The following is a 112,270-nucleotide window of genomic DNA, read 5'->3' as shown; positions in this document are numbered from 1 at the left end:
CCTCCTCGTCGTCGTCCGGGTTGAGCAGATCGCTGCCCCCGCCGGTGACCAGGTTCCCACTGACCGGGCGGCGCTCGTAGGAGCCGGTGCCCTGGAACGCGCCGGTGGTGCGACGCGGCGGCCAGGAGGTGTCCTCCTCGACGACGTCGGCGGCCGGTGCCTCAGGCACCCGGGAGATGACCGAGGTGGCACTCAGCGCCAGGTTCGACGATCCGGCGACGGTGGCGGACCCACTTGGCCGAAAGGGCGGAAAGTCCGACGTGTCGTAACGGCGGGATTCACCCTCCTCGAGGGCATTGTCCCGGGACAGCTCCTGGCGCCAGTCGGTCTCACCGTCCCGTCCGGCGCTGTCGCGGTACTGGGGGCCGCGGCGTGCGGCACGCTCGGCGGTGAGCCAGTCGTTGGCCGCGGGAGCCTGGCCGTAGCCGCCTCCACCAGGCAGATCGTCCCGGTCGTCGAAGCCGCGCTGTGCCTCGGAGGCGCCGTAGGCCGGCGCGCTGGCCCGGCGTGGCTGGCTCAGCGGGTCCGGCCACTGCGCGGCCCCGGCCGCACCGTAGGGCGCCCGCCGTGCGTCCCGCGACGTCGAGTCAGCCCAGGTCGGACCGCCCGGCTGGGGTCGCCGGGGATCCGGACGGCCAGGGCTGCCAGGTTCTTGCCACCTCGCGCCGCCGGGTTCCTGCCAGCCCGGGCCGCCGGATTCCTGCCAGCTCGCGCCGCCGGAGTCACGGGAGTCCTGCCAGCCGGGCTCGCGGGAGTCCTGCCAGCTTGGGCTGCCGGATCCGCGGGCGTCCGGACGGGTCGGGCCGCCGGGCTGACGGGGGTCCTGCCAGCCCGGGCTGCCGGGTTCGCGCGCGTCTGGACGGGTCGGGCCGCCGGGCTCGGGCCAGGCGCCGCTGCCCGCGGGCAGCGCGCGTGGCGTGCCGTAGGTGGGGCGGCGAGGCTCCGGCGCGGCCCAGGACGGCCCGGCGGGAAGCTCCCGGGCCGGGTAGGGCTGGCGAGCGGTGTCGGGACGCGGTGAACCGCCGGCGGGAAGTTCGCGTGAGGCGCCGTAGCCGGGACGGCGGGTCTCCCGATCGGCCCACGACGGCTCATCGGAAGGAACCGCACGAGTTTGATCGGACCAGGACGGCGCGCCGGACGGCATGTCTCGCGCCGGGCCCTGGTCGCGGTAGCCCGGGCGGGGTTCCGGATCGGCCCAGGAAGGCACGTCCCGGCCAGGACCCTGGTCCCGGTACGGCCTGCGTCCGTCCTGGTTCCCCCAGGACGACTGGTCGCGACTAGGCCGGCGCTGTTCCTGCTCAGCCCACGGATCGCTGGCCGGGCCCTGGCCGCGGTAGCCGGGGCGAGGTTCCTGCTCCGCCCACGACGGCCCACCGGCGGGAAGCTCCCGTGCCGGATAGCCCTGGCGACCACCGTCGGGCCGGCCGTTCGCCTGGCGGCCGGTGTCGGGCCACGGGGAACCGCTTGTGGGCAGGTCGCGAGAGCCGCCGCTGGTCTGGCGGCTGCTCTCGGGCCACGGCGAGCCGTTCGCAGGGACGTCGCGCGGGGCGCCGTTGGTCTGGCGGCTGCTGTCGGGCCACGGCGAGCCGTTCGCAGGGACATCGCGCGGGGTGCCGTTGGTCTGGCGGCCGGTGTCGGGCCAAGGGGAGCTGCCGGCCGGCAGTTCGCGGGGGCTGCCGTACGACTGGCGGCCCCAGGACGGGCCGCCGGCCGGGAGCTCGCGAGGCGGATCCTGGCGGGGCGGCAGAGGGCCCTGTCGCCAGCCGTCGGTCGGGTACTCCTCGGGCTCCGCGTTCTGGCGGCGGGACTGACGGCTGGGCCGGGGCTCCGGCGCGGCCTGCCACGGCTCGGCGCTCTGCGGGTCCGGTGCCCGGCGACGGCCACCGCCGGCCGGGGGCTCGGCAGCGTCGTCCCGCTGGCGGCGACCGCGGCCCGGCTCGTAGGCGCCCGGGACGCTCGGCGCCGTCGAGCCGCTCCACGGCGTGCTGCCGGTGGTGTCCGGCGAAGGACCGGCGGCGCGGCCCGGCATCGCGCTGTTCGGCCGGATGGCGTCGGGCATGGCGCTGCGTGGGCGGGTGGCGTCAGGCATGGCGCTGCGTGGGCGGGCAGCGCCGGGCATCGCGCTGCGTGGGCGGGTGCTCGGCACGCCGATGCGGGCGTCCGGAACGCCGCTGGCCGGCCAGGCGGCAGCGGAACCGTCGGGAACGCCACTGCTCGGGAGCGGGCCCCCGGGGACGCCTCCGCTCGGCTGCTCGGCTCGGCGGCTGCGGCCGTTGCGGGGAGCGGTGTCCTCCTCGCCGCTCTCCTTCATCGACTCGCGGCGGGCTGCCTCCGCGCGCCACGCCAGGATGCGCGGATCGTCCTCGGCGCGGCTCCACTGGCCGGTGTCCGGGTCGCGGGTCCAGTTGCTGGTGTCCGGCTCCGCCTCCCAGGAAGCGGTGTCCTCGCGCCAGTCGGTGACGTTCGCGTTGTAGCGGTTCGGCCGGCCACGTCGGGGACGGTCCGCCGCGGGGCGCGGGCTTTCCGCGGGACTGCCGGGATAGGGGGCGGGGGCGGCGCTGGTCGGTTCCGCGTACGAAACAGGGGTTGTTGCTTGCCGGGACGTCTCGGCCCGGCGGCTGCGTCGCCCGCCGGCCTGCTCCGGAGCTCTGCCCGTGTCGTCCGGCGAGGACTGGATGTTGCCGGTGTCGGTGTGCCGGGACCAGTTGTCCGACTCCCCGGCGGTCGACCAACCCGTACCCCCGGAAGGGGTGGCGTCGGTCTCCGGCGCACGGCGGCGGCCTCGGCGGGGCGGCTGTTCCGCATAGGCGGAATCACGCCGCCAGGCGGCCCGGTCGTCCTCGCGGACCAGGTGCTGGGCGTCCTCGACCGGGGAAGTCTGCCAACCGGGCGCTTCCGTCCGCTCCCAGCGGGTCATGCCGACGGTGTTCTCACCGGGCGGCTGGTCGGCGGAACCACGGCCCCGGGAGTCGTCGGACCGCTGCCAGGAGGGCGTCGTGGCGGCCGACAGCTGCCAGGACGGCGTGGCCGCCGGGGCGGCGCCGGACCAGGTCTGCTCGACGGGTCGGGTGGCCCGGCCGGGCTCGTCGGACCGTTGCCAGGACGGTTTCTCCGGCTGCTCGCGCCGCTGCCAAGAAGGCTCCTCTGGTTCGCGTCGCTGCCAGGACGGCGTCGAAGTCGAGGGCTGCTGCCAGGAGGGAGTTTGCGTCGAGGGCTGCTGCCAGGAAGGCGTTTGCGTCGAGGACTGCTGCCAGGACGGCGTCTGGGTCGACGACTCCTGCCAAGAGGGCGTCTGAGTCGACTGCTGCTGCCAGGAAGGGGTGGACTGCTGCTGCCAGGACGGCGTCGACGAGTCGGAGTCGGAGTCCGGGGTCGGCCAGGCAGTGCCGGCGATCGCGGGCTTTTCCCTCTCCGGAGTGATGTCCTCGTCGCTCTGCCAGGCCTCGGTGGTCGAGCGCCAGACGTGCGAACCGGTCGACGACCGCCACTCGGTGGTCTGCCGCCAGCGGGCGCCGGTGGCCCGCCACTCGGAAGTCTGAGTACGCCAGCCGACGCCGTCGGCGGGGAACGTGGGGCGGCCCGTGGAGGCGACCTCGGACCACCGGTTCACCGGCTCCACAGCCTGGCTTCCACTGCTGTACGGCTCGACTTCGGCCTGCTGAGCCCATGCGTCAGCGCGGCGCTGCCAGGTCAGCGCCTCGTCGCTCGGCGTCAGGCTGCCGGTGTCGGCGAGCGAGGCCCATCGGGGCTCGGACTCGCTGACCTCCGGCTCCCGGGTGGGCCAAGCCTCCGCAGCGCGCCGATCGCGCGACATGCGGGCGCCATAGTCCCACTCCCGTTGGTCCACGTGAAAAGGGTGACGTGCCCGGGACGGAACCGCAACGCCTCAGTGCGACGGCTTGCTCACGCCCGTCGGTATTTCCCCTGATCTGGAACCTTTTCTGCCTCCACAGCTGGGGACAGTAAAAGTCCTGCTGAGGTACGTGCCACATGCGCTGTCCCCAGAAGTTGTCCACATGGTGTGCACAGGCAGAAGGGAGATGTCCACAGGTTGTCCCGAGACTCGTCCACCGCGGTAGTTGGGCAGGTGGTGGCCCGGTTCGTACAGTGGTCCAGCCCCGAGCCCGCACTTTGATCCGAGGGTTCTTCTGATCTCCGGGCCCGGATCAGCCGAAAGTGTCGTACCCGAGTAGTTCGATCGTGATGGCGGCCATGGCCGACGAAGGGAGTCCGGGGTGTCGATCACCGATGACGCGCGGCCGGAGTCTCGGCCGCCGTCGCAGCCCGGCGGCGGCAAATCCGGCGGCGGTCCGTCCGGGGGTGCCGGTGGCTTCGACAAGGCACCGCCGCAGGACGTCGCGGCGGAGCAGGGCGTGCTCGGCGGCATGCTGCTCTCCAAGGACGCGATCGCCGATGTGGTCGAGATCCTCAAGACGCCGGACTTCTACCGGCCGGTGCACGCCACGATCTACGACACGATCCTCGATCTGTACGGTCGGGGTGAGCCGGCCGACGCCCTGACCGTCGCCGCGGCGCTCGCCGACTCCGGTGATCTGCAGCGCATCGGTGGCGTTCCTTACCTGCACACGCTCATCGAGAGCGTCCCCACCGCGGCCAACGCCTCCTACTACGCCCGGATCGTGTCGGAGCGGGCCATCCTGCGGCGCCTCGTCGAAGCGGGGACGAAAATCGTCCAGCTCGGCTACGGGACGGGCGGCAACGGCGGCCGTGACGTCGACGACATCGTCGACCTGGCCCAGCAGGCCATCTACGACGTGACCGAGAAGCGGGTCAGCGAGGACTTCGCGGCCCTCGGCGACATGCTGCAGCCGACCCTCGACGAGATCGAGGCGGTCGGCGCGTCCGGCGGCGTGATGACCGGTGTGCCGACCGGCTTCGTCGACCTCGACCGCCTGTTGAACGGTCTGCATGCCGGCCAGCTGATCATCGTGGCCGGTCGCCCTGGTCTCGGTAAGTCGACCGTGAGCATGGACTTCGCCCGCAACGCGGCGATCCAGAGCGGGTGCGCCAGCGCCATCTTCTCGCTGGAAATGAGCAAGATCGAGATGGTGATGCGGTTGCTGTCCGCGGAGGCGCGGGTGCCGCTGCACACCCTTCGGTCCGGGCAGCTGTCCGACGACGACTGGACGAAACTGGCCCGCCGGATGGGCGAGATCAGCCAGGCGCCGATCTTCGTCGACGACACGCCCAACATGAACCTGATGGAGATCCGGGCGAAGGCGCGCCGGCTCAAGCAGCGCCACAACCTGCGGCTGCTCGTCATCGACTATCTCCAGCTGATGTCCTCGCCGAAAAAGACGGAGAGCCGGCAGCAGGAGGTCTCCGAGCTGTCCCGTGGTCTGAAACTGCTGGCCAAGGAGATCGAGTGCCCGGTCATCGCGGTCAGCCAGCTGAACCGTGGTCCGGAGCAGCGCACCGATAAGCGGCCCCAGCTCTCCGACCTCCGTGAGTCGGGCTCGATCGAGCAGGACGCCGACGTCGTCATCCTGTTGCACCGTGACGACTACTACGACAAGGAGTCGCCACGCGCCGGCGAGGCCGACTTCATCGTTGCCAAGCACCGTAACGGGCCCACCGACACGGTGACGGTGGCGGCGCAGCTGCACCTGTCGCGCTTCGTCGACATGGCCATCTAGACGCAGAGGGATCGAGGTCCGCTCGGCGCGGTTGTGCCGTGAGTGCCGGTCGCGGCGGTGCCCGGGTCCGCGGTTGTGCTGTGAGCGTCGGTCGTGGCAGCGTCTGAGCCCGCCGGTCGGGTGCCGCGCGCCGAGACCAGGGAGCCAGCCGGCCCGGCGGTGTAGTGGAGCGGCGTTGTGACCCTGCCTTGTGGATCAGGTGACAGCCGTAACTCTGCCGGCTCAGCTGTGCCCTGTGACTGTCCTCCGGCGCGGACGCCGCGTGTTGCCTGAAGGGGGCGGCGGCTCGTAAGGCGATGCCAACAGCACGGAGGACGGCTGGGCCGCTGCGGGCTCGACGATCAGTTCGGCGGCGGTGACGTCGCTGCCGTGCGGCTGAAGCCTTGATTCGGGCTTAGTTGATCAGTCGGCCGTGCGGTGGTGGCGTCATTCCGCCCGCCACACGGCACTGGTGGGCGGCTGAGTGAGCGAGTAGGCCGAAACTGGGGCCTCAGCCGCGCGTTGGCGCTTTCACCGGCCGATCAGCCGGGAAGCGAAGCACCGCGGCGCGGCATCAGCGGCGCGGCATCAGCGGCGCGGCATCAGCGGCGCGGCATCCAGCGGCGCGGCATCCAGCGGCGCGGCATCCAGCGGCGCGGCATCCAGCGGCGCGGCAACCGGCGGCACGGCATCTGGCGGTGCGTGACCGGCCACCCTGTTGGCCTACCCAGACCCCTCAACTCGGAAATCTGAACCTGCCGTCACGCCGGGTCGCGGCGTGGCCGCGGCCCCCGCCCGGCGTGGCAGGCGTCGGTCAGGCCTCGTCTTCGGGCGATCGGTGGTTCGTCACGAGTTTTTCGATTTGCCGGGACGTTCCGGCCGAAGCCTGTTGCACGGTTTCCACGATGACGCGGGCGAGGGTTTCGGCGTTCCATTCCCGGCATGCCTGCTGATTCAGCTGAAGGTCGACCAGCTTTCCATCGGCATCCACCGTTGCGCGCACGACGCCGTCCGGGGACGCGACGCTGACCTGCATGGTCGCCAGGCTGCGTTGTAGTTCGTCCACTCCGGAGCGCAGTTCCTCATATCGGCCGTAGACGTCTTCGAGGTCGTTGCGAAGGGCCTGATTTGCCGCTGGATCTGCTGTTTCAGTCACGGTTGTTCCTCCGTTCGCCGCGACAGGGGGGCGACGTGACAATACCCAAGATCAGCGACGTTGCGTATTCCAGTGACTTCGTAACGCACGCGAAAAGAGAGGCTTATCGAAATAGCTCACTTCAAAGTGACCGAGTGGCTTCGCTTCGTGGTCACCGAGAGTGATCAATGCCACTGGAGGGCTGGCGGCCGAGCTGGATTCAAGTGGAGGCACGCTGCTGAAACAGTCCACAGCAGACGCCAGGGTGATTACCGTCGGTAGAGAGCTCGGCGGAATCAACGGCGCGTGACATCGTGAAGCCGTCCCAATTTGCGGACGGCCGTGGCCCATCAACGGACTGCTTCAGCCCGGCGGGCGCGTTGGGGCCGACGGGAGTGCTCAGGCCGCGTGGCACTCGCGGTACGTGTAGCTGCGGTTGTCCAGCTCGTTGCGCGTACCGATAAAAGACATGCGGCCCTGCGCAAGCCAGGTTGCGCAGGGCCATGCCATGGTCTCGACGAGCCGAAGGCTCAGTCGAACAGGTTGTGAAGGAAGCTGCCCCGGCGGCGGTAGTGGCCGTGGTGCTGCTGACGATAGTGACCGTGGTGGCCGTAGGGACGAGCGCCGTACGGAGCGGCGGCTGCGGGGGGATATGCGTGCGGCTGCGGGGCGCCGTAACCGGGCTGCGGCGGAGGCGGGGGCGGGGGCACGTAACCGCCGCCGTGGGGCTGCTGATGCGGAGCGGGCGGAGGCGGGGCTTGCCCCGCACCGGCGGGCCGGGCGTTCCAACTCTGCTCGGCCGCGAAGAGTTTCTCCAGCTCACCGCGGTCCAGGAAGATTCCGCGGCACTCGGTGCACTGGTCGATCGTGACGCCGCTGCGCTCGTAGACCCGCATCTCGCCGTGACACTTGGGACAGGTCATCTGCATCTCAATGACGGTACAAGGCCGTGTCACTCCGTGGGGCTGATGTAGCTGTGTGATTGCTGAGTGCGGCGACCCAGAGCAGGAACGCGGCCGGGTAGAGCACGTAGCCGAAGCGCGTCGTGGGCATCAGGAGGATCGCGGTGAGCAGGCCGAATCCGCAGAACAGGGCGGCTGCGGCGGCGGTGCGCGGTGGCCGGCGGAGCAGGAGAAGGCCGATCACCGCGGCGGCGGCGACCAGGAGGGCGGTCGCCAGGAAGGGGACGGCCTGCGCGATCAGGTAGCCGGGAAACGGTGACTGGGCCGGGCTGGTGACCAGCCCGTGCCCGAGCGGGAAACGCAGCACGTTCTCGACCAGGGCGTCCGGATCGGCGAGCAACGGCGGAAGCAGGGCCAGCAGGGGCAGGCCGAGGGCCGGTGGCAGGAAACGGCGCCAGTTGCCGGTGGCGATGGCCAGCACGGCGAGGACGGCGAGCACCGGCAGGGCGAAGAGCTTGCAGGCCGCGGCCGCGCCCACCGCGGCGCCCGACCAGCCGAAGCGACCGGTGGCGGCGAGGGCGAGAGCGAGAAGACAGAGAGCGAGTACGGGGATGTCGTCACCCCCGGTGGCCAGGGTCAACGCGGTAACCGGGAGAACCGTGGCGGCCTGGATGGCGCGTACCCGGTGCGGACCGTTGGCCAGGAGGGCGACGGCCACGCCCAGCGCGACCACCGTGGCGATCGCGAACCAGATCCGCGCATCGGTCCACCAGAAGTCGCCGGCGGCGGCCCGCGGCAGACCGAAGATGGCCATGCCGGGCTGGTACGGGCGGTAGCCGAGCAGGCGCTCGTCGAGCGGAAGGGCGGCGATCTCGGCCCGGCCGAGGTACGGGGTGCCGCTGTGCAGGAGCGACTCGCCCATGTGCTCGACGACGACCACTTCCTCCTGGGCGCGGTCGGTGCGGCCCCCGGCCCGCTGGACTGCCTGGATGACGAGCGGGAGCAGGGCCACCGCCGCGTACGTGACCCAGGCGATCGCTTCCCGGGCCCGCGGGCGGCGCAGCATCAGTTGGCCGGCCACCACGAGAGCGGCGATCAGGTAACCCCAGGCGGCCACCGCGCCCCAGGCCCGGTGCGGCAACAGCGTAGACGTCAGCGCGGTGATCAGGGCGAAGAGGGCGGAGAGCGAGTAGAGGCCCAGGTCGGCGGCGAGTCCACCGGCCGCCCGGTCGATGCGTACGAGCAGGCCGCCGGTCTTCGTCACGCGGGCAAGTGTGGCAGAGGCGCAGGCCCGCCGCCGGACGCCCGGCGTACCGGTAGCCGGACCACGGCACCGGCGTCGTGCAGAGCGGCCGCGAGCACGCCTGGCTGTCCGCCGGAGCCGCGCTGCAGCACACCGAGGAAACGCGCCGCCGAGTACGGCCGGGCGAACAACTGCCCCTGCCCGGCGAGACAGCCCAGCTCCCAGAGGGCGCGCCGTTGCGGCTCGCTCTGGACACCCTCGGCGACGACCGTCAGGTGCAGGTTGCGGGCCAGGTCGACGGTCGTACGGATCACCGCGGCGGCTTCGGCGGAGGTCTCCACCGAGGCCACGAACTCGCGGTCGATCTTCAACTGGTGCACCGGGATGCGGGAGAGCACCGAGAGCGACGAGACGCCGGTGCCGAAGTCGTCGATCGCCAACCGGACGCCGGCGTTGCGCAGCTCGGCGAGGGTCCGCTCCACCACGTCGAGCTGGCTGATGGTGAGGGTCTCGGCCAGTTCCAGGACCAGGCGGTTCGGCGGCACGTCGTGCCGGGCGAGGCGGGCCAGGACGGCGCCGGGGAACGTGGCGTCGAGCAGGCTGCGCGGGGAGACGTTGACCGCGACCGGCAGGTCGAACCCGGCCTCACGCCACGACTGCATGGCGATCAGCGACTGCTCCAGCACGGCGTCGGCGAAGGCAGGGAGCTGTCCCGAACGTTCGACTGTCTCGAGGAACTGCACCGGGGTGAGATTGCCCTGCTCAGGGTGGTGCCAGCGGGCGAGGGCCTCGGCGGCGATCACCTCGCCGGAACCCAGGTCGACGATCGGCTGGAAGTCCACAGTGAACTCGTGCTCGGCGACGGCGCGGCGCAGTTCGCCGGTGAGCATCAGCCGTTCCAGGTTGGCGGTGTCGCGGGCGTGTGCGTACACGACGGTCTGCTCGCCGGAGCGTTTCGCCTGGTACATGGCGATGTCGGCGCGGCGCATCAACTCCTCGACACTGCCGGTGCCGGCCGCCAGGGCGATGCCGCCGGCCGCCTCGACGGTGATCTGCATGCCCTCCACCTCGATGCCGGCGTCGAGGGCGGCCAGCATGCCGGTGGCGCGGTGGTTGGCCAGGGCCGGCGTGGGCAGGCCGGTGAGCAGCACCGCGAACTCGTCGCCACCGAGCCGGGCCACCAGGTCACCGGAGGACGCCGAGTTGCGCAGCCGGTCGGCGACCTGGCGCAGCACGTCGTCGCCGGCGGCGTGGCCGAGGGTGTCGTTGACCTCTTTGAAGTGGTTGAGGTCGATCAGGAGCAGGGCGAACATGCCGTCGTGGCCGGCGGCCTGGAAGAGCTGGCCGGCGGTGTCGTAGAGGCGGCGGCGGTTGGCCAGGCCGGTCAGCGGGTCGTGGGTGGCGGCGTGGGCGTTCTCGGCGGCGATCCGGGCGAGCTCGGCGTAGGCCTGGGCGTTGCGGATGGCGGTGCAGATTGCCGAGGCGAAAGTGCGTAGTTTGTACTGCTCGACCTCGGTGAGCCGGACGGTTCCACCGAAACGCAGACGCAGCACGCCGACGCGGATGCTGCCGTCGTGCGCGACAAGGTCAACGGTCGTCTCGTCCCGAGGGCCCGGGTTGACGAGCAGCGGCCCGTCTGAGAGCACCCGCGCCTCGCTGGCTCGGACAGTGCGGCCGTCGCTGGGAAGATCGATGCTCGCTTCGGCGGCGGAGAAGATTTCAGCCGCCCGGGTCGTGGCCGAGTGCAGGACCCGGGTCAGATCTACGGCGTTGAGCTCGTCCGTGGCCTTGGCCAAACGCTGCCATGACTCGCGCTCTTCGCGGGTGCGGATGCTGCGGGACTGCCACAGGTGCATGCAAGCCACAACGAGTGGGGCGACGAGGAGGAGCAGCAGGCTGCGGCCACTGGCCAGAACGCCGATCATCAGGAGGGCCGCGCCGAGCCGGAACAGATATCCGACGGCCTTGATGCCGATGTTGTGCAGGACGGTCCGTTTGAGGCTCGACCCGGTACTCGCCGCCATCACCGGCACGAAGGCCAGGTGATCGACGAGGATCGTGGCGCAAAGCGCGAGGATGGTCGGAATGATCGTCAGCGGCGGATCGCTGAGACTCGGTTGGATGCCCAGAGCGATGAACACCAGGGCGGCAGTGCCGGCCGTCAACGACTCCTTGGCGATGGCAAAGGCGGTTTTCAGTGGCCCGGTCCAGACCAGAAGCCGAAGGATCGTTGTGCCGGTGACGGCACACAGCACCACCCAGGGCGCCGGCAGCAGGACCAAGCTCACCAGAACGGGAATTTCGCCCCAGGTCGAGCTGTCGAGACTGGACCGTAGGCGTACGTAGACCCGCACACGTTTGGCGGCGATCACGAAGAGAGTGAGAGTCACCAGTGCCGCAGGGCTGGGCGCCGGCTGCGGATGCGCTATGCCGAAAGCGATGACGGCCGCAGCCATGCCGACCCCGAAAACGACGACGAGACCGACGAGCAGCCGAAGCCGCTGATCGGTCGCGTCGTCGTTGGTGCGAGTCTCAGTCATTGGATCCTGATCGCCGAGCGCGACGGTTCCGTCGCTCGAACTCAAGGTAATGGATGCGCGACTTTGCGCGCATCTGGGCACTCAGCCCCACTCGGTCTCGCGCATGACCCATCTCCTAACCCGTGCCGAACGCCGGGACTCTCGTGGGTCTGCCGGCGTCGCTGCCCTTGCCTGTCCGTCGCGACAGGAGAGACGTTAAGGCGAAATGGGTGTCTGTTTCCAGTGGATCGTGTCGGTATGCGCAAAATGCGAGAATCGAATTGAATTCAGTTACGCACAGTTTCTATTTGGAAACTCGTTGCGATGGAACTGTGCCTTGAATTCCATTCTCGCCGACCAGACCACGCCCATGAGCAGTGCCGACAGCATGACCAGCGGTTATGGACAAAGTGTGAAGCCAATACGGCGGTGATGCGAACGCGGGGCTCATCAGTCTTCTATAAGCTCCCGGTATGCCCCAGGAATTCCAGCTGACTCATGTCGACGAGGCCGGCGCCGCCCGCATGGTCGACGTGTCCGCCAAGGTGGTGAGCGACCGCCGCGCGGTCGCCGCCGGCCGCGTCCGCACGACCGCTGAGGTGATCGACCTGCTGCGCCGCGACGGCCTGCCGAAGGGTGACGCCCTCGCCGTGGCGCGGCTGGCCGGGATCATGGGTGCGAAGAAGACGCCGGATCTGATTCCGCTGTGTCACCCGATCGGGCTGCACGGCGTCACCGTGGAGTTGGAGCCCACCGACACCACCGTGGAGATCACCGCGACCACCAAGACCGCCGACCGGACGGGCGTCGAGATGGAGGCGCTTACCGCCGTCGCGACGGCCGGGCTCGCCATGATCGACATGATCAAGGCGGTGGACCCGGCGGCGAGCCTGGAAGCGGTCCGGGTGCTGCGCAAGCAGGGCGGGAAGACCGGGGATTGGGTACGCCCGGACGACCGCCCATGAAAGCCAGAGTGATCGTCGCCTCGAACCGCGCCGCCGCCGGGGTGTACGCCGACACGAGCGGCCCCCGCCTCGTCAACGGCCTGCGGGAGCTCGGTTGCGAGGTGGACGAGCCAGTGGTCGTACCGGACGGCCACCCGGTGGCCGAGGCGCTGCGAACCGCCGTCGCCGATGGCATCGACGTGGTGCTGACCAGCGGCGGAACCGGCGTCACCCCGACCGACCGCACCCCGGAGGCCACCCGCGGCCTGCTCGACTTCGAGATCCCGGGCATCGCCGAGGCGATCCGTGCCTACAGCCGGGACCGGGTCCCAGCCGCCGCGCTCTCCCGCGGGCTGGCCGGAGTCGCCGGGCGCACGCTGATCGTCAACCTGCCCGGATCGACCGGCGGGGCGAAGGACGGGCTGGCCGTCCTGGGCCCGTTGTTGGCGCACACCGTCGACCAGATCCGCGGCGGGGATCACTGAAAAGGGTCACTAGGCTGTCCGTTGTGAGCGCTGACGAGAACCTTCCGGTCGACTGGGAGCAGGCGCGCCGCCTGGCCTACGAGGCGGGCCGGGCCGCGGCGACCGGTGCCGAGCAGGTGCCGCTCGCCGAGGCGGACGGCCGTACCCTCGCTGAGCCGCTGCGGACCCTCACCGACCTGCCCGCGTTCCCCACGTCGAGCATCGACGGCTGGGCGGTGCGCGGCACCGGCCCGTGGCGGCCGGTGGGTCGGGTGCTGGCCGGCAGCACGCCGCCGCCGCTGACCGAGGACGGGACCTGCGTCGAGATCGCCACCGGCGCGATGGTGCCGGACGGTTCCACTGCGCTGGTCCGGATCGAGGACTCGACGACCGGCGGGGACGGCCGGGTTTCCGGCGAGCCGCGTCGACTGCCGGACTGGCGTCTGCCCGGCGAGGAGGCGCACCGCGGCGAGGAGCTGTTCCCGGCCGGTACGGCTGTCGACCCCGCAGTCATCGGCGTCGCGGCCACCTGCGGTTACGAGAGTCTGCAGGTCTTCGCGGAGCCGCGGGCCGCGCTGCTGGTCTTCGGCGACGAGTTGCTGACGTCCGGCCCGCCCGGCGCCGGCCGGGTCCGGGACTCCCTCGGCCCGCAGGTGCCCGGCTGGCTGCGGCGGTACGGCGCCACCGTGCAGACCGTGACCGGCCCGGTGAAGGACACCCTGGTCGCCCACCTCGACGCCATCCGCTCCGGACTGGAAGTCGCCGACCTGGTCTGCACCACCGGCGGCACGATGCACGGCCCGGTCGACCATCTGCACCCCGCGCTCGCCGAGCTGGGCGGCGAGTACATCGTGAACACCGTCGCCGTGCGACCCGGCTTCCCGATGCTGCTCGCCCGGGTGCTCGGTCCGGACGGCCGGCCGCGGTTCCTGGCCGGTCTCCCCGGCAACCCGCAGTCCGCGGTGATCGCCCTGGTCACCCTGGTCGCCCCGCTGCTGGCCGGCCTGCGCGGCCGCCCGCTGCCGGAACTGCCCAGGGTGGAAGCGGGCGCAGCAGTTCCGGGCCGCGGCGACTTCACCCACCTCGCTCTGGCCGCCCTCGACTCCACCGGCCGCACAGCGACCCCGGTCGGTCATGTCGGTTCAGCGATGCTGCGCGGGTTGGCCAACTCGCATGGTTTCGTGGTGGTCCGGCCCGGCACCGAGGCCGCGGCCGGCGACCTGGTCCCGTTCCTGCCCCTTCCGCTGACCCCCGGGGAGCGATCATGACAATGAACCTTTCTCAACCTGGCATCGGGCGAGAAGGGTCCGAGCCGATGGTCAGCACCGGGCGCGATCGCCCTCGCCACGTTGAAAAAGGTTCAGTGGCCCGAGCCGAGGTCGTCGACGAGACGCTGGACCTGGCCGCGCACGAGGCCGCCGTCGCCGACAACAAAGCCGGGGCGGTCGTCTCCTTCCAGGGCGTCGTCCGCGACCACGATCACGGCCGGAGCGTGACCCTGCTCGAGTACGAGGGCCATCCCACCGCCGGCGCGATCCTGCGCGAGGTGGCCGAGGAGATCGCCGCCGACCCGGACGTCTATGCGGTCGCGGTCTCGCACCGGATCGGCACCCTGCAGATCGGCGACGTCGCGCTGGTCGCCGCGGTCAGCACCGCGCACCGGGCGGCGGCGTTCGCGGCCTGCGCCCGGCTGGTCGACGAGGCCAAGGCGCGACTGCCGATCTGGAAGCGGCAGGTCTTCCTGGACGGCACCGACGAGTGGGTGAACTGCCCCTAGCCGCCCCGCGGGACCGGGATCGCGGCCGGCCGCCTCACCGGCCGCCGGATCAGGATCGCCGGTGCGCTGCCGTGCCGCCAGGGCAGCGCGTTGACCAGCAGGATCAGCACGAATGCGGTGCCGTTCCACCCGTACGCCCAATGCGGTCCGACGACCAGCAAGAGGTATCCGATCAGGGCGGCCACCGCAAAACCGGCGCCGGCGAAGCGCGCCGACCGGGGTAGCCGCGTGCTGAGCCGGCGCCGCATCGCCGCGTCGGCCAGGATCAGCACGGCCGGGATCAGCCAGACCGTCTCGGCCTGCCCGGTGACCGGTCCGGCCACCGCGCCGGTCAGCGCGACCAGCGTGAACGCGGAGATCTCGTCACCGTCCACGTGCGCGGAGCGGGCGCGGATCAGGCCGACCGCCAGCACCAGCACCCCGAAGGAGAACCAGACCAGCACCGGGGGCGCGGAGAAGCCGTACAGCCGGGCCAGCACCCCGGCCAGGGACTGGTTGTCGGGGGCGCTCAGCGGCGCCATCCGGTCCAGTTCCCACACGACGGTGCCGTACCAGGTCAGCGTCTCGTGGGGGACGACGAGCAGCGCACCGAGCGTCACGGTGGCGGCGGTGGCGAGCGCGGTCAGGGCGGCCCGCAGCTGCCGGGTGATCAGCAGATAGCCGATGAACAGCACCGGCGCCAGGGAGAGCGCGGTGGCGAGGCCGGTGCCGACCCCGGCCCAGGCGCCGGTCGCCCAGCCGCGGCGCAGCCGGCCGAGCGGGGACCGGTCCCGGGGTGGTTGCGAGGCGGTCCGGCTCGGCCACCAGGTGGCCCGGCTGCGGGCCCAGGCGGCTCGGCGCAGCGCCACCAGGTCGGCGACGACCAGGCCGAACAGCAGGAGGTCGGGACGGCCGAGACCGATCGTGGCGCGGACCGGCCCGGCGAGCAGGGCCAGCGAGGCGACGGCGACGACTACCGAGGAACGGCGGTGGCCGTAACGGCGTGCTATCGGACCGGCCAGCACGATCGAGGCGAGCACGAGCGCGGCGACACCGGCGAGGGCGAGCAGCCAGCCGGCCGCTTGCCGCGGCAGGATCGAGAGCGGCGCCAGCAGCAGGGCCAGGACCGGGGAGAACGCGGCGCTGGTTTCAGTTCCGGGGACACGGTACGCGTAGAGCCCGTCACCGCCCAGCCAGCTCCGGATCGCCGCCAACTCGACGGAGAGCGTGCTCAACCCGTACCGATGAATGCACAGAGTGATCAAGCAGAGCGTGCCGAGAATGCCCAGCGTGACCACCGTGGACCGCGTGCGCGCAGCGCGACGCGCATTGTTGACTGCCGGCATGGCGCGACCCCCGTCTCGTCCCCGGGCCCGGCACGGCCTGTCGCACGACCCCGTCCGGCGCCTTGGGGCGAATCGGACGGGAGCGGCGGCAGGTCGTAAGCCGGGCGGAAGCGAGCTTAGAAGGCGCAGACCGACCGCGCGGCCCCTCGTCCGCTTTAACGCAAAGGCCGCTTATAGGTTGTTACCCGGACAAACGGGTTCACCCGGGGAGCTTGCGCGCCGCGGTTGCCGAGACCGCTGCGATCTTGGCTTCGCGCTTGGCGGTACGCACCGCGCGCCGCACCGACCGCTGCGACCGGTCCACCGCGTGGGTGGTGCGATAGCGCAGCCCCGGCCGGCCCTCGGTGTCCGCCGCGGCCAGCAGCAGACCGCCGAGCAGGCCCAGGTTTTTCAGGAAATGGGTCTGCTGGTTGGGCCGATCCTCCTTGGACGCGGACCAGAACGGGTGGCCGGCGATGGTGGTCGGGATCAGGCCGGCTGCCAGCACGGCCGCGGCGGGCCGGGTGAAACGCCCGGTGGCCAGCGCAAACCCGGCCACCACATCGCTCGCCGCCTTGATCCGGATCAGCGTCTCCGGGTCGGTGGGCAGACGTGGGTCGGTCTTCTCCAGCAGCGGTCCTACCTTGTCGGTGACCCGGCGGGCCGCCTCGACGCGCCCCTCACCGGGGCTCATCAGCACGCGGACCCCGCTGATCACGAAGATCGAAGCGAGCATGGCTCGGGCTGCGGTGCGTACGGGCTTCATGAATTTCGTTATACCCGTAACCGCGTGCTCACACCGGCTGCGTTCTGAGGTACCGGCCGAAGTGCGGGACGGTGAACGCCACCGTGCCGCGTTCCCCCGAGTAGATGAGTCCCTTTTTGATCAGCGCGTCCCGGGCCGGGGAGAGGCTGGCCGGCTTGCGGCCGAGCGAGGTCGCGATGTCCGAGGTCGGCACGGCCGCGTCCATGTCGTTGCCCGGATCGCTGGAGAGCGTCGCCATCGCCCGCATGTACTCCCGCTCGGCCGGCGTGGCGCGCTCGAAGCGGGAGCCGAAGAAACCGACCGCCAGCTCGCCTTCGGCCTCGGGTGCGGCGACCGCGACGTCATCAGCGGTGATCGGCGTCTGCGGCGCATGGTCCCAGGTCGCTTTTCCGTACGCCTGGACGAAGTACGGATACCCGCCGGACTTCTCGTAGAGCAGGTCCAGCGCCTCCTGGTCGTAGTCGACGCCCTCCCGCTCGGCCGGCACACCCAGCGCCAGATCGGCCGCATCCCGGTCCAGACGGTCGATCCGCTGATACCGGAAGAGGCGCTCGGAGTAGGACTTGGCGGCGGACAGCACGGCCGGCAGATGCGGCAGCCCGGCGCCCACCACAATCAGCGGAGCCCCCAGCTGCGACAACTCGTGGCACGCCGCGCAGAGCGCCGACACGTCGGTGGCGCTCAGGTCCTGCATCTCGTCGATGAACAGGGCGATGCCGGTGCCCACGTCGGTGGCGAGCGAGGCGGCGTCGGTGAAGAGCTCGACCAGATCGATCTCGATGTCACCGGAGTCGGCGCGGCCGCGGGCCGGTGGCACGTCGATACCGGGCGCCCAGCGATCCCGGATCTTCCCGTTGGTCTCGTTGGCCCGCAGCGCGAACGCCTTGAGCACGCCGAGCACCTCGTCGACCCGGTCCGGGTCGCGATGGTGCGGGGCCAGCTCGCGGATCGCCATGTGCAGCGCGCCGGAGACCGGGCGGCGCAGCGACTGGTCGGGCCGGGCCTCGATCTTGCCGGTGCCCCAGAGCCGGCCGATGGCCGCCGAGCGCAGGGTGTTGAGCAGCACCGTCTTGCCGACGCCACGCAGACCGGTCAGCACCAGGCTGCGCTCCGGGCGGCCGCGCGCCACTCGCTCCAGGACTACGTCGAAAGCGTCCAGCTCACGGCCGCGCCCGGCCAGCTCGGGTGGGCGCTGGCCGGCGCCGGGAGCGTACGGGTTCCGCACCGGATCCATGCCGTAGGACAGTATCGGGCCGTCTAGCGTGGACGCTAGAGTTGCCTCGATTTACCCCTCTACGGCTGTCTAGCCTTTGGGCTAGATCTTGCTAGACGGGCCCATACTCCTTGAGGCAGAGCACGAAATCGACATCGTCGTACTCAGTGTCGTAGTAGTACCAGTTCGTGTAGCCCGTCACCTTCGCGCACTTGCCCACTGCGTCCTTCTCGCCGGTCGTCTTGCCGTCGATGCGCTTGAGCACCTCGAACGTGTTGGCCGCGCAGATCACGATGCGCAGCTTCGGCTCGGCGTTGGTGCCCTCGTTCCGGACACACTGGCCCTTCACCGCGAACCGGGCGTCCTCGCTGGTCTGCGGGCGCGGCGCGTTCGCCGGCACGGTCGAGGGCGCCGCGGCCGGGGTGGTCTTCTCCTCCCGGCCGATCAGGAACCAGGCCGTGGTGGCCAGGCCGCCCCCGACCAGGACACTCAGGAACGCGACGAGGGCGCCCATCGCGAAACCCCGCCGGACCGGTTGCGGCGCCGGCCATGACCGGGCCGGAGCGGCGTACGGCTGCTGGTGCGGAATCTGCGCCGGAGGTGGCGTCCACGGCGGCTCCGGCTGCTCGCGCCACGGATCGGACGGCTCCACATACGGCTCGTCGGGGCTGCCTCCCGGCCACGGCTGACCGGGGTAGGGCCCGTTGTGCGACATCGGGAGTCCCTCCAGAAGCGGAATTCGCTGCCTGCCACGGTAGCGTGCGCTCCAGAACCCGCCCGTGCCGGAATCGCGGGGACGAATCGTACCGGCTGTCGGCAACCCGATCCCGGGCCGGTCCGGTGGGCGTTACGGTCCACGATCGTGTCGACACCAATCGTGATCATGGCGCTGGTCTTCGGGGCGGCGACGGCGGCTTTTCTGCCTCGGGTGGCTTATCGGCTGGCTGTGGCGTACGCGGAACCGGTGCGCAGCGAATGCCATCGGTGTGGCCGCCGTTTCCCAGCGGGAGCGGCCGGCTGGATCCATGTCGGCGCAGCCTGTGCCTGCTTTCCTCCGAGCGCCCCCTTCCCACCGCGAGTCCTTTTCGCTTCGCGTGCCGAGGCTTTCCTTAGCGGCTGGCTCGGCCCGGTGGTCGCGTCGGCGGCTGTTGCCGGGGTGCCGGCGGCGTTGCTCGGGCCGGTCCCGGGCCTTCCGGTGCTGCTGATCGCCGGAGTGCTCGGGGTACTGCTGGCCATGATCGACCTGCGGTGCCTGCGCCTGCCCGATCCGCTGGTCGGCGCACTGGCCCTGGTGGTCGGAGTGCCGCTCGCCCTGATCGAGCCGGCCCGAATCGGTACCGCGGTGGCCGCCGGCGCCGCGGTCGGCATCGTCTACCTGGCGATTGCCCTCCTGCCCGGGCGCGGACTCGGGCTGGGCGACGTGAAGCTGGGTGCGGTGCTGGCGCTGCTGCTCGGCTTCGGTGGATGGGCAGCGGTCGCCGTCGGCTTCGCGGCGGCGCACCTGATCAACGGGGTGGTGGCGGGCTGGCTGCTGGTCACCGGGCGGGCACGCGGCGGGCGTGCCCTGCCCTTCGGGCCGGCGTTGCTGGCCGGCGCCCTGCTCGGAGTGGTGGCGGCCTGAGCCCTTCAGAGCAGCCGGAGCTGGCGGTCCTTGGGGCGGCTCGGTGCGGCCTCGCCCAACCGCTCGAACAGACCGGAGTCGATCACGTCGAGGAACGGCGTCGGGGTCTGCTCGCGCTCGCTGCCGTGCCGGAACCGCTTCGCCGAGTAGCTCACGTACAGCCGGTCCTGGGCGCGGGTCAGGCCGACGAAGAACAGCCGGCGCTCCTCGGCGATGTCATCGTCCGACGGTGCCGAGCCGGGCCAGCGCAGCGGGAGCAGCCCGTCCTCGCAGCCGACCAGGAAGACGACCGGGAACTCCAGGCCCTTCGCGGCGTGCAGGGTCAGCAGGTTGACCGCCTCGGCCCGCGGGTCCAGGGCGTCCACCTCAGCGCCGGTCTCCAGCTGCTGCAGGAACAGCGGCAGGTCCTCGCCGACCCGGTTGGCCAGCGGCATCAGCAGTTCCGCCGAGGACCAGACGTCTTCCGGGGTGAGCTGGCCGCCGTCGAGTGTGGGTGCCGCGTACCTCTGGGCCAGTGTCTGCGCGGCGGCCTTGACCCGGACCGGAAGTGAACCGGCCGGCCCGCCCGCGTGCCGCAGCTCGCGGGCGATGACCTGGACCCCGGCGCGGTCGCGCAGCCGGTTGTGCGAGCGCTTCTGCACCGGAATGCCGGCTCGCGACAGCGCGTCGACGATCGGGCCGGACTGCGTGTCGGTGCGATACAGCACCGCGATGTCCGAAAATGACAAGTTGCCGACGACGGTGGCGCGGGAGTCCACGCGGCCCGAGTCGAGCGACCGGTGAGACAGGCCGCCGACCAGCTCGTCGATCGTGCGCACCACGAAGTCGGCCTCGTCGGCGACACTGCGCGCCGGGTAGCGACCGACCAGCGCGGCCTCCGGATCCAGCCGGGCCGGGTCCAGCCGCCGGCCGCTCACCAGCGACGACGGAGCGATGGCCTGCACCGCGGCGGCCAGGATCGGCGCCGACGACCGGTAGTTGCGGGTCAGCCGGACCAGCCGGGCGTCCACGAAGTCCTGGTTGAAGCGGAGGAAGTACCGCACGTCGGCGCCGCGGAACGAGTAGATCGCCTGGTCCGGGTCGCCGATCGCGCACAGGTTGCCGTCGGCCGGGCTGAGCAGCCGCAGCAGCTCGTACTGGAGCTCGTCGACGTCCTGGTACTCGTCCACGAAGATCCACTGCCAGCGCCTGCGGTACTTCTCGACCAGCGCCGGATCTTCGCGCAGCAGCGTCATCGGCACACTGATCAGGTCGTCCAGATCCACCAGGTCCTGCTGGCGCAGCAGCTTGCGATACGCCGCGTCGTCCTCGCCGGCCTGCTCCCGAGCCTGAGCCTGCTCCTGATCGTCCGCGATCCGCCAGCCGGAACCGAGGCCGGCCGCCTTCGCGTTCTCCTTCAGCACGGTCAGGCCCAGCGAGTGGAACGTGCCGACCGTGATGTCCTCGGCGACGTCACCCAGCAGCGCCTCGAGTCGCTCCTTCAGTTCGGCGGCGGCCCGCCGGGTGAAGGTGATCGCCAGGCACCGCTCCGGGAAGACGCCCAGCTCGGCACAGAGGTACGCGATCCGGTGCGTCAGCGTGCGGGTCTTGCCGGTGCCCGGGCCGGCCACGATGAGCAGCGGCCCGCCCGGCGCGGACGCGGCCACCCGCTGCATCGCGTCGAGCCGGTCGAGCAGGCCGGTGCCGACCTCTTCCATTCCGGCCAGCATCGGCTCGAACGGCTCGTGCGGGCTGGGCGGCGGTGCGAGTGGCGGCGGAGCCGGCTTCTCCTTCGCCGGTTTGGCCTTCGGCTTCGGCTTCTCGTCCTTCGCCGGCGTCCGCGGCTTCTCCGCGATTTCCGTCGGGAGCATGTCGAACAGCGTCTCGACCTGCGGAGCACTCGTCCGATTGCGCAGCTCGCCCGGGTCGAAGAGGGTGATCACGCCGTACTCGCCGTCGTAGCCCGGCACCCGGCGCACATCGCCGCGCCGGAGGCGGGTGATCGCCTCGCGCAGCTCCTCGCCACCGGCCTTGCCGATCTCCTCGACCGGGATCTTGCGCAGGATGTCCAGCTCCGCGCCGAGCGTGGCGACCAGGTGGTTGAGCTGCGACTCGACGGTCTTCGACTTCGGGCCGACCCCGTGGATCTCGCCGAGGATCTCGTGCAGCTGGATCAGGTGCTCGACGTGGGTGTCCTTGTGGAAACCGAGCGGGCGGTCGGCGAGGTCCTCGACCCGGCTGAGCACGCCGACGGTGAGCGGCCGGCCGCACTCGGGGCAGCGACCGTTCGCGGCGCGTGTCTTCGAAGGCTCCCAGTTGACGCCGCAGGCGCGGTGGCCGTCAGCGTGGTACTTGCCCTCTTCCGGGAAGAACTCCAGCGTGCCGGCCAGGCCGACGCCGTCCTTGACCGCGAAGTAGTCCGGGGTGCCGGTGAAGAGGGTGGCCTCGCGGGCCAGGGCGGCCGGTGAGTGCGCGTCGGAGTTCGACACCAGGCGGTACCGGTCGAGGCTGGAGACCCGCCAGTTCATCTCCGGGTCCGAGGAGAGGCCGGTCTCCACAGCCGTGACGTGCTCGGCCAGGTCGGCGTAGCAGTCGGCGATCGCGTCGAAGCCGGACTTCGAGCCGAGCGCGGAGAACCACGGCGTCCAGATGTGCGCCGGGATCAGATAGCCGCCGGCCTCCAGGGTGATCTCGAGCAGGTTCCGCGAGTCCAGGCCGAGGATCGGGCGGCCGTCGGCGGTCAGGTTGCCGATCCGGCCCAGTGCGGTGTTGATCTTTTCGACCGAGGTGAAGTCCGGTGCGTACAGCAGGTGGTGCACCTTGCGGGTGCGATCGTCCCGCTTGTAGATCGTCGAGATCTCCACGCTGAGCATGAACCGGGCCGGGTCGGTGCCGCGCAGCGAACCGGGCAGGCGCTTCGTCACCGGCTTCTCATCGGCCAGCCGGAACAGGCCCGGCTCGGCGGGCTCGAGACTCTCCTTGAGGTGCTCGAACCACGCCGGATGCGTGAAGTCGCCGGTGCCGAGCAACGCGATTCCCTTGCGCCGCGCCCACCAGGCCAGGTTGGGCAGCGTCAGATCACGGCTGCAGGCCCGCGAATAACGCGAGTGAATGTGGAGGTCCGCGACATATGCATCAGCGGTCACTCCCACGCCCCGCATCCTGTCACGGCCGTCGGTGCCACCACGAATCGCCACGCTCAAACACACTTACCGATCTTGATGGGTTACGCCGTACGCAATTCGATGACCGTGACCTGCGGGGGTGCGCCGACCCGGACCGGTGGACCCCAGAACCCCGCGCCGTTGGTCACGTACACCGGCACGCCGTCCACCTCTCCGAAGCCGGAGACTACCGGTTGCTGCAACTTCACGAGGAAGTTGAACGGCACCATCTGACCGCCGTGGGTGTGACCGGAGATCTGCAGGTCGACACCGAAAGGTGCGGCCTCTTTCGCCGCCACCGGCTGGTGCGCCATCAGGACGACCGGGCGGCTCGGATCCCGGTCACCCAGGGCGCGGGCGAAGTCGGGGGCGTCGCCGTGTTCCTCGCCGTTCAGATCGTTCACCCCGGCGAGGTCCAGGCCCTCGATCTCCAGCCGCTCGTTGCGCAGCGGACGCAGCCCGAGCCGGGCGACCTCGTCGATCCACTGCTCGTGGCCCGAGTAGTACTCGTGGTTGCCGGTCACGAAGAAAGCCCCGCGCCGCGACTCGATGCCGGCCAGCGGGGCGGCGAACTCGCCCAGCTCCGCAACGCTGCCGTCGACCAGGTCGCCCACGACGCAGACCAGATCGGCGTCCACCGAGTTGATCACCTGGACGATCCGCCGGGCATGGTTGACGCCGGTCAGCGGGCCGATGTGAATGTCGGAGACGACCGCGAGCCGGGTGCCGTCCATCGCTCGGGGGAGTTTGGCCAGCGGGATCTGCACCCGGTCGATCTGGGGAGCGCCGGTTGCGGTCTTCACGCCGTACCCGGTCACGCTCGCCGCCGTGAGACCGGCGAAGATGGCCGTGCCGCGGGCCAGGAGCAGCCGTCGGTTGATGCCTTCGTCGGTCTTGGCGTCGCCTGGTTCAGCCTCCGCGATGGATCGGCTGGTCCCATCAGCGTCGCTGATGTCTGAGGCCGGACCGACCGGCACGGCTTCGTTCAGCCTGGCTTTGCTCAGCCCGGCTTCGCTCGTCCCGGCCGGGGCGGCGCTGCTTGCGGCGGTCGCTGGCTGCGCTTCCTTGGGGGTACGCCCACGGTTGGCCCACAGCAGGACCGCGGCGAGTCGTGGCAGTTCCAGGACCGCGAGCGTCACCAGCAGGTAGAACATGACCGCGATCCACAGGTAGCCGGGCCACGAGAGCCACTGGAAATGGCCGTTGCGGACGCCGATCAGAGTCACCGGCACCGACAGAGCGAAAAGCACGATCAACGCCGTGCCGACGCGGCGTCCCCACCCGGGCCGCAGGGGGTCGCGGACCAGCCGCTTCCACAGGTACAAATGGATCAGACCGATGATCAGCAGGACCACCGCGACGAAGCCCAACGAAAACCCTCCCCCAACGGCCGCTCCGGCCGCGCGTGTAACAGCTTGCCGGAAACCAGTGTCCCCGACTCACCGCAGGTGCCTCTCAGGCCTGTCTCAGCTTTGCTCAACTGCTCGGGGACTGCGTCCGGGCCGACGTTTCTGCCACCCTGTCCGGGTGAATCAGAAACCGCCCGACCCGGAGCCCGGAGCGCTCGAATCGGCGGACGGGCGACCGGACCGGCCGGCAACCGCGGAGCGCAGGCTGAACCGGCGGCAGGCATCGGAGGCCGTCAGCGATCACGGATGGCGGCTCGTCCTCGGCACGCTCCGAACGGCGGTGCCCGTCGACTCGCTGCGCCGGGCCGCCGAGGTCGCGGCGGCCGCCGTCGAGGCTTGCGGCAGCGACGCCGATGACCACCTACACGTGGACCTCCGCCCCAACCGGGTGATGCTCACCCTGCAGACCCGCACCATCGCCACCCTGACCGCCCGCGACGTCGCCCAGGCCCACCAAATCTCCGCGGCGCTGCACAACGCTGCCACCCATAACCTGGACCCGGCCCGCCAGATGTCCGCGGCGCCGCACGAAGCTGACATCCCCAACCCGGCCCCGGCCGACCGGATGTCCGCGGCGCTGCACGACGCTGCCGATCCTGACCTCGACCTGGGGCAGCTGCAGATCCTCGATATCGCCATCGACGCCTTGGACATCGCCGCGATCCGCCCGTTCTGGAAGGCCGTCCTCGCCTACGTCGACAAGCCGGGCGGCGATGGCACGATCATCGACCCGCTCGGGCTCTCGCCGGTGGTCTGGTTCCAGCAGATGGATGCGCCGCGGCCGCAGCGGAACCGCATCCACTTCGACATCGCCGTCCCGCATGACGTGGCCGAGGCCCGGGTCGAGGCCGCCCTGGCAGCCGGCGGGCGTCTGGTCTCGGCCGATCGTGCGCCGGCCTTCTGGGTACTCGCCGACGCCGAGGGCAACGAGGCCTGCGTGACAACCTGGGAGGGCCGCGGCGACTGATCCCAAACCGGCCAGGCGGGCCTCATCCCGACTACCGCCCTCACCTGACCGGGCCACCAGCCTGACCGGGCCACCGCGCTGGCCGCAGGGCCACCGCCCTGGCCGACGGGCCACCGCCCTGGCCGGGCCACCGCCCTGGCCGGGCCACCGGCCCGACCGGGCCACCACCGGCCTCACCTGGCCGCCCGGCCTACCCGGCCTCACCCCGGCCACCGGCCTGCGATGTAGCGCGCGATGAGAGCAGCATGCGACAGCGGGCTCGAGGTATCCGCCAGGTCCCCGTTGGTGGTGTAGTCCAGCAGCACCAGATCGCCACCGGCCATCTCCCGCAGCCGTTCCACCAGCTCTTGAGCTCGGTGTTCCAGCATCCACCGGTACGCCGGCAGATAGATCTGCTGCCGTGCCTCCTGATACCCGAGCAGGGCCTCACCGAGCAGCCCGGCGCGATGCCCTCGCACCGGACCGAACCGCCGGACCGTGCGCTTCAGCCCCGTCATGCTCGTCACCGCGAGCTTCGACGGATCGACGTCGGCTTGCTCGAACACCTTGAGCGCCTGCCAGATGCCCTCAACAGATGCACTGACGGCACCCGCGCTCAGCGGCACCGGAATGCCACCGTGCGGATAGAACGGGCTCAGCCGCACCCATGGCTCCGGCCCCCGGGAGGTCACGTCGACGATCGTGGCCTCTGGGTACGCAGCGCGGACAGACTCCGGCTTCCGGCGGCGGCTGGCGACGTGAACGGGCATGCCAGCATGCTGCCGGAGGGGTACGACAAATCAGCCGCCCGCGAACGGCGGCAGGATGTCCACGGTCGCGCCGCCCGGCAGAGCTGCCTGACGGTCGTGGCAGGTCAGGCCGTCGACCAGAAAGCTGGCCGCCTTGAGCACCAGCCCGAGCCGCTCACCATGCCGTTCGACCAGCACCTGGGTGAGTTCGTCGAGGGACCCGGCAGCAACAGACTCCGACGAGGTCCCGCCGGCGGCCGCGCGGGCACCCGCGAAGTAGCGCACGGTGAGCACGGTCAGCCTCCGATGGCGGACATGGGACGGGCGGGCTGCAGGAACGACGGGTCATCAATGCCGTGACCGGCGCGCTTGCCCCACATGGCGACTCGCCAGGCCTCGGCGATCTCACCGTCCGGCGCACCGTCGCGCAGCAACTTGCGCAAGTCGCTCTCCTCGGTCGCGAACAGGCAGTTGCGGACCTGACCGTCGGCGGTAAGCCGGGTGCGGTCGCAATCGCCGCAGAACGGACGCGTCACACTCGCGATCACGCCGACCCGGGCCGGCTCCCCCGCCGCATCGATGTGTCCGGGAACCAGCCAGGTCTCAGCCGGCGCTGTTCCACGTGAAACATTGTCGGGCTGCAGGCCGAACGGCTCGAGGGCCGCGAGGATCTCCTCCGCGGTGACCATCTCGTGCCGGTCCCACTGGTGTTGCGCATCCAGCGGCATCTGCTCGATGAAGCGCAACTGATAGCCATGGTCCAGCGCGAACCGCAGCAGGGCCGGCGCCTCGTCATCGTTCACCCCGCGCATCAGCACGGTATTGATCTTCACGGGAGTCAAACCCGCTTCAGCTGCGGCCCGCAGACCGGACAGCACATCAGCGTGCCGATCACGCCTGGTCAAGGTGTGGAACCTTGCCGGGTCCAGGGTGTCGAGCGAAACGTTCACCCGATCGAGGCCGGCGTCCCGCAGCGGCGCCGCGATCCGGTCGAGCCCGATGCCGTTCGTGGTGACCGACAGTCGTGGCCGGGGGTCGAGCTGCGCGGCCTCGGTAACGATGCGCACCAGCCCACGACGGATCAGCGGCTCACCACCGGTGAACCGGACCTCGGTCACACCGAGCTGCTCCACAGCGATCCGCACCAGCCGGCTGACCTCGTCGTCGGTCAGCTGCTGAGGCTGCGGCATCCACGCCAGACCCTCTGCGGGCATGCAATAGGTGCAGCGCAGATTGCACCGATCGGTCAGCGACACGCGCAGATCGGTGGCGACGCGGCCGAAGCGATCGGCGAGCGGTGTCACCGCCGCCTCCGCGCTCGGGCGGATGATCTCCAGGAGAGGCTCACGAATCGAATCTAGCCGCTCCTGCCTCGCCGTGCCGCTACGCATTTCGACCTGTGGACAACCAGCCCGTCACACCGGGCCGATCTACCCTATTGATCAACATTGCGGAGGGAGCCCACGTAGGGCCGCATCGGCCGCTGCGCGCACCGCGCTGCGATAACCCCCACCGAAAGCCGCGGTGTGCACCAGCAACAGGTGCAATTGATGCAGAGGTACGCGTACGCGCCACCCGTCCGCAAGAGGCCATACTTCCTGATAGGCCCCCAGGATCGTGTCCAGATGAGGAACCCCGCCGAACAGCGCGAGCGTCGCCAGGTCGGTCTCCCGATGCCCGCCGTGCGCAGCCGGATCGACGAGCCATCCTCGCCCGTCAGCCCCCCACAGCAGGTTCCCCGGCCACAGATCCCCGTGGACGCGAGCGGGCGCCTCCGGTACCCCGTACCCCTCAATGGTGTTGATGACCTGCTCGACCACCGCGATGTCGGCGCCGGAAAGCGCACCGCGATCCGCGGAAGTTCGCAGGTAGGGCGCCAGGCGCCGGGCTGCGAACCAGGACCCCCAGTCGCCCGTGGAGGGTGTGTTGTCCAGCGGCAGCGGACCGATGTAACCCGCCCAATCGGCGCCGTAGGCGTCGGCGCCACTGCGATGCAGCGCGGCCAGATCTCGGCCGAATTGTGCTGCCGCCGCCGGGGTCGGCTCGCCGGGCTCGACCCATTCCATGGCGAGCATTTCCGGAAGGGCGACCAGCACTTCCGGCACCGGAACCGCCCCGGCTGACCGTAGCCAGGCCAGCCCGGCCGCCTCGGCGGCGAACATGCCGTCCGGCGCCGGGCCGGTGGGCCAGGTCTTGGCGAACAGCGACGAACCGTCGTCGAGGGTCAATCGGCTGGCGTTGCACACGCCGCCGCCCACCGGGGTTTCGCGAATCCGCTGGTGAGTGAGAAATGTCGGGAGATGCTGGGGGTGCGCGCGCAGGTACGCCAGGTCCACGTGCTTATCTTCCGCTTCTGGTGACGGACGTCCCAATTCGCAGGCATGATGGCGACATGACCCCTGTCGCGGTGCGTTCCTATCGCCCGAGTGACCATTCCGCGGGCCGGCGTTTGTGGGCGGAGCTCACCAGACAGCACAACGAGATGTACGGGGAACACACCGACGACGGCGGCGCAGGCTTCGAGGAGTATCTGACCAGGCTCGATCTCTCCGGGCTCTGGGTTGCCGACCACGCCGACGACGGGGTCATCGGGATGGTCGGGCTGATCATTCGCGGCCGGGCCGGCGAGGTCGACCCGGTGGTGGTGACGATCGGTCACCGGCACAAGGGGGTCGGCCGGCTGCTGCTGCAGCACGTCGCGGCGGAGGCGAAGAAGCGGAACATGACCTCGCTGACCATCTCGCCCGAGTCCCGCAACGTGGAGGCGATCCGCAGCCTGCACGCCGCCGGGTACGACGTGGTCTCCTCGATCGAGCTGACCATGGATCTGGACCGGCACTCCCACCCCTGGAACCAGGAGGGGCTGCAACTCCACGAGTTGCCGTTCCGCTCCTAGCTGGGCTTTCGCGCGGGCCGCCTGTGGATGACGGGCGTGTCGTCCACAGGCGCGAAGTTCGGCACACGGGCCGCCTCGCCGAGCGGCCAGGCTGCCTGCCATGTCAGCCGAATGCGCACTCGTCATCCGTACCCCGTCCGACCTCATCGCGGCGGTGCCCTACCTGCTGGGCTACCACCCGGTCGACAGCGTGACGATGGTCGGCCTCAGCGGTACGCGGGTGGACTTCGGCGCGTGCTACGACCTGCCGCCGCCGGATTGCAGCGCCGACGACGCCCGTGAGGCGGCCCGGGTCATCGCCGAGACGGTCGCCCGGCAGGACGCGGCGTCGATCGTGATCGTCGGATTCGGGCCGGCCGAACGGGTCACCCCGGCGGTGTTGCGTCTCACGCAGGCTCTGCAGACCTTGAACGTCCGGGTGGACGACGCGATGCGGGTCACCGACGGCCGGTGGTGGTCGTACCTGTGCGACGACCCGCGCTGCTGCAGCCCGGAGGGCACGGCGTGCCTGCCGGAGCACAGTGTGATCGCCGCCGAGGCGACCCTGCGCGGGCACGTCGCCCTGCCCAGCCGGCGCGAGTTGGTCGCCCAGGTGGCGCCGGTCGACGGGGCAGCCCGGAAAGCCATGGTCGCGGCCACCGAGCGGGCCCGGCGGCGGTTCACCGATCTGCTCGCCGACGACCTGCTCGGTGAGGACCGGGACGCCGCGCGGTACGGGCGGATGATCCGGCGTGCCGGGCGGACCGCGGTCCGGGAGGCCGAGCGGCGGTACCGGTCGGGCCGGACACTCACCGACGACGAGGCCGCCTGGCTCGGGGTGCTGCTGGTGGACAAGGCGGTGGAGGACTACGCGTTCGACCGGGCCGGCCCGGACGAGTGGCGGATCCGGCTCTGGACCGACGTGCTGCGCCGGGTCGAGCCGGCGTATGTGGCGGCGCCGGCCTGCCTGCTGGGTTACTCCGCCTGGCGATCCGGGCGAGGTGCCCTGGCCAGGGTCGCCGTGGACCGGGCGCTGCGCGAGGAGCCGCAGCACCAGATCGCCGCGATGTTGCACAACCTGCTCGGGTACGGGCTGTCCCCGCACATGGTGACCGGCGGCGAATCCCGCATCGGAATTCGCCGCCGGAGCAGCAGGTGAACCTGTCAGGGCCGCGCGGTCTCCTGCCGAATGGTCTCCTCACCGAGGTCGACCGGCCCGGAGCGCAACGTGGCGGCCGGAGTCGGGTTGTCCGCCACCTGGTTCAGGCCCGGCACCCGGTCCTCGATGACGAAACTGGCCCGGGTGTGCGCCGCGGCGCCCGCGGTCGTCACATAGGGCAGGACCACGAAGTCCGCGGTCAGCGAGTCCGCCGCGATCCGGGTCCGGACGTAACCGCGCTGGTTGTTGTAAAAGCGCAGGTGCGGATTCCACGCCGCCCAGCTGTGCTGGCCGCTCGGCACGTCCGCGCCGTTGCCGCCGGAGGTGATCGACGAGCAGACCAGCTCGGTGCCGACGGTCTTGGAGGTCGGGTCGTCGTAATCGAGCTTGAGCTCGCCGGCCCAGTGCGCGTGCACGTCACCGGTGAGCACCACCGGGTTGCGGACCCCGGCCTCCACCCAGCCGCGGGTGATCCGGTCCCGGGACGCCTGGTATCCGTCCCACGAGTCCATGCTGAGCACCTTCTGCGGGCCGGAGTTGTTGTCCCGCTGCCCGAAGAAGACCTGCTGGCCGAGGATGTCCCAGCGCGCGGTGGACCGGCGGAAGCCGTCGAGCAGCCAGGCTTCCTGCTCGGCGCCGGTGATACTGCGCGCCGGGTCGTACGCGGCCGGGCAGTCCTTGTACCCGTCACCGCAGCCCTGGTCGTCCCGGTACTGACGGGTGTCGAGCATGTGGAAGGTGGCCAGCCGGTCCCAGTGCAGCCGCCGGTAAAGCTGCAGGTCGATGCCGTTCGGGACCGAGGTGCGGCGCAGCGGCATGTTCTCGTAGTACGCCTGGAACGCCGCCGCCCGCCGGGCGAGGAAGTTCGAGTCGGGCGCCTCGGGGACCTCGTCGGCCCAGTTGTTCTCGGTCTCGTGGTCGTCCCAGACCACGGCCCAGGGCGCCACCGCGTGCGCGGCCTGCAGGTCCGGGTCGGTCTTGTACTGCGCGTGCCGCTGACGGTAGTTCGCCAGCGTGACGGTCTCCGGGCCCTCGTGGTCACGCGGGTTGCCGCCCGGGATGTTGTACGTGTCCGGCGCGTACTCGTACTGGTAGTCGCCGAGGTGCAGGATCAGGTCCGGCTCGTCCTCGGCCAGCCGGCGGTATGCGGTGAAGTAGCCGTGCTCGTACTGGGAGCAGGAGACGAACGCCATGGCCAGCGCACCGCCGGCTGCCCAGCGCGCGGGTGCGGTGCGGGTCCGGCCCACCGGCGAGGTGTAGCGCTCGGCGTGGAAGCGGTAGAAGTACTCCCGGTCGGCGGAGAGGCCGTTCAGTTCCACGTGCACGCTGTGCGCCCGGTCCGCCCGGGCGATCACGACACCGCGGCGGACCACCTTGCGGAACCGCCCGTCGGCGGCGAGTTCCCAGGTCACCGGCACGTTCCGAGACGGCATGCCACCCAGCCCGTCATCGGCGAGCGGGGTGGTGGCGAGCCGGGTCCAGAGCACGAAGCCGTCCGGGTCCGGGTCGCCGGACGCGACTCCGAGGGTGAACGGATCGGATTGCAACGGTCCCCGATAGGGCGCGGCCTGCGCGGAGAGCGGCCACGTCGTGACCGCTCCGGCAGCACCGGCGGCGGCAGAGCTCAGCAACAGGGTTCGACGCGAGATCGGCATGCATCGCAGCCTCGCGAAGATGGATGAAGGTAAATGTGATCAGGGCTTACGGGGATCCGAATCCCATGTGGTCAGACCGTGACGCGATGTGCCCCGGCGTAGACGTTCATCGTCGGCTCCCGGAGGAAACCGACGAGCGTCATCCCGGCCTCGTCGGCCAGCTCGACGGCGAGCGTGCTCGGCGCCGACACCGCGGCCAGCAGCGGCAACCCGGCCATCCAGGCCTTCTGCATCAGCTCGAAGCTGGCCCGGCCGGAGACGAGCAGGACGTGCCCGGCCAGCGGCAGCCGGCCCTCGCGCAGCGCCCAGCCGAGCACCTTGTCGACCGCGTTGTGCCGGCCCACGTCCTCGCGCAGGACGAGCAGGTCACCGGCGGCGGTGAACAGTCCGGCGGCGTGCAGCCCACCCGTACGGTCGAACGTCCGCTGTGCCGCACGCAACTTGCCCGGCAGCTCGGCGAGGAGTCGCGCCGGGATCTCCAGCGGGTCGGCCGTCACGTCGAAGAGCGAGCGGGTGCGTATGGCGTCGATGCTCGCCTTCCCGCAGACTCCGCACGAGCTGGTGGTGTAGAAGTTCCGGCTCGGGTCGGTCACCGGCGGCGGCACGTGCGGATCAAGCACCACGTCCACCACGTTGTACGTGTTCGGCGTGTCCGTCCCGGCGCAGAGCTGGGCCGTCACCACGTCCTCCGCCTTGCCGATCACGCCCTCGCTGAGCAAGAAACCCATGGCCAGGTCGAGGTCGTGCCCGGGGGTGCGCATGGTGACCGCCAGCGGCTGCTTCCGGATCCGGATCTCCAGCGGCTCCTCGGCGGCCAGCTCGTCCGGGCGGCGCCGGACCGCCGGCGACTCGCCGACGTCGATGCTCACCACCGTGCGGCGCGCCGTGTTCCGTCCCATGGCGGGAGCTTACGACCGCGTCGAACTGAGCGCGTGGTCACGTCCGGCACGCGCTCGGGATACGGTACTCACGTGGGGGGATTTGCGGCGGTGGTACTGGCGGGCGGTGCGGCGCGGCGGATGGGTGGGGCCGACAAGCCGACCTTGCCCGTCGGCGGGCAGTCGATGCTGACCCGGGTGCTCGCGGCCGTGCACGACGCCGACCCGCGTGTCGTGGTCGGCCGGGTGCCACCCGACCTGCCGGTTCAGGTGCACGTGACACGGGAGGAGCCGCCGGGTGGCGGGCCGGTGGCCGCGGCCGCCGCGGGGCTGGCGCTGGTGCCGGAGAACATCGCTTTCACCGCGCTGCTCGCCGCCGATCTGCCGTTGCTGACCGGTGAGGCGATCGACGTGCTGCGGCTGACCATGGAGTCGGCGCCGATGGAGGGCGCGGTCTATCGGGACGCCGAGGGGCAGTTGCAGGTGTTGTGCGGGGTTTGGCGTACGGCGTCGTTGCGTGCCGCGATCAACCGCCTCGCCGAGGAGCGCGGCAGTCTGCACGGCGCGCCGGTGCGGGCCTTGCTGGCGAACCTGCGGATCGCCGAGGTGTCCTGGCGCCGGCCGGGGCCGCCGCCGTGGTTCGACTGCGACACCGACGACGACCTGCGGACGGCTGAGGAATGGGCGAGATGAACGAGTTGGACGCGTGGATCGCCGCGGCCGGGGCCGAGCTGGGCGTCTCGCCGGACGAGGTGCCGGCGAAGGAGTTGCTCGACGTGGCCCGCGATGTGGCGCACAACGTCCTGCGGCCCGGGGCGCCGGTCACGGCGTACCTGATGGGGCTGGCTGTGGGGCGTGGTCTCGCCCCCGCGGAGGCCGCCGCGAAAATCAGCGCCCTGGCCCTGGCATGGCCTGATCGCAAAGCCTGACATCCCTGGCTCCAGCATGGATCGCCGCTCGATAGGGTGACAGACGGAGGTGCGATCATGACGGCAGAAGGCGCCGGCGAAACGTCCGAGGGTGTGTTGCTTGACGAGCCCACCACGGCCGACCTGAAGGCCAAGGTGACCCAGGCGTGGCGTGAGTTCGCGAGTTCGCTGGCCGGCTTGGTGCCCGAGCTGCCGCCCGGTGCGCACGTCGACATCACTCTCGACCCCACCGCTTCCGGCACGGGCACCGCGGTCTACTCGGTGAGCATCCGCGTCCTGCCCGACGGCGTGGTCGAGGCGCTCGCCGTCGGCAACGCGGAGCTGCCCCCGGAGTTCCGGATGGACCGGGCGGCCGTCGCCGACCTGGTCGCGCTCGGCTGGTCACCCCCGGGGGTGCTGGCCGGCTCCGGTGACTCGTTCGGTCTGCGCTCGTCGCAGGAGACGGCGACCCAGCTCGCCACCGTGGTCTCCCGGACGCTGCGCGACGTCTACGGCGCACCTCACCCGGCCTTCCTCGTCTACCTGGTCCACGACGAGGAGGACGAGCCGATCGACGCCTCCCCGCTCGGGACCGCACGGCACGAGCCGAGCATCGAGGGCGACTTCGGCCTTGACGAAGACTCGCTCGAGGCGGCTCTGGCGAATGTGACCGAGGACGTCGTCCCGCTCGAGGAGCGGGTGCGCACGGTCGTCGCCACCATGTCGAAGACCACCGTCGACCAGCTGCAGGTCGACGCGGACGGCGACGTCGGCATCCGGGCCGGCTCGGCGATGGTGTTCGTCCGGGTCCGTGACAATCCGCCGCTGGTGGACGTCTTCTCGCCGATCCTGACCGAGGTCGAGCCCACGGAGCAGCTCTACGTGAAGCTCTCCGAGCTGACCAACCGGATGCCGATCGGTCGGCTGTACTGCGCGCAGGACACGGTCTGGGCGTCGATCCCGGTGTTCGGTCGCAACTTCCAGGCCATCCACCTCATGCTCGCCGTCCAGGTGATGACCGGTCTTGCCGACGAGCTGGACGATCGGCTGCACGGCGAGTTCGGCGGCAAGCGGTTCTTCGGCGAGGGTGACAAGCCGGTGCCGGCCAAGGAGCGTCCCGCGGACGATCAGCACCGCCCGGGGATGTACCTCTAGAACGGCACTGCGGTCGGCGTCTCCACGAGCCGGGACAGCACCACCATGCTGCGCGTCGAGGTCACGAACGGCTCGGCGCGCAGCCGCTCCAGCGCCTGCTCCAGGTGCCCGATGTCGGCGGCCCGCAGGTGCACGAGCGCGTCCGCCTGCCCGGAGACCGTGTAGGCGCCCACCACCTCGGGGTGGCGCCGGGTGGCCACGGTGATCTGGGCCGGCGTGGTGCGCCCGGTGCAGAACAGCTCCACGAACGCCTCGGTGGTCCAGCCGACCGCGGACGGCTCGATGACCGCGGTGAATCCCTTGATCACGCCGTTGGCGCGCAAGCGATCGACACGTCTCTTCACGGCGGGGGCGGACAGCGAGACCTTGGCGCCGATCTCGGCGTACGAAGCGCGAGCGTCGGCCACCAGATGCGCAATGATTCGCTGGTCCACGGCGTCCATCTGCAACGATTCGCCTCCGAGCAGCAAGATTTTGAGCTGTTTGCTGCAACGCAGCCTACCTACCCTTGAACCTCATGAACCACATCGAGCGCTTGCCGCGAAACCGGACATACCTCATGTGTCCCCCCGAGCATTTCACGGTCGAGTACGCGATCAACCCGTGGATGGACACCTCGGCCGCGGTGGACGCCGCGCTGGCGCTCAAGCAGTGGGAGATGCTGCGCACCACCCTCACCGATCTCGGGCACCTGGTGCACGTGCTGGACGCCCGGCCCGGCCTGCCCGACATGGTCTATTCGGCGAACGGCGCGTTCTCGGTCGACGGCACCGTCTACGGCGCCCGCTTCAAGCATCCGCAGCGTGCCGACGAGGCCCCCGCTCACCAGGCGTTCTACGCGACCTCCGGCGGGTGGAAGTTCGTCGCACCCGAGCACGTCAACGAAGGCGAGGGCGACTTCGCGTACCTCCCGGCGGCCTACGGCGGCATCGTCCTCGCCGGCTACGGCTTCCGCACCGACCCGGCCGCGCACGCCGAGGCGCAGGAGGTGCTCGGCCGCCCGGTGATCTCGCTGAAGCTGGTCGACCCGGCCTTCTACCACCTGGACACCGCGCTGGCCGCCCTCGACGACCGCCACGTCACGTACTACCCGGGCGCCTTCTCCCCGGCCTCCCAGCAGATTCTCGCCCAGCTCTTCCCGGACGCCGTGCTGGCCGACCGCGCCGACGCCGAGGCCTTCGGGCTGAACCTGGTCAGCGACGGCCGCCACGTGATTCTCAACACGGAAGCCGTCGCGATGGGCCACAAGGTGCGCGAAGCCGGTTACCTGCCGGTCCACGTGGACCTCTCCGAGCTGAAGAGGGGTGGCGGAAGTGTCAAATGTGCCGTAGCCGAACTTCGGTCGTGAACGGCCGTGCGCAAAGATGGACTGCATGACCGACGACACCCGCACCACTGAGCAGAAGGAAGACGGCTCCGTCATCGTCGTGGGCCCTGACGGCCGCCCGATGGGCACGGTCGAGCAGGACGGCACGCTCACCCCGGAGGAGCCGGGCAATCTCATCGAGCAGCCGGCGAAGGTCATGCGCATCGGCAGCATGATCAAGCAGCTCCTCGAAGAGGTGCGGGCCGCGCCGCTGGACGAGGCGAGCCGGGGCCGGCTGCGGGAGATCCACCAGCGGTCGATCACCGAGCTGGAGGACGGCCTGGCACCGGAGCTCCGCGAGGAACTCGAGCGCCTCTCCCTCCCGTTCGAGGGCGAGACCCCGCCCAGCGAGGCCGAACTGCGGATCGCCCAGGCCCAGCTGGTCGGCTGGCTCGAGGGGCTCTTCCACGGCATCCAGGCCGCACTGGTCGCCCAGCAGATGGCCGCCCGCCTCCAGCTGGAGCAGATGCGCGGCGGCGTTCCGGGCCGCCCGGCCCTCCCGATGGGCGCCGGCGGCATCATCGGTGGCAAGCAGGGCGACATCCAGGGCCGCACCGGCCAGTACCTCTGAGCACATCCCCCGGCGGGCAACATCAAAAACCCGCCGGGGTACGCCCACACCTCCCCAAACCCAGCTACGCCGCCCCGCCGCACGAAGCGACCAAGCAGCCGCTCCAGGCCGCAGCGCCCGCGCCGGGCTTAAGCACCGAGCCCAGCTGACCCCCACCGCTGCTTCGCAGCGCGCAAAGCGACGCTGCGCGTCAGCCGGCCGGGCTCAGCTGACCGTGAGTGCTGCTTCGCAGCGCGGGAGGCGACGCTGGGCGTCAGCCCGCAAAGCTCAGCTGACCGTGAGTGCTGCTTCGCAGCGCGGGAGGCGACGCTGCGCGTCAGCCCGCAGGCTGGGCTGACCGTGGCTGCTGCTTCGCAGCGCGCGAAGCGACGCTGGGCGTCAGCTGGACCCGGTGCTTCAGCCCGGCGGGCGCCGGGCGGCCAGGAGCGGCACCTGACTCGCGTCGGCGCGGCGGGACGGGGTAGCTGCGGTTCGGGGCGGCGTCGCGCGTACCGATCAGAGGTGGAAAGCGCGACTCAAATAGTCAGCCACGCCGTCCTCGTCGTTGGAGAGGGTGACCTCGTCGGCGACCGCGCGCAGTGCGGGGTGGGCGTTGCCCATGGCGACCGCGCGGCCGGCCCAGCTGAGCATCGGGATGTCGTTGGGCATGTCGCCGAAGGCGACGACCTGTTCGGCCGTGACACCCTCGCGCTCGCAGAGCCAGGCCAGCCCGGCCGCCTTGGTGACGCCGACCGCGGAGATCTCCACGAGCGCGGACGAGGACGAGCGGGTCGCCTCGGCCAGACCGCCCAGCGTGGTGCTGATCAGCTCCAGGAACTCGTCGGGGTCGGCGGTCGCGGAACGAGCCAGCAGCTTGACCGCCGGGACCGAGGTGAGCTCCTCAGGCGAGGCGATCACTCGCACCCGGTGGTCGTGCTCCCAGCGGATCGTCCAGGTCGGCTCGTGCACGAACGAGCGCCCGTCCTCCACCTCGACCGCCAGCGAGACGTCCGGAATCGTGTCGCGCAGGCGTTTCGTCACGTCCAGCAGCAGGTCGACCGGCAGGGACTCGGTGCGCAGGACCTCGTCGGTGTGCGGGTCGTAGATGACCGCCCCGTTCGCGCAGACCGCGGGCAGCGGCGCCGGCAACTGGTCGTAGAGCTGGTCGAGCCAGCGCAGCGGGCGACCGGTCACCAGGACCACGGGCACAGGCACCTGGGCCAGAACGTCGAGGGTCCGCTGGGAGATGGTGCGCTCGCTGGTGATCAGCGTGCCGTCGATGTCGGTGGCGACTAACTGAAAAGGGGCCATCACCTCGACAATAGCCGGTCCAGGAACACGGCCACCCCGTCCTCGTCATTGGCGAGCGTCACCGTGTCAGCGACCGCCAGCAGCTCCGGATGAGCGTTCGCCACGGCCACCCGGCCCCAGCCCGCCCAGCCGAACATCGGCAGGTCGTTGGGCATGTCACCGAAGACCAGCACGTCCGCGGGATCCACCCCGACCGCCTCGGCGACCACCGCGAGGCCGGTGCCCTTGTCCACACCCGCCGGGCAGATCTCCACGTAGTCGAGGCCGGCCTGGGTAACGGTCGCCACATCCGGCGGCACGACCCGGCGGGCCACCGCGAGCAGGTCGTCGACGCCGAGCTCGAACGAGCGGGCGAACGCTTTGATCACGTCGCCGGTCAGGCACTCGGACCGGGTCCGCGACTCGACGGTGACCGGATAGCGCCAGGTCGGGTCGTAATCGCCCCAGAGCGGCGCATCATCGTGATCGAGCGCCTCGAACATCACCGACAGCGGCCCGGTCGCCGACTCCAGCGCACCGAGCACCTCACCCAGCACCGGGCCGGGAAGCCGGGACTGCCGCAGGTAGCGGGCCTCGGCCTGGTCGAGCACCCATCCGCCCTGGGCCAGCACCAGATAGTCGGCGACCCGGATGTCGTTGCGGGTGAGCGAGGTCAGACGCGGACCGCGGCCGGTGGCGGCGACGATCCGGATGCCGGCGGCGCGGACCCGGTCGAGCACCTCATGGGTGTACGCGGACACGGTGTCATCGCTGCGAACCAGTGTCCCGTCCAGGTCGGTGGCGATCAGCTTGGGGAGCCCAGGCTTGAGCATCGATACCTCCGAGGGTGTGACAACCCCCGCGGAGGGCGGAAGGAGAACGGTACACCCGACTGACTACCAGCGGCTATGACAACTGGTAGCCAGTCGGTTGCGCCAAGGTCAACGAACGGGTTCGAGCACGTCCCGGCCGCCGAGGAACGGCTGCAGAGCCTTCGGCACGCGCACCGAGCCGTCCGGCTGCTGGTGGTTCTCCAGGATCGGGATCAGCCACCGGGTGGTGGCCAACGTCCCGTTCAGCGTGGCGGCGATCTGCGGCTTGCCGTCCGCGTCGCGGTAGCGGATGTTGAGCCGGCGGGCCTGGAACGTCGTGCAGTTCGACGTCGAGGTGACCTCGCGGTACCGCCCCTGCGACGGCACCCAGGCCTCGCAGTCGTACTTCCGGGCCGCGCTGGAACCGAGGTCACCGGCCGCCACGTCGATCACCCGGTACGGAATCTCGACCTTGGCCAGCATCTCCTCCTCCATCGCGAGCAGGCGCTGGTGCTCGGCCAGGGCCTCCTCCGGGCGGCAGAACGAGAACATCTCGACCTTGTCGAACTGGTGCACCCGCAGGATGCCGCGCACGTCCTTGCCGTGCGAGCCGGCCTCCCGCCGGTAACAGGTCGACCAGCCGGCGAACCGCTCCGGCCCCTGCGAAAGGTCGATGATCTCGTTCGAGTGGTACGCCGCGAGTGGCACCTCCGACGTGCCGACCAGGTAAAGATCGTCGGCCTCGAGCCGGTAGATCTCGCTGGCGTGCGCGCCGAGGAAGCCGGTGCCCTCCATCGACTCCGGCCGGACCAGGGTCGGCGTGATCGACGGGGTGAACCCGTGCTCCACCGCCTGCTGGATGGCCAGCTGGAGCAGCCCGAGCTGGAGCAGCGCGCCGACACCGGTGAGGAAGTAGAACCGCGACCCGGACACCTTCGCCCCGCGCTCGGTGTCGATGGCGCGCAGCCCCTGACCGAGCTCCAGATGATCCTTCGGCGAGTCGATGGCCGGGATGTCCCCGACGGTGCGCAGAACGACGAAGTCGTCCTCACCGCCGGGGGGAGCGCCGTTCTCCACCACGTTCGACACGGCGAGGTGGGCGCGGCGCAGCTCCTGCTCGGCCTCGGTGGTGGCGGCCTCGGCCGACTTCACCTCGGCGGACAGCTCCTTGGTCCGCGCCAGCAGCGCCGCCCGCTCGTCCCCGGAGGCCTTCGCCACCTCTTTGCCGATGGACTTCTGCTCCGCCCGGACCGCCTCGAACCGCTGCGTAGCGGCCCGGCGCTCCTCGTCGGCGCGCAGCAGCTCGTCCACCCGCTCGGTGGACTCGCCGCGCAGTCGCTGGCTGGCGCGGATCAGTTCGGGGTCTTCGCGAAGCAGACGCAGGTCAATCACGGTTGTCGAGCCTACCGGCGGCGCGGTCCGATCAGCACCCGGATATCCCCCGGTGTCACGATCGGTGTGGCTGGTCCCGTTGCCCGGGGAAAGTGGCGAACGGTGTGGAGGCCGAGATGGTCAGATCCAATGGGGCACCCGGTTCGTCCTCCTCGTCCTCCTCCTCGACGGTCCGGACCCAGCGCGGGCCGTCCTCGGTGTCCGGTTCCCGGGTGGTCAACCAGAGCGCGAGCAGGGCGGCGGCCACTCCGGCGAGCGCACACCAGAGCCCTCGGCCGTACGACACCTCGGTCTGTTCGGCCGCCAGCTGCATCGAGAAGTAGCGCGAGATCAGCCGGGTCTCGCTGCCGAGCAGGTGGACCATCGCCAGCAGCAGCGCGACCAGGATGCCGCCGACGCCGTAGCCGGCGAGCCGGGCGTATCGCCGGCCCGCGCCCGGGCCGAAGAGCACCAGCATCACCGAGATCGCGAGCAGGAAGAGCCCGACCAGGTACGCCCCGCCGATGCCCCCGAGGTCGAAGAGGTCGGTCGGCAGCAACTGGGTCTGACTGAGCAGTTCCTCGTCCTCCGCGTACGCGATCTGCTCGATGTTGGTGACCTGCCACTCGGAGATCAGTGACGCGAAGACCGCGATGCCGGCGAGACCGGCGGTCAGGACCGGGAGCCGCCGGTCGTTCGCCAGAGCTCGCAGATAGTCCGTCCGCGGCCTGCGCCGGGGCTCCTCCGAGTCGTCGGAGGGACCGAACTCGACCACCGACTGCTCGCCGACCTCAGATTCAACGGACATGCGATCCATGATGGCCCCTCACGATGTCTGTGAACCAGCGGCCCCGAGATGGGTTAGCGTTCTGGTCATGCCTATTCGTACTGCTTCGGCTCGCTGGGAAGGGAACCTCACCGAGGGTTCCGGCACTGTCAAGACCGGTAAGGGTGGCTACCAGGGGAACTACTCGTTCAAGTCGCGCTTCGAGGAGGGCGAGGGGACGAACCCCGAGGAGTTGATCGCCGCCGCGCACGCCGGCTGCTTCTCGATGGCCTTCTCGAAGGGCCTGGCCGACGCGGGCTTCACGCCCACCTCGGTCGAGACCACCGCGAAGGTGCACCTGGACAAGGGCGACGCCGGTTTCGGTGTCACCCGCATCGACCTGGAGACCGTCGGCGACGTGCCGGGCATCGACGACGCCAAGTTCCAGGAGTTGGCGGAAGGCGCCAAGGAGAACTGCCCGATCTCCAAGCTGCTCAAGCCGGGCGCCGAGATCAGCCTCAACGCGAAGCTGGCCTGAGTCGCGGGTCTGCCGGCGCGGCGCGAGCCGCGTCGGCAGGCAGAATGTACGACGTGCCGGTCGACATGAGTCGTGAACGTTTTGAGGAGTTGGTCGGCGAGGCCCTCGACGAGGTCCCCGTCGAGCTGCTCTCCCTGATGAACAACGTGGTCTTCCTGGTCGAGGACCTGCCGCCGGACGGCAGTGACGACCTGCTGGGCCTGTACGAGGGGACCGCCCTCACCGACCGCGGCTGGGATTACGCCGGCACGCTGCCCGACCGGATCACCATCTACCGTCTGCCCACCCTGAAGGTCTGCGACTCCGAGGACGACGTGGTGGACGAGGTCGCCATCACCGTGGTGCACGAGATCGCCCACCATTTCGGCATCGACGACCACCGCCTGCACGAACTCGGTTGGGGCTGATTCGTTGAGTCCGGTCCCTACGCTGGAGACATGCGTAGCGAACTCTTCTCCGCCGAAAACCTCGAGAAGGAGTCCAGCCAACCCGGGCTCCGGCTGCAGAACTCCAAGTTGCTGAAGGCCGAGCTCAACGGTGAGTTCCTCGCTCGTACCGGGTCGATGGTCGCCTATCAGGGACAGGTCCAGTTCGAGGCGCTCGGGTCCGGTGGCATCGGCAAGTTCCTCAAGCAGAAGCTGACCGGCGAGGGCGTGCCGCTGATGCGGGTGCGCGGCAACGGCGACGTCTTCCTCGCCGACAACGCCGCCGACGTCCACTTGATCGATCTGGACCAGGGTGATGCCCTCTCGATCAACGGCGCCAACGTGCTGGCCTTCGACTCGACGCTGCAGTACGACATCAAGATGGTCTCCGGCGCCGGGATGATGTCCAGCGCCGGCCTGTTCAACTGCGTGTTCTCCGGGCGCGGCCGGATCGCGGTCACCACCAACGGAACGCCGGTGGTGCTCAACGTCGACCAGCCGACCTACGTCGACCCGCAGGCCGCGATCGCCTGGTCGGCGAGCCTGCAGACCGGGTACCACCGAGCCGACCAGCTGGGCATCGGCACGCTCTTCGGGCGCAGCACCGGCGAGCGGTTCACGATGAGCTTCGCCGGTCAGGGCTTCGTGGTCGTGCAGCCCTCCGAGCTGCCGCCGGGTGGCATCGCCGGTCTCGGCAACGGCCAGAAGAGCTCCAGCGGCGGCGTCCTGAGCAGCCTTTTTGACGACTAGAGGCTGAGTTCGCCGGCGCGGATCCGGGTCAGCCAGGCTGCTGAGTCGGCGAAGTCGGTGTCCGAGAGGCCGGCCGGGGCCGCCACCGGCGGCTCCGGCTGAAGCCGGTGCTTGGCGTAGCTGCCGAGGAAGCGGACCTCCGCACAGATGCGGCGCAGGCCCTGGAGGGCCTCGCCGAGGCGGGGCTCGGCCACGTGCCCGGTGCAGTCCAGAAAGAAGACGTACGTCCCGAGCTGCTCACCGGTCGGCCGGGACTCGATCCGGGACAGGTTGATGCCCCGCACCGCGAGCTCGGTGAGCACCGCGAGCAACGCGCCGACCTGGTCGTGCCGGATCGACACGGCCAGCGACGTCACGTCGTCACCGGTCGGCCCGGCCGGTGCGCCGGGGCGGGTCAGCAGCGCGAAGCGGGTGACCGCCTCGGCCCGGTCGGCCACCTTCTCGGCGAGCACGGTGAGTCTGTGCTGCGACACCCCGATCGGCGCGCACAGGGCCGCGTCGTACTCGCCGGCGGCCGCACTGATCGCCGCCGCGGCGTTGGACAGCACGTCGACGACGACGGCGTCCGGCGCGTTCGCCCGCAGCCAGTGCCGGCACTGGGCGGAGGCCTGCGGGTGCGCGGCGATGGACCGGATCTCGGCGAGCGGGGTGAGTGCCCGGGCGGCCAGGACGAACTCGACCGGCAGCAGCACCTCTCGCGTGATCATCAGCGGACTCCCGGTGATCAGCTCGTCGAGCGTGACCGGGACGGCGCCGCCCACCGAGTTCTCCAGCGGGACCAGGGCGGCGTCGGCCTCACCGGACCGGACCGCCTCCAGCGCTTCCGGGACGCTGCGAGCCGGCGTACGCACGCCGTGCTCAGCCGCGGGGATGGTGCGCAGGGCGGCCTCGGTGAAGGTGCCTTCCGGACCGAGATAGGCGAAACGCATGGGCGGCGTACCGGGCATTCCCGAAGTCTATGACGACGGGAGAGCTCAGAACCCGCAGGCGAGCACCCGGATCCCGGCCGGCGCGGTCTGCACCTTGGCGTTGCACACGTCCGTGCCCGCCGCGACCAGGGCCAGCGTGGTGCCCTTCCCGGTGGTGACGACCAGCAGAGGCTCGACCTCGTCAGCGGCCTGCCCCGCGATCTTCACGGTGGTGAACGCCCAGGTCCCCGAGCAGAACGGCCCCTCGGCCACCGCCAGCGTCTTCTTCGGCACACCCGGATCGTTCTTGATCAACGCCAGGATCTGCGGGCCGGTCGGCTCGGTGCGGCACTTCGCCGCGTGCGAGGGCGTCGGTGTGGGCGACTTGGTCAGCGGTGCGGTCGTGACTGTCGTGGTCACCCCGGGCTGGGGCGGTGGTGTGGCGAACCCCGGCGTCGGATACGTGTATCCCGGCGTGGGATAGGTGTATCCCGGAGTCGGATAGCCCTGGGTCAGCGTCGGCACGGCCGGAGCGGTCGGGACGCTGCTCGGCAGGTAACCACCCGCCGGGACGCCGGCCTGCGACGGAGCGCTCACCACCGGCACGGTGGGCTGGGATGACGCGGCGCCGGGCGGCGCGCCGCAACCGGCGCTCAGCAGGAGAGCGCCCACGACCCAGGGGACACGGCGTGTGTGGGGGGACACACGCACATCGTAGGAGCCGAACGTCAGCCGGCGATACGGTGACCGGCCGCGGTGAGCGTGTTGACCGCTTCGGTCAGCCGCACGGTGGGCACGAGCAGGTAATCCGTGTCGTACGTCGAGAAGGTGACGATGTTGACCCGCGCCTCGGCGAGCGGACCGACCAGGGAGGCCAGCACACCGGTCATGGCCAGATCGAGACCGGCCACGCGAAGACATCGCCAGGCGGTGTCGGCCTCGGCGCCATCGGGAATCCGATCGTTCGGGCAGATCACCGAGAGCTCGTCGACTCCCCAGGTCACCGAGATGACGCTCTTGTCGTCCGGACCTGTCGTGAGCGTGGCGGGCAGGGTCGAGCCGGCCGGAAGCCGACACACCGCGTATTCACCCGGTAACAGGTCTAGATCGAGCATGAAGGCAGACTACGTTGCGGATCTGTAACGCCCAATGCCCACCCGCTGCGGTGAACACCACAACCCGGGGGACGAAACGGACTTCAGTACCGTACCGGGGACAGGAAGGTCAGCGAACCGGCCACCCGGTCGCCGGAGAGCAGGGGTGTCGAGACCGCGTCCACCGTGAGCGGCGCCTCGCCGATGCCCGGAACGACCCGCATCAGCCCGCGGGCCAGCCGCTCGCTGCTCAGCGCGAGCAGGGGCGGTATCTTCTCCGCCTCGGGCTCCTCGAGCCGGCCCGCACCGGCGGTGAAGTCGATCAGGTGCAGTGCTGACGAGAGCCGTTGGCCGAGTGCCTCGGTGGGCTTGCCCAGCCCGAGCAGCTCACTGCACGACGGTGAGACGGCAAGAATCGAGCCGCTGCCGTCGATGATCAGGCACGGCTCGTCGGCAACTGCCACCGTCGACGCCCAGCGCTCCACGCTGGTGACGAACTCGGCCTCGGCTGGTGTCCGCGCTTGGGGGACGAACGCTCCCGAGAGGGAGAGCTCTACATGCGCCACCCGCTCCTCCTCGCATCCTTCGCGACGGCGGCCGGCGTGCCGGCCGTCGTCGGCGTCGGAAGGAACGTTACCGGCGGGTCGGCCGCTTGTCAGCGGCCGTCTGTCCGTTGCTGTACCAACGGTAGTCGCCAGCCGGACGGTACGGCGCGTTTGCCCAGGTACTCGGGTGGCCGGCGACGGCTGAGAGTTTGCTCGCCGTAGCCGGGGAGATTTTTGCCCCACCCGCGATCAGGAGCCGGTCGAGCTCCTTGTCGGTCGCGACCAGACAGTCCTTCGGGAGGCCGTGGACGCTGATCACACCGGAGCCGACGAACGTCAGCACCGCGGTGACCGGAACGTTGAGGCCGACAGCGGCGGAGAGAGCCTTGGCGGCGCGGCGCGCGTCGCGGCGGGCCTCAGCGATGTACTGCGGGCGTTTCCCGTTGATCTGCACGACGTCGCCGGCGATCAGGACGCGGGAGCGGCCGTGGTCGGCCACGGTCACCGCGTAGACGCCGCCTGGGCCGATCGCCAGGAAGCCGGCGCGGTCGTCGGCCGGGTCGGGCTCGTGATAGACCTGAGTGAAGTCGGCGCGCGGCCAGTCGACGATGTGCCAGTTGGGTCCGAGCCGGTCGAGACGCGTGAGAGCGCGTGCACCGGCAGCCTCGAGGCGGCGTGCCTCGCGCTCAGCGCGACGACGCCGCGCCCACTCGACAGGTGTCAGGCGCGGCGCCTCCAGAACGGAGGGCACGGGATGACTGCGGTCGACGGGCGTCAGTGCCTTCGACGGAACGGGCAGAGCGGGGCGGGCGGGGAAGACAGTCACTGCGACCTCCGGCAAAAGGTCAGTCGGGCTCTCTTTTCCTTACCGTACGTGCTCGGCTCCCTACGGAACAGGGCGACGGGAAGGAAAGAAAGGGGAATGAGTACGGATGAATGCCGCATTCACGGACAACACTTCTTTCGGATGGTGCACGCGTACGCCTGGATGCCGCAGTCTCGTCGCACCCTTCAAAGCTATCTCTGTCGCCGTTCGGATGCATGTTCGTCCCAAGATCTAGTCATAACGTCACGACCCGATAGCGGTCGGTACGGGCTAACGTCGGCGAGGTGTACGTCGACAGTGAAGTCAGCCGCCTCCGTACCGTCCTGCTGCATCGACCGGGACCCGAACTCGCCCGCCTGACCCCACGCAACAACGACTCGCTGCTCTTCGACGCCATCCCCTGGGTCGGTCGGGCGCAGGAGGAGCACGACGCCTTCGCCGAGGCGTTGCGCGCACACGGGGTCGAGGTGCTCTACCTCGGTGAGCTGCTCGCCGAGACACTGGCCGTGCCGGATGCGCGTACCGATCTGACGGCCGGCGTGCTGGCCGCGCGCCGCCTCGGTGACGCGCTGCGGGCCAGCGTCGCCGGCTATCTGGCCGATCAGGAGCCGGCCCGGCTCGCCGAGGTGCTGGTCGCCGGGCTCGCCCACGAGGAGATCAAGCCGAGCACCGGTGGCCTGGTCTACGAGATGATGCACCGCAACGACTTCGTCATCGACCCGCTGCCCAACCTGCTGTTCACCCGGGACTCCTCGGTCTGGGTGCGGGACCGGGTCGCGGTGACCAGCCTGGCGATGCGGGCCCGCCGCCGGGAGACCACCCTGACCCAGGCCATCTACCGCTACCACCCACGTTTCGCCGGCGTCGACCTGCTCTTCGACCCGTCGCTGGAACACGTCGAGGGCGGCGACGTGCTCGTGCTGGCGCCGAACGTGCTGGCCATCGGGGTCGGTGAGCGGACGACCCCGGCCGGCGCCGAACGCCTCGCCCGCCGGGTCATCGCGGCCGGCCTGGCGCACACCGTGCTGGCCGTCCCGATCGCGCAGGAACGCGCCACGATGCACCTGGACACGGTCTGCACCATGGTGGACGTCGACGCCGTGGTGATGTACCCCAACATCGCGAACACCCTGAGCGCGTGGACCATCACCGCCGGGGCCGGCGATGCGCTGCGGGTGCAGCAGCCACGCCCGTTCCTGGAGGCGGCCGCCGAGGCGATGGGCATCGACCATCTGCGGGTCATCGACACGGGCCTGGACCCGGTGACCGCCGAGCGGGAGCAATGGGACGACGGCAACAACACCCTCGCCATCGCGCCGCGGCTCTGCGTCGCCTACGAGCGCAACGTGGAGACCAACGCGCAGCTCGAACGGGCCGGCATCGAGGTGGTCCGGATCAGCGGTTCGGAGCTCGGCAGCGGCCGCGGCGGGCCGCGCTGCATGAGCTGCCCTATCGAGCGGGAGCCGCTGGACGGCCGATGACGTCGGTGACGACCAGTTCGGGTACGGGGATCGGGCCGGGAACCAGAGCGGCCCGATCCGGGAAGTCGAAGACCGCGATCGCCAGCTGCACCGGATAGTCCGGGGCCTGGGCGACCCGTTTCACGACCGAGCCGTCGATCGAGAACTCCAGCGAGCCGTGCTGCCAGTCGACGGCGTACGTGTGGAACTCCGCGACGTCGACCGGCAGCGTCACCGTGCCCCACTCCTCGGTGACCGCCGGATCCCGGAACGCGTGCAGGCCCATCCCGAACTCGTTCGGCGCCGTTCCGAAGACCTCCATCACGCAGATCTCCGCCGAGCGTTCCGGCCGGTCCTCGATCCCGGGCAGCCAGAACGAGACCATCGACCGCGGCGAGAGGACCGCCCGCAGCCGGATCTCGAGGTGCCCGTAGAGCGGCGTGAACCCCCAGAACTCGGGCTGCTCCTCGCGGACCGTGAGGCCGGGGCGGAACGGCTGCCCGCCGATCGTGCTCCCGACCGGGCCGGAGAAGTTCGCCGACTGGATGCCGGACACCCGCAGCGGCGTCTCGTGGATCCCCTCGGCCCAGAGCGGCTGGTCCACCGGGATGCTCAGGCGCAGCTCACCGTCGCCCACGGCGTAGGTCGCGCGGGCCGCCTGCCGCGAACTCCAGTGCGGCAGGTAGTACGGCACCCACACCGAGGGGTCGAGGTCCGTCCCGGTGAACCGCTCGTGCAACGGGCTCACCGCAGGGTGAGCTGCCGGCCGATCAGGCCTTGCTTGGCGCGGCGGCCGGCGGCGTCGAGCGGCTCGTCCACAGCCAGGGTGTCGGCGTAGCGCTTGGCGAAGTCGGCGAGCGGAGCCTCCCAGTCGGCGCCGTCCGGCTCGCCCGGCACGTCCCAGACCGGGACCAGCAGCCCGTGCGCCCGGAACATGCCGGCGAACTTGGTGTCCTTGCCGAGCACCAGCTCGCCGGAGGCGGAGAGCCGGGCCAGCGCGTTCAGGGCCTGGTCCTCGGGGTCGGCGAGGACCCAGCGCACGTGGCTCTTGTCCGGCGCGACCCGGCACCAGTACGCCGCCTTGGCGGCCGCCAGTCGCACGGTCGGATAGATCGAGGCGTTCGCCCGCTCCAGCGACGCCTTGACGTTCGCGTCCTGCATCTGGTCGGCGTCGAGCCAGTACTCGAAGCCCTCGTGCAGGGTGATCTCGAGCGGGCCGTCGACCAGCAGATCCTGCAGACGCGGACCCTCGCCGGGCAGCGCGGGCACCGACACCGTCTCGCCGGGGGTGGTCTGCAGAGCGTTCAGCACCGCAACGGCCAGGTCCCGGGAGACGTCGCCGGACTGGACGTGCCGCTGCAGGCCGATGAAGACGCGACCGTCCCGGCGGGTCATCGCCGGCCAGGCCATCGGCAGCACCGTGGAGAGCGTGACCGGGCGGTCGCCGAACTCCTCGACGATCTCCGGCTTGAGGGTCAGCGGCGCCGAGGCGGCCGGGACCAGCTCACGCAGGGCGACCCATTCCGGTTCGTCCGCCAGACCCTCGAACGGGCGGGCGACGAAGATGTCGCGCACCTTCGTCTTCGGAGTGCTTTCGCGGGGCTTGCGTCGCTTGCTCACGGGGAACCAGCCTAGGCGGTGACATTCGGTATCCCGTGACGTGGGCCACCCCGGGCGCGTCAGGCGCGCCGGAGCCGGACCTCGGCGACCGTGCCGCCGCCCTCGCGCGGGCGCAGCGAGACCCAGCCGTGCTGCCGCTCCACCAGACGTCGGACCAGGTAGAGGCCGAGGCCGGCGCCCGGGTGCGGGTGCTGGTCGCCGGAGCCGGCCTGCCAGTACCGCTCGAAGGCGCGTTCCACGTGGTCCGGTGCGATGCCGACGCCCCGGTCGGAGACCCGGAAGCGGAGCGTGTCCTCGTCGACGCCGGCGCAGACCTCGACGAGGGTGTCCGGCGCCGAGTACTTCTCCGCGTTGGTGGCGAGCTCGGTGAGGATGGTGGCGATCGAGTCGCGGTTCCCGTACGCCTTCGGGAGGTCCGCCGGCAACTCGCCGAAGTGGATCCGCTGCCGCAGCGCCGCGGGCAGCTCCCCGGTCGCCGCGCGCAGCGCCTCGGCCAGGTCGAACGGACCGGACGCGGAGGCGCCCACCGAGCCGTCCTCGCTGGCGGCCGAGAGCAGCCGGTCGACCAGGCGGGCCAGCTCACCGGCCCGGGTGCCGATCACCCGGACCGCCTCGCGGCGCCCGGATTCGCCCAGGGTGTCCCAGTGGTTGGTGAGCGTGTCCGCGTACCCCTTGATGACCGTGACCGGCGTACGCAGCTCGTGGCTGGTCACCGCGACCCACAGATCCCGGTCCTCCAGGCGGGCCTGCTCGGGAGCGGCCTCGCCATGCACCGGCAGGCCGGAACGCAGTCCGTAGAGCCAGCCGATCTGCCCGGCCAGCAACTCCAGCACGGCGTGGTGCTCGGGTCCGGGCTCCCCACTGGTGTCGCCGAAGTAGACGTGCAACGACCCGACCACGGTCTCGCCGGCCTCGCACCGGGCGCCCAGCATGTGCCGCAGCTCGCCACCCTCGATCTGCCGGGCGAACTCGTCGTTCACCGAATCGAGAGGGACCAGCAGCGTACGCCGATCGAGCAGCCGATCGTCCGGACGCTCCACCCGGCGGCCGATCGCCGCCTCGCACACACCGGTGGCCGCGATGATCCGGCCATGCCCCTCCGCGTACTCAGCGAACCCGGCGCCCAGCGCGCCCAGCGCCTCCTCGGCCAGCCGGACCAGCTGCTGCAGGACGGACAGGCCCGCGTCGCCGGAGTTGACGCGGTCGAGCACCGCGATCTGACCCCGGGTCAGGGTGGCGTAGTCGGGACGGTCCGGCATGTCTGCGAGTGTGCACTGCCCGCCCCGGTTTGGGCAGACGAACCTAAGCGGATGCTGAGGTAGACCAATCGACCGTGGCGTACGTCACAGTCGGCCGAGCTGTTCCAGCACGAACCGGGGACGGTCGGTGATCACTCCGTCGACCCGGTGTTTCAGCACCAGTTCCAGATCCGCCGGCTCGTTCACGGTCCACACGTACGTCCGGTGACCGGCCGCGCGGATCGCGGGCAGCAGTCCCGGCCGGGCGCGGATCAGATCGACGCCGGGTCCCGCGGTCCGGGCCCCGAACGGCAAGCGACCGCGGCCCACCCCGGGCGGCACGAACTCCATCAGGTAGACCGTGGGCACGGCAGGCGCCTGGGCGCGGATCCGGCGCAGCGCGAGCGCCGCGAAGGACATGACCGTCACTTGTACGGGGTCGTCCGGCTTCGGCTCCGCCAGTCCATACCGGTGCAGCATCCGGACCAGTCGCCGCTCGACCTCGGCGCCGTACCGCGAGGGGTGTTTGGTCTCGATCAGCAGTCGCACCTGGCGGCCGCTCGCCAACACCGCGTCCAGCAACCGCTCCAACGTGAGCAACCGGGAGAAATCGGGCACGTCGTCGGCTGGGTAACCCGGATGCCAGGAGCCGAAGTTCAGCGCGTCCAACTCGGCGAGCGTCTTGGAGCTCACCAGCCCGCGCCCGTTGCTGGTGCGTTCCAGTCGCCCGTCGTGCACGCAGACCAGGTGCCCGTCCCGGGTCAGCCGGACGTCACACTCCAGCCCGTCCACACCCTCGTCCAGGGCGCGCAGATACGCCCCGAGCGTGTGCTCGGGTGACGCGTCCGCCCCGCCGCGATGGGCGAAGACGAGCGGCTCATAGTGGTTTGACATGGGTTTTCCGCTGCGGGGCCGGCCTAGTACGGGTCGGTCACAGCACGCGGGCCGGTTGCCCGTCCTCGCTGACCACGTCACGGCCGGCCATCGCCCAGGACTGCATGCCGCCGTCCAGGTTGCGCACGTTGTCCCAGCCGTTGTTCATCAGGTAGGCGACGACCTGCCCGGACCGTCCACCGGCCCGGCAGACCACCACCACCTCGCCGTCCGTCGGCACCTCGGCCATCCGGGCCGGCACCTCCATCATCGGCAGGTGGTGCGCGCCGGGCGCGTGGCCGGCCGTCCACTCGTCGGGCTCGCGCACGTCGAGCAGGTAGGCGTCGGGGCCGACTTGATCAGAAGTCACCGTGGGTACCTGGGGTCCGAACACATCAAACAGGGTAGAGGGCGCGCCCTCTTCCGCTTTAGGGCGGTGGGTGGGGCGGTTGGATGGGTACGACTGGACTACTTCTCCTTGGCGACGACGGTCGGGTTGTCGAGGACGAATTCCGCAACCCTGTCCTGTTTGACCGCCTCGAACATCGCCAGCGTCACGTCGTCGAACTTCTCCCGGCCGTTACCGTTGCCGGAGAAGGTCCCGTTGTTGGTGCGCAGCAGCACCATGTCGTTGGCGGCGACGTCCTTCAGGCCGAGCACGAAGTCCGCGAGCGCCACGTTGCCGGTGTCCACCACCAGCGCCTTGCCGGCGGACTTGACCAGTCCTGCCGCCTTGATCGGATTGCTCAGGACGCCGCCGTTCGCGGCCTTCTTCGCCATCGCCTTGATCAGCTGCTGCTGGTGCCGCTGACGGTCGTAGTCGCCGTTCTTCAACCCGTACCGCTGGCGGGCGAAGTCGAGCGCCTCCCAGCCCTCCATCGAGCGGCAGCCCACCTTGTGCACCACCGGCTCGGTCGGCTTGCCGGTCTTGCGCGCGTCGGCCAGGAACATCGCTTCGCCGTCGACCCACACCATGTGCTTCGAGGTGACCTGCTGGTCGACGCACATCGAGACGCCGCCGAGCTCGTCGATGACGTTCTTGAAGCCGCCGAAGTTGATGATCGCGGCGCCGTCGAAGCTGATGCCGGTCATGTTGTGCAGCGTCTTGGCGAGCAGCTGCGCGCCCCCGGTCCAGCCACCACCGTTCTGCGCGCCGTGGAAGAACGCCTCGGTCGCCTTGACCGTGCCGCCGCCGTAGTTGCTCGGGGCGAACGCCGGCACCTGGACCTCGGTGTCCCGCGGGATGGAGATCAGGTACGCCTGGTCGTGGCTGGCCGGGATGTGCAGGATGATGATCGAGTCGGACCGCAGGTCGTCCGCGGCCCAGCGCGCCCGGGCGTCCACGCCCATCAGCAGCATGTCGATCGGGCCCTCGAGAGTGTCGCCACCGCCCTCGCCGACAGTCTTCTTCGCGTCACCGGTGAGGTTCTCCACCGCGATGTTCGACGTCGTCTGCTGCACGAGCACCGAGCCGCCGGCCAGGCCGCCCCCGCTCACCACCAGCAACACCGCCCCGAGCGACGTAGTGATCTTCGCCCAGAGCGGTGCGCCCCGTTTCTTTCTGACCTTCGGCGCACCGGGCGGGATCGGCGAGCGGTCCCGGGCCGGCGCCTGCCGATTGGCCGTGACGGTCATGCAGCACTCCAGGGGGGTGGGGTGAGGGGCTGCATCACTTTACGGACACTTTCCGGCAAGCTGAAGGTCTACTTCGTTTCAGAACGAAGTCACAGCTTCCTGACAGCCGAACTGCTACTTCTTCTTCGGGTTCGCGGCCATCCACTCGTCCAGCTTGTCGGCGGCCATCGCCTGGTAGAGGCTCAGTGCCTTCTCCCGGTCGGAGACCACCACGGACTGCCCGTCGATCGTCTCGCTGCCCTTGTTGGGGCTGGTCAGGAACGTCAGGTTCTCGCCGCGCAGGTTACGGAACTGGATCACCATGTCCTTGAGGGAGAACTTCTCGTCGACCGTGACGGCCGCGGCCACCGCGTCCAGGAAGGCGTCCAGCTTGCCGGGGTTGGTCAGCGTGCCGCTGCTCGCCGCCTTGTCCATCACGGCCTTCAGGAACTCCTGCTGGTGCTGCATGCGGGCGAAGTCACCCCGGGCGAACTGCTTGCGCTGACGCACCCAGTCCAGCGCCTGGGCGCCGTCCATGTGCATCATGCCCTTCTTGAACTGCCGGTACGGCTTGTGGATCGACGTGATCGACTGGTCCACCTTGAGGTCGACGCCGCCGAGGGCGTCGGTCACGTCCTTGAAGCCGCCGAAGTCGATCGCCATCACGTGGTCCAGGTGCACGTCGGTCATGCACTCGACGGTGCGGACCGCCCGCGGCAGCCCGCCGAAGGCGAACGCGGCGTTGATCTTCGCCCGGCTGCCGGAGCTGCACGGCGCGTTGTTGTCGCTCGGGATGCTGACCCACAGGTCGCGGGGGATCGAGACGATCTGCGCGGAGCTGTGATCAGCCGGAATGTGCATGATCATCAGCGTGTCGGCGCGCCACTTGCTCGCCTCGTCGTTCTTGTTGTCCGGATTGCGGGAGTCGCTACCGACCAACAGGATGTTCAGCGCGCCCTCGACGGTCTTGGCCGGCCGGTCCGCGGTGATCTCGCCGAAGGCGTTGGTGCGCTTGATGTCCTTGTCGAGGCCGTTGATGTAGCCGTACGCCGCGATGCCGCCGATCAGCGCGAGGACCAGGACGGCGATGCCGGCGACGAGGAAGATCCGGCGCCAGCGGGGCCGCGGGCGGCGACCGCCGTACGAACGACCGGGGCCGCCGGGACCACCCGGGCCGCCGGGACCGTTTCCGCCACCGCCTCCGGGTGCCCAGTCACGATCGGGGCGCACCGAAGCCCGGCCGCCGTAGGCGGGCACGGAAGCCCGTCCGGAGGAGTTGCCGCTGGGAGAGGTGGTGGCTGACATGTACTCCAGATTACGGAGTGATTCCCAGTGCGCCCGGTGCTCCACACCCATCGGCACGAAGGTAGGAGTTTCCGCGGAAGCACGGGCCGGCGCGGCGACTGCGCCGGCCCGTGACGGGGGATGTAGGTCAGTGCGCCCCGTGTCCGGTGAGGGACCGGACTTCCAGCTCCGCGTACTTCTCCGGGTCGGTCTCCTTGGAGATCACGGTGCCGAGCCATCCGAAGAAGAAGCCCAGCGGGATCGAGATGATGCCCGGGTTGGACAGCGGGAACCAGTGCCAGTCCTGGTCCGGGAACATCGCCGTCGGCGAGCCGGACACCACCGGTGAGAAGAACACCAGGATGACCGCGGCGCCCAGACCGCCGTAGATGGACCAGAGCGCGCCCGCGGTGTTGAACCGGCGCCAGAACAGGCTGTAGAGGATCGCCGGCAGGTTCGCCGACGCCGCCACCGCGAACGCCAGCGCCACCAGGAACGCCACGTTCAGGCTCTGCGCGAAAATCGACAGAGCGATCGCGACCGCGCCGATGAGCAGGGCGGAGATGCGGGCGACCCGTACCTCGTCCCGCTCGGAGGCGGTGCCCCGCTTGATCACGCTGGCGTAGAAGTCGTGCGCGAGGCTCGACGACGAGGCGAGCGTGAGGCCGGCGACCACGGCGAGGATCGTGGCGAAGGCGACCGCCGCGATCACCGCCAGCATGATCGAGCCACCGGTCTCGCCGCCCAGGTAGTCGATGCCGAGCTGCTGGGCGAGCTGCGGCGCGGCGGTGTTGCCGGCCTTGTCCTGCGCGGTGATGTTCTCGCCGCCCACCAGAGCCGCCGCGCCGAAGCCGAGGGCCAGGGTGAACAGGTAGAACGTACCGATGATGCCGATCGCCCAGAGCACGCTCTTGCGCGCGATCCGGCTGGTCGGAACGGTGTAGAACCGGGTCAGGATGTGCGGCAGACCGGCCGTGCCGAGCACCAGCGCGAGGCCCAGCGAGAGCAGGTCCATCTTGCTGTAGAACGTCTTGGCCGCGTCGCCCGCGGTCTCGACGCCGTAGCGCAGACCGGGTTCGAGGAAGGCCGAGCCCTTGCCGGATTGGTCAGCGGCGTCGCCGAGCAGCGCGGACAGGTTGAACTTGTAGTGCGCCAGCACCATGATGACCATGATCAGGGCGCCGCCCATCAGCATGAACGCCTTGACGATCTGGACGTACGTGGTGCCCTTCATGCCGCCGACCGTGACGTAAATGATCATCAGGGCGCCGACCAGGATGATCGTGGCTACCTTGGCGGTCTCCGCGTCCATGCCCAGGAAGGTCGTGCCCGGCGAGATGCCGAGCAGCAGCGACACCAGAGCGCCCGCGCCGACCATCTGCGCGATCAGGTAGAAGATCGACACGACGATGGTGGAGACCGAGGCGGCGGTGCGTACCGGGCGCTGGCGCATCCGGAACGCGAGCACGTCGGCCATCGTGTATCGACCGGAGTTGCGCAGGAACTCGGCGACCAGCAGGAGCGCCACCAGCCACGCGACCAGGAAGCCGATCGAGTAGAGGAAGCCGTCGTAGCCGTACAGGGCGATCAGGCCGGCGATGCCGAGGAAGGACGCCGCCGACATGTAGTCGCCACCGATGGCCATGCCGTTCTGGAAACCGGAGAACTGCCGGCCACCGGCGTAGAAGTCGGTGGCGGTCTTGGTCTGCCGGCTGGCCCAGACAGTGATGCCCAGCGTGATAGCGACGAAGACCAGGAACAGCGTGATGGTCAGGGTGCGAGAACCACTGGCGTTCGCCTCCGCGGCGAGTGCTGCCCCGGTCACTGGGCGTTCCCCTCGGTCGTGGTGGTGGTGCCCACGGCCTTCTCGCCGTTCTCCAGCTCGTTGTAGATGTCGTCAGCGAGCGGGTCGAGCTTCTGCGCGGCGTACCGGGAGTAGTACCAGGCGATCAGGAACGTCGAGACGAACTGGAGCAGCCCGAAGACCAGCGCGACGTTGATGTTGCCGATCAGCTTGATGCTCATGAAGTCCCGCGCGTACGCGGAGAGGAGCACGTAGAGGGAGTACCAGACGATGAATGCGACCGTCGTCGGGAAGATGAAGCTGCGCAGCTTGTGGCGCAGCCTGCTGAACTCCTCGGAATTCTGTACCTCGAGATATCTCTCGGCGGATGCCGGCACGGGATCACCACCTTCGTGGGGGCGGGCGAACTTTCCGGCACCGTACGAAGGAGTGGGTCAGGTCACCGGCCCCCGGTCGGGGTCTGCGCTGAGTGGCGGTCTGAGTGCGCTGAGCGGCAGTCACGCGAGCTCGGTGTACCGCCCCCGGTAGTGCACCAGCGGCGACGCCGACGTGCCGATCTCGGTCGATTCGATCAGGCCCTCGACCAGCACCGCCCAGCCGCAGGGCCGGTTGCTGTCGAGCCGGCAGCCGACCCAGGTGGAGGCCTCTGCCGGCACCGGCCCGTACGCCGTCTGTCGCCACTCGCCGGTGGCGAAGAGCCCGCCGGGCGCCGGCATCAGCCCGGCGAACCGGTCGGCGAGCTGCCGGTCGGCCGGGGTGAGCGGCACCACCGCGAAGACGCCGGAGGACAGGACGGCGTCCCAGAAGTCGCTCTCCTCGTCGATCAGGCCGAGGATCCGGCCGGGATCCCCGTCCGCAACCACGGTGGAGGAGACGGTCAGCCCGGCGGGGCCGGGCGTGGTCCAGATCGTGACCGGCGCGGCGAACCGGCCGCGCAGCCTGCGCACCGGGGACTTCGCCGAGTCCGGTACGGCGAACGGGTCGGTGGAGTGGATGCGCCCACCCGCCTCGTTGGGATTCACCCGATCATTCTCCCGATTACAGATTGTGCATGTCGCTATCCCGTTTAATTGATCACAAACTATTTTGTAGGGAACCTTCGCCGGGCGGAGAGGAGGCGGCGCATGCCGCAAACCGTGTTGCGGCCGGGCGACGTCGTCCAGGTCGGTCCCGAGGCGAGCGTCCAGTTCTCCGGCGATCGAGGTCTCCTCTTCCGGATCATCAAGGTCGATCCGCGAGTCACCTACGACGGCTGGCTGTGGCTCGACGGCTATGTGATCGGGCCGGCGGGAAATGCGATGCAGCGCCGCCGGATCTTCGTGCGCCGCGACGGTCTCCGTGCCGTCATTCTCAACCGGGGGACAGAAGTGCGCGCCGGATCCCGAGCCGCTGGTCAGGCCTGATCTTTCACCGACGGGTGGCCGTCGGCGTACCGTCCAAATTGTCCGATGACCGGGTCCTCGGTCTGTGTAATGTCGAGTCGCATGACAGACGCGTTGCCCCAGGCCGGCGACGTGCTCTACGTGGGCGGTGCGGCCAGTGTGCAGTTCGCCGGCAGCCGGGCGCTGACGTTCCGGGTGATCCGGGTCGACCCGCGGATCACCTATGACGGCTGGCTCTGGATCGACGGGTACGTCCTGGGGCCGACCGGCGACGCCGTCGAGCGCCGAGTGATCTTCGTGCGCCGCAGTGGCCTGCGGAAACGTTCCAGTTAGCGGGCAGTGACCGCGGCCAGCACCTCGGGCATCCGGCGGTCCAGCAGGCCGCCGGCCAGATGGGCGCCGAACGCGTACGCCGCCGCGCCGTAGGCCAGACCGATCGGCAGACCGACCCAGAGCCAGACCGGGCCGAGGAGATGGCCGGCAAGGATCACCGGCAGCGCGCCGATCAGAGCGCCGAACATCGCGCCCAGGGCGGGCAGCGCCTTGCCGAGACCACCACCCGAGGAGAGCGCGAACGGGGTGGTCGGGTCGGGCAGGGCGTACGCGGCGCGGACCGAGACCGGCAGCACCAGGGCCAGCCCGACTCCGTAGGTGGCGATCAGGGTGCCGAACTGGGCCGGGATCGACTCCGGCCGGCCACCCGCCAGCAGACCGGTCACCAGCGCGACCAGCAGCAGCATCGGCACCGTGAACAGGGCATGTGCCGCAGCACGGGAGTGCACCTCCAGTCGCCCCGAGATCCCGGTGGCCAGGTTGGTGGCGTACGCGCTTCCCTCGTACCCGAACTGGTTTGCCAGACCGATCGGCGCGATGGCGCTGACCAGCACGGCCAGGTTGCGCGCACCGCCGCCGTCCGAGCCGAAGGCGGACGAGAGCGGCAGGAAGAGCCCGGCCACCGCCAGGGTGATCAAGGCGGCGCGCCGCCGCGTCTCCCGCCACCAATAGCGCGTCTCGCGCGCCATCAGGGCACCGAAGCGACTTCGCGGCGACCAGCGGAACAGCAGCTGAGCGACCGGACCGCGACCGTCCAGCCGGGTCGCGGTGAGGCCACGCCGGCTGCCGGCGGTCGCCGCGCCCGCCATCGCACGTTCCAGCGTGCGGCTCCACCACCACAACAGGCCGCTCACGGCGGCCGACACGATCAAGAGCTTGAGGGGTACGGCCCACGCGCGGCCGGCCGCGACATCCAGACCGACCGTGTACGGCGCGCCGAACGGGGTCCATCCGACGACCGCGGCGATCGTCTCCACGCTCTCCCAGTCGGCTCGGTTCAGCAGGCCGAGCAGCAGCAACTGGGCCGGACCGAGCGAGGCCGCCACCACCGCGAGCAGGATGGTGGCCAGGTCGCGGGCCCGGCGGGACCGCAATGCGGTGGCGAACGCGCTGGTCACCGCGCGGCTGACGGTGACGCACAGAACAAGTCCGCAGAGGACGCCGAGGACCTGGGCCAGGGCCGCGCCGGGACCGCCGAGCCGGGCCGCGGTGTCCACCATGCCGGCGGTGGCCGCCAGGGTGGCGAGTGCCGGAAGCCCGATCAGCGCGGCCACCGACAAACCGGCCAGAAGGGTGCGCCGAGTCAGCGGCAGCAGTGCGAACTGTGCTGGATCGAGCGAATCGTCCACACCGAAGAAGAGCAGCGGCAGGAACAGCCAACCGAACACCAGCAGCCCGCCGCCGAACGCGAACAGGATGCCCGCCGAACGGGCGCTGTCGAGCAGGCCGGGAGTGGCGAAGGCCGCATAACCGAGGACGGCGAGCATGCAGGCGGCGACGGCGCCGAGCACGAACATGACGATCCGGGCGGGACGGCCCCGCAGTCCGTTGCGGGTGATCCGGAGCTTGAGACGGACGAACGGCCAGATCGTGGTGACAGCCGGGCTCACAGCCACGCCAGCTCCGAACCGGTGGCCACGCGGCCGCCGACGACCTGCACGAAGACGTCCTGCAAGGAGCGGGTACCGCGAACCTCGGCCAGCGGGCCGTGCATTCGCAACACGCCGTCCGACATGATCGCCACGTGGGAGCAGAGGCGCTCGACGACCTCCAACACGTGGCTGGAAAAGACTACGGTTCCGCCGCCGGAGACGTACCGCTGGAGGATGTCACGGATCAAAGCGGCTGAAACCGGGTCGACCGCCTCGAACGGCTCGTCCAGCACGAGCAGGCGAGGCGCGTGCAGCAGCGCGCAGGCCAGGCCGATCTTCTTCTTCATGCCGGCCGAGTAGTCGACCACCAGGGTGCGGTTGTCGACGCCCAACTCGAGCACGTCGAGCAGGTCGCGGGACCGCTGATCGACGATGTCGGCCGGCATCGCGCGGAGCAGGCCGTGATAGGCGAGCAGCTCCGGGCCGCTCAGCCGGTCGAACATGCGGACACCGTCGGGCAGGACGCCGACCAGCGCCTTTGCCTCGGCGGGTGAGTGCCAGACGTCGTACCCCAACAGCATCGCCTGACCCGCGTCGGGCCGCAGCAGGCCCACCGCCATCGAGAGAGTCGTGGTCTTGCCGGCCCCGTTGGGGCCGAGCAGACCGTAGAACGAGCCGGCTGGGACCTCCAGGCTCACGTCGCAGACGGCGAGGCGGGTGTCGAACCGCTTGACCAGCCCGCGCAACGACATCGCCGCGGTGGCGCCCTCGCTGGGCGGGCGCTGTGCCGGAATGCTCATGTACACGAACGTATCGGTACAGCGGGTGATCGGGGAACACCCGGACCGGCGGGCCGGAACCACCGGTCCGGGCCGGAGCCGATCAGCCCACCCGCTCGATCACAGCACGCCGGATCAGGAACTTGCCCGGCTCGCGGACCTGCTCGAACGCGGCGTTGTTGAGCAGGATGCAGCTGCCCGAGGTGGTCTCCACGGTGACCGTGATGCTCTTGTTGTTGTCCAGGTTCGTGACCTTCAGGACCGTGCCGATCGGGTGCGTGCCGCTGGAGGCGAAGGGTGCGCCGGCCTCACCGGACAGGGTGACGGTCGAGCCCTGGCAGACCACCTCACCTGCCTGCCCGTTCTCGGCGCCTCCTTGCGCGCCCTCTGCGCCTCCTTGCGCGCCCTCTGCGCCTTCTCCCGCGCCTTCCTCTGCGCCTTCCTGCGCGCCCTCTTCTGCGCCTCCCTCTTCCGCGCCTTCCTCTCCTGCGGGCGGGGCGTTCTCCTCCGGCGCGGCCTCTTCCTGCGCGGGCGGCGCGGCGACCTGGCCGGTGCAGCCAGCCTGCTGGCGCTGCAGGTTGATCAGGTCGATGACGTCCTGGCGGTTCTTGAGCACGGCTTCGGTCTGCGCGTTCGGGTTGGCGCGCTGCTCGGCCATGAAGTCCAGATTGCGCTGAATCGCCTGGTCCAGGCCGTCGCAGGTCGTCGAGGCGTTGCTCAACCCGGTGCCGATCGCGATGCCGCCGCCGGCCAGCGCCGCGACGACCAGCCCGATGACGATCTTGCGGTTGCCGCCGGTGAATCCGCTGCCCGGCCGCTTGAAGGATCCTCTGCGTGCTCTCATGACCAGAATTACGGCCGCGCCCCCACCCCGGTCGACCATCGAACCTTAAAGATCCTTAAATCAAAGCCGACCACGAACGCTCCCCCACCCAGGAAGGAACGCCGACCGTCAGCCGGCGGATCCGGCTGACGGTGAGTGCTGCTTCCCGGCCCGGGAAGGGACGCTGGCCGTCAGCCGGCGGGTGCGGCTGACGGTGAGTGCTGCTTCCCGGCTCGGGAGGGGACGGTGGCCGTCAGCCAGCGGATCCGGCTGACGGTGAGTGCTGCTTCTCGGGCTGGGAGGGGGCGGTGGGGGTCAGCTGGTGAGGTCGGCTGACGGTGAGTGCTGCCTCGCGGGCCGGGAAGGGACGGTGGGGGTCAGCTGGTGGTGTTGGGCTGACGGTGAGGGCTGCTTTGCGGCTGGGAAGGGGCAGTGGAGGGGCGGGTGGGGGTGGCTTGCGCCGTGGGTGAGCCCGGCGCGGGCGCTGGGGCCTGGAGTGGGCTGGTGGTCGCGTTGTAGTGGGGGACGGGGAGAAATTGGCGGGACGGGGCTGACCCGTACCGAAATGGGGGGTTCAGGTTCTCAGGGATTCTGGGGCGTGGAGGCGCAGCATGGTGGCGCCTACGTCGGTGGGCACGCGGCGGCTGGTCAGTAGGGAGCCGCCGATCATGACCAGGAAGGCGAGGGGGACGGTCCAGGCGGCTGGTTGTTCGACGAGTTCGGCTGCGCTGCCGGTCAAGGGTGGGCCGAGCACGGTGATCAGCACTGCGGCCATGGCGGCGCCGCCGCCGGCGACTATTCCGGCTATGGCGCCTATGTCGGTCAGGCCGCGCCACCAGATGCCGAGCACCAGCAGTGGGCAGAAGCTTGACGCGGCGACGGCGAAGGCGAGGCCGACTACCTGGGAGACGTCCATGTCGGACACGTACAGGGCGAGCGCGGTCGGCACGATGGCGGCGAGCACGGTGGCCACCCGGAAGTCGCGGATCGAGCCGCTGCGGCCGGCCCGCAGGACATCCGTGAAGATCACGCCGGCGACGCTGGTGAGCAGGCCGGATGACGTGGAGAGGAACGCGGCGAGCGCGCCCGCGGTGACCAGGGCGCCGAGCAGCCGGCCCAGATGGCCGCCGCCCAGCGCGGCCTCGGGGAGCAGCAGCACCACCGCGTCGGTCTGGCCGGTCATCAGCAGTTGCGGCGTGTAGATCCGGCCGAGCACCCCGTAGAGGGTCGGCAGCAGGTAGAAGATGCCGACCATGGCGAGGACCACGAGGGTGGTGCGGCGGGCCGAAGCGCCGTCCGGATTGGTATAGAAACGGACTAATACGTGCGGTAAGCCCATGGTGCCGAGGAAGGTGGCGAGGATCAGCGAGTACGTCGCGAAGAGACCGAGTTCCCCGCCGGGCAGCAGCCAGTCCGGGCCGAAGCGGGCCTCGACCGTGCTCAGCTGCGGCACCGGGTCGCCCGCCGCGAAGTGCAGCGTCTCGCCGGCCCCGACAGCGCGACCGTCGTCGAGGATCGCGTCCCGCTCGACCACGACCGTGGTCGCTGCCGGAAAGACAGCGCCGGCCGGTGGGGTGGCGGCCGGGCGGCCGTCGGCCTGCCACTGCAGGATCAAGAAGATCATCGGTACGGCGAGCGCGGTCAATTTGAGCCAGTACTGGAAGGCCTGCACGAAGGTGATCGCCCGCATCCCGCCGAACGCCACGTTCGCGGTGACGACCACGCCGACGAGCAGGGCACCCCAGGCGTACGAGCCGCCGGTCACCGTGCTGAACGTCAGGCCGGCGCCCTGCAACTGCGGCAGCAGGTAGAGGCAGCCGATGAACAGCACGAACGCGGTCGCCAGCCGGCGCAGGGCGACCGACCGGAGCCGGACCTGGCAGAAGTCGGGCAGGGTGAACGCGCCCGAGCGGCGCAGCGGCGCGGCGACGAAGAGCAGCAGCGCGAGGTATCCGGCGGCGAACCCGACCGGGTACCAGAGCATGTCCACGCCGTAGCAGAGGATCAGTCCGGCGACACCCAGGAAGGACGCTGCGGAGAGGTATTCGCCGCTGATCGCCGCCGCGTTCCAGGACGGGCTGACCGAGCGGGACGCGACCAGGAAGTCCGATGTGGTGCGTGCAAACCGCAGACCGTACGCGCCGATGGCCACGGTCAGCAGCACCACCACGACCAGGCCGGGGGCGAGGTACGGGTTCACTGCTCCGGCCTGCGGATCAGCGCGACGAAGTCCTGCTCGTTGCGTTCCGCCCAGCGCACGTAGGCGGCCCCGACGCCGACCAGGAACGGGAACGAACCCAGGCCGAGCAGCAGCCAGGGCAGGTGCACCCCGAAGATCTGGAGACTCCCGACGGCAGGCGCCGCGGCGAAGAGCAGCGGCAGTGTCCCCAGCCCGGCGGCGACCACCAGCGCGAGCCGCAGGGCGAGCGCCAACTGGGCCCGGACCAGGCCCTTGACCAGCGCCTCACCGACCGGGGTCTGCTCGGTGAGGTCGGCGCGGACCCGGTCGGCGGGGGTGCGCCGGGTCGCGGCCTCGGCGAGCACCACCCGGGTACGCGGGCTCGGGGGCGGATCGGCGGCCATGTTCGGCAGTCTCTCCGCCCCCGGCGGAATGTCAATCCCTGTAGATCGCTTCGGTGCATTTCGACGAGCCGATGGACGGGTGGTCCACCGCTAGCTCACGGGCGGTCTGCCGGCCCAGGTTCCACTCCCACCAGGCGTCGTCGGCCGGCATCCGGTCGCCGATCGCCCAGATCAGGCAGTCCCGGCGGCCGGCGTCGTCGAGCTCGGCGATCGCGGGGACGGCGTCGGCGGAGAGGCCGCTGAGGTACGCCATGTCGATGCGGTCGGTCCGCTCGTACCGGTGCACGTGATTCTCCGCGATCAGGCCGTCCGGGTTCGCTCCGGCGAGGCCGAGCAGGGCCAGCACCCCCGCGGCGATGGCCACCCGCGGCAGCCAGGCGGCCCGGATGCGGATGCCCGCCACCAGCACCAGGACGAGCACGAACCCGAACCAGACCTCGCAGCAGGCGACCAGCAGGCGCAGGCGGGTCAGGCCGTACATGTCGGTGTAGACGTTCATCCGGTGCAGCGCGGACGCGACGATGACCAGGGTGAGCACAGCCAGGGCACCCAGCACGCACCGCAGCAGGGTCCGGTCGGCAGCCTCGGTACGCGGTGCCCAGCGGGCCGCCCCGGCCAGCACCACCAGGGTCAGGCCGGTGACGATGCAGAGCTGCCAGAAGCCGCTGCGGGCGTATTCGGCGTAGGTGAGGCCTTCGGTCTCCACCACATGCCGGCTGCCGCCGAAGAGCACCGTGAGCTGGACCGCCACGAACGCGGCGAAGAGCAGGGTGAGCAGGCCGAGCGGGACAGCCCACTCCAGGCGGCGGACCTTGCGGCCCTCGGTGCTGTCCAGCCGGCTGACGTCGGGCGGCGCGGCCCGGAGGTAGGCGGCCGCACCGAGCAGGGCGAACGTCAGAGCGGTGAGGAACACCCACCGGACGATCGTGTCGACGCGGATGTCCGGCATCAGCGCGGTGAAGGCCCGGGCGAAGGCGGCGTCGGCCGAGACGAAGAGCGAGCCGAAGACGGTGAGCAGCGCGATCGAGACCGCGATGGTGGCCGCCACGCGGATGCCGGTGCCGTTCGATCCGCGGGCGCTCAGCCGGGCGAAGCCCCGTTGCAGCCAGACCTGACCGCGGAGCACGGCGAACGGAACGATGACGTACGAGGCGACGATGGCGCGCATCGAGCGTCCGGTGCTGACCGCCAGCACCGCGGTGACCGTGGCGGTCAGCACGCAGAGCACGAAGAGCCAGTCGGCGGACCGAAAGGTGCCGACCGCGAGCAGGGCGATCGTGGCGCCGGCCCAGGCGAAGCGGGTCCAGGAGGCGGCTGGTTCGCTGCGCGGGAAGAGTGCCGGAAGGGGATCGTTGTCCGGAATGAGGCGGGCGACCACGAGCGCGGTGGTGCCGGCGCTCACGGTGACGAGCCAGCCGACGCCGGGCCGGTCCAACGGCACAGTCAAAGCGGCGACCACGGCTGCCGCGAGAAGCGCGTAGATCGTGGCGGCGGAGGCCGGACGACCCGGGCCGGGCCAGCGGCGGTCCCATTCGGTGAGCGGTGGCCACGGACCGTGGAGTGGGCCGCCCTCGATCTTTTGGGTTGGAATTCCTTTATGTCCGGTTGATGGAGTAAGCGGTGCCGTGGACATGTCGGTGCCTTCCGGGATCAGACGGCTTGCAGGGGGAGACGAACCTGGATCTGGCAGCCCTGGTGGTCCTCCGGCTCGACCACCGCGATCGTGCCCCGGTGCAGCTGCACCACCCAGCGGGCGATCGCCAGGCCCAGCCCGGTGCCGCCGCCGGTGGCCCGCTCGCCCCGGGTGAACCGTTCGAAGACCCGCTCCCGGTCGGCGGCCGGGATCCCGGCACCCTGATCGATCACCGAGAACAGGCAGTGCTCGTCCCGGCGCTCGGCCCGGACCGTGACGACACCGCTCGGTGGGCTGTGCCGGGCCGCGTTGTCGAGCAGGTTGGCGAAGACCTGGTGCAGCCGCTCCCGGTCACCGGAGAGCACGATTCCGGGCGCGGACACCTCGAACTTCACGTCGAGCCCGGTGCCGTCGGCGTTCACCGCGGCCTCCCGGGCCACCTCGTCGAGGAAGGACGGGACGTCGATCAGATTCCGGCGCAACGGCACGACGCCGGCATCCAGTCTGGACAGATCGAGCAGATCGGTGACCAGGCGACTGAGGCGCTCGGTCTGGGCGAGGGCGGTGCGCATGGTCTCCGGTTCGGCCGCGGCGACCCCGTCGACGATGTTCTCCAACATGCCCTGAAGTGCGGTGATGGGCGTACGCAACTCGTGCGAGACGTTCGCGATCAGCTCGCGCCGCTGCCGGTCCGCGGCCGCCAGATCCGCCGCCATCTGGTTGAAGGCCGCGGCCAGCTCACCGACCTCGTCCTGCGACCGGGTCCGGACCCGGCGGGTGTAGTCGCCGCGGGCCATCGCCCGGGCCGCGACGGTCATCTCCCGCAGCGGCACGGTCGCGCCGTGCGCCATCACCTGGAGTGTGACCAGCCCGAGTGCCGCGGCGATGGCGATCCACAGCAGGTCGACCCGGTAGAAGTCGATGCTCCACAGGAAGACCAGCAGGCCCACCCCGCCGGCGAAACCGAGAGCCAGGGAGAGCTTCGCCTTGATCGAGCGGACCGGGTCGAGCGGACGTGGCAGCCAGCCGAACAGGCGGGCGGCGAAGTTGTGGATCCGAAGCATCATCGGTCGACCTCCAGGGCGTACCCGACGCCGTGGACGGTCCGGATCAGGTCCGCACCGAGCTTGCGCCGTAGACCCTTGATGTGACTGTCGACCGTACGCGTGCCGGAGGCGTCGGCCCAGCCCCAGACCTCGGCCAGGAGACGCTCCCGGGGCAGCACCGTCCGGGGCCGCCCGGCCAGGTGCACGAGCAGGTCGAACTCGGTCGGGGTCAGGTGCGCCTCGACCCCGCCGCGCAGCACGCGCCGCTCCGCCTGATTGATCTCCAGATCGCCGAGCCGGATCGTGGTGGTGTCCGGCCGCGGGGCGGTGGTCACCGTGGCCGCCTTGTCGGCCCGGCGCAGCAGCGCGTGCACCCGGGCGGCCAGCTCACGCATGGAGAACGGCTTCGCCATGTAGTCGTCGGCGCCGACCGCGAGCCCGACCAGCAGGTCCGTCTCGTCGCCGCGGGCGGTGAGCATGAGGATCGGTACGGGTCGCTCCGCCTGGATCCGGCGACAGACCTCCAGACCGTCGAAGCCGGGCAGCATCACGTCCAGGACGATCACGTCGGGGTGGGTGTTGCGGGCGGTCTCGACGGCGCTCGGACCGTCGCCGACCACCTGCACCAGGAAACCCTCGGCGCGCAGCCGGGCGGCCACGGCGTCGGCGATGGCCCGCTCGTCCTCGACGACGAGGACTCGCCGCTCGGTCGTCTCCACGTTTCCCACACCTCCGTCCGTGACGCATCCGTCGGCCGTGAGCCTATTGACCGGGTGCGCAGGAGCGGGGTTGGAGTTGTGAACGAACTGTGGAGATGATCCTGCAAGTTGCAGGGCCTGTGGATAACTCTGTGGAGAAGTCTGTGGTCCTGTGGATTACGGTGTGGATTAGCGGGTCCAGTCGTGCTTCGCGGCCCGGATCAGGCGGTCCTTCAGCTCCCGGGTGTGCCGGCGGCTCACCGGCAACTCCGCCCCGTCGACCGCCACCACGTAACCGGAGTTGGTCAGCCGCAGCTCGGTGACCAGGCGAAGTTGCACGAGGTACGACCGGTGGATGCGGACGAAGCCGGCGTTGGCCCAGCGTTCGGCGAGGGTGGCGAGCGATACGCGTACCAGATGGGAAGTTTCTCCGGTGTGCAGCCGTGCGTAATCACCCTGCGCCTCCACCCACCGCACCGAGGACCGCGGCAGCATGCGCGTGGTGCCGGCCAGCTCCACCGGAATCGCCGGCTCGTCCGGCGGCATCGCCGGCGCCGGCGCGGAGCGCAGACCGGCCACCCGGCGCAGCGACTCCCCCAGGCGCTCGGCCCGCACCGGCTTGCGCACGTAATCGGTGACGCCCAGGTCGAACGCGTCCACCGCGCCGTCGTCGTAGGCGGTCACGAAGACGATCGCCGGCGGCTGCGCGAACCGGCGCAGGATCCGGGCGAGCTCCATGCCGTCCAGGCCGGGCATCCGGATGTCCAGGAAGACCGCGTCGACCTCGGTGTCGCGCAGCACGCGAAGCGCCTCGGTGGCATCGCCGGCCCGGTGCACGTGCGCCACCCGGCCGTCGGCGTTGAGCAGGTACGCAAGCTCGTCGAGGGCCGGCGGCTCGTCATCGACCGCCAGCACCACCAGGCTCATGCCCGCACCTGTGGATGGAATTTCGGCACCCGCATGCTCACCTTCGTACCCGCGCCGGGCGCGGTCTCCACCACCAGGCCGTTGTGATCGCCGAACACCGAACGCAGCCGCTCATCCACATTCACCAGGCCGACGTGCTGCCCGTCCTCGTTCTCCGGCCCGTCGCTGCCGAACACCGCCGGATCCATGCCGACCCCGTCGTCCTCCACCGTGATGTGGCATTCGGCGCCGGCGTCGCGTGCTTCGATGCTCACCATACCGACGCCCGGTTTGCGGGACAGGCCGTGCCGCACCGCGTTCTCCACCAGCGGTTGCAGGCAGAGGAACGGCAGACCGACCGGCAGCACCTCGGGCGCGATCTGCAGGCGGACCTGCAGACGGTCGCCGAACCGGGCGCGTTCGATGGTCAGGTACCGGTCGATCGAGCGCAGCTCCTCGGCGAGCGTGGTGAACTCGCCGTGCGCCCGGAACGAGTACCGGGTGAACTCGGCGAACTCCAGGATCAGCTCGCGGGCGCGCTCCGGATCGGTTCGCACGAACGAGGCGATCGCGGTCAGCGCGTTGTAGATGAAGTGCGGGCTGATCTGCGCCCGCAACGCCTTCACCTCGGCGCGGGCCAGCCGCTCGCGGGACGAATCCAGCTCGGCCAAAGCCAGCTGGGAGCCGGCCCAGCGCGCCGCCTCCAGCGTCGCCTGGACCAGGCCGGGCGCCGGCTGGCTGTCCGCCACCGCGACGAGCGCGGCCTCCGCCGCACTGTCCAGCGGCGCCACCACAGCGCCGCGGACCACGCAATCCATCCGGTCACACGGAAGATCAGAGCTGTTGAGTACGACCGAACGCCGTGCCCCGACCGCCCGGCGCGCGGCCGCGGTCAGCTGGTCCTGATGGTGGGTGCCGCGTCCGTCGTACGCCAGGCAGCGCTCGCCGTCGATGATCGCCAGCCCGACCGCGCCCACCAGGGTGCGCAGAGGCCGGGCAGCCTTGCCCGCGGTCGCCGGGGTGAGCCCGGCCCGCAGCGGCTCGGCCGCCAGGGCAGCGGTGTGCAACACGTCGTAGGTGGCCCGCTGCATCGTCGTGGCGATCCCGCGCCGGGCCCGCAGCCGCAACACCGCCACCACGGCAGCCGCCAGCGCAGCCAGAACGGCGATCACCGCCAGCGCGCTCCCGATTTGACCAGCCACGCAGCGATCCTGACGGGTCCGTGTAAGTCCGTCCAGCCCCGCAGCCCCGCGATTGCCGCCGGTGAGATGGCACCTGATTTTTCGACGGCCGCGGGGTTTGCGGACGGCGGGAAATCAGCTGCCATCTCACCGGTTACAAGGCAATCGCCGCGGAGCGAAGCGGAGCCAGCAAACTCAGTACGCGCCCTTGCGCTTTAGGACCACGAAGATGGTGCGCCAGAGGATGCTCAGGTCGTAGGTGAGCGACCAGTTGTCGACGTAGTAGAGGTCGAGGCGGACCGCTTCGTCCCAGGACAGGTCGGACCGTCCACTCACCTGCCACAGACCTGTTATTCCGGGGCGGACCAGGAGACGGCGGCGGACGTCGCCCAGGTAGTCGCCGTCGTCCGCGGGCAGCGGACGGGGACCGACCAGGGACATCTCGCCCTTGAGCACATTGATCAGCTGAGGCAGCTCGTCCAGCGAGGTGGCCCGCAGCTTCTGCCCGAAGGCGAAGATCCGCGGGTCGTGCTTCATCTTGAAGAGCATGCCGTCGGACTCGTTGAGCTCCTCCAGCGTGGCCTTGCGCTCCTCGGCGTCCACATACATGGTCCGGAACTTCCACACCCGGAAGGTCCGCCCGTCGTGGCCGACGCGGGTCTGCCGGAAGAAGACCGGACCGGGGTCGGAGAGCCGGATGCCGATCGCGATGAACGCCAGGATCGGGCTGATCATCAGCAGGCCGAGGCCGGCGGCGACCCGGTCCATCAGGTTCTTGACCAGCCAGCCGGGGCCGGAGAGGGTCGGCTCCTCGACGTGCAGGAGCGGCAGACCCTCGATCGGGCGGATGTGCACCCGGGGCCCGGCGATGTCGGTGAGCTGCGGCGCGACCACCAGGTCCACACCGGTGCCCTCGAGCTGCCAGGCCAGCCGGCGCAGTTCGCCGGGCTCGGCGCTGGCCGAGCCGCAGACCGCGATCGTGTCGGCGCCGACCTCGCGGACCAGCGACAGCACGTCGCGTCCGGCGTAGACCGGGACCGGGGTCTCGATGCCGCGGGCGGCCGCGTACCCGTCGGTGATGTGGATGGCGACCGGGATCAGGCCGGCAGCCGGGCTCCGGGTGACCGCGGTGTAGACCTCGAGCGCCTCGGGCAGCGTGCCGACCAGGACCATCCGGTGTGCACCGTGCCCGGTGCGTCGCCGGGCGAAGTGCAGGACCTGCCGTGCCGACACCCGGCTCAGCAGGATGAAGACCAGCGCGGTCAGCGACGCCGTGGCGACCGTGCCGCGGGACAGGTCGGCCTTGGTGGCGAACGCGAGCAGCGACACGCAGGCCACGACGGTGACCGAGGCGCGGACGACCCGCTTGAACTCCTCGCTGCCCAGGCCCAGGTAGCGCCGGTCGTAGGTGCCGTTGGTCCAGAGCAGGAGCAGCCAGCCGAGGGGCAGCGCCACGTACGCGAAGAAGGTGAAGAGCTCGGTGCCCTCCAGGAAGCCCCAGCTGCGGGTGGTGAACCCGGCTCGCGACTTCTCCAGCAGGCTCGCGATGTAGCTGGCGCCGATCACCGAGAGCAGGTCGAGCACGACCAGGGCGAACGTGTACGGCCGATGCCAGCGGGACAGCCGGCGGTGCTGCCGCGTCCACGCCGATCGGGGTACGCCGTTGCTCGGAGTGGGCTGTTGCCACTCGAAGCTGTCGTACCCCACAGGCTTGCTCCGGCTGCTGTCGGTAGTTGGGCGATGCAGGCTAGTCGTCACTTCGCCTACGTCCTCCCGCATCCGGAAAAAGATTACGCACCGCCACGACGTTCGGATCGTCGGCGGGTCCGCCGATACCCGTTCGCGTCATAACGGTTGCCAGGGACCGAGCCACTATACCGATGGATCGGCCGGAGTGAAGGTGACGCTTCGGGGGCAATCTCAGCATGTACGTTCCGTGACCAAATGGTGGCAGGTTCACCGTACGAGCTTGGACAGTCGCCGGTCCGCCAGGGGCTTGCCGCCGGTCTGGCAGGTGGCGCAGTACTGCAGGCTCTTGTCCGCGAACGAGACTTCCCGCACTTTGTCGCCACAAACCGGGCAGGGAAGTCCGGTCCGGGCGTGCACCCGCATCCCGGCGCGCTTCTCTCCCTTGAGCTCGGCCGCCTTCTGCCCGACCGACCGCTGGACCGCGTCGGTCTCGACGGCCCGCATCGCCTCGTAGAGCGTGGAGATCTGCTCGTCGGTGAGCTTTCCGGTCAGCGCGAACGGGGACAGCTTGGCCACGTGCAGGATCTCGTCGGAGTAGGCGTTCCCAATCCCGGCGAGCACCTCCTGATCGGTGAGCACGCCCTTGATCTGTCCGTTTCGCCCTTTCAGTCGGTTGGTGAACTCCTCGAGGGAGATCGCCAGCGCGTCCGGGCCGAGCCGTGACACACCGGGCACCTCGGTCGCCGGATCCCGCACCAGGTAGGCGGCGAGCGACTTCTGCGTACCGGCCTCGGTCAGGTCGAAGCCGGAACCGTCGTCGAGCCGGACCCGGATCGCGATCGGGCCGCTGCCCGGCTTCAGCGGGGCGGGCGACTTGAACGAGTCGCGGTAGTGCAGCCAGCCGGCGCGGGCCAGGTGCACGACGAGGTGCACCTCTGGGCCGATGCCGATGTCCAGGAACTTTCCGTGCCGGCCGGCGCTCGTGACGGTCAGGCCGGTCAACGACGAAGGCGCCGGATCGTACGTCTTCAGCGCGCTGAACGACGAGACCTCGAAGCGCTGCACGGTGTGGCCGACCGCGCGCTCACGCAGGTATGCCGCGAGCGCCTCGACCTCGGGAAGTTCGGGCACCGCTTCACGGTAGCGTCTCGCGTCATGAAGGTGGTGGTAGCGCACAACCGGTATCGCGAGGCGATCCCGTCCGGGGAGAACGTCATCGTCGACACCGAGATCGAGCAGCTCCGCGCGGCCGGTGTCGAGGTGGTGCCGTTCCAGCGCAGCTCGGACTCGATCGAGGCGATGCCGGCGAGCCGCAAGGTGTTGCTGCCGATCTCGCCCGCGTACGGCGCCGACGCGCAACGCGACCTGTCGAGGCTGATCACCGCGGAGCGCCCGGACGTTCTGCACCTGCACAACCCGTACCCCCTGCTCTCTCCCTGGGTGATTCGCACCGCGCACGCGCATGGATTGCCGGTGGTGCAGACCGTGCACAACTACCGGCAGGTCTGCTCCTCGGGGCTGTACTTCCGGGACGGGCACAACTGCCGGGACTGTCGCGGCAAGGCGTTCGGCTGGCCGGCCGTCAAGCACCGGTGCTACCGCGGTTCGGCGGCGCAGAGCGCGATCATGGCGACCACCCTGGCCGTGCACCGGGGGACCTGGCGCTCGGTGGACCGGTACATCGCGCTCACCGACAAGATCGCCGCGCACCTCACCGACTACGGCATCCCGGCCGACCGGATCGTGATCAAGCCGAACGGACTGCCCGACCCGGGCACGCCGGAACCGCTGGGCGACGGATTCCTCTACGGCGCCCGGCTCTCCCCGGAGAAGGGTCTGGGCCTGCTGCTGGACGCCTGGCGCCGGCACCCGGACGGCTCGCTCGGCACGCTGCGGATCGCCGGGGACGGCGAGTTGCGGCCGCTCGCCGAACAGGCCGCGGCCGAACGGTCGGACGTCACCTACCTCGGCCCGCTGGACCGGGCCGGGATGACCGCGGCGCGCCGGGCCTCGGCGGTGGTCGTCGCGGTGCCGACCTGGGAGGACGTGCTGCCGACGGTGATCCTGGAGGCGATGTCGACGGGCCGGGCGGTCCTGGGCACGGCGGTGGGCGGAATCCCGTACCTCATCGGGTCCGGTTCTGCGGCGGCCGGCTGGCTGGCCCAGCCGAACCCGGCGTCGCTCGCCGCGGCGCTGCCGATCGCCCGGGCCGGCGCCACGACCGCGGCAGCCAACGCCCGCGAGCGCTACCTGCGCCACTTCCACCCGGACGTGCTCACCAAGCGGCTGATCGAGATCTACACCGACATGATTTCGGATTCACAGCGCGTTCCGAGGTAATCCACGCGCGTGGCGGGGAACCCTGGCCGCTGTGAACGATCGATCGATATCGCAGTCCGGAGTATCGCGTCGCACGCTCCTGCTCGGGTCGGCGACCGCGGCCGTGGTCGCCGGCGGTGCCGGATTCCTGCTCGGCCGGGCCGGCGACGAGGAGACGCCGGCGCAGACCGCCGCGCCGGCCGCGCCGCCGGCCAAGTACCGCTCCCGGCCGGACCTGAACGGCCTCCCCGACGTCACCATCACCACGCCGGCCACCGGTACGGCCCCCGGGTTCGTCTTCCTCACACCGTTCGCCGGCGCCTCGCTGCGCGGGCCGCTGATCGTCGACGAGAAAGGCTCGCCGGTCTGGTTCAAGAAGGTGCCCGACCCGGCCACCGTGGCGATCGACTTCAAGGCCCAGCGGTACCGCGGCGAACCGGTGCTGACCTGGTGGGAGGGGACGATCGGCGGCACCGGCGGGCAGGGTGTCGGGCAGGGTGAGTTCGTCGTGGTGGACCAGGCCTACCGGGAGGTCACCCGGATCCGGGCGGCCGGCAGCGAGCAGGCCGACCAGCACGACCTGGTGCTCACGCCGGACGGGACGGCGCTGTTCTGGGTGTACGACCCGGTCCCGTTCGACCTCACCCCGATGGGTGGCCCGGCCGATGGCGTGCTGCACGACGGGGTGCTTCAGGAGATCGACGTCGCGACCGGCCGCAAGGTGTTCGAGTGGCGGGGACGGGACCACATCAGCCTGGACGAGTCGTACGCCCCGCTGCCCCAGGGCGAGTCGGCGCACCTGCCCTACGACTACCTGCACCCCAACTCGGTCAGCCTGGACACCGACGGGCACCTGCTGTTCTCCGCCAGGCACACCTGGGGCCTCTACAAGGTGCACCGCAAGACGGGCGCGGTCATCTGGCGGATCGGCGGGAAGAAGTCCGACTTCCGGGTCGACGAGAAGGCCGCCTTCTCCTGGCAGCACGACCTGCAGCGCCGCCGGGACGGCGACTACAGCATCTTCGACAACGGCGCCGGGATCACCACCGAGAAGGACTACTCGCGCGGCCTGATCTTCCGGGTCGACGAGAAGGCCAAGACCGTCACCTTCGTCGCCGAGCACGTGCACCCGCAGCGGGTCTCCGCGCCGACCCAGGGCAACTTCCGCGAGCTGCCGGACGGCGGCACCTTCGTCGGGTGGGGTCAGCAACCGCACTTCACCGAGCACAACGCGGACGGCACGGTACGCCTGGCCGGGCATCTGCCGGAGGACAACCAGTCGTACCGCGCGTACAAGGCGGAGTGGGCCGGCGCGGCCCGGGACCAGCCGGCGCTCGGGTTGCGGGTCGAGGGTGACAACGTGATCGCCAGCGTCAGCTGGAACGGGCACACCGGGGTGAGCCGCTGGCGGGCCCGGGCCGGCGGTCAGCCGCGCGCGCTGAGCACCGCGGTGGAGGCGGACCGGACCGGCTTCGAGACCACGCTGACGCTGCCCGGCATACCGGAGTACGTGGTGGCCGAGGCACTGGACGAGGCCGGCCAGGTGATCGGCTCGTCCAGTGCCATCCCGGTCCGGGTCTGAGGCCGGCCGCGGCTGAGCCGGCCGCGCGGCCGGCTCAGCCGCGCAGCGCGGCGCGGCCGGTGAAGGCGATGCTGGCGGCCAGGAAACCGCCGTTGATCAGGGTGAACAGGGCCACGAACCAGACCGTCCACTGCGGCGCCACGGTGAGCACCACGCCGGCCAGGGCCACCACGGCGCCGTAGTCGCGGACCAGCTTGACCGCCCGGATCGGCAGGGACCGGCTGGTCACCATGCTCGACGCCTGCTCGCCGCTCTGCATCACCGAGGTGACCAGGTTGACCATCCAGGTCGCGGCGAACGCGGCCAGCAGCCACGCCGGGGTGTCCGGCTCCTGCGCCTTCGCGGTGGCGGCCAGCGCCGCGACCAGCGAGGACTGCACCGCGACGTCGCACAGCACGTCGAGCCGGGCGCCGGCCGAGCTGGACTGCCCGGTGACCCGCGCCAGCTGGCCGTCCGAGCAGTCGAACGCGTACGCCAGCTGCCAGCCGATCAGCGCGAGCAGGCCGATCGGCGCCGCCCAGATGCTGCCCTCGGCCACCGGGCCGGCCGCGGCGATCACCACGAACGAGATCAGGCACCCGAGCCCGAGGTTGAAGATGGTGAGCACGGTGGGGGTGAGGTGGCGCCGGTGCGCCTGCACCGCGATCCGGGCGCCGATCCGCTGGCTGATCCCCTCACTGAACAGGCCGCCGCCCCGGTTCACCGAGTAGTAGTCGGCGGCCGTGGGCGCCGGCTCAGTGGGCTGCGACGGCATCGTCGTACTCGGCGAGTTTCTGCCGGATCTCGTCCGGCGTCATGGCCAGGTGCTCGAGGATGGTGTAGCGATCGGGCCGGGTCCGCGGGGCGAACTCGACGATCCGCACGAACTGCTCGGTGTCCAGGCCGACGTCGGAGGGCGTACGCGGCAGCTGGTGCCGGGCCAGGCACTCGGACATCTGCCCGAAGCGCCGCTCGTCGCCGCGCAGGAACGTGCAGAACAGCGCACCGAGCCCGGCCAGCTCGCCGTGCGAGGCGGTGTCGGGGAAGAGTGAGTCGGTGGCGTGCATGATCTCGTGGCAGCCGCCGCTGGACGGCCGGCTGCTGCCGCAGACCGCCATCGCGAGACCGCTGGAGATCAGCGCCTCGGCCAGCACCGTCACGAACGCGTCGTCGCTCATGTCGCCGGGCATGGTCAGCACCGCCTCGGCGCCCATCCGGGCCAGCGAGGCGGCCAGGCCGTCGACCGGCTCACCGCGCACCTCTCGGGCCAGCTCCCAGTCGGCCAGCGCGCTGATGTTGCTGATCACGTCACCGATGCCGGCCCGGTTGACCGATTCCGGCCCGTTCTCCACGAAGTCCAGGTCGACGACGACGCCGAACGGGATGTGCACCCCGTACGAACCCTTGATGCCCTCGTGGATCAGGCTGGCCACCGGCGAGGCGATGCCGTCGTTGGCCAGGCTGGTCGCCACCGAGACCATCGGCAGGCCCCAGCGGCTGGCCGCGTACTTCGCGGTGTCCACGGTCTTGCCGCCGCCGATGCCGACCACCGCGTCGTAGTGCCCGGCCCGCAGCTTGCCGGCCAGCTCCAGCGACGCGTCGAGAGTGCCCCCGCCGGTCACGAACACCTCGGCCGAGCGCAGCGACGGGCGCAGCAGTTCGACGACCTTCTCGCCGAGGCCGGGGCCGACCACCACGGCGACCTCGCCGCCGGAGGAGATCCGGCCGTCGGCAAGGATCTTGCCGAGGTCGGCGACCGCGCCCCGCCGCACCTCGATGTGCAGCGGGGTCTGGACGCTACGGGCTAGTAGCGGCATGCGATCTCCCGCGCCTTGGCCAGGTCGTCGTGGTTGTCGACCTCGACCCAGGGCAGGTCGCCGATCTCCGCGGCGCGGACCTCGCCACCCCGGTTCGCGTACTCCTGGAAGCCGTCCTCGTAGTACAGGTTCGGGTCGCGCTCGAAGGTCGTCTTCAGGGCGTCGGCCAGCTTGCCGGCGGCCGAGGCCTCGATGATGTTGGCGCCGATGTACTCGCCGTACGCCTCGGTGGGCTCCATCAGCTTCGTGATTTTGGTGAGCTGGCCATCTGCATTGAAGACGGTCTTCATCTCCTCGTCGGCCAGCTTCTTCACAGTGTCGACAGCGAGCAGGATGCTCGGTCCGCGCTTCGCGAGCAGCGTGTGCTCGACGCTGACCGGGTGCACGGTGTCACCGTTCACCATCAGGGCGCCCTGCGCGAAGTGGTCCCGCGCCAGCCAGAGGGAGTAGGCGTTGTTCCACTCCTCGGCCTTGTCGTTGTGCACCAGGGAGATCGTGACGCCGTACTTCTGCTGGAACGCCTCGACCCGCTCCTCCACCGCGCCGGCCTGGTAGCCGACCACGATCGTCACGTCGGTCAGACCGGCGGCCGCGAGGTTGCGCAGTGAGATGTCCATGATCGTGGTTTCCCCGTCCACGGGGACAAGCGCCTTGGGCAGCGTGTCCGTGTACGGGCGCAACCTGCGCCCAGCGCCGGCAGCGAGTACCAGACCGATCATGGGGTGGGTCCTTCCAGAGCGAGGAGCGGGGTTGCCCAGCGAGGATAGCGGTCCCTGTCCCATCAGCAGGACTCGCGAGGGCCGCAGGGAAAATGGTATAGACCCGGCTTCTAAGCTGTTCAGCATGACCGCTGAGCAGCTGATCTCCTTCGCCCGTGGCGCTCCGTCGCTGGACATCGTCGACGTTGAGGGCCTGAAGGCCGCGGCGGCGCGTGCCTTCGACGCCGATCCGGCCGGTGTGACCGCCTACGGCACCTCTGTCGGCTACCTCCCGCTGCGCAAGTGGATCGCCGACAAGCACAACGTCTCCCCGGACCAGGTCATCGTGACCAACGGCTCCCTGCAGGCGGACGCGTTCCTCTTCGGCCACCTGGTCAAGCCGGGCGACGACGTGGTGGTGGAGAAGCCGACCTACGACCGTACGCTGCTCAACCTGCAGAACCTGGGCGCCAAGGTGCACCAGGTCACGGTCCAGCCGGACGGCATCGACGTCGACGAGCTGCGCACCCTGCTCGAGTCCGGGGTGCGGCCGAAGCTCGCGCACATCATCCCGAACTACCAGAACCCGGCCGGTGTCACGCTCTCCGCGGAGAAGCGGCAGACGCTGCTGGCCCTCGCCGAGCAGTACGAGTTCATCATCTTCGAGGACGACCCGTACGTGGACATCCGGTTCCGCGGCGAGCCGTTGCCCTCGATGCTGTCGCAGGACACGAACAGCCTGGTCGTGCACGCCTCCAGCTTCACCAAGACGGTCTGCCCCGGCGTACGCGTCGGATACCTGGTCGGCCCGGCCGCGCTGATCGACGCGATCGCGAAGAAGGCCACCAACCTCTACATCTCGCCGGGCATGGTCTCCGAGGCGATCGTGCACCAGTTCTGCGTCTCCGGCGACATCGAGAAGTCGGTCCGGACGGTCAGCGCGGCACTGGGCGAACGGGCCCGGGTGCTGGCCGAGTCGATCCGCAAGCACATCCCGGGCGCCACCTTCACCGAGCCGGACGGCGGGTACTTCCTCTGGGTCGACCTGCCCGAGGACGTGGACGTCGACAAGCTGTTCCCGGCGGCCATGAAGAAGGGTGTCGCGGTCGTCAAGGGCAGCGACTTCCTGCTCGAGGGTGGCCGGCACTCGCTGCGGCTGGCGTACTCGGCGGTCACCGTCGACCAGATCGACGAGGGCGTGCGGCGGATCGCCGACGCCATCGAGGAGGTCCGGGGCTGAGCGCGGTTTCCCGTGCCGGCCTACGGGTCGGCACGGGATCCTCCGGGTAGCCTCGATTGGTTTGCCGTTCGGAGGGGGAGGTTGGACTATGACCGAGAACCGTGGCCGCCCGCTCGGGAGGACCCTCGCCGAGCGGATGCGTGGCTTCCTGACCAACGGGGAGAACGCCGAGCCGAACGGCGCCCGCGGTCATGCCGCGACCTCGGTGGTCGACTGCGGGGTCTACGTCGAGGGCAAGCGGATGCCGGGTGAGTTCACCCCGGACCGGGCGCTGATCGAAGCCTGCCGGCAGGACGGCGCTTTCGTCTGGCTGGGGCTGCACGAGCCGTCCCAGGGCGAGATGGCGGCGATCGCGCGGACCTACGGGCTGCACGAGCTGGCCGTGGAGGACGCGGTCAAGGCCGAGCAGCGGCCCAAGCTGGAGCAGTTCGGCGCGGTGCACTTCCTGGTCCTGCGGACCGCGCGGTACGTCCCGCACCAGGAGCTGACCGAGAGTCAGCAGGTGGTGGAGACCGGCCAGATGATGATTTTCATCGGTGAGCGGTTCGTCATCACCGTCCGGCACGGCGACGCCTCCGAGATGGCGCCGGTCCGGGCCGACCTGGAGTCGCAGCGGGCGGTGCTGCTGGAGCAGGGGCCGTGGGCGGTGGCGTACGCGGTGACCGACCGGGTCGTCGACCACTACCTCGAGGTGGCTGACCAGGTCGAGGCGGATCTCGACATCATCGAGGAGGGCGTCTTCTCGCGCGACAAGAGCGCCCCGATCCAGCAGGTCTACCAGCTCAAACGGGAACTCGTGGAGTTCCGCCGGGCGGTCGTGCCGTTGCAGCGGCCGCTCGCGGCGATCACCGGCAGCCAGGGTGTGGTGCCGAAGGAGATCCGCCGGTACTTCCGGGACGTCCAGGACCACCTCACGCGGACTGTGGAGCAGGTCTCGTCGTACGACGACCTGCTGAACTCGATCCTGCAGGCACGCCTGGCGCAGGTGACCGTCGACCAGAACAACGACATGCGGAAGATCGCCTCCTGGGCGGCCATCGCCACGGTTTGGACAGCGTTCGCCGGCGTCTACGGGATGAATTTCGACTACATGCCGGAGACCGACTGGAAGTACGGCTACCCCGCCCTGATCGCCGTCCTCTCGGTGATCACTGTGCTGCTCTACCGGTCACTACGGCGAAACGGATGGCTCTAAGGTGGCGTGATGCCGTCGCGTCAGGATGAGCTGCACTCGTACCAGTTCTCGATGCAGCGCGTGGTCGCGGCCCTGGTCACGCACGATCCCGACCCACAGCGTTCGCCGATGCGCCGGGCCGGCACGACCGCGCTGATCGGGGTTCTGCTGGCCGCGCTGATCCTCGGCGGCACCGCGGCGTACGGGCTGTTCACCGGCCACACCATGACCGAGCCGACCGACCCGGACGCGGTCCTGCTGGAGAAGGGCACCGGCGCGCGGTACGTCTACCTGCCCACCGACGGCCGCCTGCACCCGATCCTCAACTACACGTCCGGGGTGTTGCTGGCCGGTGGCGCCCGTCCGCAGGTGAAGACCGTGCGCGCCGACAAGCTGGCCAAGGTCCCGCTGGGTGAGCCGCTCGGCATCCCGGGCGCGCCGGATTCCCTGCCGGCCGCCGGTGACCTGTTGACCGGCGACTGGTCGGTCTGCACGGACAACAGGCAGAGCACTCTGCTGGTCGGGTTCACCCCGTCCGACGGCGCTGCGCCGGGTGATCGTGGGCTGCTGGTCCGGGACGAGGCGGGGCGTACCCATCTGGTGCACGCCGACCGGCGTTTCCTGCTCGCCGCCGACCGGGTGGACACGATTCAGCGCGCGCTCGGCTGGTACGGCCGTCGTGCGTGGCTCGTCCCGGCGGCCTGGGTCGACGCGATTCCGGCCGGCCCCGATCTGGCCGCACCGGTGATCCCGGGTGCGGGGCGCCCGTCGGTGATCGCCGGGCGGCGGGCGGGTGAGGTGGTGACCGACGGCAGCCAGTTCGCGGTGGTGCTGCGCGACGGGATCGCCCCGGTCACCGAGACCCAGGCGCGGTTGCTGGCGCCGGCGACCACGATCGGTGCGGCGTTCCAGAAGCTGCCCGGCTCGGCTGTCCGGCTGGCGGACAGCGCGGGGCTCCCGCCCCGGGTGCCCCAGCTCGTGGAGGATCCGGCGCGGGCGTGCGTCACTCTTTCGGGGGGCGGCGCCTCGGCGGGCGTACGCCTGAACCCGTCCTTTCCGGCCGGCGCGCTCCCGGCCGGCCCGACCCGGATGGACCGCGTGCATGTGGCCCGGGGCCGGGGCGCGCTCGTGGTCGCGGCGGCCTCACCGGACGTCCCGGCCAGCATCGGCACGGTGCATCTGGTCACCGACACCGGCCGTCGCTATCCGCTGGCCAGTCGCGATCTGCTGGGCCGCTTCGGGTACCCGAACTCCTCGCCCCGGGCGGTGCCGGCGCAACTCGTCGCGTACCTGCCGGCCGGCCCGGCCCTGGATCCGGTCCGGGCCGGGCGACCGTGACGGCGGCCTGTCAGGGCTTGCTCTTGTCGGCGACCGTGCCGTTCGACGTGGTGTAGGCGGTCGGCTCGATCGGCTCGAACGCCGCGTCGTCGGCACCGGTCTGCGCGGAGGTGGTGGCCGGGTCGTACTCCTCCCACTGCGCGTCCCGACGGCGTCGCGCGTAGTACGCGGCGCCGACGCCGACCGCGGTGCCGAGCAGCGCGTACCCGAACATCCGGCTGCCGCGGCGCTGCTTGCGCCCGTACGCCTTCTCCGCCTTGCGCTCCAGCTTCTTGGCGGCCTTGGCCTGCTTCTTGGCCTGCTTCTTGGTCACCTTGCCGGTGTGCCGGACGCTTTCGGTCGCCGTGGCCACCAGCGGGGTCAGCGCGGCGAGCGCCGAGTCCCAGCTGTTGGTGGCCGCGTCCTTGGCCTTCGTGGCGGCCGGCTGAACCCGGTCCTTGGCGGCGTTGATCTTGGGTCCGACGGTCGCGCTGGTCTCCTGCGCCGCCAGGGAAGCCGCGCGCTTGAAATGATCCATGCTCTGGTTGAGCTCGTTACGCATCTTCGTGCTGCGGCGCCGACGGCGAATCGTTGCGAACACCAGTGCCCACCTCCTGTGGTCTTCTCCCAGGCCATGTTGCCTTCTCGGGTACCCCCGCGCCGCCGGATCCACGACATGGGGGAGGATCCGAATTGCACGAGAACAGTCCCATCACCGCAGACGGGAGTACCCGTGGCCGAGAACATTTACGCCACCCTGCACACCAACCATGGCGCGATCCGGCTCCAGCTCTTCCCGGATCACGCCCCCGCGACCGTCCGCAACTTCGTGGAACTGGCCGAGGGCACGAAGGAATACACCGACCCGCGCACTGGTCAGAAGGGCAGTGGGCCGTACTACAACGGCACCATCTCGCACCGGGTCATCGCCGGCTTCATGATCCAGCTCGGCGACCCGACCGGCACCGGCCGTGGCGGCCCGGGCTACCAGTTCGGTGACGAGTTCCACCCGGAGCTCTTCTTCGACCGCCCGTACCTGCTCGCCATGGCGAACGCCGGCCCGGGCACCAACGGCTCGCAGTTCTTCATCACGGTCGCACCGACCCCGCACCTGAACCGGCGGCACACGATCTTCGGCACCGTCGCCGACGAGCAGTCCGCCAAGGTCGTCGACTCGATCGCGAACACGCCGACCGGCCCGGGCGACCGGCCCCGCGAGGACGTGGTGATCGAGCGCGTGGAGATCGAGCGCTCCTGACCCGGGTACCTTTGGTGCCATGAGTGAGGCGCCCTCGACGACACCGGTGTGCTATCGCCATCCGGATCGGGAGACGCTGCTCCGGTGCAGCCGCTGCGACCGTCCGATCTGCACGAGTTGCATGAACGACGCCGTGGTCGGCCACCACTGTCCGGAGTGCGTCAAAGAGGGACGCCGCAGCCAGCGGCCGGCGCGCACCGCCTTCGGCGGTAGTCGCGCCGGCCAGCTCGGCTACGTGACGACCGGGATCATCGCGATCAACTCGCTCGTCATGATCGCGTCCGCGATCGTCGGCGGCCCGAAGGCCATCGCCGGCGCGGGCGGCTTCTTCGGCCTGCTCGGCACCGGCACCCCGCTGACCGATTTCGGCGAGGTGCTCGGCTACGCCTTCTACGGCGGCGAGATCCACGGCATCGCCGAGGGCGAGTGGTACCGACTGGTCACCGCGATGTTCCTGCACTACGGCGCGGTCCACCTGCTGCTCAACATGATGCTGGTCGCCCAGATCGGGCGGTACCTCGAGGCCCAGCTCGGCCCGATGCGCTTCGCCGCGCTCTATCTGCTGGCCGGCTTCGGCGGCAACGTCGCGGCCTACGTCTTCCAGGCGCCGAACCAGCCCTCCGCGGGCGCTTCCACGGCCACCTTCGGTCTGATCGCCGCGGTCATCGTGGTGAACCGGCGGCTCCTGCGCGACCCCGGCCCGATGATCCCGCTGCTGGTCACGAACCTGATCTTCACGTTCACGATTCCGTACATCTCGATCGCCGGCCACCTGGGCGGCCTGGCCACCGGTGCTGCCGCGGCCGCGGTGCTGGCCTACCCCAGGCTGCCGCGCCGCGGGCTCAAACAGGCCGTCGGCCTGACGGCGATCCTGCTGTTGTTGCTCGGTGCGGCCGTCTTGCGCACCCAATCGATCTTTTGAGGTACGGGGAGCAGCAGTCCCCGCTCTCCCCCGCGATCAAGTGCCCACTCCGGGCCCCAGCGCCGCCGCCGGGCTCAAGCAGTGGTCCGGCGCAGCTCGCTCAGCTGCACGACGACGTCGTCCGGCTGGGCGCCCAGGTCGTGAGGGCCGAACTGGTAGATCGACTCGCCGGCGTCGATCTCCAGGAGTTCGTTCCGAAGGCCGCGGCGGATTGTGCGCTCCACGCGTACCCGCTCGATCTGTGACCAGGGGAGATGCCGGCGCCGCGCCAGACCGGTCAGAACCGTGACGCCGTCGGCGTCCGCCGACAGGCGGACCGGCAGGAGGAGATCGCGCAGCGCCCAGGCGACCAGGCCGGCCGCGACCGCCCCGCCCAGCACCCAGCGCACCGGGTCACCCTCGGCGAACACCGCCACGAGCGCCAGGACGGCGACCGCACCGATCAGTTTGGAGACCGGGAGGACCGGCTTCACGCGCCACTGCATGCCGACAACTATGGCAGCCGGAAGGCTGTAATTCGATATTCAGCAGGGGCGGCCGACTCCTCCTCGTTCATCCCCCGTTAAACATCACATGGACGTGTTCTCAAGTACGTTCCACACCGCTGCCGAGGCCGGATCGGTTCCCTTTCCGACGGCGAACCGGCCCCTGTCGATCTTCCAGAGTTGCGTGGACCAGGACGACCCCGCGGTCCTGGTGGCCCGCTGCGCGCGTCCTGGTGCGCCGTTCTCCGGCAACTATCACCTGCTGCTCACCGAGCGCCGGCTGGTGGTCATCCGGGAGACCCGGCCGCTGCATCGCTTCCGGCTGCACCTCAACGCCAACCTGCGGCACCTCTGCAACGTGACCTGGCGTCTCGACCTGGCCAAACCCGGCATCGAGGTGTCCGCCACGGCGATGGACGGCGTGCGCGAACGGTTCCGCATGCGGCTCAGTGACGAAGCCGTGGTCTGGCGGGTCGAGGAGCTGCTCCGGCAGAGCTTCGAGGGCCCGCGCGGCCGGCGGGTGCCGGCCCCGGCCCGGGCGAAGCGGGCGCCCGTGCCCGCCGTCGCCCTGGCCTGACCGGCTCAGCTTCCGAGGAACGCACTGATCGAGCGGCGCAGTCCGGCCGCGTCGAGCCCGTGTTCCCGGGCGTGGTCCCGCCACGAGCCGTAGCGCCGTACCTCGGCGCGCCCGACGCCGAGGTACAGCGCGCGGTGCGGCATCCCGCTCAGCGCCTCGCCGACCAGCCGCGCCGACGTGCCGGCCAGGTACGGCTCGACCAGCACCACCTCGCCCCCGGCGACCGCCCGCAGTCCGTCGATGTCGAACGGCCGCGGCGTGTTGGTGTACGCGACGGTCACGTCGAGGTCCCGGGTCGCCTCCAGCACCGGATCGAGCATCGGCCCGACCGCGACGACCAGCGGCCCGCCCCGCTTCAGCACGCGCAGGCTCCCGCTGTCCGGGTGGGCCTGCGCGTTCTCCTGCACGGAGAGCCGGATGTAGACCCGGTCGTCGTGCTGGGCCGCGGCGCGCAGCAGTCCCGGCACCTCGTCGCGGTGGCCCGGCACGTGCACGGTCCAGCCCTCCAGCGTGTCCAGCAGCGCCACGTCGCCCGGTGACTGGTGTGTGTAGCCCTCCGCCGACGCGTCGTACGAGGCGCCGATGCTGACCAGCACCGCGCCCACGTCCTGATGCGCGAAGTCGAGCTTGATCTGCTCGTAGGCCCGGTCGACGAGGAACGGCGCGTACGAGTGCAGGATCGGCCGGAGCCCGGTGAGCGCCAGCCCGCCGCCGACCCCGGCCATGAGTTGCTCGCGGATGCCGACGTTGAAGACGCGGTCCGGGTGCCGCTGCTGCGCGGTGTGGAATGACGCGGCGGAGATGTCTGCGACCACCAGCGCGGTCCGCGGGTCATCGTCGAGCAGGTCGGTCGTGGTGGAGATGAAGGTTTCCCGCATGGCAGGCCTCATTTCGTTTCGACGGCGGCGACGACCAGATGCGGCCGTCCGGTGACGCGCAGGGCTCGTTCGATCTCGTCGTGGTCGCGCCCGTTCACGACGGACACGCTCCACCCGGGAAAGCGCGCCGGGATCCCACCGGGCCAACCATGGGTGGAGGACTGGTTGTCGATCACGATGGCGGTCAGCGGGAGCCGGATCGCGGCGGCGTACGCAATGGCTTCGTGATTTGATCCTTCGTCCAGCTCGGCGTCGCCCAGCAGCACGAACGTGCGGCTGCCGAGGAAGCCCTGGGCCCGTAGCCCGAGCGCGGTGCCGACCGCCATGCCGAGCCCGTGCCCGAGCGACCCGGTCCCGACCTCGACGCCCGGGATGAGCACCCGGTCCGGGTGGTGCCCGAGGCGGCTGTCCCAGCCGGCCAGGTCGTCGAGCCACTCCTCGGGGATGAACCCCTTGGCGGCCAGCACGGCGTAGTAGGCCGCCGGACCGTGCCCCTTGGAGAGCAGGAACCGGTCGCGGTCCGGCTCGTCCACGGTCTCCGGTGTGTTTCGCAACACCCGGTCGTAGAGCACCCAGAGCACGTCCAGTGTGGAGTGCGCGCTGGGCGCGTGTTTCTCGTCGCCGGTGATTCGGCTGAGTAGCGCGTGTAGCGGGTGTCTCGATGCGGTGATGACTGTCATGTGCCTAGGCTGCAACTTGAAGTTCACTTCAGCTCAAGGAGCCCGGATGGAGACACTCACGATCGGCGAATTGTCGGCCCGCAGCGGGGTGGCGCCGTCGGCACTGCGCTTCTACGAACGGGAGGGTCTGATCCACGCCTCCCGCACCAGCGGCAACCAGCGACGATACGACCGGGCGGAGTTGCGCCGGGTGGCCTTCATCAAGATCGCCCAGCAGGTCGGAGTGTCGCTGGAAGAAATTCGCACGGCGCTGGCCTCGCTGCCGGAGAACCGCACCCCGACAAAAGCCGATTGGTCCCGCTTGTCCGCCCGCTGGCGCTACAAGCTCGAGGAGCGGATCAACGTGCTGGAACGCCTCCGTGATCAGCTCACCGGTTGCATCGGCTGCGGTTGCCTCTCACTGCAGCGGTGCAAACTGGTCAACCCGAGCGACCAGCTCGCCGTCCGCGGCGCGGGCCCGCAGATGATCCTCAACCCACCCGAATAGGGTCACTCCGGCTGGTCGGGTTCGGCCGCGACCAACTGGTTGACCTTGACGTGGGTGTCCTGGATGGCCTGGCCGATCGTCGTCTCGGTACGGCCCAGCTTCTGGTTGTGCACGCCCCTGCCGGCGGCCTTGGCGATGTTCGCCTGTCCGCTGATCGACCCGAGTGCGGACGCGACACCGGCCGCGATCTGGTTGGCGATCCACTTCTTGTCGGCCTCGGTGAGCGCCACAGGAACCTCCTCAAGGTGCCAGCTGCGGGTGTCCTTCTCGCGGGCCGGCACGTTGCTGGCCGAGAAGTGCGCATGCGCGGTGTGCGGATTGTCGCCGTAATAGGCCCGGCCGGTCCAGCCGTAGTCGGCCGACCAGATCGTCCGATCGTGAATCACATAGGTGAGACGCTTCTCGACGCCGGCCCGGCAGCGGCGCACGACGAACTCGACGAAGTCCCGCATGTCGGCGCCCGGCCCGAGCCCCGCGTCGACGTCGATCGCGTGGACCAGGCCGCGGGAGTCGGGGTTGTGATCGCTGGCCCGCCCCTGGTGCGCCGAGTCGCCGAGCCAGCCGTCGGAGCTTTTGTCCCGGTACGGGAAGATGGTGTTGAACTCGGAGCGCAGCCGCACGAGAGACGGCACCAGCTCAGCCATCGCGAGCCTCCTAGGTCCACTGCTCGCGATGATAGCCACCGAGTCCGGTTTTGCCCGGCGCGGTCATCCCTGCAGTGACACCCGGCGGTGCCGCCGCGCGAGATGCACTCCACGGCGCAATCGGGTCCGTCGCAGGCGACGTGCTCGTATGAGGGCGTACCGGCCCCTGCCGGCGGCTCGTGGTGTCGGGCCGCCGTTCAGGCGTGTTTTGTGGGTGGTGAGAGGTGCGTGGGCGGCGGCTCGTGCTGTCCGGCCGCCACTTACGCCTGTTTCGCGGTGGCGAGGCGGGTCGCAGCTCAGCGGGGTGTTGAGGAAGCGGAGGGCGTGGGATTCGAACCCACGAAGAGTTTCCCCTTACCGGTTTTCAAGACCGGCGCCATCGGCCACTAGGCGAGCCCTCCCGTAGTGCCGCTCCAGTCTGCCACCCGCGAGATGTTCTTGTCGTACCGGTGGGGCAGAGTCGACCTCATGCACGCGATCGTGATCGAGGACAAGCAGCTGGTCTGGGCCGAGGCGCCGGATCCCGAGGCCGCCGAGGGCGAGGTCGTGGTCGATGTGACCGCGACCGCGGTCAACCGGGCCGACGTTCTGCAGCGGCAGGGGTTCTATCCGCCACCGCCGGGCGCCCCGGCCTACCCGGGGCTGGAGTGTTCGGGCGTGATCAGCGCGATCGGCCCCGGCGTCACCGGCCACCACGTGGGTGAGCGGGTCTGTGCGCTGCTGGCCGGCGGCGGCTACGCCGAGCGGGTCGCGGTGCCGGCCGGGCAGCTTCTGCCGGTGCCGGCCGGCCTGTCGCTGGTCGAGTCGGCGGCGCTGCCCGAGGTGGCCTGCACGGTGTGGTCCAACGTGGTTGATCGGGACAGGTTGCGATCCGGGGAGACGCTGCTGGTGCACGGCGGCGGCAGCGGGATCGGCACGTTTGCCGTCCAGCTGGGTGTCGCGCTGGGCGCGACCGTGCTGGTCACGGCCCGGGCGGCGAAGCACGAGCGGCTGCGCGCGCTCGGCGCCGATCTGACGATCGACTATCAGACCCAGGATTTTGTACGGGCGGTGCTCGACCGAACCGATGGCCGGGGCGCCGATGTCGTGCTCGACATCATGGGTGCGAAATATCTGGACCGCAACATCGACGCGCTCGCGCCGGAGGGCCGGATCACCGTCATCGGGATGCAGGGCGGCCGCAACGCCGAGCTGGATCTCGGCAAGCTGATGGCCAAGCGCGGGCGGATCTCGTCGACCTCGCTGCGCGCCCGGCCCTTGGCGGACAAGGCCCGGATCGTCGCGGGCGTGCGCGAGCAGGTGTGGCCGCTGGTCGCCGCCGGTCTGGTGAAGCCGGTCATCCACACCACGATGCCGCTGGCCGAGGCGGCGGAAGCGCACCGGTTGATGGAGTCCAGCGACCATCTCGGCAAGATCCTGCTGCTGCGCTGATCACCCGTACGGGTTAACAATCTGAGAGTCATATGCCCGATACAGCCCTATATGCGGCGAGTCGCGCGCGTGTCGGGCCGGGTCACTCCCAGCATGGACGGACAGCGCGACCGGACCCCGGTCGCGCTCTGTTCGCTGACCGCTGGGGGCACCGTGACCTACACACCGCACCGTTCCGCACCCACCCGCCCGGTGACGGCACGGCAGGACAGCGCGGAGGCCCGGTCGCTGCGGTGGAAGATCCGGATCTGGGTCGCCGGTGGAGTCGTCACCGCGCTCGCCCTGATCGCCTTCGGAGTCTGGGCGGTGGTGACCGCCGACCGTCGTCCGGCGGTGCTGGGCCGCCAGGTGCCGAACGGTGCGGTGGCCGGCAGCTTCGAATTCGTGGTGACTTCGCTGCGGTGCGGTGTGGAGTCGGTCGGCCCGGGGGATCTGGCGCAACGCGCCGAGGGGCAATTCTGTCTGCTGGGCGTGACGGTCAAGAACACCGGCAGTTCGCCGGAGTTGTTCGACAGTGGCGCACAGCGTCTCTACGACATCAACGGCGTAGCCTACGCCGTCGCCGATCAGGCTGCGGTGTTTCTCAACGATCGCAGTCCGACACTGCTCAACGAGATTCCGCCGGGCGAGACCGTCGCCGGTGTACTGCCATTCGACGTACCGATGGATGCGCAGCTCACCGAGGTGTCGGTGCACGGCGCGATGTCCACACCGGGCGTACGCATGACGCTGCCACCGGTCGGGTGACTGTTCGGCGTTTATCCTTTCGAGATCGGGCATTAATTATCGGAATCCCACCACGGCGCATTCGATGGTGTGTTGGCATGGTCCACGGAATACGCACGGTTGTCCGGGTTCCCATTGCCCACCTTCGACGGCGGCAAATCGTGGCAGGCAGCATCAGCCACGTACGGATGGGATTCGCGCGAGTGCCCCGGGCCTATTTCGGAGGCAACACTGCACGGTACGTCGACGCGCCGTGTGTTGACTGCCGGCGCTCTCGCGCTGGCTGTCATCGCACCGGCTTTGGAATCGGTCGAGCACGCCGCGGAGGCCGTCACCACGCCACCGCAGGCCCTGCCGGCCGTCCCGGAACTGCCTGCTCTCCCGCTGGCCGAGGAGATCCAGGAACGACAGCGGCGGCTGCAGAACCCCCAGTGGGACGCGCGGCTCCGGACGGGCCTGCAGGACCGGGTGACGACCGGTCAGCGTGCGTCCCGCGCGATCCTGCGCCGCCCGGGGGTGCGTGCGGCGGTCCGGTTGCGGCCGGTGGCCGCGCCGCTCGCCCGCAAGCCGGTACGGGCCGGCAACCGGCCCACAGCGCGCGTGGCGGAGCGTCCCACGGCCCGGGTGGCCGAGCGTCCCACGGCCCGGGTGGCCGAGCGCCCCGCCGTCCGCCAGCAGCGGGTCCGCCCGGTGCAGCGCCGGGTCGTCGTCCAGCGCCGGGTCGTCGTCCAGCAGAAGCGGACGAACGTGGCGCGGCGTGGAGCAGCCGCGGTTCGCAAGATCACGCGGAGTACCGCGGTCCGGCGGCTGCGGACCAACCCCGGCCGGAGCATGAACGCGGTGATCGCGTTCGCCCGTTCCCAGGTGGGCAAGCGGTACGTGCGCGGCGGCGAGGGTCCCGGCGGCTTCGACTGCTCGGGTTTCACGAAGCGTGCGTACGCTCGGGCCGGTCTGCGCCTGCCGCACTCCTCCGGTGGGCAGGCCCGCCGTGCCCGCAACATCTCGCGCTCGCAGGCCCGTCCCGGCGACCTGGTGGTCGGCCCCGGTCACGTGGGCATCTACATGGGCCGCGGGATGATGATCGACGCGGGGAACCACCGCACCGGCGTGGTCTACCGCAAGCTCTACCGCGGTCTCCGGGTGGCGCGCCTGTGACGATGCGCCCCGGACAGCAGTAGGCACCCGCCGACTGACGGGTGCCCACTCGCTGACCGCCGGGAACGGCGACCGATCGCAACCGGGCGCGGGGATCTCTGCCGCACACACCCGGTCGGATGTCTGACAGAAGCATTACCGACCGACGCCCTCAGCATGCGCACCACCTGTGCGTTTACCCGTTTGAGTGACGGCACGGCGCAATGCGGACGAAAGACGCTCGTCACGTCCGGCGGTTAGTCTCGGCCCATCGTGGGAAAACCTGATCAGTTCATAACCACGCCGCCGGAGGCCCACCATGAGTCTTGACCGTGCCCTGGCTCCCGACCCTTACGATCTTTTGCCGCCGGTCCCGTCATTCACGGTGACCAGCTCGGACGTGACGGACGGGCAGCCGCTCGACGAGCTCTTCGTGCACACCAGTGTGGGCGGGAAGAATCTCTCGCCGCAGTTGTCCTGGTCGGGGTTCCCCGACGAGACGCGGGGGTTCGTGGTCACCTGCTTCGACCCGGACGCACCGACGGGCAGCGGATTCTGGCACTGGGTCCTGGTGAACCTGCCGGTCTCGGTCACCGCCCTGGACCGCGGCGTCGACCCGCTGCCGGACGGCGCGTTCTGCGTGCGCAACGATTACGGCGAGCGCAACTACGGCGGCTCGGCGCCGCCGCCCGGCGACCGCCCGCATCGGTACGTCTTCGCGGTGCACGCGATCGACGTCGACCGCCTCGAGGTGACTCCGGACGCCTCACCGGCGTACGTCGGCTTCAATCTGGCGTTCCACACCCTGGCCCGGGCCACCGTCCGCCCGACCTTCCAGGTCCGCGGCTGAAAGGCCGCTGCTGACAAGGCCGTGACGGAAAGGCCGCGACTGACAAGGCCGCCGTCAAGAAAGGCCCGCAGACAGCTGAAGCCGCCGGCATCGCCGGCGGCTTCACTGATTATCCGGGGTACGCGTCAGCGCGGCGCCCGGCCCACGCAGAAGACCGACTGGCCGAACGGCGGCTTCACGACCCGCTCGGCGGCCTTGGTGACCGGCAGCACCACGCTGTCGTAGACCTTGACCATCGGCCCCTCCTTCGGGGCGAGCTTGAAGATGCTCGTGGCGCCGTAGTAGCCGATCAGACCCAGCGCGTTCGCGTAGTGGATCTTCTCGATCTCCAGGCCGGCCTCGATGAACGCGGCGGAGAGCGTCTTCTTGGTGTAGCGGCGGATGTGCCCGGTGGCGATGTCGACCTGGCTCATCGCGAACATGAACGCCGGCACGATGATGATGACCCGGCCGCCGGGGCGCACCAGGTCCTTCATGCTGCTCAGCGCGCCCACGTGGTCCTCGATGTGCTCGAGCACGTTGTACGACACGGCGGCGCTGTACTCCCCGTTCGCCTCCGGCGAGGGCAGCAGCATCTGCTTCACGTCGATGTTGGTGTGCTCGGCCATCCGCTCCTTGAGCAGGACGAGCCGGTCGGGGTCCGCCTCGGTCGCGGTGAAACGCGGGAGGTGCTCGGCCCACTCGATCGCGTAGTCACCGAGGCCGCTGCCGATCTCGATGGGGTTGTCCCCAAGGTATGGGAGCGCGAGCTCGACGAACCACCTGCGGTGGTTCACAGCCGTGGCAAGGCCTTCGAGCACTTCGGACTGGATCCGCTGGTCTCCAGTGATGTCTGCCATAGGTGAGGTTCCCTCATCTTGCCGATCTGAGTTGCAGCGGGACCGGAGAAGTTAACCATCTGACGCGCCTAACCGAAAGTTGAGCGCGGGTCGCCGCTGATTTTTTGGCCTGATTGAGACATAGGTGGGATGGGTACTCGGATGGGTTACGCGTGTTGAGTCCACCAGATGGACACCGGGTGTGGGACACGCGGAAAGCACGCGTACATATCGGCTCTATCACGCCTCGGGCGCTCATCGCCGGCTTCTTCCGAACCTCGGTTAGGCTCGCCGATGCTATGACGATTACGGGTTTTGACTCGACAGGCCAGTCGACCGGCGAGAACGTTCTCCGGCCGCGCCAAGTGACCGCCGACGACAACCTGGACGCCGAGCTGCGCGCCATCAGCGGTGCCGTTACGGCGGACACCCCGGCGGTTCTCGCGCCGATCAAGGAAACGGTCGAAGAGCAGGCCATACAGCCTGTTCAGCACCGTCCGAAGTGGCGGGTCCTCAGCTGGCGCGACGTTCTGGCAATCGCGACTTTCATAGCCGTGGCGTTCTTCGTCACAGCCCCGTTGTGGCTCAATCTTGATCATGAACTGCGGGATGATCCGCAGGATCAAGCTTTCTTCGAGTGGATGCTGGCGCACGGTGCACGCGTGCTCACTGATGGCGCGTATCCGTTCTTCTCGGATCGTATGAATTACCCCGACGGGGTGAACATGATGGCCAACACCTCGGTGTTGGCCGTTTCGTTGCCACTGACTCCGATCACTCTTCTGTTCGGTCCGCATGTGGCGTTCAACGTATTTCTCACCTGCGCATTGGCATTCACCGGAACTTCGTGGTATCTGGTGCTCTCGCGCCGGTTCGTCGCTTCCCGGCTCGCCGCGTGGGTGGGCGCACTGTTCTGCACCTTCGCGCCGAGCATGATCTCGCACGCCGGCGGCCACCCGAACATCGTCTCGCAGTTCCTCGTCCCGGTGATCATCTGGCGCACGCTGGAGCTGCGGGTCTCGGGCCGAGCCATGCGCAACGGGCTGATCCTGGCCGGTCTGCTGGTCTGGCAGGCGTTCATCAACCTCGAGATCCTGTTCATGACCGCCGTCGGCCTCGGCATCTTCTGCGTGGTCATGGCAGTCGTGCGGCGCAAGGCGCACCCCGGTGAGGTCGTCCCGTTCCTGCGGGGTCTCGGAGTCACCGCGGCGGCGACGCTGGCTGTGCTCGCCTACCCGCTCAGCGTGCAGTTCTTCGGTCCGCAGAGCTACCAGGGTCTGGCCGAGTTCGTCCGGAACTTCGGCGCCGACCTGGCCTCGTTCACCGCGTACGCCAGCCGCTCGGTGGCCGGCAACAGCGCGGTCGCCTCGGCCCTGTCGCAGAACCCGGCGGAGGAGAACGCATTCTTCGGCTGGGGTCTGATCATCCTGTTCTTCGGGCTGATCCTCTGGATGCGGCGGACCGCGGCGGTGGTCACCATCGGCGCGATCGCGGTGTTCTTCGCGGCGATGTCGCTCGGGCCGCGCATTTACCTGAACGGCATCAACACCGGCATCCCCGGCATCTGGTCGATCATGCACAGCATTCCGGTGCTCGACTCGGCCGTGCCGACCCGCTGGGCGATGGCGATCGCGCCGATGGTCGGGATCGTGCTCGCGCTCGGTGTTCAGCGCGCCGTCGACCTGGTCCGGTCCCAGCCGCACGCGCGGGGCCCGGTTCGGGTCGCCATGATCACGGCGGTGGCGATGGCGCTCGTACCGCTGGCGCCGACCCCGCTGCAGACCACGCCGATGGACCCGGTGCCGGAGTTCGTCACGTCGGGCGCCTGGAAGCAGTACGTCGACGACGACCACACCATGGTCACCCTGCCGCTGCCGGACAGCAGCTACCCGGACCCGCTGCGCTGGACGGCTTACACCGGGCAGGACATGCGGATCGCCGGGGCGTACGCCCTGCTGCCCAACCAGAACCCGCAGAACCCGTCGGACCGTACCGCGATCTTCTCCCCGCCGTGGCGGCCGACCAGCGGCCTGATCACCTCGATCCGGCAGGGCAACCCGATCCCCGAGGTCACCGACGCCCGCCGCGAGATGACGCTGGCCGACCTGCGGTTCTGGAAGGCCGGTGTGGTGGTCCTGACGCCGCAGGCCCGTGACATCGAGATGCTGCGCACGATGTCCGAGCTGCTCGGCTTCCGTCCGACGTGGACCGGCGGTGTCTGGATGTGGGACGTCCGGCACCTCGTCGACGACCCGGAAGCGGTGCTCGCGTCTAGGGGCGGCGCGTCGTAACGGTATCGTTCTATGATCTTCCGGCCGGTGATATTCACCGCTGCTGATCCGGGAGATCGCATGCCGTATTCAACACCCCTTGCCCTCGCTCTGGCCGCCACGGTCGTGGCCGTCGGCGCGTTCGCCTCGCCGGCTGAAGCTGCCACCGCCACCGCCGGCGTCGCCTCGGTCGTGTCGACGACGAAGGTGCAGTACAAGGCGGCCAAGGGCAAGCAGAACAGGGTCGTCGTCACCCGCTCCGGCCACACAGTCACGATCGACGACAAGGTCGCGGTCAAGGCCGGCAAGGGCTGCAAGGCGGTCAAGGGCGACAAGACCAAGGTCCGGTGCAAGACGTCGAAGGCGCCGACCCGGCTGCGGGTCTACACCTACGACCGGAACGACTCGGTGGTCAACAAGACCGACCTCGGCATGACGGCCGACGGCGGCACCGGCAACGACAAGCTCACCGGCGGTCCGCGCGCCGACACCCTCTGGGGTGACAGCGGCGCCGACAAGATCTACGGGCTGGGCGGCAAGGACGAGCTGGTCGGGCACGACGGCAACGACATGCTCTCCGGTGGTGACGGGGACGACTGGGTGCAGGGCGAGGTCGGCAACGACGTGGTCTACGGCGGCAACGGGAACGACCACTTCCCCGAGGACGAGGGTCACGACAAGACCTACGGCGGGGCCGGCAACGACAGTGTTCTGATGTCCCAGTTCAAGGTCGGGACGGACAACGACTACTTCTCCGGCGGGCCCGGCGATCGCGACGCGATCAGCTACATCCTCTACACCAAGGGGATCACCGCCGACGCGGACGGTGTGAAGGGCGACGACGGCGTCAAGGGCGAGAAGGACACCATCGCCACCGACGTGGAGGAGATCCAGGGCGGCGAGGGCAACGACCGGATCTACGGCACGGCCAGGGCGGATTATCTGTACGGGTGGGGCGGCAACGACCACATCTACGGCTACGGCGGCGACGACCTGGTGCACGGCGAGGCCGGCCAGGACAGGCTGTACGGCGGCACCGGCGACGATTACGTCAGTGGTTACGACTGGAGCGAGCCGAAGGGTCAGGACCGCCTCGACGGTGGCGCGAACCGGACCGCGGAGGGTGATCTCTGCGAGGCCCACGGTGGCGACACCAAGGTCGGCTGCGAGCGGGCCTGACCATCTGCTTCAGCCCGGCGGTGTCGTGGTCCAGCCGGACCACGACGCAGCCGGGCCGGACTGAGCGGGGACTTCTCGTCACCCGTACGTCTAATCGGTTTTGATGCAGCAACCCGGGCAGACCTTGGGCTGCGGCAGGGTGAATGCCAGGCAGCAGGTCTTTCTCTGCACGTCGAGCTGGCCGTTGGGACCCGGCACCAGCTCGATCAGATCGGCCACACCGAGCGTGCCCAGCAGGCGGTCGATGCTCGCGGCGGACGAACCGGGCAGGGCGTCCGCGGAGCGGAGCACGCCGTACGCGATGCCGGAGGCGAGCGAACCGAGAAGCGTGCGCTTGCCCAGCCGGACCCGGCCGTGAATGGCGTCGAGCAGCGGCCCGAGGTGTTCGTCGTAGAGCGAGCGGCGGAACTCGGCCAGCAGCGCTTCCTCGTCGGCGACGACCTTGACCTGGGGCAGCCCGCTGAGCGCGATCGGGTCGGTGGGCAGGACCGCGATCGGGATGTCGGGACGCATGCCGAGGGTGAGCAGCGGCCGGGGATCGTCGAAATGGATCACCGCGTCGGTGGCGGTGAGCAGCGGAACCCGGCGCGCGGAGGCCCAGCCGAGAACGGCCGGCAGGGCGAGCCAGTAGGTGTACGCCTTCCAGGCGAGCGCGGCGGCGGCGTGCGGCTGCGCGTTCCACCGGTGGCGAGCCGTGTCGAGCAGGGTGTCGAGGTGCACGTCGGCGAGCCGGGCGGCCGGTGTCCAGCCGGCGAGGTCACGCGCGACCAGGTCGGGAGCCAGGCCGGGAATCTCGGTGCTGGTGCCGAACATGGCCCGCAACGTCGCGTTGACCGGAGCCAGCGGGTGTTCGGCGACGAGGCGGGAACGCGTGAGTTCCAACGTGATCGTCACGGGCGTCCGCCGGCCCGCGGCGACACTCGTCGCTGAGTCACCGCATTCTCCTCGCCAGGTATTACGGAAGGATCCAAGACGACCCATCGTACCCGGTTAAGGGTAGCCTAACCACACCAGTGGCCAGGATCTTTCGGGCGAATACCCTCGGCAAGAATTACTTTACGTAACGTTACTGCCTTCGCGAGTTCGTCAAGGCATTTGTCGGCAACGCGCTACTAGCCCCTTACGGACACTTGGCGCCAGCGACACTGATGGTGCCGTCGCGAAGGGGACATCCGTGATGACCACCTCGCCCATTGAACGGGCCGCAGATCAGTTCGTAACGGCGCTTGCGCAATGGCGGGTCGAGCGCGGAATGACCAAGAAGCAGCTTGCCGCGCGCATGGGATTCGACCCGTCCTACGTCAGCCACGTCGAGGGCCGGCGTCACAAACCCACCGAGGACTTCGCCCGCCGGGCCGAGGCGGTGCTGAGTGCGGGCGGCGCGATCTGGCAGCGTTTTCAGGAGTACGACGAGCTGCGCCACGCCCGTGGATCGGCGCTGCACCGGGACCCACCCGTGCCGGTGCAATGGCTGCCGCCCGGCACCGGCCTCGTCGTGGAACGCGAGATCGCCGAACTGGTCTACACCGACGGGGCGTATCGCTGCCGGGTCAGCCGGGCCCTCTACAACGCCGGGGTCGAGCCGGTCACCCGCTACCTCGTGAAGATCGCCGTGGACCGGTATCCGCACGATCCGGCCGGCTCCAACCGCCACCACCGGGAGAACCCGCTCACCTTCGAGGAGATGGACGTTCAAGCCCGGGCCGGGGAGGGCGACGCCGCCGAGCCGATGCAGTGGCGGGTCAAGCTCGACCGGGACGCCGCCAAGGAGATCTGGCTGCTCTTCGCCAACGAGCGCGGTCAGTTCCCGCTCTATCCCGGTGAGCGGACCACGATCGAGTACGCGTACACGGTCGGGGAAGAGAAGTGGGGGCAGTGGTTCCAGCGGGCCGTCCGGCTGCCCACCCGCTCGCTGACCGTACGACTCGTCTTCCCGCAGAGCTTCGAACCACAGGTCTGGGGTGTGGAAGCGTCCCTCGCCGCCGAGGTGCCGGTTCGTACCCCGTTGGAACGCCGCATCGAGGGAGGTCGCGCCATTTTCGAGTGGTCAACTGACGCGCCCCTGCTCAACGCGCGGTACCGGCTGGAATGGCGGTACCGCGGCGCCGACGCGCCGGTCTACGAGGAGACCGGGCCTCCGGAGCCGACCCTGCCACGGGCGTCGCACCGGATGCGTGGCATCGGCATCATCCAGCGCGGGTCCGACCTGCTCCGGCAGCGGGCCCGCCACTTCCAGCTGCCCCGGGAAGCGCCCGCCGCCCGGGACACCGTCACCCGCCTGCTGACCTCGCTCGGCCGGCTGCAGGACCTGCACGAGTTCAGCAAGGGCGTGGGCCTGGCCGCCACCCAGATCGGGGTGCCGGTCGCGGCCGCCGTGGTACGCCCGCCGGAGTTCGACATCGAGCCGGTGGTCCTGCTCAACCCACGCGTCGTCGGGGAGTCGGCCGAATGCGACGAGCAGTACGAAGGCTGCCTGTCGTTCTTCGACTACCGGGGACTGGTGGCCCGGCCGCTGCGGATCGACGTGGAGCACGCCCGGTTCGACGGGACCCGGGTGATCACCACGTTCGAGCGGGCGCTGGCCCGGCTGATCAGCCACGAGATCGACCATCTGGAAGGCCGGTTGTACGTGGACCGGATGGATGCGGAGTCGAAGCTGGTCCCGGTCGCGCAGTACCAGCAGACCGGGCGGCCCTGGGATTACTGAGACTCAGTCGGTAAAGCTGTCGTACTTCACCCGGACCGAAGGCACCTGGAGCTCGGCCAGGGTCTTCAGCGTCCCCTTGACCATCTTGCCGGAGCCGGAGACGAAGAAGTCGTGCTCCTGCCACGGGCCGTACCGGGCCACGACGTCCGAGATGTTGCCCTTCTCGCCGGAGAACGTGGGATCGTCGCTGCACGCGGTCACCACCGACAGCCACGGGTAGCGGGCGGCGAGCCGGTTCAGGTCGGCCAGGTCGTACAGGTCGTCACGGGTCCGCGCGCCGAAGAAGACGTGCACCCAGCGGGTCCGGTTGTACCGGGTCAGCTCCTCCAGCAGGGATTTGATCGGGGCCAGTCCGGTGCCGCCGGCCACGAACACGGCGTCCCGGGTCGATCTTCGGTCCAGCGTCATCGACCCCATCGGGGCGGCCAGCTTGACCATGTCGCCGACCTGGAGCCGGCGGACCAGGGCGCTGGAGACCCAGCCGGCGCCGACCGCGCGCACGTGGAACTCGAGCGTGTTGTCGCGGCGCGGGGCGTTCGCCGGTGAATAGGTACGCCAGAGCCGGGGCTGGTAGCGCGGGGCCTCGAGACTCAGGTACTGGCCGGCCCGGAAGTCCAGCTGCTGCAGGGGGAGCACGGTGAAGACCGCTATGTCCCGGGCGCGGCGCTCGTGGGCGACGACCTCGCCGTACCAGTAGGGCGGATTCGGGTCGGCGTCCGCACCGGCCAGCATCTTCGAGGCGATCACCGCGTACGCGTCGGCCCACGCCTGGTCGTACTCGACACCCCACTGCTCACCGGCGACGGTTCGCATCGCCTCGATCAACGCCCCACCCACGACCTCGTAGTGCTCTGGTTCCACGTGGAACTTGCGGTGATCCCGGCCCAGCGCGCGCAGGTAGTCGTCGAACCTCTCGGGGTCCTCCAACGTCTGCACGGCGGTCACGATCGCCCCCAGCAGCCGGGCGCGCTGCAGGTCCATCTGCACCGGGAACAGATCTCGCAGATCCGGGTGCGACAGGAACATGCGGGCGTAGAAATAGCCGGCCACCTTGTCCTGATGCTCCTCGACGAGGCTCCAGCTCTCCTTGAGCATGCGTGCGAGGTCTCCCATGCCATTCAGATTGGTCAGCACAGTCGGGAACACGACGTACCGAAAGTGCGACTCGTCACCCTGCTCGGCGTGTCGCCGTCACCTCTAGAGTTGGCGCGTGACGCTCGAAGAACAGCAGGCCACCCGTCGGACGTATCTTCCGGAGATCGTCATCGTGCTGCTGCTGTCCCTCGGACAGTCCGCCATCTACGCGATCGTCTCGCTCACCGCGAAACTCACCGCCGACAAACCGCTGGCCCAGCAGACCGCCACACTCAACCCGACCGTGTCGCCGCGGCCCTACCTGGACCTGACATACCAGGTGCTCGGCATCTTCTTCGCGCTGATCCCGGTCGTCCTGGTGATCTACCTGCTCCAGCGCGACAACATCCGGCCCGGCCGCGACCTCGGCATCGACTTCCGGCGGCCGGTCCACGACCTGGGCTGGGGTGTCGGACTGGCCGCGCTCATCGGAATCCCCGGGCTGCTGCTCGTCTACACGGCCCTCCAGCTCGGACTCAACGCGCAGATCGTCCCGTCCGGGCTCCAGCCGTACTGGTGGGCCGTACCGGTGCTGGTCCTCGCCGCGCTGGAAAACTCCATCCTTGAGGAAGTCGTAGTCGTCGGCTACCTGATGACCCGCCTCCGCCAATCCGGCATGACCACGTTCTGGATCATCGTCTGCTCAGCGGTCCTCCGCGGCTCCTACCACCTCTACCAGGGCTTCGGCGCCTTCGTCGGCAACGCGATCATGGGCGTGATCTTCGCGCTCTTCTTCCTGAAGACGAAGCGGGTGATGCCGCTGATCGTGGCGCACAGCCTCCTCGACATCACCGCCTTCGTCGGCTATCAGCTGCTGCCCGACTCCTGGCTCGGCTGGCTGACCTCGGAATAGAGACGCCGGGCCCGCACAGCCGCATCCTCGATCGCGTTACGGCTGCCCAGCACGGCGGTGGCCAGGCTCAGGCCGGGCCACGCACGGTCCGCGATCCGCACGGCCGCCCAGGCGGCCAGCCAGCCCTTGGGGAACAGCCGCACCAGGTCGTCGGCACGCTGCGGGTCGGTGGCATTCTTGCCGTACGCCGCAGCCAGGTGCAGAACCAGCTCCGCATGCGTGATCGCGGCTGCAGTGAGCAGAGCAACCGGGGCGTACGGGCCGGCGACCGCGCCCAGGCCGGCCCGCAGCGCTGCCGAGCGGGCGAAACGCCTGGTCGCCAGGCGTGCCAGGCTTTCCGGGGTGGCCTGCGGATAGGCGGCGCGGATGCTGTCGGCCCAGGCTTGAGCGCGCGGGCCGATGGTCTCGACCGCGGCGGTGGCCAGGGTTTGCGGGGCGTGGGTGGGGTCGGCCAGGAGGGCCGGCCAGAGATCCAGGGCGAGGGCGTGGGCCGACTGCGCCCGGGGCGCCGTGGCGGTCGGCCTAACCACCTGGGCGGCCTGCTGGTCGAGCTCGCCACCGAACGGCGGCTGCTGAGCTGCGGTCGGCCTAGCCGCCTTCTCCCCTGCGATGCGCGGCGCTGCGGCCGGCTCCTTCGCTGCGGGTGCTGCGGCAGGCTTTTCTGCGACGGGCGGGGCCTCGGCCGGCTTTTCTGCAGCGAGTGGTGCTTCGGCAGGCTTGTCTGCGGTGGATGGTGCTTCGGCAGCCTTCTTCGCGGCGGGTGCTGCGGCGGGCCCTCCTGCAGCGAGTGGCGCTTCAGCCAAGCCCTTCGTAGCGGCCGGCGTTTCTTCGGCAGCCGAGACTGCGGGGCGGCTGACTTTGCTCGGGCGTGTGGCCTTGGCAGGGGGAGGCGGTGACATGTCCACGGCTTCGGCTACCTCGGCCGGGCCCGTTTGGCTTGAGGCCGGGGTGATGTTCTTGGCCGGGGACGCCTTCTTTGCTGGTGCGGCGTTCTTGGAGGGCACAGCGTTCTTGGCTGGTGCGGCCTTCTTGAGCGGGGCCGGCTTCGCGGGGGCGGTCTTCCGGGCCGGGCGCGGAGCGGCCTTCTTGGCCGGGGCCGAGGTCGGCGGCGTTGTGGTCGCGGCCGTCTGCTGCTCCGGCTCCGGGAAGGCTGTCGCCTGCTGCTTAGCGGGGACAGCACCCGCGCGTGGCTGGTCCGGCTTTGCGGGGGCGGCGCCCGTGCGTGGCTGGTCCGGCTTTGCGGGGGCGGCGCCCGTGCGTGGCTGGTCCGGCTTTGCGGGGGCGGCGCCCGTGCGTGGCTGGTCCGGCTTTGCGGGGGCGGCGCCCGTGCGTGGCTGGTCCGGCTTTGCGGGGGCGGCGCCCGTGCGTGGCTGGTCCGGCTTTGCGGGGGCGGCACCTGCGCGTGGCTGGTCCGGCTTAGTGGGAGCGGTGCCTGCGCGCGGCTGGTCCGGCTTTGCGGGGACGGCGCCCGTGCGTGGCTGCTCCGGGATTCCGTTGCCGGCCGGGGGCGTCGTGGATGACCGGGCGGGGCGGGCAGCCGGCTTTCGGGCGGGCTTGCGCCTTTCCGGAGCGAGCGGGGACGGGGTAGATGGGTTTGGGGAGGCGTCACGCGTACCGGAAGGGGGGCTTGAAGAGTGACCTTCGGCACTCAGGCCGGGACGCGGGGGTTGGAAGGTCACCGCCGGCGGCGCAGCGCGGCGGACCGGCCGCGCATCAGACTCGTCGGCGGAGGCAGACTCCTCGGGCGCACTGAACGCGGCCCGAGGATCGCGTGCGCGCGGGGCATCCCGGCGAGTGTTCTCCTCCATCGAACGAAGCCTAGCCGTTGAAGCCACGTTTCGCCTGTTGGCGCCCGGTCGAGAAGATCTCCGGCGTGGCATGTGGTGGCCTCTTTGTGCGGCCTCCGAGGGGTCCGGTATTCTCAAGCCTCGGTAGCCTCAGGGCTGCCGGGGGAGACTTCGCCTAGTCTGGTCTATGGCGCCGCACTGCTAATGCGGTTGGGGTTTTAAAGCCCCTCCCGGGTTCGAATCCCGGAGTCTCCGCGCGAAAGCCGGTGTGTATGCTGGCTGAGCACTGAGAGAGCGCCCGTAGCTCAATGGATAGAGCATCTGACTACGGATCAGAAGGTTAGGGGTTCGAGTCCCTTCGGGCGCACAAAAGATCAAGGCCGTGACCTGCGGAAACAAGGGTCACGGCCTTTTCGTTTCCCATTTCTGGCCCTGAAAATCCCATCTAATGGGAGCGTGGTGATCGGATGGTGATCGCGTGTCGCTAACGCGTCTAGTCCACAGTGGATCCCGCTGCTGAGCAGGAACTTAAGCACGCGAATCGCGGCGGGATGCGGATACCCTTGCGGTTACTGTACGTGACATCGTAGGGGTGAATGTCGGTCCCGCACGGGGTCGGGTAAGCCGGTGTCTGGTACGAAGGCCGACGGGCGGGATTGAGGGCTTTCTCCGCGCATCCCGGGGTAGGGGTGCACGCCCCGGTGCCCGGTGGCGACATTGTGTGGTCGGTGCCGGCGGCACGTTGGGCATCTCCGCCGAGGAAGGCATGGGCACTACCGTCAACATCATGCTGCCGGTCACCGACAGCCGGCTGGACTCGGTCGTCCGGCGCGGGATTAGCGCGGGCACGGGCAGACGGTGCTGCTGGTGGAGGACGAACCGACCCTGCGGCAGGTGTGCTGGCGTCTGCGGGGCCGGGATTGTTGATTTTACGTCGGTGACCGGTCGCTTCCCGACGCCGTGGTGATGTCGGCCGGCTGGCTATGTCGTGGACTCCCACCGGCGCCGCTTGCGCGCTTGGTCGAGGCGAGTTTGTGCAACAGATCGCAGGCGGTGAACGGCTTTTCGAGGAAGGTGATGTCCTCGTCGAGGACGTGGGTTTTTCCGAGCAAGCCGTTGCTGTAGCCGGACATGTACACCACGGGCAGGTCCGGATCGAGTTCGTGGAGGGCATCGGCGAGCCGGGGGCCGGACATTTCCGGCATGATCACGTCAGTGAGCAGGATGTCGCAGCGGTGCTGGTCGTACAGCTTCAGCGCCTCGGGGCCATTACCGGCGACGAGGACGTGATATCCGCTGGTGCCGACGATGCGGGCCACGACGCGCGCGAGGGCGGGTTCGTCTTCCACGACCAGCACGGTGCGTCCGTCGCCGGGCGGCGGCGCCTGCCGGCTGGTGACCGTGTCGATGGTGGTGGGGGCGGTCACGAGTGGCAGGTAGATGCGGAAGGTGGTGCCGATGTCGAGTTCGGAGTAGACGTTGATACTGCCGTCGGCTTCGGTGACGATGCCGTAGACGGTGGCCAGGCCGAGTCCGGTGCCTTTGCCTTGGGGTTTGGTGGTGTAGAACGGTTCGCGAAGATCCGGGCGGCGGTGTCGGGCGACATGCCGTGGCCGGTGTCGCTGACCAGCAGCCGGGCGTAGGTGCCGGCGGGCAGCGGCGGCTGCATGTTCAGCTCGTCGCCATCGAGGGCGGCGACGTTGGCTTCCAGCACGATCGTGCCGCCCTCGGGCATCGCGTCGCGGGCGTTGATGGCCAGGTTCAGCAGGATCTGCTGGATCTGCCCGGGATCGGCGTGCACGACCAGCGGCTGCTTGGCGGGCATGGCCATCAGGGTGATGTGCTCGCCGATGGTGCGCTGCAGCATGGCGTGCACCTCGGCGATCGAGGCATTTAGGTCGATGTCCTGCGGCTGGATGGCATCACCGCGGGTGAAGGTGAGCAGCTGCCTGGTCAGGTTGCTGGCTCGCTCCACCGCGGTACGGGCTTGTTTCAAATCGGCTTGGACCTGTGGCCGGTCGCCGGTTTCCTCGATCGCGAAGTCGGTGTAGTTGCCGATGATCGCCAGGATGTTGTTGAAGTCGTGCGCGACCCCGCCGGCCAGCTTGCCCAGGCTCTCCATGCGTTGTGCCTGGTTGCTGCGTTGTTCGACGGCGCGCTGGTATTCGGCGGCTTCCTTGGCGGCGGTGATGTCGCGGGCGATGGCCGAGATCCCGATCACAGCGCCGGTCTGGTCCGCGATCGGGGTGATGGTCAGCGCCAGGTCGATCGGGGTGCCGTCCTTGCGTAGCCGCCGGGCCTCATACGAGCGGCCGCCGGCACCGTCACGAATGCTGGCCAGCACGTCACGCTGGTGCTCAGCACCATCAGCATCGGCCAACATGGAGGCGGGCCTGCCCAGCATCTCCTCTGCCGTGTAGCCGAACAGCTTCTCCGCACCACGGTTCCAGGCGGTGACCAGCCCTTCCGGGGTCAGCCCCACGATCGCGTCGTCGCTGTGCTCGACTACGGTCGCCAGCGTCGCGCGTTGAGCTTCCGCCAGATCGCGGGCGGCACGCTCCCGGGTGGCCGCCTCGTCCAGGCGGTGCTGGCCCCATGGGTCGATGTAGATGCCGCCGGGGCCGAGCAGCACTCCGTACCCGCGGCGCAACGTCCAGTAGTAGATCCCGATGGCGGCGGTACCGGCGTCCCACAGCGCCGAGGTCCATGACCAACCGGCCGCCTCGCCGGCCATGTGGTGTGCCGACGGGCCGCGGATGATCGTTTGATATGCCATGATCGCGTGCAGGGCGTGCCCGACCGCACAGCTGAAGAAGATCATCGACGTGGCCACAGCCAGCTTGTTGGTCCGCAGCTGCCCGGCCCGGTAGACCGGCACCAGAATCGCCCTCGTGATCGACGCGTACGCGACCGTGATCACGAGATTCGCCAGCAGGAACATCTGGTCCGGCATGGTTGGTACTTCGGCTGCGAACCGGAAATCTTTAGCGGTGTACGTCGGGAGCAGCCTGTTCGAGACGCGTGCCGACATGTTGCTGGACTACGAGTGCGCGGACGGCACCGTCTGGTGGTGGCTGCCCTAGGTCGACTTCGACACCTACCCGGCGGGCCGGCTCGTGGCCAATCTGACCGCGTACGGGAGCCGGTGCCGGACGCCACGCAGCCACGCCAGGTGCGACGCGCGGCTTCCGCTGGCCGTTCGCCTGGGGCAGGTGTCAGGACCCTGTCGTGTGCGCGGCTCTGCACCACTGGAGCGCTTGGGGTCGAAGCCTGACATTTTTCTTGGCGCTCAGCCGGACAGCGCAGGAGCCGATCGGATCAGTGCGAACGGCCGCCGTACCCCTTGGATTGGTTGAAGGTCGTCGGTGACGATCGCCGGTCAGGTGGCGTCGCCCCGCCGGGAGTTGACCACGGTGAGCAGACACTGCGCCATGCCGATCGCTTCGAGCAGCGTCAGCACCGGCGCACCGACGTCCAGCACCAGGTCCGCCGACCGCATCGGCAAGGCGCTGCTCGTGGTCACCAGCGAGGCCACCGGGCGACCCGACCGGTCGGTGATGGCGAAATGCTGGGCACTGCGGTCGCCGTCGGTCGTGAAGACCCGGCCGTCCGGCAGAGTCACCGTCCCCCGCCGGCGACCCGCATAGTCGATCAGGTACTCCAGGATGACCTCGGAACGCGGACCGACCAGCCGGTGATGGTCGTTCGCGAAGCTGGTGGCGGCACCGGTGGCGAGCAGCGTCGTAGCTCCGGCATCAAGAACGTCGAACTGGTGCCGCTTGGACACGAACTTGCGGCGCAGCACCGCCACCGGAGTTCCGTCCCCCAGGGTGACCGCGGCAGTACGTCGGAGCGGGGACAGCAGGGGCAGCAGGAGCCGGCCGGTGAAGATCGAGTGCGTGGCGCCATCCTGGGCGATGAGCGATCAGCGACCGCACCAGGCCCGGGCCGAAGCTGTGCGCAGCAGCAGTCCGCTGACGAGCAGGGCCAGCACCGCCAGCAGCCCGCCCAGAATCCCCACGACGACAACGGGTTCGACCGGCGGCGCGATCAGCGACCCGAGCCGCGGCCCGAACAGCAGCATCGTCGCGGCACCACCGAGAAAAGCGAGCGCGACGCCCACGGCGAATCGCTGGGCCACCCGCCACGCGGTCGGGCTCCCGCGCCGGAGGCCACGCAGCAGGACACCGACGGCCACCGTGCAGCCACCCAGGGCGAGCCAGTTCCCGGCGCCGCCGACCTCGGCCAGGAGCGCGATGTCAACGGCAAGTACGTACACCCACCAGAAAGCGAAAAGCAGCACGCTGGCGCTGATGCTGGGCGGTCGCCGCCCGATGGCCGCGGGGCCGGGGCGCAACGGCTCGTTGATCATCAGCCGGATCATACGGATCGGTCACCAGGGAAAGCCGCCTGACACCAATGACCGCTACGGTCCCATGGGTGTGCAACTACTGAGCTGCATAGGTGATGATCTTAGTCTGGTGTGGACTTAAGCTCAGCCGGTGCGTGGTGATGGATATGCCCGGGGCGGGCTGCTCTCTGTGTCGGTGAAGATCTTCGCTCTCTGGTTTGTGGCGGCGTTGCTCGCCTGGCCGGCGGTGGTGCTGGTGAGTCCCGGCGGAGCGGATTCCGCCGGTGAGCAGCCAGGACCGGCTGTTCTGTGGCTGTCGGTGTCGGCGGCGCTCGCGGTGGCGGTGGCGTGGTGGTACCGGCCGGTGTGGCCGGGTCTGCGGCTTGTTCCGTTGCTGGGCCGGGCTGTTGCAGTGCTGGCGGCGGCCTCGGGCACGGTGCTGGCGTGGCATGCCGGGGGGATGCCGTCCTGGGGGCTGGCGGGACCGGCCGGGGGGAACGCGCTGGTTGCCGTGCTCGGGTGTGTGGCGGTGTGGGCGGCGCTGGACCGGCTGCCGCCGGCCTGGCTCGCTCTGCTCGGTGTGCTGACGTTGGGCGCCGGCATCGGTCTGGCTTTCGTCGTGGATGCACGGGGCGCCGTGGCGGTGCTGACCGGCGAGAAGACCGGACCGGAGTCGGCGTTGCGGTGGGGGATGGTTTTGACGATGGTGCAGATCGCGGCGGTGGCGCTGCTCGTCATAGCCGGGTGGCGGTTGTTCGATCAGTGGCGAACGGGAACGCTCGCGCATGCCGGTGATCGCAGTCAGGGACAGTGGCCACCGAAGGCCGGTCAGGTCTGGTATGCCGATGTGCCGTTCCAGGAAGGCGACGGCGAGTCGAAAGACCGGCCGATGCTCGTGGTGCGTGCCGGCCGGCGTCAGGCCGAGGTCCTGAAGATCACGAGCCAGGACAAGTCACGCTTTCCGGAGCACTATCTGTTCCTGCCGTACCCGAAGTGGCGGCAGGTGCTGGACAAGAACAGCTGGCTGGAGTTGCGTCCGGTCACCCTGGACTATCACCGGTTCCACAACCTGCGCGGACTCGCCCGCTACGGCACGGTGCGCACGGTTCGCGAACGGGTGAAGCCGCGCGCTGTTTCCTGAGCCCCGGGGCCGTTATCGATAGAGCCGCACGCGGAGTTCCGCCAACACTTCAGCGTTGTGCACTCCGCCCATCGAACCGAGGCGTTGGTCGATCCCGTCCGACACTGGCACCGCCGTGGCGTTCAGCCTCGTCCCGTGAAGGTCGGTACCCACCGGCGACACAGGTGATTGGTGCCGCTTATCAAGCCCCGGGCTGTAGCCGATCCCGTGCGGTGCTCTCCTAGACTTCGGTTGTGCGGATCGATCGACGGGCACGTGTGGCCTTGGCCGGCACTGTGGCGACCATCATCCTGGTTCTGGCAGCTTTCGGCGGCGTCCGCTGGCTCACAGCCGGCGAGCATTTCACCATCAACGCGCCGGCCGGTGCCTCGGAGAAGTTGCCCGAAGGTGGCTACGAGGTCGTCGTGGATCTCCGCTCGTCCGAGGTCCACCAGGAATTGCGCACCGATCGCGGCGCAGCCAGCGTGAGCACCTACGTGATGCCACTCGACACGTCTTGGGACCAGGTCCGGTCGATGGTGGCCGACCAACTCGACGGCTGGGAGCCGACTGGCGACTGTCTCGGCTCGGATCCGCAGCGTGCCCGGTGCACTTGGACCGAACCGGCCCGCTGGTGGCCGCGCCGGGTGAAGATCGTATTCATCCGACCGCCGAACAAAGCCGAGGACCGCGCGGCTTGGCCGGACAGCACTTTTCTGGTGATCGGTTCCGGTCTCGGCAGCAACGTCTGATCTCCGCTTGGCCGAGCCTATGAATCGGATGCTTCTACGTCTCGTCCATGAACCAGCGGTCAGCCGGCGAGTCTCACCGATCAACTGTGCCTGACCATCCGGCCGAATCGGCACCACAGCAGCCGATCGCTCGATGCAACCACACCCCTCGAACAGTGTGACGTCCGGTCGAGTTGTGCGACCTCGGTCCGCGGAGCACTTGAAATGGATATAAACGTCGATTCGGATGTGGCGGTGCCCGAACCGGCTCGGTCGGGTACCTCGCGAGCTGCAAGAAGCGCGGTCTCGAGCTTTGACATTCGCGGCCCCGACGACGCAGAGGGCCGCTACTGATCAGCTTTGATCTGATTTACGGAAGTCGCCCGCGCGGTACTCGATGTGACTGGCCTTGGCCGTGATGAGGTCGACGGGGTGATCCGCGGTGGCCGTGCGCGCGGTCACCCCGGTCGGGTGCGCACCGCGACGTGGCGTGCGTTGTTCAGCCACGGCGGCGGGCACGCAGCACCATCTTGAGTAACTCGCCGGTGATCAGGATGGTGGAGGCGACGGCGGTGCAGGTCAGCCACTGCCCTGGGGTGAGGTCGGTGGTGGCGAACAGGTGGTGTGCGACATCGAGCTGCACGATGACGGCGAGCAGTGCCACGACGAGGCCGGTGGCAGCGAGCGCGGATCGGTTGTGCAGAGTTTCAGGGCTGAACACGCTGCGGATGTCGGATCGGACGTTGAGCAGGTTGAAGGCCTGGAACAGCACGAAGGTTACGAACGCCATGGTGCCGGCGGTCGTCGCCCGGCCGAGTTCGGGCGCGGGCCCTGGCGCCCAGACGAGGACGGCCAGGGTGCCGCCTGCCATGACGGTGCTGGCGAGCAGGACCCGCAGTAGCCGTCGCCGGTTGAGGATGTGTTCGTTGCGGCGGCGGGGCGGCTGGCGCATCGCGTCGGGGCTGACCGGGTCGACGCCGAGCGACATTGCGGGCGGCCCGTCCATGACCAGGTTGACGAAAAGGATCTGCAGCGCGGTGAACGGTGCGCCGCCGGCGATGCCGGTCAGTGACGCGATCAGGAAGGTCATGACGAAGCCGAGCGCGGTGGAGACCTGGAAGCGGGTGAAGTTGACGATGTTGGCGTACACGCCGCGGCCTTCGCGTACAGCCGTCACGATGGTGGCGAAGTTGTCGTCGGTCAGGACCATGGTGGCCGCCTCCTTCGTCACCTCCGTCCCGGTCTTGCCCATTGCCACGCCGATGTCGGCCTTGCGCAGCGCGGGGGCGTCGTTGACGCCGTCGCCGGTCATCGCGGTCACCTCGCCGCGCTGCTGAAGCGCGCTCACGATCCGGATCTTGTGGCTGGGCGACACTCGGGCGACGACCCCGATGTCGTCGAGTTCGCGGGCGAGGTCGCTGTCGTCGGTGATGGTGTCGAGGTCGGTGCCGGTCACTGCCCGGCCGGGGATGCCGATCTCGGCGGCGATCGCGGCGGCGGTGGCGGCGTGGTCGCCGGTGAGCATCCGGACTCTGATCCCTGCGTCACGGCATTGCTGGATGGCCTCTTTGGCTTCCGGGCGTGGCGGGTCGACGATGCCGGCGAGAGCAACCAGGACCAAACGATCGAGCATGTCCTTGGGGTCCTGGGGCGGTGTGAAGTCGTCGGCGGGGAAATCCTGAACGGCGACGGCCATCACCCGCATGCCTTGCCCGGCGATGTCCGCGTTCGCTCGATCGTGGCGTTGCCGGGCGGCGGCGTCGAACGGCAGGACGTTGCCTGTGTCGCCTAGGTAGCCGCCGGCCCGGGCGGCGAGCACGTCCGGGGCTCCCTTGACGAAGCAGCGGATGACCTGGCGGCCTTGCTCGTCGGTCCAGTCATGGAAGGTGGCCATGAATTTGTAGTCGGAATCGAACGGGATGTCGAGCACGCGGGGGTGCTGTTTGCGTAGTGCGGTGACGTCGATGCCGCCTTTGGCGGCGAGCACGACCAGCGCGCCTTCGGTGGGGTCTCCTACGATGTCGTCGTCGCGGAGCACGGCGTCGCTACACAGGGCCATCGGTACCAGCGCCGGGTCCAGAGGTCCGTGCGGTGAGGCGCCGTCGGCGTCGATGCGTCCGTCGGTGGAGTAGCCCTCTCCCGAGATCCGGTATCGGCGACCGGACATCAGCAGTTCGCGGGCCGTCATCTGATTGAGGGTCAGGGTGCCGGTCTTGTCGGTGCAGATCTGTGTGGTGCCGCCCAGGGTCTCCACCGACGCGAGCCTTTTGACGATCGCGCCCCGTTTGGCGAGCCGGCCGGTGCCCATCGCCAGGGTGAACGCCACCACGGCGGGCAGCCCTTCGGGAATGGCCGCGACCGCGAGGGAGACAGCGGTGATGAACAGGTCGTCGAAGGGCTGCCCACGGAGCAGGCCGAGGGCGAACACGACGACGATGACTCCGCCGGCGATGAATGCCAGCGTGCGGCTGAGCGCGTCGATCTGCTGCTGCAGCGGCGTCGAGGAGGGTTTCGCCTGGTGCAGCATGTCGGCGATCCGGCCGGTCTCGGTGCCCATTCCGGTCGCGGTGATCAGCACCTCGCCGTGGCCGCGGGTGACCGCGGTGTTCATGTAGACGGTGTTCACCCGGTCGCCCAGCGGGGCGTCCTCGTCGACTGCGGCCGACGCCGACTTGGTCGACGGCTGGGATTCACCGGTCAGCATCGACTCCTGGATCTCCAGTGAGGTCGCCGACAACAGCCGGCCGTCTGCGGGCACCCGGTCACCGGCCTCCACGACCACCACGTCACCGGGCACCAGTTCGGTGGCGTCCAGCCGGACGACACGGCCGTCGCGGCGTACGGTCGCGGTCGTCACGCTCATCCGCCGCAACGCGTCGAGCGCGGCTTCTGCCTTCGACTCCTGCACGAACCCGATCGTCGCGTTGAGCAACACGACGAATGTGATCGCGATCGGGGTCTCCCACTCCCGGCCCACCACCAGAGCCACCACCGCGGCGACCAGAAGGATGATGATCAGAAGGTCCTGGAACTGCCGTAGGAACGCCCGCCACCGCGGCTGCTTCGGCACCTCGTCGAGCTGATTGCGGCCGAGCCGTTCCCGCCGATGCCGAGCCTCATCGGTGGTGAGGCCGTCCGCCGAGTCTGCGTTCAGTTCTTCCAGAAGATCGGCGACCGGCCGTGCATGCCATCCGGTCGCGGTCGCCGGGGAAGGGGCTTCAGCGGGCATCTCGGCTCCGTTCAGACCATTGCAGAATGCCTATCCGGGCGGCCCTCCGGGGCCGTGATCAACCGTACGGGGGTACGCCGCCGTGCCGGTACGCGGGCGAGGCAACCGCAACAGCGGCCCTGGCCAGGTTCGCAGCAGGCGTTCTGATGGCATGTCACACCGGCACCCACCAGCCTCCATAACGGATCCCAACGGGTAAGATCACGACGCCATGGTGACCGGCTCGCGACCGATCAGCCGCAGCGACAGCTCAGTAACACGAGTGAGAACTGGCTACGGCGATATACGCGAAGCTGCGGAGAGGACGTGCGTCATGAACGGATCAGTCGTAACGAAGGCCGTGGTCGCCTACGACGGGTCTCCGGCCGCGAACGCCGCGATCGAGGCCGCGGCGCAACTGTTCCCGCGCGCGCACGCTCAGATCGCCTACCTGTGGACTGCGCCGTTCGCCAACGACGAGCTCCGGCGCCGGCTGCGGGCGCGTAACAGCAACCTCAACGAGTTGGTCGCCGCGATCGAACGCGAAGGCGAAGAGGAAGCCGCCCGTCTGGTCGCCACCGGTGTGATGCTTGCGCGCGCCGCCGGATGGGACAGCGAGCCCGTCGTGCAGCGTGCCTACGGCGGAGAAGGCCTGCACCTGGCGCAGATCGCCGACGAGGCGCAGTCGGACGTGCTTGTCATGGGCTCCCGCGGGCTCGGTGGTGCCAAGGCGTTCCTCGGCAGCGTGTCCGACATGGCCGTGCACTACAGCACCCGCCCGGTCCTGGTGATCCCCCAGCCGCTGCTGATCGATGAGTACGAGGCACTGCCGGGCGGCCCGGTCGTTGTCGGCTGGGACGGCTCGGCCGGCGCTGACACCGCATTCGCCACGGCCCGGAACCTGTTCCCGACGCGGGACCTGCACCTCGTCGCCGTCGGCGACGACACCACTCAGCCCGCACCGCAAACCGGACCAGGCGATCAGGCGTTCACCGCGGTGCATCTGCTGAGCGGCTCCGGGCGTCAGGGCCGTGCCGTGGCCGACGCTCTGACGGTCTACGCCCGCGAGCAGAAGGCCGCCGCCATCGTGGTCGGCTCACGCGGCCGTTCGGCGCCCGCCGAAATCGTCCTCGGCAGCGTCGCCATGGCGACCCTGCACCACGCCCACCGTCCTGTACTCGTCAGCCCTCCGCTCTCCCGCAAGATCTGAACAGGCCTATTCACTCGAGCTGGCGTCTCCGGCCAGCCGGGATGCCCATTCGTTGATTGCCTGGTACACCTGGGCCAGGCGCCGCTCATCGTCCGGGCCGTGTGGATCGGGTTCGAGGCACGTCAGCGCGGTACTGGCAACACTGAGCGCCGACAGGGACCAGCGCTGCGGTGGACCGTCGTCGAACGGGCTCGCGACGATTTCCCGGCCGGCGACGTCGGGCGCAGCGATCGCGGCGACAACGAGGCCGTGCATGGCGACGGTCAGGACCGAAGCGAGGGTTCGAATCCGGTGTCGAGTTCGGGGCGTAACCACCTTTCACGGCGTCACCCGTGCGATCACCGCCGCCGTAACCGCCCGGCACCGCCCCGGGCATCGCGGTCACCGATTCCGTCCCAGTCCGCTTCGCCGATTGGAACAACGGAGAACCTCGCGGGTACTGGTCGCTCGACTCCCTCGCCGACCAGGGCAGTGCCGACTTCCTGCTTGTCCTGCACCCCAACTGCCCAGCGGGCATCGGTCTC

Annotated in this window: 108 protein-coding genes, 3 tRNA genes and 1 pseudogene (1 of these 112 only partly in view); 42 read left to right on the top strand and 70 right to left on the bottom strand. The window is 69.9% G+C overall.

Annotation, left to right across the window (positions count from 1 at the left end):
* Positions 1-3,847: the 5' portion of a hypothetical protein gene (locus tag OHA21_RS39310; RefSeq protein ID WP_328463935.1), read on the bottom strand. 311 nt of this gene lie to the left of the window's left edge; only the first 3,847 of its 4,158 coding nucleotides appear in the window; it begins with the start codon at positions 3,845-3,847; its stop codon lies off the left edge, out of view.
* Between the two features lie 388 nt (positions 3,848-4,235).
* Here OHA21_RS39310 and dnaB point away from each other — a divergent pair, with 388 nt between their 5' ends.
* Positions 4,236-5,657, top strand: coding sequence for a replicative DNA helicase (gene dnaB / locus OHA21_RS39305; RefSeq protein ID WP_328463933.1), 1,422 nt, complete (start codon positions 4,236-4,238; stop codon positions 5,655-5,657).
* Between the two features lie 567 nt (positions 5,658-6,224).
* On the opposite strand, the gene OHA21_RS39300 is transcribed toward dnaB, so the two are convergent.
* The 5 genes from OHA21_RS39300 to OHA21_RS39280 all read right to left on the bottom strand — a co-directional run bounded on the left by OHA21_RS39300 (position 6,225) and on the right by OHA21_RS39280 (position 11,456).
* Positions 6,225-6,350 carry a hypothetical protein gene (locus tag OHA21_RS39300; RefSeq protein WP_328463931.1) on the bottom strand — a complete coding sequence of 42 codons (126 nt, stop codon included), beginning with the start codon at positions 6,348-6,350 and terminating at the stop codon, positions 6,225-6,227.
* A 100-nt stretch (positions 6,351-6,450) separates the two neighbouring features.
* Positions 6,451-6,792: a YbaB/EbfC family nucleoid-associated protein gene (locus tag OHA21_RS39295; protein ID WP_328463929.1), complete on the bottom strand. Its 342-nt coding sequence runs from the start codon at positions 6,790-6,792 to the stop codon at positions 6,451-6,453.
* A gap of 509 nt (positions 6,793-7,301) precedes the next feature.
* Positions 7,302-7,700: a TFIIB-type zinc ribbon-containing protein gene (locus tag OHA21_RS39290; RefSeq protein ID WP_328463927.1), complete on the bottom strand. Its 399-nt coding sequence runs from the start codon at positions 7,698-7,700 to the stop codon at positions 7,302-7,304.
* A gap of 1 nt (position 7,701) precedes the next feature.
* Positions 7,702-8,937 (bottom strand): glycosyltransferase 87 family protein, encoded by a 1,236-nt coding sequence (locus OHA21_RS39285; protein ID WP_328463925.1) that lies wholly within the window; start codon positions 8,935-8,937, stop codon positions 7,702-7,704.
* Positions 8,934-11,456: a putative bifunctional diguanylate cyclase/phosphodiesterase gene (locus OHA21_RS39280; RefSeq protein WP_328463923.1), complete on the bottom strand. Its 2,523-nt coding sequence runs from the start codon at positions 11,454-11,456 to the stop codon at positions 8,934-8,936. The genes OHA21_RS39285 and OHA21_RS39280 overlap by 4 nt, the downstream gene beginning before the upstream one ends.
* A gap of 452 nt (positions 11,457-11,908) precedes the next feature.
* Between OHA21_RS39280 and moaC the strand changes: the two genes are divergently transcribed.
* The 4 genes from moaC to OHA21_RS39260 are packed head-to-tail and all read left to right on the top strand — an operon-like array spanning position 11,909 to position 14,620.
* Positions 11,909-12,400: a cyclic pyranopterin monophosphate synthase MoaC gene (moaC, locus tag OHA21_RS39275; protein ID WP_328463921.1), complete on the top strand. Its 492-nt coding sequence runs from the start codon at positions 11,909-11,911 to the stop codon at positions 12,398-12,400.
* On the top strand, positions 12,397-12,864 hold the full coding sequence (locus tag OHA21_RS39270; protein WP_328463919.1) for a MogA/MoaB family molybdenum cofactor biosynthesis protein: 468 nt from the start codon (positions 12,397-12,399) through the stop codon (positions 12,862-12,864). Before moaC ends, OHA21_RS39270 begins: the two co-directional genes overlap by 4 nt.
* A 23-nt stretch (positions 12,865-12,887) precedes the next feature.
* Complete coding sequence (locus OHA21_RS39265) at positions 12,888-14,111, top strand: molybdopterin molybdotransferase MoeA (RefSeq protein WP_328463917.1); 1,224 nt, start codon at positions 12,888-12,890, stop codon at positions 14,109-14,111.
* A 47-nt stretch (positions 14,112-14,158) separates the two neighbouring features.
* Entirely contained in the window at positions 14,159-14,620 is a 462-nt protein-coding gene (locus OHA21_RS39260; protein ID WP_328463915.1) for a molybdenum cofactor biosynthesis protein MoaE, read from the top strand.
* Here the strand turns inward: OHA21_RS39260 and OHA21_RS39255 are convergent.
* From OHA21_RS39255 to OHA21_RS39240, 4 genes are all read right to left on the bottom strand, one after another.
* Positions 14,617-15,834 (bottom strand): glycosyltransferase family 87 protein, encoded by a 1,218-nt coding sequence (locus tag OHA21_RS39255; protein ID WP_328463913.1) that lies wholly within the window; start codon positions 15,832-15,834, stop codon positions 14,617-14,619. The two genes, OHA21_RS39260 and OHA21_RS39255, sit on opposite strands and share 4 nt — an antisense overlap.
* A gap of 310 nt (positions 15,835-16,144) precedes the next feature.
* Positions 16,145-16,690 carry a DoxX family protein gene (locus OHA21_RS39250; protein ID WP_328463911.1) on the bottom strand — a complete coding sequence of 182 codons (546 nt, stop codon included), beginning with the start codon at positions 16,688-16,690 and terminating at the stop codon, positions 16,145-16,147.
* Positions 16,691-16,718: 28 nt separating this feature from the next.
* Positions 16,719-17,924: an ATP-binding protein gene (locus OHA21_RS39245; RefSeq protein ID WP_328463909.1), complete on the bottom strand. Its 1,206-nt coding sequence runs from the start codon at positions 17,922-17,924 to the stop codon at positions 16,719-16,721.
* 91 nt (positions 17,925-18,015) lie between these two features.
* The gene (locus OHA21_RS39240) at positions 18,016-18,618 is read right to left on the bottom strand and encodes an LppU/SCO3897 family protein (RefSeq protein WP_328463907.1); all 603 of its coding nucleotides are present in this window, start codon (positions 18,616-18,618) and stop codon (positions 18,016-18,018) included.
* Positions 18,619-19,032: 414 nt separating this feature from the next.
* On the opposite strand from OHA21_RS39240, the gene OHA21_RS39235 reads away from it, so the two are divergent.
* A complete protein-coding gene (locus OHA21_RS39235; RefSeq protein WP_328463905.1) occupies positions 19,033-19,524 on the top strand; it encodes a prepilin peptidase in 492 nt (163 codons plus the stop codon).
* A gap of 5 nt (positions 19,525-19,529) precedes the next feature.
* Here the strand turns inward: OHA21_RS39235 and OHA21_RS39230 are convergent, their stop codons facing one another.
* Positions 19,530-22,664: a UvrD-helicase domain-containing protein gene (locus OHA21_RS39230; protein ID WP_328478819.1), complete on the bottom strand. Its 3,135-nt coding sequence runs from the start codon at positions 22,662-22,664 to the stop codon at positions 19,530-19,532.
* A 65-nt stretch (positions 22,665-22,729) separates the two neighbouring features.
* Positions 22,730-24,037 carry a metallophosphoesterase gene (locus tag OHA21_RS39225; protein WP_328463903.1) on the bottom strand — a complete coding sequence of 436 codons (1,308 nt, stop codon included), beginning with the start codon at positions 24,035-24,037 and terminating at the stop codon, positions 22,730-22,732.
* 157 nt (positions 24,038-24,194) lie between these two features.
* Between OHA21_RS39225 and OHA21_RS39220 the strand changes: the two genes are divergently transcribed.
* Positions 24,195-25,043, top strand: a complete 849-nt coding sequence (locus OHA21_RS39220; RefSeq protein WP_328463901.1) for a VOC family protein — start codon at positions 24,195-24,197, stop codon at positions 25,041-25,043.
* Between the two features lie 200 nt (positions 25,044-25,243).
* On the opposite strand, the gene OHA21_RS39215 is transcribed toward OHA21_RS39220, so the two are convergent.
* The 4 genes from OHA21_RS39215 to OHA21_RS39200 all read right to left on the bottom strand — a co-directional run bounded on the left by OHA21_RS39215 (position 25,244) and on the right by OHA21_RS39200 (position 28,107).
* Positions 25,244-25,792 (bottom strand): DUF6939 family protein, encoded by a 549-nt coding sequence (locus OHA21_RS39215; RefSeq protein ID WP_442874966.1) that lies wholly within the window; start codon positions 25,790-25,792, stop codon positions 25,244-25,246.
* Positions 25,793-25,822: 30 nt separating this feature from the next.
* Positions 25,823-26,065, bottom strand: a complete 243-nt coding sequence (locus OHA21_RS39210; RefSeq protein WP_328463897.1) for a MoaD/ThiS family protein — start codon at positions 26,063-26,065, stop codon at positions 25,823-25,825.
* 2 nt (positions 26,066-26,067) lie between these two features.
* Positions 26,068-27,075, bottom strand: coding sequence for a GTP 3',8-cyclase MoaA (moaA, locus tag OHA21_RS39205; protein WP_328463895.1), 1,008 nt, complete (start codon positions 27,073-27,075; stop codon positions 26,068-26,070).
* A gap of 138 nt (positions 27,076-27,213) precedes the next feature.
* On the bottom strand, positions 27,214-28,107 hold the full coding sequence (locus tag OHA21_RS39200; protein WP_328463893.1) for a fructosamine kinase family protein: 894 nt from the start codon (positions 28,105-28,107) through the stop codon (positions 27,214-27,216).
* Between the two features lie 56 nt (positions 28,108-28,163).
* On the opposite strand from OHA21_RS39200, the gene OHA21_RS39195 reads away from it, so the two are divergent.
* Complete coding sequence (locus OHA21_RS39195) at positions 28,164-28,667, top strand: GNAT family N-acetyltransferase (protein ID WP_328463891.1); 504 nt, start codon at positions 28,164-28,166, stop codon at positions 28,665-28,667.
* A gap of 100 nt (positions 28,668-28,767) precedes the next feature.
* Positions 28,768-29,805 (top strand): DUF4192 domain-containing protein, encoded by a 1,038-nt coding sequence (locus OHA21_RS39190; RefSeq protein WP_328463889.1) that lies wholly within the window; start codon positions 28,768-28,770, stop codon positions 29,803-29,805.
* 5 nt (positions 29,806-29,810) lie between these two features.
* Here OHA21_RS39190 and OHA21_RS39185 read toward each other — a convergent pair whose 3' ends face one another.
* Both OHA21_RS39185 and fdhD read right to left on the bottom strand, forming a co-directional pair.
* Positions 29,811-31,460 (bottom strand): alkaline phosphatase D family protein, encoded by a 1,650-nt coding sequence (locus OHA21_RS39185; RefSeq protein ID WP_328463887.1) that lies wholly within the window; start codon positions 31,458-31,460, stop codon positions 29,811-29,813.
* Between the two features lie 71 nt (positions 31,461-31,531).
* Complete coding sequence (gene fdhD, locus OHA21_RS39180; RefSeq protein ID WP_328463885.1) at positions 31,532-32,359, bottom strand: formate dehydrogenase accessory sulfurtransferase FdhD; 828 nt, start codon at positions 32,357-32,359, stop codon at positions 31,532-31,534.
* Between the two features lie 72 nt (positions 32,360-32,431).
* On the opposite strand from fdhD, the gene mobA reads away from it, so the two are divergent.
* The 3 genes from mobA to OHA21_RS39165 are packed head-to-tail and all read left to right on the top strand — an operon-like array spanning position 32,432 to position 34,401.
* Positions 32,432-33,031, top strand: a complete 600-nt coding sequence (gene mobA / locus OHA21_RS39175; RefSeq protein WP_328463883.1) for a molybdenum cofactor guanylyltransferase — start codon at positions 32,432-32,434, stop codon at positions 33,029-33,031.
* Entirely contained in the window at positions 33,028-33,267 is a 240-nt protein-coding gene (locus OHA21_RS39170; protein ID WP_328463882.1) for a DUF6457 domain-containing protein, read from the top strand. The genes mobA and OHA21_RS39170 overlap by 4 nt, the downstream gene beginning before the upstream one ends.
* A 57-nt stretch (positions 33,268-33,324) precedes the next feature.
* Positions 33,325-34,401 (top strand): T3SS (YopN, CesT) and YbjN peptide-binding chaperone 1, encoded by a 1,077-nt coding sequence (locus tag OHA21_RS39165; RefSeq protein WP_328463880.1) that lies wholly within the window; start codon positions 33,325-33,327, stop codon positions 34,399-34,401.
* Here the strand turns inward: OHA21_RS39165 and OHA21_RS39160 are convergent.
* The gene (locus OHA21_RS39160; protein WP_328463878.1) at positions 34,398-34,850 is read right to left on the bottom strand and encodes an Lrp/AsnC family transcriptional regulator; all 453 of its coding nucleotides are present in this window, start codon (positions 34,848-34,850) and stop codon (positions 34,398-34,400) included. The two genes, OHA21_RS39165 and OHA21_RS39160, sit on opposite strands and share 4 nt — an antisense overlap.
* A 68-nt stretch (positions 34,851-34,918) precedes the next feature.
* Here OHA21_RS39160 and ddaH point away from each other — a divergent pair, with 68 nt between their 5' ends.
* Complete coding sequence (gene ddaH / locus OHA21_RS39155; protein WP_328463876.1) at positions 34,919-35,749, top strand: dimethylargininase; 831 nt, start codon at positions 34,919-34,921, stop codon at positions 35,747-35,749.
* Between the two features lie 25 nt (positions 35,750-35,774).
* Complete coding sequence (locus OHA21_RS39150; RefSeq protein ID WP_328463873.1) at positions 35,775-36,338, top strand: bacterial proteasome activator family protein; 564 nt, start codon at positions 35,775-35,777, stop codon at positions 36,336-36,338.
* Between the two features lie 495 nt (positions 36,339-36,833).
* Here the strand turns inward: OHA21_RS39150 and OHA21_RS39145 are convergent, their stop codons facing one another.
* From OHA21_RS39145 to OHA21_RS39130, 4 genes are all read right to left on the bottom strand, one after another.
* On the bottom strand, positions 36,834-37,628 hold the full coding sequence (locus OHA21_RS39145; RefSeq protein ID WP_328463871.1) for a Cof-type HAD-IIB family hydrolase: 795 nt from the start codon (positions 37,626-37,628) through the stop codon (positions 36,834-36,836).
* On the bottom strand, positions 37,628-38,440 hold the full coding sequence (locus OHA21_RS39140) for an HAD family hydrolase (protein WP_328463869.1): 813 nt from the start codon (positions 38,438-38,440) through the stop codon (positions 37,628-37,630). The genes OHA21_RS39145 and OHA21_RS39140 overlap by 1 nt, the downstream gene beginning before the upstream one ends.
* A gap of 108 nt (positions 38,441-38,548) precedes the next feature.
* Entirely contained in the window at positions 38,549-39,811 is a 1,263-nt protein-coding gene (gene serS / locus OHA21_RS39135) for a serine--tRNA ligase (protein WP_328463867.1), read from the bottom strand.
* 55 nt (positions 39,812-39,866) lie between these two features.
* Positions 39,867-40,598 carry a hypothetical protein gene (locus OHA21_RS39130; protein ID WP_328463865.1) on the bottom strand — a complete coding sequence of 244 codons (732 nt, stop codon included), beginning with the start codon at positions 40,596-40,598 and terminating at the stop codon, positions 39,867-39,869.
* A 67-nt stretch (positions 40,599-40,665) separates the two neighbouring features.
* On the opposite strand from OHA21_RS39130, the gene OHA21_RS39125 reads away from it, so the two are divergent.
* From OHA21_RS39125 to OHA21_RS39115, 3 genes are read left to right on the top strand one after another with little or no spacing between them, the layout of a single operon-like run.
* Positions 40,666-41,094 (top strand): OsmC family protein, encoded by a 429-nt coding sequence (locus OHA21_RS39125; protein ID WP_328463863.1) that lies wholly within the window; start codon positions 40,666-40,668, stop codon positions 41,092-41,094.
* Positions 41,095-41,138: 44 nt separating this feature from the next.
* Positions 41,139-41,501 (top strand): metallopeptidase family protein, encoded by a 363-nt coding sequence (locus OHA21_RS39120; protein ID WP_328463861.1) that lies wholly within the window; start codon positions 41,139-41,141, stop codon positions 41,499-41,501.
* Positions 41,502-41,531: 30 nt separating this feature from the next.
* Positions 41,532-42,269: an AIM24 family protein gene (locus tag OHA21_RS39115; RefSeq protein ID WP_328463859.1), complete on the top strand. Its 738-nt coding sequence runs from the start codon at positions 41,532-41,534 to the stop codon at positions 42,267-42,269.
* Here the strand turns inward: OHA21_RS39115 and pheA are convergent.
* From pheA to OHA21_RS39090, 5 genes are all read right to left on the bottom strand, one after another.
* Positions 42,266-43,216: a prephenate dehydratase gene (gene pheA / locus OHA21_RS39110; RefSeq protein ID WP_328463857.1), complete on the bottom strand. Its 951-nt coding sequence runs from the start codon at positions 43,214-43,216 to the stop codon at positions 42,266-42,268. The two genes, OHA21_RS39115 and pheA, sit on opposite strands and share 4 nt — an antisense overlap.
* A gap of 27 nt (positions 43,217-43,243) precedes the next feature.
* Positions 43,244-43,774 (bottom strand): hypothetical protein, encoded by a 531-nt coding sequence (locus OHA21_RS39105; protein ID WP_328463855.1) that lies wholly within the window; start codon positions 43,772-43,774, stop codon positions 43,244-43,246.
* 131 nt (positions 43,775-43,905) lie between these two features.
* Positions 43,906-44,292 (bottom strand): ACT domain-containing protein, encoded by a 387-nt coding sequence (locus OHA21_RS39100; RefSeq protein WP_328463853.1) that lies wholly within the window; start codon positions 44,290-44,292, stop codon positions 43,906-43,908.
* 83 nt (positions 44,293-44,375) lie between these two features.
* Positions 44,376-44,837 (bottom strand): PAS domain-containing protein, encoded by a 462-nt coding sequence (locus OHA21_RS39095; protein ID WP_328463852.1) that lies wholly within the window; start codon positions 44,835-44,837, stop codon positions 44,376-44,378.
* A 67-nt stretch (positions 44,838-44,904) separates the two neighbouring features.
* Entirely contained in the window at positions 44,905-45,642 is a 738-nt protein-coding gene (locus tag OHA21_RS39090; protein ID WP_328463850.1) for a hypothetical protein, read from the bottom strand.
* A 284-nt stretch (positions 45,643-45,926) separates the two neighbouring features.
* Between OHA21_RS39090 and OHA21_RS39085 the strand changes: the two genes are divergently transcribed.
* Positions 45,927-47,123, top strand: coding sequence for an arginine deiminase (locus OHA21_RS39085; protein WP_328463848.1), 1,197 nt, complete (start codon positions 45,927-45,929; stop codon positions 47,121-47,123).
* Here the strand turns inward: OHA21_RS39085 and OHA21_RS39080 are convergent.
* The 10 genes from OHA21_RS39080 to OHA21_RS39035 all read right to left on the bottom strand — a co-directional run bounded on the left by OHA21_RS39080 (position 47,092) and on the right by OHA21_RS39035 (position 56,557).
* A complete protein-coding gene (locus OHA21_RS39080; RefSeq protein WP_328463846.1) occupies positions 47,092-47,850 on the bottom strand; it encodes a glycoside hydrolase family 16 protein in 759 nt (252 codons plus the stop codon). The genes OHA21_RS39085 and OHA21_RS39080 overlap by 32 nt on opposite strands.
* Entirely contained in the window at positions 47,847-48,722 is an 876-nt protein-coding gene (locus OHA21_RS39075; RefSeq protein WP_328463844.1) for a DUF5926 family protein, read from the bottom strand. The genes OHA21_RS39080 and OHA21_RS39075 overlap by 4 nt, the downstream gene beginning before the upstream one ends.
* Before the next feature lie 59 nt (positions 48,723-48,781).
* On the bottom strand, positions 48,782-49,981 hold the full coding sequence (locus tag OHA21_RS39070; protein ID WP_328463842.1) for a sensor histidine kinase: 1,200 nt from the start codon (positions 49,979-49,981) through the stop codon (positions 48,782-48,784).
* Positions 49,982-50,065: 84 nt separating this feature from the next.
* Positions 50,066-50,854 (bottom strand): glycerophosphodiester phosphodiesterase, encoded by a 789-nt coding sequence (locus tag OHA21_RS39065; protein WP_328463840.1) that lies wholly within the window; start codon positions 50,852-50,854, stop codon positions 50,066-50,068.
* 37 nt (positions 50,855-50,891) lie between these two features.
* Positions 50,892-51,227 carry a rhodanese-like domain-containing protein gene (locus OHA21_RS39060; protein WP_328463838.1) on the bottom strand — a complete coding sequence of 112 codons (336 nt, stop codon included), beginning with the start codon at positions 51,225-51,227 and terminating at the stop codon, positions 50,892-50,894.
* A 74-nt stretch (positions 51,228-51,301) separates the two neighbouring features.
* Positions 51,302-52,468 (bottom strand): LCP family protein, encoded by a 1,167-nt coding sequence (locus OHA21_RS39055; RefSeq protein ID WP_328463836.1) that lies wholly within the window; start codon positions 52,466-52,468, stop codon positions 51,302-51,304.
* A gap of 114 nt (positions 52,469-52,582) precedes the next feature.
* Positions 52,583-53,752: an LCP family protein gene (locus OHA21_RS39050; RefSeq protein WP_328463834.1), complete on the bottom strand. Its 1,170-nt coding sequence runs from the start codon at positions 53,750-53,752 to the stop codon at positions 52,583-52,585.
* Positions 53,753-53,879: 127 nt separating this feature from the next.
* Positions 53,880-55,556, bottom strand: coding sequence for a solute symporter family protein (locus tag OHA21_RS39045; protein ID WP_328463832.1), 1,677 nt, complete (start codon positions 55,554-55,556; stop codon positions 53,880-53,882).
* On the bottom strand, positions 55,553-55,912 hold the full coding sequence (locus tag OHA21_RS39040; RefSeq protein ID WP_328463830.1) for a DUF485 domain-containing protein: 360 nt from the start codon (positions 55,910-55,912) through the stop codon (positions 55,553-55,555). Before OHA21_RS39040 ends, OHA21_RS39045 begins: the two co-directional genes overlap by 4 nt.
* A 120-nt stretch (positions 55,913-56,032) precedes the next feature.
* Positions 56,033-56,557, bottom strand: coding sequence for a flavin reductase family protein (locus OHA21_RS39035; protein WP_328463828.1), 525 nt, complete (start codon positions 56,555-56,557; stop codon positions 56,033-56,035).
* Positions 56,558-56,659: 102 nt separating this feature from the next.
* Between OHA21_RS39035 and OHA21_RS39030 the strand changes: the two genes are divergently transcribed.
* Both OHA21_RS39030 and OHA21_RS39025 read left to right on the top strand, forming a co-directional pair.
* Entirely contained in the window at positions 56,660-56,938 is a 279-nt protein-coding gene (locus tag OHA21_RS39030; protein WP_328463826.1) for a hypothetical protein, read from the top strand.
* 81 nt (positions 56,939-57,019) lie between these two features.
* The gene (locus tag OHA21_RS39025; RefSeq protein WP_328463824.1) at positions 57,020-57,250 is read left to right on the top strand and encodes a hypothetical protein; all 231 of its coding nucleotides are present in this window, start codon (positions 57,020-57,022) and stop codon (positions 57,248-57,250) included.
* Here the strand turns inward: OHA21_RS39025 and OHA21_RS39020 are convergent.
* The 12 genes from OHA21_RS39020 to OHA21_RS38965 all read right to left on the bottom strand — a co-directional run bounded on the left by OHA21_RS39020 (position 57,247) and on the right by OHA21_RS38965 (position 71,311).
* Positions 57,247-58,866 (bottom strand): ABC transporter permease, encoded by a 1,620-nt coding sequence (locus OHA21_RS39020; protein WP_328463822.1) that lies wholly within the window; start codon positions 58,864-58,866, stop codon positions 57,247-57,249. The two genes, OHA21_RS39025 and OHA21_RS39020, sit on opposite strands and share 4 nt — an antisense overlap.
* Entirely contained in the window at positions 58,857-59,642 is a 786-nt protein-coding gene (locus OHA21_RS39015) for an ABC transporter ATP-binding protein (RefSeq protein WP_328463820.1), read from the bottom strand. The genes OHA21_RS39020 and OHA21_RS39015 overlap by 10 nt, the downstream gene beginning before the upstream one ends.
* An 82-nt stretch (positions 59,643-59,724) precedes the next feature.
* Positions 59,725-60,504, bottom strand: a complete 780-nt coding sequence (locus OHA21_RS39010; protein WP_328463818.1) for a hypothetical protein — start codon at positions 60,502-60,504, stop codon at positions 59,725-59,727.
* 514 nt (positions 60,505-61,018) lie between these two features.
* The gene (locus tag OHA21_RS39005) at positions 61,019-62,644 is read right to left on the bottom strand and encodes a sodium/solute symporter (protein WP_328463816.1); all 1,626 of its coding nucleotides are present in this window, start codon (positions 62,642-62,644) and stop codon (positions 61,019-61,021) included.
* Complete coding sequence (locus OHA21_RS39000; RefSeq protein WP_328463814.1) at positions 62,641-63,027, bottom strand: hypothetical protein; 387 nt, start codon at positions 63,025-63,027, stop codon at positions 62,641-62,643. The genes OHA21_RS39005 and OHA21_RS39000 overlap by 4 nt, the downstream gene beginning before the upstream one ends.
* 31 nt (positions 63,028-63,058) lie before the next feature.
* Positions 63,059-64,468 (bottom strand): DUF4153 domain-containing protein, encoded by a 1,410-nt coding sequence (locus OHA21_RS38995; protein WP_328478817.1) that lies wholly within the window; start codon positions 64,466-64,468, stop codon positions 63,059-63,061.
* A gap of 209 nt (positions 64,469-64,677) precedes the next feature.
* On the bottom strand, positions 64,678-65,727 hold the full coding sequence (locus OHA21_RS38990) for a HAMP domain-containing sensor histidine kinase (RefSeq protein WP_442874963.1): 1,050 nt from the start codon (positions 65,725-65,727) through the stop codon (positions 64,678-64,680).
* On the bottom strand, positions 65,724-66,425 hold the full coding sequence (locus tag OHA21_RS38985) for a response regulator (RefSeq protein ID WP_442874962.1): 702 nt from the start codon (positions 66,423-66,425) through the stop codon (positions 65,724-65,726). The genes OHA21_RS38990 and OHA21_RS38985 overlap by 4 nt, the downstream gene beginning before the upstream one ends.
* Before the next feature lie 168 nt (positions 66,426-66,593).
* Positions 66,594-67,331 (bottom strand): LytR/AlgR family response regulator transcription factor, encoded by a 738-nt coding sequence (locus OHA21_RS38980; RefSeq protein ID WP_328463811.1) that lies wholly within the window; start codon positions 67,329-67,331, stop codon positions 66,594-66,596.
* Positions 67,328-68,512, bottom strand: coding sequence for a sensor histidine kinase (locus tag OHA21_RS38975; protein WP_328463809.1), 1,185 nt, complete (start codon positions 68,510-68,512; stop codon positions 67,328-67,330). Before OHA21_RS38975 ends, OHA21_RS38980 begins: the two co-directional genes overlap by 4 nt.
* A 174-nt stretch (positions 68,513-68,686) precedes the next feature.
* Complete coding sequence (locus tag OHA21_RS38970; protein WP_328463807.1) at positions 68,687-70,270, bottom strand: sugar transferase; 1,584 nt, start codon at positions 70,268-70,270, stop codon at positions 68,687-68,689.
* Between the two features lie 177 nt (positions 70,271-70,447).
* Complete coding sequence (locus OHA21_RS38965; RefSeq protein WP_328463805.1) at positions 70,448-71,311, bottom strand: Fpg/Nei family DNA glycosylase; 864 nt, start codon at positions 71,309-71,311, stop codon at positions 70,448-70,450.
* 24 nt (positions 71,312-71,335) lie between these two features.
* On the opposite strand from OHA21_RS38965, the gene OHA21_RS38960 reads away from it, so the two are divergent.
* Positions 71,336-72,520, top strand: a complete 1,185-nt coding sequence (locus OHA21_RS38960; protein ID WP_328463803.1) for a glycosyltransferase family 4 protein — start codon at positions 71,336-71,338, stop codon at positions 72,518-72,520.
* Between the two features lie 31 nt (positions 72,521-72,551).
* Entirely contained in the window at positions 72,552-74,081 is a 1,530-nt protein-coding gene (locus tag OHA21_RS38955; RefSeq protein ID WP_328463801.1) for an arylsulfotransferase family protein, read from the top strand.
* Positions 74,082-74,115: 34 nt separating this feature from the next.
* Here OHA21_RS38955 and OHA21_RS38950 read toward each other — a convergent pair whose 3' ends face one another.
* The 3 genes from OHA21_RS38950 to OHA21_RS38940 are packed head-to-tail and all read right to left on the bottom strand — an operon-like array spanning position 74,116 to position 76,596.
* The gene (locus tag OHA21_RS38950; RefSeq protein WP_328463799.1) at positions 74,116-74,835 is read right to left on the bottom strand and encodes a CDP-alcohol phosphatidyltransferase family protein; all 720 of its coding nucleotides are present in this window, start codon (positions 74,833-74,835) and stop codon (positions 74,116-74,118) included.
* A complete protein-coding gene (locus OHA21_RS38945) occupies positions 74,816-75,877 on the bottom strand; it encodes an iron-containing alcohol dehydrogenase family protein (RefSeq protein WP_328463797.1) in 1,062 nt (353 codons plus the stop codon). Before OHA21_RS38945 ends, OHA21_RS38950 begins: the two co-directional genes overlap by 20 nt.
* Positions 75,865-76,596, bottom strand: a complete 732-nt coding sequence (locus OHA21_RS38940) for a phosphocholine cytidylyltransferase family protein (RefSeq protein ID WP_328463795.1) — start codon at positions 76,594-76,596, stop codon at positions 75,865-75,867. The genes OHA21_RS38945 and OHA21_RS38940 overlap by 13 nt, the downstream gene beginning before the upstream one ends.
* 124 nt (positions 76,597-76,720) lie before the next feature.
* Between OHA21_RS38940 and OHA21_RS38935 the strand changes: the two genes are divergently transcribed.
* From OHA21_RS38935 to eccB, 3 genes are all read left to right on the top strand, one after another.
* On the top strand, positions 76,721-77,815 hold the full coding sequence (locus tag OHA21_RS38935; RefSeq protein ID WP_328463793.1) for an aminotransferase-like domain-containing protein: 1,095 nt from the start codon (positions 76,721-76,723) through the stop codon (positions 77,813-77,815).
* Between the two features lie 88 nt (positions 77,816-77,903).
* Positions 77,904-79,010 (top strand): magnesium and cobalt transport protein CorA, encoded by a 1,107-nt coding sequence (locus OHA21_RS38930; RefSeq protein ID WP_442874960.1) that lies wholly within the window; start codon positions 77,904-77,906, stop codon positions 79,008-79,010.
* A 9-nt stretch (positions 79,011-79,019) separates the two neighbouring features.
* The gene (gene eccB / locus OHA21_RS38925) at positions 79,020-80,327 is read left to right on the top strand and encodes a type VII secretion protein EccB (RefSeq protein ID WP_328463791.1); all 1,308 of its coding nucleotides are present in this window, start codon (positions 79,020-79,022) and stop codon (positions 80,325-80,327) included.
* 10 nt (positions 80,328-80,337) lie between these two features.
* Here eccB and OHA21_RS38920 read toward each other — a convergent pair whose 3' ends face one another.
* Entirely contained in the window at positions 80,338-80,907 is a 570-nt protein-coding gene (locus tag OHA21_RS38920) for a hypothetical protein (protein ID WP_328463789.1), read from the bottom strand.
* A gap of 132 nt (positions 80,908-81,039) precedes the next feature.
* On the opposite strand from OHA21_RS38920, the gene OHA21_RS38915 reads away from it, so the two are divergent.
* Together OHA21_RS38915 and OHA21_RS38910 are read left to right on the top strand one after the other, a co-directional pair.
* Entirely contained in the window at positions 81,040-81,564 is a 525-nt protein-coding gene (locus OHA21_RS38915; RefSeq protein ID WP_328463787.1) for a peptidylprolyl isomerase, read from the top strand.
* A 19-nt stretch (positions 81,565-81,583) separates the two neighbouring features.
* Positions 81,584-82,486, top strand: coding sequence for a rhomboid family intramembrane serine protease (locus OHA21_RS38910; RefSeq protein ID WP_328463785.1), 903 nt, complete (start codon positions 81,584-81,586; stop codon positions 82,484-82,486).
* Between the two features lie 74 nt (positions 82,487-82,560).
* Here the strand turns inward: OHA21_RS38910 and OHA21_RS38905 are convergent, their stop codons facing one another.
* Entirely contained in the window at positions 82,561-82,971 is a 411-nt protein-coding gene (locus OHA21_RS38905) for a PH domain-containing protein (RefSeq protein WP_328463783.1), read from the bottom strand.
* Between the two features lie 88 nt (positions 82,972-83,059).
* On the opposite strand from OHA21_RS38905, the gene OHA21_RS38900 reads away from it, so the two are divergent.
* Positions 83,060-83,548: a hypothetical protein gene (locus OHA21_RS38900; protein WP_328463781.1), complete on the top strand. Its 489-nt coding sequence runs from the start codon at positions 83,060-83,062 to the stop codon at positions 83,546-83,548.
* 5 nt (positions 83,549-83,553) lie between these two features.
* Here the strand turns inward: OHA21_RS38900 and OHA21_RS38895 are convergent, their stop codons facing one another.
* Entirely contained in the window at positions 83,554-84,426 is an 873-nt protein-coding gene (locus OHA21_RS38895) for a transketolase family protein (RefSeq protein ID WP_328463780.1), read from the bottom strand.
* A gap of 8 nt (positions 84,427-84,434) precedes the next feature.
* The gene (locus OHA21_RS38890; protein WP_328463778.1) at positions 84,435-85,106 is read right to left on the bottom strand and encodes a transketolase; all 672 of its coding nucleotides are present in this window, start codon (positions 85,104-85,106) and stop codon (positions 84,435-84,437) included.
* 46 nt (positions 85,107-85,152) lie between these two features.
* Between OHA21_RS38890 and soxR the strand changes: the two genes are divergently transcribed.
* The gene (soxR, locus tag OHA21_RS38885; protein WP_328463776.1) at positions 85,153-85,593 is read left to right on the top strand and encodes a redox-sensitive transcriptional activator SoxR; all 441 of its coding nucleotides are present in this window, start codon (positions 85,153-85,155) and stop codon (positions 85,591-85,593) included.
* Positions 85,594-85,595: 2 nt separating this feature from the next.
* Here soxR and OHA21_RS38880 read toward each other — a convergent pair whose 3' ends face one another.
* The gene (locus OHA21_RS38880) at positions 85,596-86,237 is read right to left on the bottom strand and encodes a hypothetical protein (RefSeq protein ID WP_328463774.1); all 642 of its coding nucleotides are present in this window, start codon (positions 86,235-86,237) and stop codon (positions 85,596-85,598) included.
* Positions 86,238-86,553: 316 nt separating this feature from the next.
* Positions 86,554-86,638 (bottom strand) — tRNA-Ser (locus OHA21_RS38875).
* 67 nt (positions 86,639-86,705) lie between these two features.
* Between OHA21_RS38875 and OHA21_RS38870 the strand changes: the two genes are divergently transcribed.
* The 4 genes from OHA21_RS38870 to OHA21_RS38855 all read left to right on the top strand — a co-directional run bounded on the left by OHA21_RS38870 (position 86,706) and on the right by OHA21_RS38855 (position 90,378).
* Entirely contained in the window at positions 86,706-87,668 is a 963-nt protein-coding gene (locus tag OHA21_RS38870) for an NAD(P)H-quinone oxidoreductase (protein ID WP_328463772.1), read from the top strand.
* Positions 87,669-87,761: 93 nt separating this feature from the next.
* On the top strand, positions 87,762-88,415 hold the full coding sequence (locus tag OHA21_RS38865) for a DUF4352 domain-containing protein (protein ID WP_328463770.1): 654 nt from the start codon (positions 87,762-87,764) through the stop codon (positions 88,413-88,415).
* A 279-nt stretch (positions 88,416-88,694) separates the two neighbouring features.
* Positions 88,695-89,549 (top strand): C40 family peptidase, encoded by an 855-nt coding sequence (locus OHA21_RS38860; RefSeq protein ID WP_328463768.1) that lies wholly within the window; start codon positions 88,695-88,697, stop codon positions 89,547-89,549.
* A 298-nt stretch (positions 89,550-89,847) separates the two neighbouring features.
* Entirely contained in the window at positions 89,848-90,378 is a 531-nt protein-coding gene (locus OHA21_RS38855; RefSeq protein WP_328463766.1) for a YbhB/YbcL family Raf kinase inhibitor-like protein, read from the top strand.
* A gap of 125 nt (positions 90,379-90,503) precedes the next feature.
* Here the strand turns inward: OHA21_RS38855 and OHA21_RS38850 are convergent, their stop codons facing one another.
* The gene (locus OHA21_RS38850; protein WP_328463764.1) at positions 90,504-91,217 is read right to left on the bottom strand and encodes a class I SAM-dependent methyltransferase; all 714 of its coding nucleotides are present in this window, start codon (positions 91,215-91,217) and stop codon (positions 90,504-90,506) included.
* 374 nt (positions 91,218-91,591) lie between these two features.
* On the opposite strand from OHA21_RS38850, the gene OHA21_RS38840 reads away from it, so the two are divergent.
* Positions 91,592-93,487 carry a hypothetical protein gene (locus OHA21_RS38840; RefSeq protein ID WP_442875200.1) on the top strand — a complete coding sequence of 632 codons (1,896 nt, stop codon included), beginning with the start codon at positions 91,592-91,594 and terminating at the stop codon, positions 93,485-93,487.
* A 60-nt stretch (positions 93,488-93,547) separates the two neighbouring features.
* Positions 93,548-94,645 (top strand): calcium-binding protein, encoded by a 1,098-nt coding sequence (locus tag OHA21_RS38835; RefSeq protein ID WP_328463758.1) that lies wholly within the window; start codon positions 93,548-93,550, stop codon positions 94,643-94,645.
* A 90-nt stretch (positions 94,646-94,735) separates the two neighbouring features.
* Here the strand turns inward: OHA21_RS38835 and OHA21_RS38830 are convergent, their stop codons facing one another.
* A complete protein-coding gene (locus OHA21_RS38830; protein ID WP_328478811.1) occupies positions 94,736-95,458 on the bottom strand; it encodes a hypothetical protein in 723 nt (240 codons plus the stop codon).
* Between the two features lie 364 nt (positions 95,459-95,822).
* Here OHA21_RS38830 and OHA21_RS38825 point away from each other — a divergent pair, with 364 nt between their 5' ends.
* Positions 95,823-97,352: a peptide deformylase gene (locus OHA21_RS38825; protein ID WP_328463756.1), complete on the top strand. Its 1,530-nt coding sequence runs from the start codon at positions 95,823-95,825 to the stop codon at positions 97,350-97,352.
* 3 nt (positions 97,353-97,355) lie between these two features.
* Here OHA21_RS38825 and OHA21_RS38820 read toward each other — a convergent pair whose 3' ends face one another.
* Positions 97,356-98,465 carry a globin domain-containing protein gene (locus OHA21_RS38820; RefSeq protein WP_328463754.1) on the bottom strand — a complete coding sequence of 370 codons (1,110 nt, stop codon included), beginning with the start codon at positions 98,463-98,465 and terminating at the stop codon, positions 97,356-97,358.
* Between the two features lie 97 nt (positions 98,466-98,562).
* Between OHA21_RS38820 and OHA21_RS38815 the strand changes: the two genes are divergently transcribed.
* Complete coding sequence (locus OHA21_RS38815) at positions 98,563-99,339, top strand: CPBP family intramembrane glutamic endopeptidase (RefSeq protein ID WP_328463752.1); 777 nt, start codon at positions 98,563-98,565, stop codon at positions 99,337-99,339.
* On the opposite strand, the gene OHA21_RS38810 is transcribed toward OHA21_RS38815, so the two are convergent.
* Positions 99,294-99,869, bottom strand: a complete 576-nt coding sequence (locus tag OHA21_RS38810; RefSeq protein ID WP_328463750.1) for a hypothetical protein — start codon at positions 99,867-99,869, stop codon at positions 99,294-99,296. The two genes, OHA21_RS38815 and OHA21_RS38810, sit on opposite strands and share 46 nt — an antisense overlap.
* Positions 99,870-101,290: 1,421 nt before the next feature.
* Here OHA21_RS38810 and OHA21_RS38805 point away from each other — a divergent pair.
* Positions 101,291-101,381, top strand: a tRNA-Ser gene (locus OHA21_RS38805).
* A 39-nt stretch (positions 101,382-101,420) separates the two neighbouring features.
* Positions 101,421-101,493, top strand: a tRNA-Arg gene (locus OHA21_RS38800).
* Positions 101,494-102,055: 562 nt separating this feature from the next.
* Here the strand turns inward: OHA21_RS38800 and OHA21_RS38795 are convergent.
* From OHA21_RS38795 to OHA21_RS38775, 4 genes and pseudogenes are all read right to left on the bottom strand, one after another.
* A pseudogene (locus OHA21_RS38795) lies at positions 102,056-102,664 on the bottom strand (response regulator); the annotation flags it as partial.
* Complete coding sequence (locus tag OHA21_RS38785; protein ID WP_442874958.1) at positions 102,550-104,079, bottom strand: two-component system sensor histidine kinase NtrB; 1,530 nt, start codon at positions 104,077-104,079, stop codon at positions 102,550-102,552. The pseudogene OHA21_RS38795 and the gene OHA21_RS38785, both read right to left, overlap by 115 nt.
* Before the next feature lie 426 nt (positions 104,080-104,505).
* Positions 104,506-104,937: a hypothetical protein gene (locus OHA21_RS38780; protein ID WP_328463747.1), complete on the bottom strand. Its 432-nt coding sequence runs from the start codon at positions 104,935-104,937 to the stop codon at positions 104,506-104,508.
* A 114-nt stretch (positions 104,938-105,051) separates the two neighbouring features.
* A complete protein-coding gene (locus OHA21_RS38775) occupies positions 105,052-105,498 on the bottom strand; it encodes a hypothetical protein (RefSeq protein WP_328463745.1) in 447 nt (148 codons plus the stop codon).
* Between the two features lie 130 nt (positions 105,499-105,628).
* Here OHA21_RS38775 and OHA21_RS38770 point away from each other — a divergent pair, with 130 nt between their 5' ends.
* Positions 105,629-106,618 carry a hypothetical protein gene (locus OHA21_RS38770; RefSeq protein ID WP_328463743.1) on the top strand — a complete coding sequence of 330 codons (990 nt, stop codon included), beginning with the start codon at positions 105,629-105,631 and terminating at the stop codon, positions 106,616-106,618.
* A 275-nt stretch (positions 106,619-106,893) separates the two neighbouring features.
* The gene (locus tag OHA21_RS38765; protein ID WP_328463741.1) at positions 106,894-107,349 is read left to right on the top strand and encodes a hypothetical protein; all 456 of its coding nucleotides are present in this window, start codon (positions 106,894-106,896) and stop codon (positions 107,347-107,349) included.
* Between the two features lie 333 nt (positions 107,350-107,682).
* Here OHA21_RS38765 and OHA21_RS38760 read toward each other — a convergent pair whose 3' ends face one another.
* Both OHA21_RS38760 and OHA21_RS38755 read right to left on the bottom strand, forming a co-directional pair.
* Positions 107,683-107,847: a hypothetical protein gene (locus OHA21_RS38760; RefSeq protein WP_328463739.1), complete on the bottom strand. Its 165-nt coding sequence runs from the start codon at positions 107,845-107,847 to the stop codon at positions 107,683-107,685.
* A complete protein-coding gene (locus OHA21_RS38755; RefSeq protein WP_328463737.1) occupies positions 107,828-110,557 on the bottom strand; it encodes a cation-translocating P-type ATPase in 2,730 nt (909 codons plus the stop codon). Before OHA21_RS38755 ends, OHA21_RS38760 begins: the two co-directional genes overlap by 20 nt.
* A gap of 313 nt (positions 110,558-110,870) precedes the next feature.
* Between OHA21_RS38755 and OHA21_RS38750 the strand changes: the two genes are divergently transcribed.
* On the top strand, positions 110,871-111,746 hold the full coding sequence (locus tag OHA21_RS38750; RefSeq protein WP_328463735.1) for a universal stress protein: 876 nt from the start codon (positions 110,871-110,873) through the stop codon (positions 111,744-111,746).
* Positions 111,747-111,752: 6 nt separating this feature from the next.
* Here OHA21_RS38750 and OHA21_RS38745 read toward each other — a convergent pair whose 3' ends face one another.
* A complete protein-coding gene (locus OHA21_RS38745; RefSeq protein WP_328463734.1) occupies positions 111,753-112,001 on the bottom strand; it encodes a hypothetical protein in 249 nt (82 codons plus the stop codon).
* Positions 112,002-112,270 lie beyond the last annotated feature (269 nt).

This window comes from Actinoplanes sp. NBC_00393 (assembly GCF_036053395.1).
Taxonomy (GTDB): domain Bacteria; phylum Actinomycetota; class Actinomycetes; order Mycobacteriales; family Micromonosporaceae; genus Actinoplanes.
The sequence above is the reverse complement of the archived record's forward strand: the minus strand, read 5'-3'. Positions and strand labels throughout refer to the sequence as shown.

What these genes read in the sequence shown, in the direction of transcription:
- OHA21_RS39140 (WP_328463869.1), bottom strand. Translation starts at nt 38,440, where the DNA reads ATGCTCAAGCCTGGGCTCCCCAAGCTGATCGCCACCGACCTGGACGGG.
- OHA21_RS38785 (WP_442874958.1), bottom strand. Translation starts at nt 104,079, where the DNA reads ATGCCGGACCAGATGTTCCTGCTGGCGAATCTCGTGATCACGGTCGCG.
- OHA21_RS38750 (WP_328463735.1), top strand. Translation starts at nt 110,871, where the DNA reads ATGAACGGATCAGTCGTAACGAAGGCCGTGGTCGCCTACGACGGGTCT.
- OHA21_RS38880 (WP_328463774.1), bottom strand. Translation starts at nt 86,237, where the DNA reads ATGGCTGAGCTGGTGCCGTCTCTCGTGCGGCTGCGCTCCGAGTTCAAC.
- pheA (WP_328463857.1), bottom strand. Translation starts at nt 43,216, where the DNA reads ATGCCCGGTACGCCGCCCATGCGTTTCGCCTATCTCGGTCCGGAAGGC.
- OHA21_RS38950 (WP_328463799.1), bottom strand. Translation starts at nt 74,835, where the DNA reads ATGCCGTCGCAGCCCACTGAGCCGGCGCCCACGGCCGCCGACTACTAC.
- OHA21_RS38870 (WP_328463772.1), top strand. Translation starts at nt 86,706, where the DNA reads ATGCACGCGATCGTGATCGAGGACAAGCAGCTGGTCTGGGCCGAGGCG.
- OHA21_RS38980 (WP_328463811.1), bottom strand. Translation starts at nt 67,331, where the DNA reads ATGAGCCTGGTGGTGCTGGCGGTCGATGACGAGCCGCCGGCCCTCGAC.
- OHA21_RS39120 (WP_328463861.1), top strand. Translation starts at nt 41,139, where the DNA reads ATGTACGACGTGCCGGTCGACATGAGTCGTGAACGTTTTGAGGAGTTG.
- OHA21_RS38775 (WP_328463745.1), bottom strand. Translation starts at nt 105,498, where the DNA reads ATGATCAACGAGCCGTTGCGCCCCGGCCCCGCGGCCATCGGGCGGCGA.
- OHA21_RS39100 (WP_328463853.1), bottom strand. Translation starts at nt 44,292, where the DNA reads ATGCTCGATCTAGACCTGTTACCGGGTGAATACGCGGTGTGTCGGCTT.
- OHA21_RS38900 (WP_328463781.1), top strand. Translation starts at nt 83,060, where the DNA reads ATGGACGTGTTCTCAAGTACGTTCCACACCGCTGCCGAGGCCGGATCG.
- OHA21_RS39070 (WP_328463842.1), bottom strand. Translation starts at nt 49,981, where the DNA reads ATGCCGGACCGTCCCGACTACGCCACCCTGACCCGGGGTCAGATCGCG.
- OHA21_RS39170 (WP_328463882.1), top strand. Translation starts at nt 33,028, where the DNA reads ATGAACGAGTTGGACGCGTGGATCGCCGCGGCCGGGGCCGAGCTGGGC.
- OHA21_RS39245 (WP_328463909.1), bottom strand. Translation starts at nt 17,924, where the DNA reads ATGGATCCGGTGCGGAACCCGTACGCTCCCGGCGCCGGCCAGCGCCCA.
- OHA21_RS38820 (WP_328463754.1), bottom strand. Translation starts at nt 98,465, where the DNA reads ATGGGAGACCTCGCACGCATGCTCAAGGAGAGCTGGAGCCTCGTCGAG.
- OHA21_RS39280 (WP_328463923.1), bottom strand. Translation starts at nt 11,456, where the DNA reads ATGACTGAGACTCGCACCAACGACGACGCGACCGATCAGCGGCTTCGG.
- OHA21_RS39270 (WP_328463919.1), top strand. Translation starts at nt 12,397, where the DNA reads ATGAAAGCCAGAGTGATCGTCGCCTCGAACCGCGCCGCCGCCGGGGTG.
- OHA21_RS39050 (WP_328463834.1), bottom strand. Translation starts at nt 53,752, where the DNA reads ATGTCAGCCACCACCTCTCCCAGCGGCAACTCCTCCGGACGGGCTTCC.
- OHA21_RS38855 (WP_328463766.1), top strand. Translation starts at nt 89,848, where the DNA reads ATGAGTCTTGACCGTGCCCTGGCTCCCGACCCTTACGATCTTTTGCCG.
- OHA21_RS39065 (WP_328463840.1), bottom strand. Translation starts at nt 50,854, where the DNA reads ATGTCAAACCACTATGAGCCGCTCGTCTTCGCCCATCGCGGCGGGGCG.
- OHA21_RS39185 (WP_328463887.1), bottom strand. Translation starts at nt 31,460, where the DNA reads ATGCCGATCTCGCGTCGAACCCTGTTGCTGAGCTCTGCCGCCGCCGGT.
- OHA21_RS39125 (WP_328463863.1), top strand. Translation starts at nt 40,666, where the DNA reads ATGCCTATTCGTACTGCTTCGGCTCGCTGGGAAGGGAACCTCACCGAG.
- OHA21_RS38940 (WP_328463795.1), bottom strand. Translation starts at nt 76,596, where the DNA reads ATGATCGGTCTGGTACTCGCTGCCGGCGCTGGGCGCAGGTTGCGCCCG.
- OHA21_RS39000 (WP_328463814.1), bottom strand. Translation starts at nt 63,027, where the DNA reads ATGGCCGCCGATCCGCCCCCGAGCCCGCGTACCCGGGTGGTGCTCGCC.
- OHA21_RS38745 (WP_328463734.1), bottom strand. Translation starts at nt 112,001, where the DNA reads ATGCACGGCCTCGTTGTCGCCGCGATCGCTGCGCCCGACGTCGCCGGC.
- OHA21_RS39165 (WP_328463880.1), top strand. Translation starts at nt 33,325, where the DNA reads ATGACGGCAGAAGGCGCCGGCGAAACGTCCGAGGGTGTGTTGCTTGAC.
- OHA21_RS38990 (WP_442874963.1), bottom strand. Translation starts at nt 65,727, where the DNA reads ATGATGCTTCGGATCCACAACTTCGCCGCCCGCCTGTTCGGCTGGCTG.
- OHA21_RS39115 (WP_328463859.1), top strand. Translation starts at nt 41,532, where the DNA reads ATGCGTAGCGAACTCTTCTCCGCCGAAAACCTCGAGAAGGAGTCCAGC.
- OHA21_RS38825 (WP_328463756.1), top strand. Translation starts at nt 95,823, where the DNA reads ATGACCACCTCGCCCATTGAACGGGCCGCAGATCAGTTCGTAACGGCG.
- OHA21_RS39130 (WP_328463865.1), bottom strand. Translation starts at nt 40,598, where the DNA reads ATGTCCGTTGAATCTGAGGTCGGCGAGCAGTCGGTGGTCGAGTTCGGT.
- ddaH (WP_328463876.1), top strand. Translation starts at nt 34,919, where the DNA reads ATGAACCACATCGAGCGCTTGCCGCGAAACCGGACATACCTCATGTGT.
- OHA21_RS38755 (WP_328463737.1), bottom strand. Translation starts at nt 110,557, where the DNA reads ATGCCCGCTGAAGCCCCTTCCCCGGCGACCGCGACCGGATGGCATGCA.
- OHA21_RS38905 (WP_328463783.1), bottom strand. Translation starts at nt 82,971, where the DNA reads ATGCAGTGGCGCGTGAAGCCGGTCCTCCCGGTCTCCAAACTGATCGGT.
- OHA21_RS39260 (WP_328463915.1), top strand. Translation starts at nt 14,159, where the DNA reads ATGGTCAGCACCGGGCGCGATCGCCCTCGCCACGTTGAAAAAGGTTCA.
- OHA21_RS38945 (WP_328463797.1), bottom strand. Translation starts at nt 75,877, where the DNA reads ATGCCGCTACTAGCCCGTAGCGTCCAGACCCCGCTGCACATCGAGGTG.
- OHA21_RS38865 (WP_328463770.1), top strand. Translation starts at nt 87,762, where the DNA reads ATGGACGGACAGCGCGACCGGACCCCGGTCGCGCTCTGTTCGCTGACC.
- OHA21_RS39010 (WP_328463818.1), bottom strand. Translation starts at nt 60,504, where the DNA reads ATGGTCGACCGGGGTGGGGGCGCGGCCGTAATTCTGGTCATGAGAGCA.
- OHA21_RS38835 (WP_328463758.1), top strand. Translation starts at nt 93,548, where the DNA reads ATGCCGTATTCAACACCCCTTGCCCTCGCTCTGGCCGCCACGGTCGTG.
- OHA21_RS39150 (WP_328463873.1), top strand. Translation starts at nt 35,775, where the DNA reads ATGACCGACGACACCCGCACCACTGAGCAGAAGGAAGACGGCTCCGTC.
- OHA21_RS39250 (WP_328463911.1), bottom strand. Translation starts at nt 16,690, where the DNA reads ATGAAGCCCGTACGCACCGCAGCCCGAGCCATGCTCGCTTCGATCTTC.
- OHA21_RS39030 (WP_328463826.1), top strand. Translation starts at nt 56,660, where the DNA reads ATGCCGCAAACCGTGTTGCGGCCGGGCGACGTCGTCCAGGTCGGTCCC.
- OHA21_RS38930 (WP_442874960.1), top strand. Translation starts at nt 77,904, where the DNA reads ATGACCGAGAACCGTGGCCGCCCGCTCGGGAGGACCCTCGCCGAGCGG.
- OHA21_RS38850 (WP_328463764.1), bottom strand. Translation starts at nt 91,217, where the DNA reads ATGGCAGACATCACTGGAGACCAGCGGATCCAGTCCGAAGTGCTCGAA.
- OHA21_RS39215 (WP_442874966.1), bottom strand. Translation starts at nt 25,792, where the DNA reads ATGCCCGTTCACGTCGCCAGCCGCCGCCGGAAGCCGGAGTCTGTCCGC.
- OHA21_RS38960 (WP_328463803.1), top strand. Translation starts at nt 71,336, where the DNA reads ATGAAGGTGGTGGTAGCGCACAACCGGTATCGCGAGGCGATCCCGTCC.
- OHA21_RS38830 (WP_328478811.1), bottom strand. Translation starts at nt 95,458, where the DNA reads ATGTTCGGCACCAGCACCGAGATTCCCGGCCTGGCTCCCGACCTGGTC.
- OHA21_RS39195 (WP_328463891.1), top strand. Translation starts at nt 28,164, where the DNA reads ATGACCCCTGTCGCGGTGCGTTCCTATCGCCCGAGTGACCATTCCGCG.
- OHA21_RS38910 (WP_328463785.1), top strand. Translation starts at nt 81,584, where the DNA reads ATGAGTGAGGCGCCCTCGACGACACCGGTGTGCTATCGCCATCCGGAT.
- OHA21_RS38895 (WP_328463780.1), bottom strand. Translation starts at nt 84,426, where the DNA reads ATGCGGGAAACCTTCATCTCCACCACGACCGACCTGCTCGACGATGAC.
- OHA21_RS39025 (WP_328463824.1), top strand. Translation starts at nt 57,020, where the DNA reads ATGACAGACGCGTTGCCCCAGGCCGGCGACGTGCTCTACGTGGGCGGT.
- eccB (WP_328463791.1), top strand. Translation starts at nt 79,020, where the DNA reads ATGCCGTCGCGTCAGGATGAGCTGCACTCGTACCAGTTCTCGATGCAG.
- OHA21_RS38890 (WP_328463778.1), bottom strand. Translation starts at nt 85,106, where the DNA reads ATGACAGTCATCACCGCATCGAGACACCCGCTACACGCGCTACTCAGC.
- OHA21_RS39145 (WP_328463871.1), bottom strand. Translation starts at nt 37,628, where the DNA reads ATGGCCCCTTTTCAGTTAGTCGCCACCGACATCGACGGCACGCTGATC.
- OHA21_RS38970 (WP_328463807.1), bottom strand. Translation starts at nt 70,270, where the DNA reads ATGCGGGAGGACGTAGGCGAAGTGACGACTAGCCTGCATCGCCCAACT.
- OHA21_RS39240 (WP_328463907.1), bottom strand. Translation starts at nt 18,618, where the DNA reads ATGTCGCACAACGGGCCCTACCCCGGTCAGCCGTGGCCGGGAGGCAGC.
- OHA21_RS39055 (WP_328463836.1), bottom strand. Translation starts at nt 52,468, where the DNA reads ATGACCGTCACGGCCAATCGGCAGGCGCCGGCCCGGGACCGCTCGCCG.
- OHA21_RS39015 (WP_328463820.1), bottom strand. Translation starts at nt 59,642, where the DNA reads ATGAGCATTCCGGCACAGCGCCCGCCCAGCGAGGGCGCCACCGCGGCG.
- OHA21_RS39290 (WP_328463927.1), bottom strand. Translation starts at nt 7,700, where the DNA reads ATGCAGATGACCTGTCCCAAGTGTCACGGCGAGATGCGGGTCTACGAG.
- OHA21_RS39230 (WP_328478819.1), bottom strand. Translation starts at nt 22,664, where the DNA reads ATGCGGGGCGTGGGAGTGACCGCTGATGCATATGTCGCGGACCTCCAC.
- fdhD (WP_328463885.1), bottom strand. Translation starts at nt 32,359, where the DNA reads ATGGGACGGAACACGGCGCGCCGCACGGTGGTGAGCATCGACGTCGGC.
- soxR (WP_328463776.1), top strand. Translation starts at nt 85,153, where the DNA reads ATGGAGACACTCACGATCGGCGAATTGTCGGCCCGCAGCGGGGTGGCG.
- OHA21_RS38935 (WP_328463793.1), top strand. Translation starts at nt 76,721, where the DNA reads ATGACCGCTGAGCAGCTGATCTCCTTCGCCCGTGGCGCTCCGTCGCTG.
- moaC (WP_328463921.1), top strand. Translation starts at nt 11,909, where the DNA reads ATGCCCCAGGAATTCCAGCTGACTCATGTCGACGAGGCCGGCGCCGCC.
- OHA21_RS39190 (WP_328463889.1), top strand. Translation starts at nt 28,768, where the DNA reads ATGTCAGCCGAATGCGCACTCGTCATCCGTACCCCGTCCGACCTCATC.